Raw genomic sequence first — 110,942 nt, 5'->3', positions numbered from 1 at the left:
CGTGGCGGCCGTAACGCGAGGCCGAGCGCATGTCGACCAGCGTCGAATCGCCGTCCGTGACAACGCGGACGGCGACGTCGGCGGGAAGATCGAGAATGAAGGAGCGGGCAAGGGCGGCGATGGTGACCTCGTCCCGCACGTCGTCGGTCGGCGGCAACGGGGCGTTCGCCTGCCAGCGCTGCTCCTTCACCACGGTCTCGACGGCATCCAGCGCCTCGTCGAAGGGCAGGTCGTAGCGGTGGCCGATCACCAGCGGATAGGCCTGGCCCTGCAGGCGTTTTTCGCCCGGCGTCGGCGGAACGAGCGCGTTCATGCCGTCCGTGCGCGTATCCAGGTCCAGCACGGGCGGATCGTCCTGATCGGTGGAGATGTCGCTGAGCGCCGGCAGGGTCGCCACGCGCCAGCCGATGAAGCCATAGGGAACCAGTACCAGCGCCGCCAGCAAGACGCCCACGGTCAGGTCGCGCCCGCCCTCGTCGCCGAATTTCCACAAGCGGGAAAAGGCGAGGCCGGCGAGCAGAAGCGCCAGCGCCGCCAGCAGCGCCACCAGCGCCAGCACCCACAGAAAGGCCGGCGTCTCCGTGAGACCGAAATGATGCCCCGTCCAGACGGTCAGCAGCAGCACCAGGGAAAAGGCGCCGACGCGCCGCGACCAGCGGCCCGACCTCGACACTCGCCGCTCGGGATATTCAGTCATGTCGCGCCGCACCAGCCCCGGGTTCCGGTTGAGCTTTAAAGCGGTTCCGGGCCGGTTGGAAGCCGAAAGTCCCCGTCATCCGGCGGCCGGGTTGTCCGTGGGCAGGCGATGGTCTTTGAACTGGGCCCGCAGCGCCGTCTTGAGGATCTTGCCCGCGGCGGTGTGCGGAATCTCGGCGACGAAGGCGACGTCGTCCGGCATCCACCACTTCGCCACCTTGCCTTCCAAGAAGGCCAGTATGTCGGCCGCCGCCGGCTCGCGCCCCGGCTTGCGCACGACCACCAGCAGCGGCCGCTCGTGCCACTTCGAATGCGGCACGCCGATCACCGCCGCCTCGGCGACGTCCGGGTGGCCGACGGCAAGGTTCTCCAGCGCGATGGTGGAGATCCACTCGCCGCCGGACTTGATGACGTCCTTGGCGCGGTCGGTGATCTGCATGTAGCCATGCGGGTCGATATGGGCCACGTCGCCCGTATCGAACCAGCCCTCCGCGTCGAATTGCTCGGCGCCCGCGCCGCCATAATAGGCGCGCGCCACGGCCGGCCCGCGCACCTTCAGCCGGCCGAAGGTACTGCCGTCCCACGGATGCGCGTTGCCGGCATCATCCGTCACCTTCATCTCCACGCCGAACGGCGCGAAGCCTTGCGTCTGCTGCACGTCCAGCCGGGCCTCGCCCTCGAGGCCGGCATATTCCGGCTTCAGGGTGCAGAGCGTGCCGAGCGGCGACATCTCGGTCATGCCCCAGGCATGGACGACCTCGACGCCATAGTCGTCCTGGAATTTCTGCGTCATCATGCGCGGGCAGGCCGAGCCGCCGATCACCACCTTCTTCAGATGCGGCAGCTTGTTGCCGGTTTCCTGCAGATATTGCAGCAGCATCAGCCACACGGTGGGCACGGCGGCGGTGAAACTCACCTTCTCGGTGTCGAGAAGTTCATAGATCGAGGCGCCGTCCATCCGCCCGCCCGGCATGACCAGCTTGGCGCCGGTCATCGGCACGCTCTGGCCCAGGCCCCAGGCATTGGCGTGGAACATCGGCACCACCGGCATCACCACGTCGCGCGAGGAGATGCCCATGGCGTCGGGCATGGCCGCCATCATGGCATGGAGCACGTTGGAGCGGTGGCTGTAGAGCACGCCCTTGGGGTCGCCCGTTGTGCCGGAGGTGTAGCACATGCCGGCGGCCGTCTCCTCCTCGAAGCTCTTCCAGCGGAAGTCGCCATCGGCCTCGGCCAGCCATTCCTCATAGGCCACGGTGCCGGAAAGCGAGGTGGCCGGCATGTTGGCGGCGTCGGTCAGCACGATCACCTTTTCCACCGAAGGCACCTGCGGCACGATCTTTTCGGCCAGCGGCAGGAAGGTCAGGTCGACGAACAGTGCCCGGTCCTGCGCATGGTTCATGATCCAGGCGATCTGTTCGGGAAACAAGCGCGGGTTCAGCGTATGGTAGATGGCGCCGATGCCCATTATGCCGTACCAGGCCTCGAGGTGGCGGGCGGTGTTCCAGGCCAGCGTGGCGACGCGGTCGCCCAGGGCGAAGCCGTCGCGCTCCAGCCTCTGGGCCGCCTTCAGCGCGCGCAGCCGCAGTTCGGCATAGGTGGTGCGCACGATCGGCCCCTCCACCGAGCGCGACACGATCTCGCGCCCGCCATGCTGCGTTGCCGCGTTGTCGATCAACTTGTGGCACAGAAGCGGCCATTCCTGCATCAGTCCAAGCACTGTCGGTTCCTCCCTTTCGGCGGCATTGTGGATCGAAGCGCGCCAATGTCCAGACGTCACGTTACGGCAGCCCGGCGCCACAATGCAGCCATCGTGGCGAGGAATCTATGCTTGAGCGGGGGCGCTGTTGATAGATGCAAAGAGGCCCGCATGGTGGACCCTCAAACGGAAGAAACCCGCCAGGACGATTCCCGGATCGACGACGAGGCGCTCGAGACGGCGCTGGTCGAAAGCCTCACCGAGCTTGAGCCGGAAAGGCCGGAGACCGTGTCGGAGGATGATTTCGTCCAGGCCGTCGGCGGCGCGCTGGAAGCCGTGGGCGGCCAGTTGCTGTTCAAGATGTGCGTCCAGAGGGACGGCCAGGGCGAGCATGTGGCCGCCGCCTCGATCGGCGTGGGCGGCGACCGGCAGTTCCTGCTGCTCACCCTGCCCACGAGGGGCGGCGCGCTGAAGGTGGAAACGGCGGCCCGCAGCGCGAACCCGGTGGCCGGCATCGCCGCCGCCTATGCCGGGCTGATGGACGTGTTCCAGACGGCGGCCTGACCGGCGCGCCTCAGAAACCGACGTTTGCCGCGGCGGTCGTCCCGTCCGAGCCGTCCGCCTGAACGTCGGACAGCTTCACGAAGGAATAGCCCTTTGCCTTGAGCGCAAGCAGGCCCTTCACCACGCCCTCGCCCGCGGCGTGGGTAGGCTGGTTGATGTGGGCGATCACCACGTCGCCGTCGCGGGCGGCGGCAATGCGTTTCTCCGCCGCGCGGGCGCCGAGCAGCGAGCCGCCGTCGCCGTTGACCGAATAGCCGGCGATGCGGAAGCCCCGCCTGCGGATCGCCGCGATCGCCGAAGGGATGTAGCGCGCCGTGGCGCCGCGGAACCAGCCGGGAGCCGCCGCACCGGCCGCACGGATCGCAGCCGCGCCGCCCTCCACCTCGGCCTCGACGGCGCCCGGGGAGCCGGCGGCGGCGATGCCGTAGATTTTCGCCGGCCGATCGACCGCCGGCACATGCATGGCTCCGTGGTTCTCGATCTCAAACAGGTCCGGATGCGCCCGCATCTGCGCGAAAACGTCCCGGTTGCGCTTCAGCCAGCGGGCGGTGACGAAGATGGTGGCCGGCATGCGGTTGTCGATCAGCGTCGACAGGATGCGCATGTCGGTGGCGCCCATGCAGGCGTCGAAAGTCAGCGCCACGCGCGGGGCGCCCGCCCCGCCCGGCGCGATATGGAGCGCCGGCTCGACGAGCCCCGCCTGCCCGGCGCCGGCAGCGCCGGCAGAAAGCAGAATGGCCACGGAAAGGCCGGCAAACAGGCGCATGGCAACCCCGATCGATGTCGGACGGCGCTGTGGGCGCCGAAAACGGCAAACTTGCGGCGGCACTTCAAGGCGCTCCGGAAACGATTCGCCTTTGCGCCGCAAGCCGCTGCTTCGGCTTGCCTTTCAGGCGCCCTTGCCCTTGCGCACGGCCGCCTGCGCCGCCGCCAGCCGAGCGATCGGCACGCGGAAGGGCGAGCAGGACACGTAGTCCAGCCCGACCTCCTCGCAGAAGCGGATGGAGGCCGGGTCGCCGCCATGCTCGCCGCAGATGCCGAGCTTGATGTCGGGCCGTGTGCCCCTGCCCTTCTCGGCCGCCATGCGCACCAGTTCGCCGACGCCATCGACATCGAGCGACACGAACGGGTCTTGTTCGATGATGCCCTTCTGCCGATAGGCTTCGAGGAAGGAAGCGGCGTCGTCGCGGCTGATGCCGAAAGTGGTCTGGGTCAGGTCGTTGGTGCCGAAGGAGAAGAATTCGGCGGTCTCGGCGATCAGATGGGCGCGGATGGCGGCGCGCGGCAGTTCGATCATGGTGCCGACGAGATAGTCGAAACGCACGCCCGTCTCCGCCATCACGGCCTCGGCCACCTGGTCGATGCGGGCCTTGACGTAGTCCAGTTCCTTCTTGAGGCCGACCAGCGGCACCATGACTTCCGGCACCACCAGTGCGCCCGCCTTCTTGCCCGCTTCCACCGCGGCCTCGAAAATGGCGCGCGCCTGCATCTCGGCGATCTCGGGATAGGTCACGGCCAGGCGGCAGCCGCGATGGCCGAGCATGGGATTGAACTCGTGCAGCAACTCGGTGCGGTGGCGCAGCCTGTCGGCCGGCACGTCCATGGCCTCGGCGACTTCGGCGATCTCCTCCTCGGTCTTGGGCAGGAACTCGTGCAGCGGCGGGTCGAGCAGGCGGATCGTCACCGGCAGGCCGGCCATGATCTCGAACAGCTCCAGGAAATCCGAGCGCTGCATGGGAAGCAGCTTGGCAAGGGCTGCGCGCCTTTCCTTTTCCGTGTCGGCCAGGATCATCTCGCGCATGGCCACGATGCGGTCGCCGTCGAAGAACATGTGCTCGGTGCGGCACAGGCCGATGCCCTCCGCGCCGAAGGAGCGCGCCATGCGCGCATCCGCCGGCGTCTCGGCATTGGTGCGCACCTTCATGCGCCGGGCGGCGTCGGCCCATTCCATGATGGCGGCGAAATCGCCCGACAGTTCCGGCTGCAGCATGGCGACCGCGCCCTTCAGCACCTGGCCGTTGCCGCCGTCGATGGTGATGACGTCGCCCTTCTTCAGCGTCACGCCCATGGCCATCAGCGTGCCGTTGCGCTGGTCGACGCGCAGCGAGCCGGCGCCCGAGACGCAGGGCTTGCCCATGCCGCGCGCCACCACCGCCGCATGGCTGGTCATGCCGCCGCGCGTGGTCAGAATGCCCTCGGCGGCATGCATGCCGTGGATGTCTTCCGGGCTGGTCTCCACCCGCACCAGGATGACCTTTCGTCCCTGCGCCCGCAGGTCCTCGGCCTCGTCGGAGGTGAAGACGATCTCGCCGGTGGCCGCACCGGGAGAAGCCGGCAGGCCGGCGCCGATGACATGGCGCTCGGCCTTCGGGTCGATGGTGGGATGCAGCAACTGGTCGAGCGAGGCCGGGTCAATGCGCGCGACCGCCTCTTCCTTCGAAATCAGGCCCTCATTGGCCATGTCCACGGCGATCTTGAGCGCGGCCTTGGCGGTGCGCTTGCCCGAGCGGGTCTGCAGCATCCACAATTTGCCGCGCTCTATGGTGAACTCCAGGTCCTGCATGTCGCGGTAGTGGTTTTCCAGCCGCTGGGAGATGTCCACGAAAGCGGCGAAGGCTTCCGGCATCAGCTTCTGCAGCGAAGGCTTGTCGGAGCCGGCGGCGATGCGCGCGGCCTCGGTGATGTTCTGCGGCGTGCGGATGCCGGCCACCACGTCCTCGCCCTGGGCGTTGACCAGGAATTCGCCGTAGAGCGCCTTCTCGCCGGTCGACGGATTGCGGGTAAAGGCGACGCCGGTGGCGGAGGTCTCTCCCATGTTGCCGAACACCATGGCCTGCACGTTGACCGCCGTGCCCCAGCTTTCGGGAATGTCGTGCAGGCGGCGATAGGTGATGGCGCGCTGGTTCATCCAGCTCGAGAACACCGCCCCGATCGCCCCCCAGAGCTGCTCGCGCGCATCCTGCGGGAAGGGCTTTCCAAGCTCCTCCTCGATGCGGGCCTTGTAGAGCGCGATGACGTCCTGCCATTCGGCCGCCGACAGCTCGGTGTCGAGGTCGTGGCCGAGGCTCGCCTTGCGGTCCTCCAGGATTTCCTCGAACACCTCATGGTCCAGCCCCATGACCACGTCGGAATACATCTGGATGAAGCGGCGGTAGCTGTCATAGGCAAAGCGCGCATCGCCGGAATCGGCGGCCAGCGCCTCGACCGTCTCGTCGTTGAGGCCGAGATTGAGCACGGTATCCATCATGCCCGGCATCGAGGCGCGGGCGCCGGAGCGCACGGAGACCAGCAGCAGCTTCTGCGGATCGCCGAAACTGCGGCCGGTGAGCCGGGCGACGTGGCCGAGGGCTGCGTCCACCTGCGCTTTCAGCGCATCCGGATAGGCGCGGCCGTTGGCATAGTACCAGTTGCAGGCTTCGGCGGTGATGGTGAAGCCGGGCGGCACCGGCAGGCCCAGGCTGCACATCTCGGCCAGGTTGGCGCCCTTGCCGCCGAGCAGGTTCTTGTCACTGGCACGCCCTTCAGCCGCGCCGTCGCCGAAGGTGAAGACCCATTTGGTCATGCTTGCTCCTCAGTCTGCGCCGGTTGGAAATCCGCCCCGATCCTGGCTTCCGGGCGAGCGATAGGGGGAGCGGCCGCGAAACGCAAGGCGCGAGAAGACGGTTCGACACCTACAATCGATTAGAGCCTTTCATGGCTACACGGAACCATTCTGCCGGAGCAGATTTGGGCCAAGGTCGAGGGGTTCGGCGAGGTCGATGTGGTGCATCGGCCGCTGCCGAAGCCCGACGGATTTGGCCCGAAGCGGCCCGGCAGAATGGTTCCGTGTAGCCATGAAAGGCTCAAGTCGTTCCGGTTCCACCGAAGCCGGCCGGCAGCAGCGCGGCGGCGAGCCGAAAATCCCTCTGCGAGCCGGGCCGTCCACCATGCCGCTTGCGCGCCAGCGCCTTTAGCGATAGAACATAAAGGGAACATTCAAGGATGAATCATGAAACGGACAGGCAAGCTCGACTATCTCGAACTGCCGGCCACCGGCGGCACACTGGACAGCGTCAAGGCGTTCTACAGCGAGGCGTTCTCATGGTCGTTCACCGACTACGGCCCCACCTATTCGGCCTTCGGCGAAGGGCTCGACGGCGGTTTCCAGGCCGACGCCTCGGAGGCGGCGGCCAGGCCGCTTCCGGTGCTCTATTCGCATGACCTGGAGGCAACGCTGGCCGCGGTGGAAAATGCCGGCGGCACCATCGCCAGGCCGATCTTCGCCTTTCCCGGCGGCCGCCGCTTCCATTTCCTCCACCCCGCCGGCAACGAACTGGCGGTGTGGAGCGAGTAGGCGCCGAGCGGGCAGCCCGCCTTCGACAGGCCGCCGCCAAGCCGGCCGCGCCAGAGAATTTTCGTGCGCCGGCGAGGCGGTTGGCGATTGTGCTTTTGCCCGGCCCTGCCTATAAGGCCGCTCACACCGAGTCATGGCCCGGCATCGGGTCCTGGCACTGGTGGGGCGTCGCCAAGCGGTAAGGCATCGGTTTTTGGTACCGACATTCCCAGGTTCGAATCCTGGCGCCCCAGCCAACCGTGCGACGGGCCGAAACGGCCGCCGCTACTTCTTCCACTCGAAGCGATACCAGTTGGCGAAGCGCCGCAAGCCTTCCTCGATCGAGGTTTTCGGCGTGAAGCCGAAATCGCGCCGGATCGCGGCAAGGTCGGCATAGGTGCGTTCCACATCGCCCGGCTGCATCGGCTCGTCGCGACGCACGGCCGTCACCCCCAGCACCTTCTCCAGCGTGTCGATGAAATCGCCCAGCCGCACCGGCCGGTTGTTGCCGACATTGTAGACGCCCGCCGGCGCGCCCTCGCCCGTCCCCGGCGGGCGGTCGAGCACGGCCACCACCGCGTCGACCACGTCGTCGACATAGGTGAAGTCGCGCCACATCTCGCCATTGTTGAAGACGCGGACCGGGCGGCCTTCCAGCATCGCCTCGGTGAACAGCCAGTAAGCCATGTCGGGCCGGCCCCAGGGGCCGTAGACGGTGAAGAAGCGCAGGCCCGTCTGCGCAATGCCGTAGAGATGCGCGTAGGCATGGCTCATCAGTTCGTCGGCCTTCTTGGTGGCCGCATAGAGCGACACCGGATGGTCGACCGGGTCGCCCTCGCTGAACGGCACCTTGGTGTTGCCGCCATAGACCGAGCTGGACGAGGCATAGACCAGGTGCCTGAAGGCGGGCAGGAAGCGGCAGAACTCCAGCACCTCGAGATGGCCGGCCAGGTTGGAGCGCAGATAGGCGCGGGGGTTTTCCAGTGAATGGCGCACGCCCGCCTGCGCCGCCAGATGCACCACCCTGTCGATGCCGGCGCCGGAAAAGGCTTCCAGCGCACCTTCCTGTGCAATGTCCATCTCGTGGAAGGAAAAGCCCGACCGGCCCAGCAGGCGGGCGAGCCGCGCCTTCTTCAGCGCCGGGTCGTAATAGGCGTTCATGTCGTCCACGCCGACCACCTCGTCGCCCCGTTCCAGCAGGCGGAGGCAGACATGGCTGCCGATGAAGCCGGCAGCGCCCGTGACGAGAATGGGCATGGTTCAGCTTGCCTCGCGCATGGCCTCGGCGGCCTGCAGGTCGACCGAGACGAGCTGGCTCACCCCCTGCTCCGCCATGGTGACGCCGAACAGGCGGTCCATGCGCGCCATGGTGATGGGGTTGTGGGTGATGACGACGAAGCGCGTCTCGGTCGAGGCGGACATCTCGTCCATCAGGTTGCAGAAGCGCTCGACATTGTGATCGTCCAGCGGCGCGTCCACCTCATCCAGCACGCAGATCGGCGCCGGATTGGTGAGGAAGACGGCGAAGATCAGCGACATGGCCGTCAGCGCCTGCTCGCCGCCGGACAGCAGCGTCATGGTCTGCGGCTTCTTGCCCGGCGGGCGGGCCAGGATTTCGAGTCCGGCCTCCAGCGGGTCTTCGGATTCGATGAGCTGCAGCTCGGCCGTGCCGCCGCCGAACAGATGCGCGAACAGGCGCTGGAAATGGCCGTTGACCACGTCGAAGGCCGCCAGCAGCCGCTCGCGCCCCTCGCGGTTGAGGCTCTGGATCGCCTGCCGCAGCTTGCGGATCGCCTCGATGATGTCCTCGCGCTCGGAAACGATGGCCTCCAGCCGGTCGGACAGCTCCTTCTGCTCCTCTTCGGCCCGCAGATTGACCGCGCCCAGCCGCTCGCGCTCGATCTTGAGCCGCTCCAGCTGGCGCTCCACCTCGCCGGCGTCGGGCATCGGCGCGTCGGCCTCCAGCCCGGTATGGCGGATGACGAGATGCGGGGGCGTGTTGAGCGTCTCGTGGATGCGCGCCTCGACCTCCTGCCGGCGTTCGTCGGCGGCGGTCAGGCGCTCCTCGGCCCGGGCGCGGGCCTCGCGCGCCTCGGCCAGGCCCTGGATGGCGGCGGTGGCGGCCTTGTCCAGCCCGCCCTGCAGGTTCTCGGCCTCCTGCAAGCGGTCGCCCGCGGCCTTGCGCAGGTCCTCGGCCTGCGCAAGCTGCGAAAGCAGGCCACGGCGGCGGGCGTCGATCTCGTCCGGTGCCTCGGCCAGCCGCTCCCGCTCCTCCTCGGCCTCTTCCTTGCGCTCTGCCAGCGAGGCGATCTGCTGGGAAGCGTTCTCGGCGCGCGACAGCCAGTTGCGGCGCTCGGTGGCGATCGCCTCCAGCCGGCGCGTGCGCGCCTGCGCCTCGCGGGTCAGCCCGTCATGCACGGCGCGGGCATCGGCAAGGGCGGCACGGTCGCGCGCGACATGGGCGGCGGCCTGCTCCAGCCTGAGCTGGAGGTCGCCGATGTCGGGCGCATCGGCAAGCTGCGCCTCGGCCTCCTCGACAGCGGCAGCCGCCTCCTCATGGCTTTCCACCACGCGGGCATGCGCCTCGGCCAGCGCCTCGCGCCGGCTCGAAAGCTCGCCGGCAGCCTTCTCGGCCTGCGACAGGGCGGTGCGGGCGGCATCCAGCGCGTGCTGGGCGTCGCGCACGGCCTGGCGGGTGGCGCGCTCGGCCTCCGTGCTGCGGGCAAGCACGCCTTGCGCCTCGGCCAGCGCGGTCTCCGCGGCGCGCAGCGCACGCGTGGCATCCACCGCCTCGGCATCCAGCTCGGCCAGCCGGTTCTTCTGCTCCAGCCGGAGCGCGGCGGGCGTCGGCGCGTCGGCGCTGGCGGTAAAGCCGTCCCAGCGCCACAGGGCCCCCTCGCGGCTGACCAGCCGCTGGCCGGGGACAAGCAGCTTCTGGAGCCGGGCTCCATCCACGGCATCGACGATGCCGATCTGCGCCAGCCGGCGGGCAAGCTGGGCGGGCGCGCGCACGACGCCGGCAAGGCTTTTCGTCCCTTCCGGCAAGGCGGGATCTGCGGGCTGCACCTCGCTGTCGCCCCAATGGACGGGCGCCGCGCGGTCCAGCGGCACGTCGAGATCCTCGCCGAGGGCCGCGCCCAGCGCGGTCTCGTAGCCGCGCTCCACGCCGATCTGCTCCAGCACCGCCGGGAACAGGTCGCCGCCGCCGGCGGCGTTCAGCATCCTGGCCAGCGTGCGGGCCTCGGTCTCGACGCGGGCAAGCTCGGCCTTCGCCTCCTGCAGCGGCGCGCGGGCGGCATCCTCCGCCTCGCGTGCCGCTTCCACCGCCTCCTCGGCGTGCCCGGCCGCAGCCTCGGCCTCCTCCTGCGCGGCCACGGCCTGCTCCGCCAGCAGCCGCTTCTCGGCCGGATCGGCCAGCGCGGCGATGCGGGCGCCGATCTCGGAGAGGTCGCGGTCGACCTCGGCAAGCTGGCGCGCGAAACGGTCTCGCCGCTCGGCGGCGTCGCGCAGGCTGCGCTCGACCTGGGTGCGCGAGGCGGCGGCTTCCGCCCGCCCGGCGGTGAACCTGGCCAGCGCCTCCTCGCTCGCCGAAAGCGTCGCGGCGGCGGCCTCGAAGGCGGCGCGGGTGGTGGCCTCGCGCTCCGCGGCGCCGGCATTCTCCTCGTTCAGGACGGCTTCTTCCTCGGCCAGGCGCTCCAGCACGTCCGCGTTCTCGCGCACCATGCGCTCCTCGCGGGCGATGTCGGCGTCGAGCTGCTGCAGGCGGCGGTCGAGTTCGCCCTGGCGCGAGCGGATGCGGGTGGCCTCCTCCTCGATCTGTGTGCGTGCGATGGTCAGGCGCTGCAGGGCGGCGGCGGCGGCGGCCTCGGCCTCGCGCAGTTCGGGCAGCTTGTGCGCGCCGATGGCCTGCGCCTTGGCGGCCTCCATCTGGAAAGCCGCGCGCTCGCCCACCAGCGAGGTGGCGGAAGCCAGCGCCGAGCGCGCCTCGCCCTCCTGCTCCTTGGCCTGCACCCAGCGCAGGTGCAGAAGCGTGGCCTCGGCCTTGCGGATGTCGGCCGACAGGTTCTTGAAGCGCGAGGCCTGCCGGGCCTGCCGCTTCAGGCTCTCGATCTGGCCGCCCAGTTCGCCGACCACGTCGTCCAGCCGTTCCAGATTCTGCTCGGCGCCCTTCAGCCGCAGCTCGGCCTCGTGGCGGCGGGTGTGCAGGCCCGAAATGCCGGCCGCCTCCTCCAGCAGCGCGCGGCGTGCCTGGGGCTTGGCCTGGATCAGCTCGCCGATGCGCCCCTGCCCCACCATGGAGGGCGAGCGGGCGCCGGTGGACTGGTCGGCGAACAGAAGCTGCACGTCCTTGGCGCGCGCCTCCTTGCCGTTGATGCGGTAGACCGAGCCGGCCTCGCGCTCGATGCGGCGCGAGACCTGCAATTCATCCGCGTCGTTGAAGGCGGGCGGCGCGGTGCGGTCTGAATTGTCGAGGAAAAGCGTGACTTCGGCGGTGTTGCGCGCGGGCCGCGTGTTGGAGCCGGAGAAGATGACGTCGTCCATGCCGGACGCGCGCATGTTCTTGTACGAGCTTTCGCCCATCACCCAGCGCAGCGCCTCGACGAGGTTCGACTTGCCGCATCCGTTCGGCCCCACGATGCCGGTGAGGCCGCGTTCGATGACGAACTCGCCGGGCTCCACGAAGGATTTGAAGCCGAGCAGGCGCAGGCGCGAGAATTTCATGCGCGCCGCCCCATGCGGCCGCGCGCGCCGAAGCGCGGCCGCTCCGGCACCGTCAGGACGTCAGAGCAGAGGGTCGATGATGGCCGACATTTCCTCAATCGACATCGCCCCTTTGTAGGTCTTGCCGTTGATGAAGAAGGTGGGCGTGGAGTCGATCTTGAACTCCTCCGCGCCGCGCTTCTGCACCGCCCTGACTTGGTCCAGAAGTTTCTGGTCCGTCAAGCAGGCGTTGAAGCTCTCCTGTGTAAAACCGGCAAGCTTGGAAATCTGGAACAGTGCATCCTTGGCGTTCTGGGCCGTCGCCCAGTTGTCCTGCTGCTTGAACAGCACGTCCACCATGGGGAAATAGTTGTCGCCGGCGCAGCGCGCCAGCATGAAGCCGGCCTCTGCGCGCGGATCGAACGGGAATTCGCGCAGGATGTAGCGCACCTTGCCGGTGTCGATATATTTCGCCTTCAGCTCGGGGAAGGTCGTGTCGTTGAAATGCGCGCAATGCGGGCAGGTCATCGAGGCATATTCGACGATGGTGACCGGCGCATCCTCCTTGCCCATCGCCTCGTCGGGCAGCGCGCCCGGCTTGAGCAGTTCCTTCATGTCGACCGTGCCCGAGGGCGTCGGCGCCTCGACCGCCGGCTTCATGGCATCCTGCGCCCTGGCTTGGCCTCCAAGCTCGCGGCTGCTTGCCAGCACGAGCGCCGCCGGGGCGGTAGCCAGCGTGGACAGAACGGTTCTGCGGGACAGGAAGCGGTTCATGCGAATCACCTGAGCTATGGTTGAAGTTTGCAATGCAAAGACACGAAAAGGCGAGCGTTTGCGCGAATTAAGCCATGGTTGCCCCCAAGCCAATGTACAAATGCCCGGCCGCGATCACTAAAGCGCGAGATTTGCGTCACAATCTTGGCGTGCGGCAAACCGCTACTTCCGCTCGCCGAGGATGGATGCGCCCAGCCGCTCCAGCGAAGCGCGCAGGCTCTCGTCTTCTATCCCCGCCACGGACCCCGCCAGCCGGGCCTTTTCGGTTGGCGAAAGCGGCCGCAGCGCCGGCCTTTCCCGCACCTTGCCCGCCGCCATCGGCTTCTGCACGATGCGGATGCGGCCGACAGCGGTGAAGCCGAGAAAGGCGTTGACGCGGCCGATGATCTCGCCTGTCTCGTGCTGCAGGTGCAGAGCCGCCACGCCCTCGCAGGCGACGACCAGCGTGGCGGGCTCGAACGGGTCGTCCTCGTGGAGCCGGCGCGGCCACTGGATCTTTTCCGGCCGCGAGCGGGCGGCAAGGCGCGGGCCGGCGATCTCCTCCCACGACTGCACCAACGCCAGCGACATCCCGGTGCGCCGCCGCAGCATCGGATCGAGGATGCCGCCCGCCAGATCGCTGACCGGAACGGGGTTGCGGAAAGATGGTTTGCCTGCCATGCCTCTATCCAGGTGCCGCATACGACCGGGCGGCCGACATGAAATCTTCGATCTTCATCTTGTTTGATCCATGACATTCCCGACCTCCGGCTGCAAGCAGCAGACGCAACACGGCATCGCCGCCCTGCTGCTGGCCTGGTACGACGCGCATCACCGCGACCTGCCCTGGCGAGTGCCGCCGCGCGCACTGGCGCGCGGGGTCCGGCCCGATCCCTACCGCGTGTGGCTGTCGGAAGTGATGCTGCAGCAGACCACCGTGGAGGCCGTAAAAGCCTATTTCCGCGCCTTCCTGGACAAATGGCCGACGGTGGAGGCGCTGGCGGCGGCGCCGAACGACGACGTGATGAAGGCATGGGCCGGGCTGGGCTACTATTCGCGCGCCCGCAACCTCAAGGCCTGCGCCGATCTTGTCGCCGCGCGGGGCGGCCTGTTCCCCGACACGGAGGATGGCCTGCGCGCCCTGCCCGGCATCGGCCCCTACACGGCCGCGGCAATCGCGGCAATCGCCTTCGACCGGCCGGCGGCGGTGGTGGACGGTAATGTCGAGCGGGTGGTCTCGCGGCTGTTCTCGATCGAAACGCCGCTGCCCGAGGCAAAGGCCGAAATCCGTGCGCAGGTCGAGCGGCTGGTGCCGGGCGAACGCCCGGGCGATTTCGCCCAGGCGACGATGGATCTCGGCGCCACGATCTGCTCCCCCCGACGGCCGCGCTGCATGCTGTGCCCGCTGCGTCAGGATTGCAGCGCCCTGGCCAATGGCGACCCGGAGCGCCTGCCCGTGCGCGGCGCAAAGCCGGAAAAGCCCTTGCGCCGGGGCGCCGCCTTCGTGGCGGTGCGGGGCGACGGCGCGGTGCTTTTGCGCAAGCGCCCCGAAAAAGGCCTGCTCGGCGGCATGAGCGAGGTGCCCACCACCGGCTGGACCGCGCGCGTCGACGGCGAAACCGGAGCGGACGCGGCCCCCTTCCCGGCGGGCTGGCGCCATGCCGGACGCATCGGCCACGTGTTCACGCATTTTTCGCTGGAGCTCGAAGTCTACCATGCCGCTGCCGTCGGCGCGGCGCCGGAGGATCATTTCTGGTCGGGTCCCGAAGGGGTGCTGGGCGAGGCCCTGCCCACCGTCATGAAAAAGGCGATAGAGCTTGCTATTCCGGGCGCCACGAAAAAGCGTGCGCAGGCAAAAGGCAAAGCATGACCGAAATCCGTCACATCGTGTTCGACATCGGCAGGGTGCTGATCCACTACGATCCGGACATTCCCTTCAGCCGGCTCATTCCCGACGCGGCCGAGCGGCAATGGTTCTTCGACCATGTCTGCACCAGCGCCTGGAACATCGAGCAGGATCGCGGCCGGTCGTGGCAGGAAGCGGAGGCGCTGCTGATCGCCGAGCATCCCGGCCATGCCGACAACATCCGCAATTTCCGCCGGCACTGGCATGAAATGGTGCCGCACGCCTATGACGACAGCGTGGCGCTGATGGAGCGGCTGGTCGAAACCGGCCGCGACGTGACGATGCTGACCAATTTCGCCGCCGACACCTTTGCGGAAGCGCGAAGCCGCTTCGTCTTCCTCGACCTGCCGCGCGGCGTCACCGTCTCGGGCGAGGTCGGGCTCATCAAGCCGGATACGGCCATCTACGAGCACCACGCCAGGTCCTTCGATCTCGATCCGGCGGCGTCGCTGTTCATCGACGACAGCCGGAAGAATGTCGAGGGCGCACGGGCGGCGGGCTGGCAGGCCGTGCTCTTTACCGGCGCGGACAAGCTCAGGTCGGACCTGAACTCGTTCGGGATCGCCGTTTGATTTGAATCGCTTTGCGGCGACTTTTCAGGATTCGATTCAATCTCGCGATCGCCGCTGCGGCGCCTCCTCCCGACATGGTCAGGCGCCTGCCCGTTCCATGCCGAGCCGGGCGATGCGGCGCAACTCGTCGATGGGAGTGAGCCCGCCGGCGCGCTCGTAGTGCCAGAAGGTCCAGCCGTTGCAGGCGTCCAGCCCCTGCACCTGCGCGCCCAGCCGGTGGATGGAGCCGGCCTGGTCGCCGATGGCCAGCGTGCCGTCGGCGCGCACCCGCGCGGCCCAGCGTTTCCTGGCGTCGTAGAGCGTGGTGCCGGCCTTCAGCAGGCCGCTGTCGATGAGGCTGACGAAGGCGACGCGCGGCTCGGCCCGCTTGCCGGACAGAACGGTGAGGTCCGCATCGGCCAGCGGCTTCACCGCCGCAATGCGCGCCGTAGCGGCGTCGATATAGTCCTGCTCGCGCTCGATGCCGACGAAATGGCGGCCGAGACGCTTGGCCACCGCGCCGGTGGTGCCGGAGCCGAAGAAGGGATCGAGGACGATGTCGCCGGGCCGGGTGGAGGCCATCAGGACGCGGGCAAGCAGCGCTTCCGGCTTCTGCGTGGGGTGGACCTTGTCGCCCTTTTCGTCCTTCAGCCGCTCGGCGCCGGTGCAGATGGGGAACAGCCAGTCGGAGCGCATCTGCACGTCGTCATTGGCCGCCTTCAGCGCTTCGTAGTTGAAGGTGTAGCCCTTGGCTTTCGGGTCGCGCGAGGCCCAGATCATCGTCTCGTGCGCGTTCTGGAAACGGCGGCCGCGAAAATTCGGCATCGGGTTGGTCTTGCGCCAGACCACGTCGTTGAGGATCCAGAAGCCGAGGTCCTGCATCCTGGCGCCGACGCGGAAGATGTTGTGATAGGAGCCGATGACCCAGATGGTGCCGTTGGGCTTCAAAACGCGGCGTGCCGCCAGCAGCCAGGCGCGGGTGAAGGCGTCATAGGCCTCGAAGCTCTCGAACTGGTCCCAATGATCGTCCACCGCGTCCACCTTGGACTGGTCGGGCCGGTGCAGGTCGCCGTCGAGCTGGAGATTGTAGGGAGGGTCGGCGAAGATCACGTCCACCGACTTTTCCGGCAGCCGATCGAGGGCGGCCACGCAGTCGCCTTTCAGGATCGTGTCCAGCCATTCGAATTGGAGGGCGGAGGAAGAAAGCTCGTCGAGGACACGCACGGCAGACATCGGAAACACCCGGACACGTTACTGTTTACTCGCCGTTATGGTTACCGTTCTCGGTAAAGAATTGATGAAGCCGCATCACCCTGAATTTGCCGCCGGGCCCCCGTTGGTGTATGTCCGCCCCCGACATCCGCCCACGCGCGGCCCCCTTCCCCCCATTGTCCCGGATGAACATGGCAAAACCAGATCTCGTCATCTTCGACTGCGACGGCGTGCTCGTCGATTCGGAAATCATCGCCGCCCGCGTCGAGGCCGACCTCCTCACCGAAGCGGGCTATGAAATCTCGGCCGAGGAATTGGCCGAGACCTATGCGGGCCTGACCTTCAAGGACATTTTGATGGCCGTCGAGGAGAAGTCCAGCATCCCCTTCCAGATCTCGATGATCGACCGCGCCGAGGAACTGGTCGACCGCCGGCTGCGCCGTGAGGTGCGCGCCATCGACGGCGTGCGCGATGCGGTGGCTGCCGTGACCGTGCCGCGCTGCATCTGCTCCAACTCGCGCAGCGAGCGCATCGCCTTCATGCTGGAGAAGACCGGGCTGTCGCCGCTGTTTGCCGGGCGCATCTTCTCCGCGCTCGAAACGCCTACGGCCAGGACCAAGCCGGCGCCGGACGTATTCCTGTTTGCGGCCGAAACGCTGGGCGCGAAGCCGGCCGACACTTTCGTGATCGAGGATTCCGTCCACGGCGTGGCCGGCGCGCGGGCGGCCGGCATGCGCGTGGTCGGGTTCACCGGCGCCTCGCACAGCTATCCCGGCCATGCGGATGCGCTGACCGAGGCCGGCGCGGAGACGGTCATTCGGCGCTGGGCGGAGCTGAACGGGGTGCTCGCCGCCCTTTCGGAATGGTCGGAGCACGCCTGAGGGCCGCTCAGACCGCGCCGGCGATCAGCGCGGAATGTCCGAAATGCTCGTCTGCGACGGAGGCTGTGCGGGCGCTGCGGCCGGCGCCACCGGCTTCTTCTTGCGCGCCACCTTGGGGGCCGGCCTGGCCTCGGCGGGCTTGGCGGCCTTCGGCGGGCCTTCATCGAAGCCGACGAAGACCTGATAGGTGTTGGCGGCGGGCACCGGCACGGAGACATTGGGATCGCTGAAGGCGAACTGCGTGGCGGCCGAGGTGTCGCTGATCGGGAGCTTGTACTGGTGAAGCTGGGAGTAGAGCACCTGGCTGCCCTGCGCCACCACGACCCGGATCGGCATGGTGACGGTGCCAGCGCTGCCCATCGGACCCGGAACCACCTTTCCGGCCGCCGCCACGTTCATCGTCAGGGTGCCGTCGCCGCGGCTGCAGTCGCGCGTCACATCGGAGATCGCCGCCTGGTAGGCCAGCTTGGACGGATCGTCCTGGCCGCCCTTGGCATAGCTGTTGAAATAGGCCGTGCCCTCGCGCAGCGTTACCTTGGGGCAGTAGGCGCGAAGGTCGCTTGCCTTGACCTTCGGCGGGTCCGGCTGCAGCGCGCCATTGTCCATAGCCTTGCCGGCCGATTGACATCCGGCAAGGCTGAGCACAAAGCCGGTCACCATCAGGCTCGCAGCAACGCGGCCATCGAACGAACGAAACACCATCAAACTGGACTTCCCTCTGGCAAAGCTCGTGTCCTATAGCAACCCAACGGCAAAAATGCGACTGACGAAGCATAGAAATCCACTTGCCCGTCGCTGCGGGACGGGCCTGCCAGAAACGGACGGCGACAGATGCGCTATGTGAGCACACGCGGGGAAGCGCCCGCGCTTGGATTTTCCGACGCGGTCCTGGCAGGGCTGGCGCGCGACGGTGGGCTCTACGTGCCCCGGGAATGGCCGCAGTTCTCGGCCGCCGAAATCCGCGCCATGCGCGGGCTTTCCTATCCCGACCTCGCCATCCGCGTGCTGACGCCCTTCCTGGGCGGCGAGATCGCGGCCGACACGTTCGAGAAGCTGGTGCGCGAGGCCTACGCCACCTTCCGCCACGAGGCCACCTGCCCGCTGGTGCAGATCGGCCCGAACGGTTTTGTCCTGGAACTCTTCCACGGGCCGACGCTGGCCTTCAAGGACGTGGCCATGCAACTGCTGGCCCGGCTGATGGACCATGTGCTGGCCGAACGCGGCCAGCGCGCAACGATCGTGGGCGCCACCTCCGGCGATACGGGCGGGGCGGCGATCGAGGCCTTCGGCGGGCGCGAGCGCACGGACGTCTTCATCCTCTTCCCGCATGGCCGCGTTTCGCCGGTGCAGCAGCGGCAGATGACCACGTCGGCCGCCGAAAACGTGCATGCGCTGGCCATCGAGGGCAATTTCGACGATTGCCAGGGCCTGCTCAAGGACATGTTCAACGACCACGCCTTCCGCGACCGCATCGCGCTGTCGGGCGTCAACTCCATCAACTGGGCGCGCATCATGGCCCAGATCGTCTACTATTTCTCGTCGGCCCTGTCGCTGGGGGCGCCCGACCGTCCGGTTTCCTTCACCGTGCCGACCGGCAATTTCGGCGACATCTTCGCCGGCTACGCCGCCAAGAGGATGGGCCTGCCGGTGGAGCGGCTGGTGATCGCCACCAATGACAACGACATATTGGCGCGCACCCTGGCGAGCGGCGAATACAGCATGAAGGAAGTGGTCGCCACCACCTCGCCGTCGATGGACATCCAGATCTCGTCCAACTTCGAGCGGCTCCTGTTCGAGGCGGCGGGGCGCGATGCGGCGGCGGTGCGCCGCTATATGGGCGCGCTGAAGCAGTCGGGCGCGTTCACCATCGCCGACGCCGACCTCGCCCGCATCCGGGCCGAATTCGACGCCGGCCGCGCCGGCTCGGACGAAGCCGCCGCCACGATCCGCCAAACCTGGTCGAAGTCGGGCTACCTGCTCGACCCGCATACGGCCACCGGCGTGCATGTGGCGCGCCAGCAGCCCGCCGGCGCCGCGCCGATGGTGGTGCTGGGCACCGCTCATCCGGCAAAATTCCCGGCGGCGGTGGAAGCGGCCAGCGGGGTGCATCCCGCCCTGCCCGAATGGCTGGCCCCGATGATGAACGCCCAAGAAAAATTCACGGTACTTCCATCGGACCTGAAAATGGTGGAAGATCATGTCGGCCGCCGCTCCCGGGCGGCGCGGTAAGGAGTTCTGACCATATGAGTGTTGAGGTAAGCCGTCTGTCGAACGGCCTGACAGTCGCCACCGAAACGCTTCCAAGCATAGAATCCGTTGCCCTCGGGGCCTGGGTGAAGTCCGGCGCCCGCAACGAGCGCGACGACGAGCACGGCATTGCCCATCTGCTGGAGCACATGGCGTTCAAGGGCACGAAGCGCCGCAGCGCCTTTCAGATCGCCGAGGAGATCGAGAATGTGGGCGGCGAGATCAACGCCGCCACCAGCGTGGAAACCACCTCCTTCTACGCGCGGGTGCTGAGCGGCGACGTGCCGCTCGCGGTCGACATCCTCGCGGACATCCTGCAGGAATCCGAGTTCGATCCCGAGGAACTGGAGCGCGAGCAGAACGTCATCCTCCAGGAGATCGGTGCCGCGCACGACACGCCCGACGACATCGTGTTCGACCGTTTCACCGAGACCGCCTTCCGCCACCAGACCATCGGCCGCTCGATCCTGGGCACGCCGGAGACGGTGAAGTCCTTCACCTCCAGGCAACTCCACGATTTCATGGAGCGCCAGTACGGCGCCGAGCGCATGGTCGTGGTGGCCGCCGGCGACGTCAGGCACGACGACTTCGTCAAGGAAGTCGAGGCCAAGCTTGGCGGCTTCCGCACCAAGGCCGACAGCGTCGCCCCGAGCTACGCCCAATATGTCGGCGGGGATTTCCGCGAGGATCGCGACCTGATGGACGCGCAGGTGGTGCTGGGCTTCGAGGGCCGCGCCTACCATGTGCGCGACTTCTACGCCAGCCAGGTGCTGTCGATGATCCTGGGCGGGGGCATGTCGTCGCGCCTGTTCCAGGAGGTGCGGGAGCGTCGCGGCCTGTGCTATTCCGTCTATGCCTTCCACTGGGGCTTTTCCGACACCGGCATCTTCGGCGTGCATGCCGCCACCGGCCAGGCCGACATCGCCGAGCTGGTCCCCGTGATCGTGCGCGAATTGCAGAAGGCGGGCCAAGGCATCCGGCAGGACGAACTGGACCGGGCCCGCGCCCAATACCGCGCCGGCCTCATCATGTCGGGCGAAAGCCCGGCCAGCCGCGCTTCGCAGATCGCGCGGCAGTTGCTGCTTTTCGGCCGCCCCATTCCCAAGGAAGAGCTGATGGAGCGGCTTTCGGCCCTGACCGTCGACAGGCTGACGGACCTGTCGGCGCGGCTGTTCTCCACCAAGCCGACGCTCGCTGCGGTCGGCCCTGTGGGCACGCTGGCGCCATACGAGAGCATCCTCGAGGCACCTTCGGGCGGCGAGGCCGCGGCGCGAAGGCTCGCCGTCTGATCGTCCGGGCCGGGCGTCGTGTTCGCGCTGCCTTTTTTCCGCCGCGACCTGCCGGCACTGGAGGGCGAGAAGATCAGGCTGCGCGTGCCGCTGGCCGGCGACTACCGCGAATGGGCGCAACTGCGCGGCGAAAGCCGCGCCTTCCTGGAGCGCTGGGAGCCGCGCTGGATGCCCGACGAGCTGGAGCGCAGCGCCTGGCGCCATCGCATCAGCCACTACCGCGAGGACTATGCCCGGGGCACCGCGCTCGCCTTCTTCATCTTCGAGCGCGAAAGCGGCCGGCTGGCGGGCGGCATCACGCTCGGCAACATCCGCCACGGCGTCTCCCAGAGCGGCCATATCGGCTACTGGATCGGCGAGCGCTATGCCGGGCGCGGGCTGATGACCGACGCCGTCAAGGTCCTGGCACGCTTTTCCTTCGAGACGCTGAGGTTGCACCGGATCGAGGCTGCCTGTATTCCCGACAACGCTCGCTCCATCCGCGTGCTTGAAAAAGCCGGATTCCAGCGCGAAGGGCTCTTGCGGTCCTATCTGAGGATCAACGGCCTTTGGCAGGACCACTATCTATATGCGCGCATTGCAGACGATGATCCGGGCGCAGGAACGAAGGACTGATCCTTGACGAAACCGCTGCGCAACGGGCCGCTGCCGGAGCAGATCAAACAGATTCTCGCCTTCCTCCTGGCGGCGATGCTGACGGTGTGCGCGGCGGCCCCGGCCTTCGCCGTGGAGCCGATCAAGATCGCGCGCGACGACGTGGCGCTCGACCTTTCCGGCGCCGTCGAGATCTACAGGAACCAGGGCGAGAACTTCCAGGTCTCCACGGCGCCGGGACCGGACGGCATCGTGCGCCGGATCGAGGTGGAGGCCAAGGACGCCCGCTCGACCGGCGACTGGGCCGTGTTCGCGCTCGCCAACACCACCGACCAGCAGCTCGACCGGCTGATCGTGGCGCCGCATTTCCGGCTGGTGAATTCCGGCATCTTCTGGCCCGACCTCGGCGCCACCCGCATCGCCGCCATCACGCCCAGCGAAGGCTTCGCGCTCGACCGCCAGGCCAGCCCCGACGCCGACGTCTTCCGCGTGACGCTCAACCCCGGCACGGTCGTCACCTTCATCGCCGAGCTTGCCTCGCCCAAGCTGCCGCAGGTCTATCTGTGGGAGCCGGAAGCCTACAAGGACACGGTCAACTCCTACACGCTCTATCGCGGCATCGTCATCGGCATCGCCGGCCTGCTGGCGCTGTTTTTGACCATCCTGTTCGTGGTCAAGGGCACCTCCATGTTCCCGGCCACGGCGGCGCTGGCCTGGGCGGTCCTGGCCTATATCTGCGTCGACTTCGGCTTCCTGGCCAAGATCATCGAGGTATCGCCCGGCAACGAGCAGATGTGGCGGGCGGGCACGGAGGTGGCGCTGGCCACCACCTTCGTGGTCTTCCTGTTCGCCTATCTCAACCTCAACCGCTGGCACGGGCATTTCAGCTATGGCGTGCTGGTGTGGATACTGGGCCTGCTGCTGATCGCCGGCGTGGCCATCGTCGATCCGGCGGTGGCCGCCGGCATCGCGCGCATCTCGTTTGCCGCCACCGCCGTCATCGGCCTCGGCCTGATCGTCTTCCTGGGCATACGCGGCTACGACCGCGCCATCATGCTGGTGCCGAGCTGGGTCATGGTGCTGATCTGGCTCACCGGTGCCTGGATGGCGATCACCGGCCTGCTCGACAACGACATCGTGCAGCCGGCGCTCGGCGGCGGCCTCATCCTCATCATCCTTTTGATCGGCTTCACCGTCATGCAGCACGCCTTCGCGGGCGGCGCGCTGAACCAGGGCCTGTTCTCGGACCTGGAGCGGCAGGCGCTGGCCGTGGCCGGCTCCGGCGACACGGTGTGGGACTGGGACGTGCTGCGCGACCGCGTGGTGACCAAGCCCGACGTCTCGCTGCAACTGGGGCTGGCGCCCAACAGCCTGGGCGGGGCCGCGCGCAACTGGCTGCCGGTGCTGCATGCCGACGACCGCGACACCTTCCGCACCACGCTGGACGTGGTGCTGGAGCACCGGCGCGGGCGCGTGGCGCAGAATTTCCGCCTGCGCGGCGCCGACGGCCACTATCACTGGTTCGCGTTGCGGGCGCGGCCGGTGATCGGCTCCGACGGGGAGGTCATCCGCTGCGTCGGCACCATGGTGGACGTGACCGAGCAGAAGAAGTCGGAAGAGCGGCTGCTGCACGATGCCGTGCACGACAACCTGACCGGCCTGCCGAACCGCGAACTGTTCATGAACCGGCTGGAGGCGATCATCTCCATCGCCCGCACCGAGGACAAGGTGCGGCCCACCGTCTTCATCGTCGACATCGACCGCTTCAAGCAGGTCAATGACGGATTGGGCATCTCGGCTGGCGACACCATCCTGCTCACCGTGGCCCGCCGGCTGCACCGGCTGCTCAAGCCCAAGGATTCGCTGTCGCGCTTCACCGGCGACCAGTTCGCGCTGATGCTGCTTTCCGAGCAGGACCCGGCCCGCATCGCCGCCATCGCAGACGCCGTCAAGCAGGCCATCAGCGCCCCGATCAACTTCGCCCGGCGCGAAATCGTGCTGACGGCCTCCATCGGCCTCATCACCTGGACCTCCGAGCAGTCCTCGGCCGAAGACCTGGTCAAGGACGCCGAGCTCGCCATGCACCAGGCCAAGCGCTTCGGCGGCGACCGCATCGAGCCTTTCCGGCCCGCCTTCCGCTCCGTCGGCACCGACCGGCTGCAATTCGAATCGGACCTGCGCCGCGCCATCGAGCGGCGCGAGTTCACGTTGGCCTACCAGCCGATCGTGCGGCTGGAGGACGAGAGCATCGCCGGCTTCGAGGCACTGCTGCGCTGGGAGCACCCGCGCCGCGGCATGATCCCCCCGGCCGATTTCATTCCCGTGGCCGAGAATTGCGGCCTCATCGTCCAGTTGGGCCTGTTCGCCATGCAGAAGGCCGCCGACGACCTGTCCGGCTGGCTGCGGCAGCTCGGCGACGTGCCGCTTTCGGTCTCGGTCAACCTGTCCAGCCGCCAGCTCATCCGCCGCGACCTGGTCAGCGACGTGCGCTCGGTGCTGGCGCGTTCCGGCCTGAAGCCGCCGGCGCTGAGGCTGGAGCTGACCGAATCGCTGGTGATGGACAATCCCGAGCAGGCCGCGCATGTGCTGGCCAAGCTCAAGGGTCTGGGCATCGGGCTGTCGCTGGACGATTTCGGCACCGGCTATTCCTCGCTCTCCTACCTGACGCGCTTCCCCTTCGACACGATCAAGATCGACAAGAGCTTCGTCGACGACACCACGCCCAAGCGGGCGGTGCTGCTGCGCTCCATGGTGCATATGGCGCACGAACTCGGCCTGTCGGTGGTGGCCGAGGGCATTTCCGACCAGAGCGACGCGCTGGAGCTGCGCCAGATGGGCTGCGAATATGTGCAGAGCTTCATGTTCGGCCCGCCCGTGGCCGGCGACGCGGTGCCGAAGCTGCTGAAGGAGCAGTTCGCCGCAACGACGGCGTGAGGGGCCTCCGGGGGGTCATCGCTGGATCCCGGACAGTCGCCTTCCGCTCTGCGTCAGCCGGCTTGCGGGATGATGGTTCGCCCGGGTCAGGCGTGGCCGGCCGCCATGCTGAGATGCGCCAGGTCGATGCCGATCGAGGCGAGGATGCGGTCGTATTTGTGCTCGATGTCGGCGTCGAACAGAAGCTCCGCGCTTGCCGGACAGGTGAGCCAGCCGTTCTGCGCGATCTCGCTTTCCAGTTGGCCCGCATCCCAGCCCGAATAGCCGAGCGCCATCAGCGCGTGGCGCGGGCCGCGGCCGGAGGAGATGGCGCGCAATATGTCCACCGTGGCGGTCAGGCAGACGTCGCGCGAGACGGTGAGCGAGGATTCCACCCGATAGTCGCCCGAATGCAGCACGAAGCCGCGGCTGCGGTCCACCGGCCCGCCATTGCGCACCACGAAATCGCGCGCGTGCCGGGGCAGGCGGATCACCTCCTGCTCGTTCATGATGCCGAGTTGCACCAGAAGGTCGGGGAACAGCATCTGCTGGGTCTGGTTGATGATGAGCCCCATCGCGCCCTCCTGGGAGTGGGCGCAGACGTAGATCACCGAGCGTGCGAACCTGTCGTCCTTCATGCCCGGCATGGCGATGAGGAACTGATCGTCGAGGAAGCCGTTGCTGCCGGCTTCCTTCTTGTTGCGCAGCAAATCCATTGCCCGAACCTATCGCTTTTGGTGGTGCCTTGAAAGATGCCAGCTCGTCAAATTCGATGTGCATGCCCCGGCGGGGTCACGCAAAAATGATGGGGCGCAAGGCGGCCGGGCAGTTGCGCCGCCGGCCCATGCCGGTCAAATCAGGCTCATGCGACATTCCTGTCTTTTGCCCGGCATCGCCGCAGTTTTGCTGAGCGCCCTTCCCGCCGCCGCCTCTTCTTCGGCGTGGCACGACGGCGAAGGAGGCCGCGTGCGGCTGGTGACCACGGGGCGGCCCGATGCGCAGGGACGCCTGCAGGGCGCGCTCGACATCGAGCTGAAGCCGGGATGGAAAACCTATTGGCGCGACCCCGGCGACAACGGCGTGCCGCCACAGCTCGGCATCGACGGCAGCACGAACGTGACCGGAGCGGAGATGTCGTTTCCGGCGCCGCGGCGCCATGACGACGGCTACGGCCAGTGGGCCGGCTACGACCATTCGGTCTCGCTGCCGATTCTCTTCACGCTTGCCGCGCCGCAGGGCCAAACGAAGATCGACGCCCGCATCTTCATCGGCATCTGCGAGACGATCTGCATTCCCGTGCAGGCCAAGCTCGAGGTCGATCCCGGCACGGATCCCGACAACGGCGCCGACGCCCAGGCGGTGGAGGCCGCGCTGGCGGCCCTGCCGCGCGAAGCGCATCCCGGGTTCCGGGCGGTGCCCGGCGGCGGCAACCACGAGACGCTGGTGGTGCAGGCGGACGTGCCGGGCGACCCCGGCGCGGCCGACTTCTTCATCGCCGGGGCCGACGACTACATGTTCGGCGCGCCGGTGCGCAGCGAAAGGGCCGGCAAGCTGGTCTTTTCCGTGCCCATCCTCGATCGGCCGAGCACGCCCCCCGCGAATGGCGGCCTGCACTACACGCTCACCAGTTCGGGCGGTGCGGTGCGCGGCGTGCTGCCCTATCCGTGACCGGGCCTGTCCGGGGCCGGTGACGATTGCGTACGGCCGCGCCGTCCGCTATCCCTGCCCCGGCTTCTTTCCCTTCCCCCTATCTGAACGAGGACCGCGATGACGATTTCCGTTGGCGACAAGCTGCCCGAGGCGAACTTCAAGACCATGGGCGCGGACGGCGCCAAAGCGGTGACCACAGCCGAAATCTTCGGCGGCAAGAAGGTGGTGCTGTTTGCCGTTCCCGGCGCCTTCACGCCCACCTGCTCCAACAACCACCTGCCCGGCTATCTGGAAAACCACGACGCCATCCTTGGCCGCGGCGTCGACACCATCGCCGTGGTCGCGGTCAACGACGTGCATGTGATGAACGCCTGGGCCCGCTTCACCGGCGCAGAGGGCAAGATCCTGTTCCTGGCCGACGGCAACGGCGACTTCGTCAAGTCGATCGGGCTCGACCACGACATGTCCGGCAGCGGCATGGGGCTGCGGTCCAAGCGGTTTTCCATGATCGTGGACCACGGCAAGGTCACCGCGCTCAATGTCGAGGGCGCGCCCGGCCAAACGGTGGAATCCAGCGCAGCGAAGGTGCTCGAGCAACTTTGATCGCTCAGCCCGCCTCGCGGCGGGCAATCGAACCTGCCGCAGCTTCTAGGCCCGCCGCTATCCGGCGTCAGTAGCTCTGCGACGAGCGGCGGGGCGGCCGCGATGCCGGACGGACCGGCTTCGGCTCGCCTTCGGCCACTGCGGCTTGCGGCCGCGCCGGCCTGCCCTTGAACGGCGCCATGCCGGCGCGGGCCAGTTCGTCGGCGCGCTCGTTCTCCGGGTGGCCGGCATGGCCCTTCACCCAGTGCCAGGTCACCGCGTGGCGTCGGTTTGCGGCGTCCAGCGCCTGCCACAGCTCGCCGTTCTTCACCGGCTTGCGCTCGGCCGTCTTCCAGCCATTCTTCTTCCAGCCATGGATCCACTTCGAAATGCCGTCCATGACATATTTGCTGTCGGTGTGAAGCTCGACCTTGCACGGCTCCTTCAGCGCATCGAGGGCGGAGATCGCCGCCAGCAATTCCATTCGGTTGTTGGTGGTCTCGGCCTCGCCGCCGGACAGTTCCCTGGTCTGGCCGTTGAAGCGCAGTATCGCGCCCCAGCCGCCGGGACCTGGATTGCCCGAGCAGGCGCCGTCGGTGAAAATCTCAACTTGCTTCATTGCAGTCCGTATTCCGAGGGCGAGCGTATGGCGCGATGGAAGCGCATGCGGCGGATATATTCGGTCGGATCGCGCTTCATGACGAGGTCGCCGCCGGGGCCGTTCAGCCAGTCGTAAAGGCGGGTGAGCATGAAGCGCAGCGCCGAGCCGCGCGCCAGCATGGGCAGCGCCGCCTTCTCGGCCTGGCTCAGTTGCCGCACGCTCTGGTAGCCTTCCAGCAGCGCGGCGCCCTTGGTCAGGTTGAAGGAAAAATCCTTCTCGAAGCACCAGGCGTTGAGGCAGGTGGCCAGATCGTAGGCGTAGAAATCGTTGCAGGCGAAGTAGAAGTCGATCAGGCCCGACAGCTTCTCGCCCAGGAAGAAGACGTTGTCGGGAAACAGGTCGGCATGGATGATGCCGCAGGGCAGGTCCTTGGGCCAGTCGCGCGCGAACAGGGCGAAATCGGCATCGACCTCGGCGGCGAGGCCCGGCTCGACCTCGTCGGCGCGCTCGCGGCAGCCGTCCCACAGCTTGCGCCAGCCGTCGATGGCCAGCGCATTGGGGCGCGTCATGGTGAAATCCGCACCGGCCAGATGAAGCGCCGCCAGCGCCCTGCCCACCTCGCGGCAATGCGCGGCCCTGGGCCGGCGCAGCCACATGCCTTCCAGGAAGGTGATGATGACGGCGGGCCGGCCTGCCAGTTCGCCGATCATCTCACCGCCTTGCCGGTGAACCGGCAGCGGACAAGAGATGCCCTTCTTCGCCAGATGGTCCATCAGCCCGAGGAAGAAGGGCAGGTCCGCGCGCTCCACCCGCTTTTCATAGAGGGTCAGGATATAGGTGCCGCCGGTGGTGTGCAGCAGGAAGTTGGAATTTTCCGTGCCCTCGGCGATGCCCTTGTAGGAGAGCAGCGAGCCCACCGGATAATGCCGGAGGAAGGCTTCCAGCTCTCCCTCGGAAACGTCGGTATAGACAGCCATGACGCCTCACCGCGTCCCGTTGACGAAGGCCATGTCGGCCGCGGTAAGCTCGACGTCGCGCAATGCGCGCATGACCGGAAACTCCTCCGTTTCCGTGGCCGTCACGGCAAGGTCTACCGATACGTCGAAGCGTTCCCGGAAAGCGTCGATGATCTCGTCCACGATGATCTCCGGCGCCGAGGCCCCGGCCGAAAGGCCGAGCACGGAAATGCCGCCGATCTCGTCCCACGGAATCTCGGCGGCGCGCTGGACGAGCAGCGAGCGCGCAGCCCCCGCGCGCTCCGCCACCTCGACCAGCCGGCGGGAATTGGACGAGTTGGGCGCGCCCACCACCAAAAAGAGATCCGCGCCGACGGCCGTTTCCTTCACCGCCTCCTGGCGGTTGGTGGTGGCGTAGCAGATCGATTCGGCGGCCGCCGCCTGCATCTCCGGGAACCGCTCCTGCAGCACACGGATGATGCCGGCGGTGTCCTCCACCGACAGCGTGGTCTGGGTGACGAAGCCGAGCGTGGCCGGGTCGTCCGGCACGAAGGTTTTGGCGTCGGCCTCGGTCTCGATCAGCGTCACCGCGCCTTCCGGCAGTTGCCCCATCGTGCCGATCACCTCCGGGTGGCCGGCATGGCCGATCAGCAGCACGTGGCGGCCGAGGCGCTGGTGGCGCATGGCCTGCTTGTGAACCTTGGACACCAGCGGGCAGGTCGCGTCGAGATAGAACAGATTGCGCGCGACGGCGTCGGCGGGCACGGACTTCGGCACGCCGTGAGCGGAAAAGACCACCGGGCAGTGGTGATGGTCGTCCGGTATCTCGTGCAATTCCTCGATGAACACGGCGCCGAGCTTCTGCAGCCCCTCCACGACATAGCGGTTGTGCACGATCTCGTGGCGGACATAGACCGGCGCGCCATATTTCTTCAGCGCCAGCACCACGATCTGGATGGCGCGGTTGACGCCGGCGCAGAAGCCGCGCGGCTGGCAGAGCCTGATCGTCAGCGGTGGTTTGGGGCTGGGCTGCGGCATGGCGTTCTCGGGTTTCCGGCGTGCCCGGACATGGGCCGCCGATGCCGTTCCTGTCAAGAGGAGGGAGGCGCGGCCCTGCCCGAGCGCAGAAGCCAGGCGATCAGGACGCCGGCCAGCGCGGCGGCCAAGCCGTACCATGTGACGGCATATTGCAGGTGGTTGTTGGGCAGGTCCACGATGGTGACGCCGCCGAGCGGCAGCCCGCCGGGGTTGGGCGAGGCATCGGCGTCGATGAGGATCGGCGCCAGTTTCGCACCCGCGGGCAGGCCGGCGGTGGCCGCCATGAGGTCGCGGTCCTTCCAGTAGAAGATGTTCTTGGCCGGGTCGTTGTCGGGCACGATCATGGACGGCTTTTGCGTCACCGGATTGCGGGCGAGCCCGGTGACGGTCACCGTGCCTTCGACCTGGCCCTGCGGACGGGTAGCAGCCTCTTTCCGGTCGTAGGGCACGAAGCCGCGGTTGACCAGCACGAAGCTGCCGTCCGCCAGCCTGAGCGGCGTGAGCACATCGAAGCCGGAAGCGCCCTGCCAGGTGGAAAAGAAATGCCGCTCGCCGGAATGCAGGAAGGTTCCGGTTACCGTTACGGGCGTGTAGTCGACGTCTCCGGTCTCGGCAAACTGCTTCTCGACCTCGGTCAGGGGCAAGGGCGGCGCATGCGTGCGCGCCTCGATCGTGTGCAGCAGCCCTTCCTTCCAGTGCAGGCGCTGCACCTGCCATGTGCCGAGCGCAATGAGGATGAGGAAGACCAGGGCGCCGCAAGCCAGCGCCAGCCCCTTGCGGGGGCGACGGGCGGCAGAGGGCTGCGGGACGCTGCTCATGCGCCGCGGTCCAGCCGGCCCTCGGCCGCCTTGTTGCGGTATTGCAGGGCGATCAGAACGCCCTTGATGAGCCGCAGCGCGGTGAGGCCGAGCACCAGGGTGAGCGGAATCCACAGAATGAAGTGCAGCCACAGGGGCGGCGCGAACGTCACCTCCATCCACAATGCCAGTCCGACGACGACGAAACCGATGAAGAGGATGACGAACACGGCCGGCCCGTCGCCGGCATCGGCGAAGGAATAGTCGAGCCCGCACGTGCCGCAGCGCGGCGCCAGCGACAGGAAGCCCTTGAATAGGCGCCCCTCGCCGCAGCGCGGGCAGCAGCCCTTCAGGCCGGCGGAAACGGGCTCGACCGGCGCCCAGATCGCCTTGTCGTCGTTCATGGGATCAATCCTATCATCCATTCCAAAAAAATCAGGGCGGCCACGTTGCCGCAGCCGCCCCGACAGATCAGCCGGCCCGTGCCGTCAGTGCGCGATCACGCCGCCGACGGAGCCCCAGACATAGATCGACGCGAACAGGAACAGCCACACCACGTCGACGAAGTGCCAGTACCAGGCAGCCGCCTCGAAGCCGAAATGCTGCTTGGGCGTGAAGTCGCCCTTGATCGCGCGGATCAGGCACACCAGCAGGAAGATGGTGCCGATGATGACGTGGAAGCCGTGGAAGCCGGTGGCCATGAAGAAGGTGGCGCCGTAGATGGAATCCTTGAAGTCGAACGGCGCGTGCATGTACTCGTAGGCCTGCACGAAGGTGAAGAGGACGCCCAGCGCCACCGTCAGCGTCAGTCCGTTGACGAGCCCCTTACGGTCGCCGTTGAGGAGCGCGTGGTGCGCCCAGGTCACCGTCGTGCCCGAAAGCAGCAGGATGATGGTGTTGTAGAGCGGCAGGTGGAAGGGATCGAGCACCTCGATGCCCTTGGGCGGCCACACGCCGCCCGTATATGTGGCGCGCGCCACCTGGTGGACCTCGTTGGGGAACAGGCTGGCGTCGAAGAAGGCCCAGAACCAGGCCACGAAGAACATCACCTCGGAGGCGATGAACATCATCATGCCGTAGCGCAGGTGCAGCGACACCACGCGGGTGTGGTGGCCCTCATGCGCTTCCTTGATGGTGTCCGACCACCAGGAGAACATGGTGTAGAGCACGATCAGCACGCCGATGAAGAAGATCCAGGGCGTGGCGATATTCACGCCGAACAGGTGGAACTCGTTGCCCTTCATGTGCTGCATCCAGCCCACGCCGCCGACAGCCATGACGAAGGCGCCGATCGACCCGATCAACGGCCAGGGGCTCGGATCGATGATGTGGTAGTCGTGTTGCGGTTTTGCGTGCGCGTCTGCCATGTCAGCCCCCGAGGTTCTCTCCGGTCGTTATTGCCTTGCTGTCCGCCGCCGGCGCCGTGGCGACCGGCTTGTTCCCGGCAGTCGGGAACATGGTGTAGGACAGGGTGATCGTCTTGATGTCCTTCAGCTCCGGCGTGTTGACGATGTCGGGATCGACATAGAAGACGACAGGCATGTCTGCCGTCTCGCCAGGCTGCAGGGTCTGGTCGGTGAAGCAGAAGCACTCCACCTTGTTGAAATAGGCTCCGGCCAGTTCCGGCACCACGTTGAAGCTGGCATGGCCGGTGGTGGGCGTCGTCAGCATGTTGGTGGCGGTATAGTGCGCCTGTCCGGTCTCGCCGATCTTGATGGTGACGGAGCGCTGCACCGGCTTGAACTCCCACGGAACGCCCGCGGTGTTGGCGTCGAAGCGGATGGTGATCTCGCGGTCGAGCACCTTGTCGGCATATTGCTCGGTAGCGCGGCGCGTGGTGCCGCCATAGCCGGTGACCTGGCAGAAGATGCTGTAGAGCGGCACCGCCGCATAGGCCATCCCAACCATGCCGACGAAGAAGGCAACGCAGGCGCCGGCGACGACGCGGTTGGACTTCTGCCGGTTCGGGGCGGGGGAATTTCCGTTCTCGCTCATCGCAGCCTCACATCGCCCTGTCGAGGATCGAGGGACCGAACTTGATGATGGTTGCCACGTAGAAGATGACGACCAGCGCCGCCAGCGCGATGCCGATTGCTATGGAGCGGCTGCGCCGCGCCTTCTGCTGTCGCTCCGTCAGGATGACGGTCTCGTGCTTGTCTTCCGCCATCGTCATGCTCCGACGAGCCCGAGGGCGCGCTCCGCGACGCTGTCGGCCAGATACACCGCGAAGATGGCGAACAGGTAGAGCAGCGAATAGCCGAACAGCGCCTTGGCCGGCTTCATGGCGCGGTCGCCGTCGCGCATCCTGAGCACCTTCCAGGAGTACCAGACGAAGCCCGCGCCCAGCAGGGCCGCGGCCACGCCGTAGACGGCGCCGACATAGCCGAGATACCACGGCAGCACGCCCACCGGCGCCAGCACCAGCGCATAGGCGAAGATCTGGCGGCGGGTGGAGGCCTCCCCGGCGACGTTCGGCATCATCGGGATGCCGGCGCGCTCGTAGTCGCCCGACTTGAACAGCGCCAGCGCCCAGAAGTGCGGCGGCGTCCACAGGAAGATGATGAGGAACAGGATGACGCTTTCCAGGCTGACGCTGCCGGTGACGGCGGCCCAGCCGATCACCGGCGGGAAGGCGCCGGCCGCGCCGCCGATGACGATGTTCTGCGGCGTCGAGCGCTTCAGCCAGATCGTGTAGACCACGGCGTAGAAGAAGATGGTGAAGGCCAGCAGGGCCGCCGACAGCCAGTTGACGAGGACGCCGAGCGTCATCACCGACAGGGCCGACAGCACCAGCCCGAAGACCAGCGCCTCGCCGGGCGCCACGCGGCCCGAAGGCACCGGGCGCGTGGCGGTGCGCGACATGACGGCGTCGATGTCGGCGTCGTACCACATGTTGAGCGCGCCGGAGGCCCCGGCGCCCACGGCGATGGCCAGGATGGCCACCACCGCCAGGAACGGATTGATGGCGACGGGCGCAGCCGCAAGGCCGACGAAGGCGGTGAACACCACCAGCGACATCACGCGCGGCTTGAGCAGCGAGAAGAAGTCGCCGGCCGTGGCTTCCGAAACTCGGAAGGCCGGCTCGTCAATTCGTGTGTCGTCTACCAGGGCCATCGGTTCTTGTTCGTTCCGTTCCAGCATTGGCCGGAGCCGCCTTGGCGGCGGCTCCGCATCAAAGCCCGCTTACTTGATGCGGGGAAGCTGCTCCCACTGGTGGAAGGGCGGCGGCGAGGAAAGCTGCCACTCCAGCGTGGTCGCGCCTTCGCCCCACGGATTGGCGCCCGCCACCCGCTTCTTCTGGAAGGCGTCGAAGACGCCGTACAGGAAGATCAGGACGGAGACCGCCGAGATGTAGGAGCCGATCGACGACACGTGGTTCCAGCCCGCGAAGCCATCGGGATAGTCGATGTAGCGGCGCGGCATGCCGGCAAGCCCGAGGAAGTGCTGCGGGAAGAACACCAGGTTCACGCCGATGAACATCACCCAGAAATGCGTGTTGGCGATGAAGGGCGAGTACATGTAGCCGGTCATCTTCGGGAACCAGTAGTACCAGGCCGCGAAGATGGCGAACACGGCGCCCAGCGACAGCACGTAGTGGAAGTGGGCAACCACGTAGTAGGTGTCGTGATACAGGCGGTCGAGGCCGGCATTGGCGAGTTGCACGCCGGTGACGCCGCCCACGGTGAACAGGAAGATGAAGCCGATGGCCCACAGGATCGGCGGGCGGAAGCTGATCGACCCGCCCCACATGGTGGCGATCCAAGAGAAGATCTTCACGCCCGTCGGCACCGCGATGACCATGGTGGCGAACACGAAGTAGCGCTGCGTGTCGAGCGACAGGCCGGTCGTGTACATGTGGTGGGCCCACACGATGAAGCCTACCGCGCCGATCGCCACCATCGCGTAGGCCATGCCCAGATAGCCGAAGATCGGCTTGCGCGAGAAGGTGGAGATGATGTGGCTGACGATGCCGAAGCCCGGCAGGATCAGGATGTACACTTCCGGATGCCCGAAGAACCAGAACAGGTGCTGGTACAGGATCGGGTCGCCGCCGCCGTCCGGCGAGAAGAACGCCGTGCCGAAATTGCGGTCGGTGAGCAGCATGGTGATGCCGCCGGCCAAAACCGGCAGGGAGATCAGCAGCAGGAAGGCCGTGATCAGCACCGACCAGGCAAACAGCGGCATCTTGTGCAGCGTCATGCCCGGGGCGCGCATGTTGAAGATGGTGGTGATGAAGTTGATGGCGCCCAGGATCGACGACGCGCCGGCGACGTGCACCGACAGGATCGCCAGGTCCATGGCGGGACCGGGCTGGCCGCTCGTGGCAAAGGGCGGATACATCGTCCAGCCGCCGCCCACGCCCCACGCGCCGGCGGGGCCGGGCACGAAGAACGAGATCAGCAGCAGCAGGAACGCCGGAACCAGCAGCCAGAACGAGATGTTGTTCATGCGCGGGAAGGCCATGTCCGGCGCGCCGATCATGATCGGCACCATCCAGTTGGCGAAGCCGCCGATGAGGGCCGGCATGACCATGAAGAAGATCATGATCAGCCCGTGCATGGTGGTGAACACATTATACATGTGCTTGCCGGCATCGACGGACTCGTCCGCGCCGACGCCATAGACCATCTGGGCAAGTCCGCTGAAGATCTGGATGCCGGGCTCGGCAAGCTCCCAGCGCATCATGATCGAGAGGAACCCGCCGATCAGACCCGCGATGATGGCGAAGATGAGATAGAGGGTGCCGATGTCCTTGTGGTTGGTCGAATAGACCCACCGGGTCCAGCCTCGCGGCTTGTGACTGTGATCGTCATGAGCTGCAGCGTGAGCCATTATTCCCGCTCCGTTCCCTATTCTTGCTGGCTGCGGCTTCAGTTGCCGGCAGCGGCTACCTTGTTGGTACCGTCGACCTCCGCCATCAGCGCCTTGTTGGCGCCGCCGAGGTCGGTCCTGGCCGCGGCCAGCCAGGTCTCGTACTGCTTATCGGAGACGACCCGGATCGCGATCGGCATGAAGGCGTGGTCCTTGCCGCACAGCTCCGAGCACTGCCCGTAATAGAGACCTTCCTTCTCCGCCTTGAACCAGACCTCGTTGATGCGGCCGGGAACGGCGTCGGTCTTGATGCCGAAGGACGGCATGGCGAAGGCATGGATGACGTCGGACGCCGTCACAAGCACGCGGGTCATGGTGTTGACCGGCACGACCAGCTCGTGGTCGACCGCCAGCAGGCGCGGATAGACCGCCCTGTCTTCCTTGCCGGCATCGGCCCGGTCGGCATCCTCGAGGATGGCGGAGTTGAAGGAGAGCGGCTGCTCGACCTGATATTCGTAGTCCCAGTTCCACTGGTTGCCCGTGGCCTTGACCGTGAGCTTGGCCTCCTCGGTGGGCGTGTACTGCGCCGTCAGAAGCTGGAAGGAGGGAACCGCCAGGAACAGCAGCACGATGACCGGACCGACGGTCCAGATCACTTCGATCAGCGTGTTGTGGCTGGTGCGCGAGGGAACCGGATTGGCGCTCGCGCGGAACTTCACGATGCAATAGCCGAGCAGAATCAGCACCAGAAGGGTGACCGGCCCGATGAACCAGAGCGTGTAGTGCTCGAACCAGGTGACCTGGCGCATGATGTCCGTGGCGGCCGGCTGGAAGCTGGTTTGCCAATCCACGGGCTGCGCCGCGCGGGCGGCGGACCCCGCAAACAATGCCGCTGCGGCGCTGGCGCCTGCAAATAATTTTCTCATCGACCTCTTCATCTCCCAGTCCCCGCGATCTGGCCGCAAGAATACGGAACGGCGCCGGAATGGGAATCCCGGGCGGTCCAGCGTGGTTCAAACCATACTCTCTTTCCCACCGCAAGGAAGGAGCGGCGGAAATCATGCGGCATTTTTGCGCGCGCTCAAAGTGGAGAGGCCGCAAAGCTGCTAGCAGGCGCGATTCGGCAGGTGCAGCCCGGGCGAAAACCGCTTCATATCGCACGAAAAGCCGCATTCCGGCCGCAGTCGGGTGCAATTGCGCCGCGGGCGCGCTTTTCCTTGGCATTTGCCCAGCTTAAAGTGTCATGATTCGGGAATGGAGCCGACATGAACTTTCGTGTTTCGGGAACCTTGGCGAAGGTCGTCTTTCTCGCCGGCATGATCGGGGCAGGCCAGGCGCTTGCCGCGCAGCCGAGCGGCAACGTGAAATCCACCCACGGGGCCTGGTCCATCATCTGCGACACGCCGCCCGGAGCCACCTCCGAGCAATGCGTGATGATGCAGAACGTCGTGGCCGAGGACCGGCCGGAAATGGGCCTTTCCGTCGTGGTGCTGCGCACCGCCGACGACAAGGCCGAGATCCTGCGCGTGCTGGCCCCGCTCGGCGTGCTGCTTCCCAACGGGCTCGGCCTCAACGTGGACGGCAAGGATATCGGCCGCGCCTATTTCGTGCGCTGCTTCCAGGACGGCTGCTATGCCGAAGTGATCCTGGAAAAGCCGCTGCTCGACACGCTCAAGAACGGCAAGGCGGCAACCTTCATCGTCTTCCAGACGCCGGAGGAAGGCATCGGCATTCCCGTCGACCTCAAGGGCTTCGCGGAAGGCTTCGCCGCCCTGCCCTGAGCCGCCCTGGTCCGAGCCTGCATCGTGCGTGCATTGCCGAAGCGCGTAGTGGCGCCTACATCGGGGTGAAACCGTTTCTCTCAAGGACCCGTGCGCCATGACCAGTCTCATCGGCCGATTCGACATTTCCGACGAACGCATCAGGCGCATCGTCGCCGACACGCTGAACGGCGCCGACGACGGCGAACTCTATCTCGAGCACCGCGAGAGCGAGGCGCTGATGTTCGACAACGGCCGGCTCAAGACGGCCAACTTCAACACCGACCAGGGATTCGGCCTGCGCGCGGTGGCCGGCGAGGCCAGCGGCTATGCCCACTCCAGCGAATTATCGGAAGCCGCCCTTTTGCGCGCCGCCGACGCGGTCTCGGCGGTCAAGGGCGGCCATTCCGGCCGGCTTGCGGCCGCCCCTCAGCGCACCAACCGCCACCTCTACAGCGACGACAACCCCATCCCCTCGCCTTCCTTCGAGGCCAAGGCGAAGCTCCTGCAGGAGATCGACGCCTTCCTGCGCGCAGAGGACCCGCGCGTGCGCCAGGTCACGGCCTCGCTCGCCTCGTCCTGGCAGCAGGTCGAGATCCTGCGGGGCGACGGCGAGATCGTGCGCGACATCCGCCCGCTGGTGCGCATCAACGTGGCCGTTGTCGTAGGCGACGGCGACCGCCAGGAAAGCGGCTCCTACGGCACTGGCGGCCGCGCCGGCTTCGGCCAGTTCCTGATCGAGGACAGTTGGAAGGGCACGGCTCGCGAGGCGCTCCGGCAGGCGCTGGTCAATCTCGAGGCCAAGCCGGCTCCGGCCGGCACCTTCGACATCGTGCTTTCCAGCGGCTGGCCGGGGGTCATGCTGCACGAGGCGGTCGGCCACGGGCTGGAGGGCGACTTCAACCGCAAGAAGACCTCGGCCTTCGCCGGGCTGCTGGGCCAGCAGGTCGCGGCAAAGGGCGTCACCGTGGTGGACGACGGCACCATCGCCGAGCGGCGCGGCTCGCTGACGATCGACGACGAGGGCACGCCCTCGGCCCGCAATGTGCTGATCGAGGACGGCAAACTGGTCGGCTACATGCAGGACCGGCTGAACGCCCGGCTGATGGGCATGAAGGCAACCGGCAACGGGCGGCGCGAATCCTACGCCCACCAGCCCATGCCGCGCATGACCAACACCTACATGACCGCCGGCCAGCATACGCCGGAAGAAATCATCGCCTCGGTCAAGAAGGGCATCTACGCCGTTTCCTTCGGCGGCGGACAGGTGGACATCACGTCCGGAAAATTCGTGTTCGGCTGCACGGAAGCCTACATGATCGAGGACGGCAAGGTGACCCAGCCGATCAAGGGCGCCATGCTGATCGGCAACGGGCCCGACGCCATGCACCGCGTGGCCATGGTGGGCAACGACATGAAGCTCGACCCCGGCATCGGCATGTGCGGCAAGGCCGGGCAAAGCGTGCGGGTAGGCGTCGGCCAGCCGCATCTGCGCATGAACCAGATGACGGTGGGCGGCACGCAGGTCTGAGCCATCTGGGCGTTATCCCCACCCTCTCGGCGTTAACTCCCCACAAGGGCGAGGGGAATTTTGCCGCGCCGCGAAGCGCGACGGAGAGAGGGGGACGGCGCATAAACCCGAGCGCAGCCTTCACCGCCGTTTCTTCGGCTTCTCCAGCAGCGCCACCGCCTCGACATGCGCAGACCACAGGAACTGGTCGATGGGCGTCACGCCCTTCAAGCTGTAGCCGCCCTCGATGAGGATCGCCAGATCGCGCGCCAGCGTGACGGGGTTGCACGAGACGGCCGCGACGAACGGAACGTCGGAGCGCGCGATCTGCCTGGCCTGGTCCTCGGCGCCGGCACGCGGCGGGTCGAACACCACGCCGTCGAAGGCGGCGAGTTCCTTGAACGTCAGCGGCCTGCGGAACAGGTCGCGCTTTTCCGCCGTCACCCGTTTCAGGCCGGCAGCATGGCGAAAACCCCGGTCCAGCGCGGCAAGGGCGGGCGCGTCGCCTTCCACCGCGTGTACCTCTGCCCTGGAGGCCAGCCGCAGCGCGAAGCTGCCGCAGCCGGAAAACAGATCGGCGACGCGCTTAGCACGGGCAAGATGGCTGCCAACCAGATCGGCCATGGCCTGCTCCGCCTCGGCCGTGGCCTGCAGGAAGACGCCGGGCGGCACCGCTACGGCGACATTGCCGAACATCACCACCGGCTTCTTCGGCTCGATGACGATCTCCCCGTCCACGGAAAGCCGGCAAAAGCCTTCCCGGATCACGAAGTCGGCGGCGATGCGGCGCTGCTTGTCTCCCATGCGGCCTGAACCCTGCGCGGCGATGTCCAGCCCCGAATCCGTGGCCGTCACGGTCAGGTGGAACGGATCGCGGGTGGAGCAGACGAGACCGGCCAGTTCCCGCAGCCTGCCGAGCGATTCGACGATCGCCGGCAAGGTCACCGGGCATTCCTCCAGCGCAATGATCTCGGCCGACAGGTGACGGTTGAAGCCCAGCAGCATGCCGCCTTCCGTGCGGCGCGCCGTGAAAGCGGCACGGCGGCGCGTCTGCGGCCGGCAGGGCACGAGATCGCCGACCTCGCAGGCGATTCCCTTCGCCTTCAGCGCCTGGACGACCCGTTCGCGCTTCCACGCCCGATACGCGCCCTCTTCCACGTGCTGGAGCGCGCAACCGCCGCATTCGGTGAAGTGACGGCAGGCAGGCTCCACGCGCAGCGGCGAAGCCTCCAGCACCGCCAGCAGCATGGCGCGGTCCTTTTCCCGGGCAGCGGTGACGGTCTCGCCCGGCAGCGTGAAGGGAATGAATACGTCCCTGCCCTCGCCGGAAGCGATGCCGTCGCCCTGCGCGCCCAGCCTTTGTATCGTGAAGCGCGTGCTCATACGTCCTTGACCCCAGCCAGCAGGAATTCGCGGTTGCCGTCGCCGCCCTCGATGGGAGATGGGCAAATTCCCAGCGCGCGCCAGCCCGGCATACCGTCCAGCCAGAGGCGCAGGTCCCCGGCCACTTTTTCCGCATCGGCCGGGTCGCGCAGCAGGCCGCCCTTGCCGATCGCCTCGCGCCCGGCCTCGAACTGCGGCTTGACCAGCAGCACCGCCCTTGCCCCGGGGGCCGCCAGCGCCAATGCCGGCGGCAGCGCCAGCTTAAGCGAGATGAAGGACACGTCGCAGACGATGAGATCGGGAACACGGCCGCCGAGTTCGGCCTCGGTGAGGTCGCGCGCGTTCCGCCCTTCGATGCAGGTGACGCGCGGATCGGCGGCGAGGCCGGCGTGCAACTGCCCGTGGCCGACATCCAGCGCGGTGACATGGGCGGCACCCCGCTCCAGCAGCACCTGCGTGAAGCCGCCGGTGGAGGCGCCGACGTCCAGCGCCTCGGCTCCGCGCACGTCGAAGCCGAAACGGTCGAGACCGGCGATCAGCTTCAGCGCCGCGCGCGAGACATAGCCGCGCGCCGGATCGTCCACGGCAATGGCGGCATCCGCCGGCACCGATTGCCCGGGCTTGGAGATAACCACGCCGTCCACGCCGACCGTGCCGCGCCGGACCGCGTCGGCGGCGCGCGACCGGCTGGCAAACAGGCCGCGCGCGACGAGCAGGTCGTCGAGCCGCTGGCGGGCAGAGGTGGCTGGCTGGTCGGACTTCATCCGCCTTCATTGGCGAAAGCCGGCCCGCAACGCAACAGTCCGGATAACGGCGTCAGTAGATGCCGTGCGACCGCGGCCGCTCCACCGCCGGCACCAGGCCGTCGGCCACGGCTTCCTCGGCCGGGCGGCGGGGTGCCTGCGTCGTCCTCGGCGCAGGCGGGGCCGGACGGACGAAGGACGGCTGCTCGGCGAAGGCAAGGCCGCCGCGCAGATCGCCAATCCTGGCCGCGACGATTCCCGCCGCCGCCTTTTCCAGCGCGCGGTCGTAGCCGGTCTCGGTCGCGCCGGCCGGCAGCGCGCCGGCAAAGGCGCACGCGCCAAGAAGCGCCACACCGACAGAAATTCTGATTGCCCGTCCCGTCATGGGATTGCGTTAGCAGGCGGGCGATTGAGAAACGGCCAAGAAAGACGGTAAGCGAAACGCCAAATACCAGCGTAAACAGCAGGTTATCGACGGCGGCCGAGAAAGCGATTCCGACAGTTCACATGACGAATCAGGCCGTTGAAGCTGTGATTCAGGCGCGCTGCGCCTGCACGGAACGCCCCAGGGCCGCAAAGACGGTGCGCACGATGCCGGCCGAATCGAGCCCGGCGTCGACATACATCTTCTCGGGCTTGGCATGATCGCTGAATTCGTCGGGCAGCACCAGCGGTCGCACCTTCAGCCCGTTCTCCAGCAGTCCCTCGTGGGCGAGGAAATGCAGCACCTGCGACGCGAAGCCGCCGACTGCGCCCTCCTCCACCGTCACCAGCACCTCGTGCTCGCGCGCCAGCCGGCGCACCAGATCGTGATCCAGCGGCTTGGCAAAGCGCGCGTCGGCCACCGTGGCGGACAGGCCCGCCGCGCCCAGTTCCTCGGCGGCCAGCAGGCAGTCGTGAAGCCTTGTGCCGAAAGAAAGCAGCGCGACGCGCGTGCCTTGCCTGACGACGCGGCCCTTGCCGATCTCCAGCACCGAGCCGCGCTCGGGCAGGTTGACGCCCACCCCGTTGCCGCGCGGATAGCGGAAGGAGATCGGGCCTTCGTCATACTCGGCCGCCGTGCGCACCATGTGGCGCAGTTCCGCCTCGTCGCCGGCGGCCATCACCACGAAGCCCGGCAGGGAGGCGAGATAGCCGATGTCGAAGGCGCCGCAATGGGTCGCTCCGTCGGCGCCGACGAAGCCGGCCCGGTCGATGGGAAAGCGCACCGGCAGCTTCTGGATCGCCACGTCGTGCACCACCTGGTCGTAGGCGCGCTGCAGGAAGGTGGAATAGATGGTGGCGAAGGGCTTGTAGCCTTCGGTGGCCAACCCAGCCGCGAAGGTGACGGCATGCTGCTCGGCGATGCCGACATCGAAGGTGCGCGTGGGAAAGGCCTTGCCGAACAGGTCGAGCCCGGTGCCCGACGGCATGGCGGCGGTGACGGCGACGATGCGCTCGTCCTCCTGCGCCTCGCGGATCAGGCTTTCGGCGAAGACGGTGGTGTAGCTCGGCGCATTGGCGGGCGCCTTGGCCTGCGCGCCGGTGATGACGTCGAACTTGTTGACGCCGTGATACTTGTCGGCGGCGGCCTCGGCCGGGGCGTAGCCCTTGCCCTTCTGCGTCACCACATGGATCAGCACCGGGCCGCGGCCGTTGTCGCGCACGTTCTTCAGCACCGGCACGAGGTGCTCCAGATTGTGCCCGTCGATCGGGCCGATATGGAAGAAGCCCATCTCCTCGAACAGCGTGCCGCCGGTGACGTAGCCGCGCGCGTGCTCCACCGCGCGGGTGATGGCGCGGTCGGCGCGGCGGCCGAGCGTGGAGGTCAGCTTCTTACCGATGTCGCGCAGGCCGAGATAGGTGCGACCGGAAGCCAGCCGCGCCAGATAGGCGCTCATGGCCCCGGTCGGCGGCGCGATCGACATGTCGTTGTCGTTGAGGATGACGATGAGGCGCGCGCCGAGCGAGCCCGCATTGTTCAGCGCCTCATAGGCCATGCCAGCCGAAAGGGCGCCGTCGCCGATCACGGCGATCACGTTGTTGCGGCCCCCGGCAAGGTCGCGCGCCACCGCCATGCCGAGCCCGGCCGAGATGGAAGTGGAGGAGTGCGCGGCGCCGAAGGGATCGTATTCGCTCTCGGCCCGCCTGGTGAAGCCGGAAAGCCCGCCCTCCTGCCTGAGCGTGCGGATGCGGTCGCGGCGGCCGGTGAGGATCTTGTGCGGATAGGCCTGGTGGCCGACGTCCCAGATGATGCGGTCGTCGGGGGTATCGAACACATAGTGCAGAGCCAGCGTCAACTCCACCACGCCCAGCCCTGCGCCAAGATGCCCGCCGGTCTGCGAGACGGCGTCGATCAGCTCGGCGCGCAACTCGCATGCAAGCTGCGGCAGGTCGCGCTCGGCGAGCTTGCGCAGGTCGGAGGGGACGCGAACCTTGTCGAGGAGCGGCGTCTGAAGCTTCGCATTCATGTCGGTGATCTGCTTAATGCCAATGTCCGGCCGCCGCAATAGGACGGCGCCCGCAGAAAGTAAACGCGCCCAGCGGTCGCGCTTCGACCTCGGGCGGTGGCGGCCCTTTCACGCTCAGCCTTCCGGCAGCGGCACGAACTCCTCTTCGTCGCCCGGCACGATGTCGAAGCGGCCGGTCTTCCATTCGTTCTTGGCCTGCTCGATCCGTTCCTTCGAGGAGGAGACGAAGTTCCACCAGATGTAGCGCCGCGACCCCAGCGAAGCCCCGCCGAACAGCATGAAATGCGCGCCGGCCTCCGAGGACACGACGATCTCGTCGCCCGGCTTGAACACCAGGAGCCGCGCCGGCGGGAATCTGTCGCCCGATATGGCGACCTCGCCGTCCAGCGTGTAGATGGCGCGCTCCTCGGCATCTGCCGGTATCTTGACCCGCGCGCCGGGCGCCAGGCGGATGTCTGCGTAGAGCGTGTCGGACGCGACGCGCACCGGCGAATGCAGGCCGGAAAAGGAGCCGATGATGATGCGGCCCTTCACCCCTTCGGCGTCGATCGTCGGCAGGTCGGCGCGCGCCGTGTTCTCGAAGACGGGCGCGACCTCCTCCTTGCCGTCGGGCAGGGCCAGCCATGTCTGCAGGCCGGAAATGGACATGGGCGCGCCGCGCAGTTCCTCCGGCGTGCGCTCGGAATGAACGATGCCGCGCCCGGCCGTCATCAGGTTCACATCGCCGGGCTCGATCACCATCTCGGTGCCGAGCGAATCGCGGTGCCTGATCTTGCCGTCGAACAGGTAGGTGACGGTGGCAAGGCCGATATGCGGGTGCGGACGGACGTCCAGCCCCTGTCCCGCGCGCAGGATGGCCGGCCCCATCTGGTCGAAGAAGATGAAGGGGCCGACGAGGCGCCGGCGCGCCGTGGGCAGCGCGCGACGGACCTGGAAGCCGTCGATGTCGCGCGCATTGGGCACCACCATCAGCTCGATCTGGTCGCAGGCCGCGGCATTGCCGAGGACGGGATCGTTTCCGGGGAAGAAGGACATGGCACTGCTCCGTTCAGGACGAGTTGGCGAAACCTACGCCTCAAACCAGCCAGAACAAAGCGATGGCGCCATGACGGACCGTTCACCGCGGCGGACCGACGAAACCGGGTCACTCCCCGTCGAGCGGTTCGGTGCCGACAGGTTTGCCGTCGCGCGCCAGGCGGATCTTCTCCACCTTGTCCTCGGCCGCCTTGAGCAGGCGGTCGCAATGGACCTTCAGCGCCTCGCCGCGCTCATAGATGCGGATCGACTGGTCGAGCGGCACGTCGCCACGCTCCAGGTCGTCGACGATCTTCTCCAGCGCCTCCAGCGCCTGCTCGAAGCTCATCGCCTTGACGTCTTCGTTGGTCTGGCCTTCCATTCGCTATCCTTTCATCAGCCGGCCGACATGGGCGGCGACCGAAAATGCCAATCCGTGCAGGTCGTAGCCGCCTTCCAGCAGGCTGACGAGCCGGCCGTTCGCGTGACGGGCGGCACGCTCCATCAGCTTGCCGGTCGCCCAGTCGAAATCGTCCTCTTCGAGGTTGATCTCGGCCAACGGGTCGCGATGATGCGCATCGAAGCCGGCCGAGACGATGACCAGATCCGGCGCGAAGGCATCGAGCGCCGGCAGCACGCGGGAGGAAAAGGCCTCGCGGAACAGGTCGCTGCCGGTGTTGGGCGAAAGCGGCGCGTTGACGATGTTGCCCGCGCCGGTCTCGTCCTTGGCGCCGGTGCCGGGATAGAGCGGCATCTGATGCGTGGAGCAATAGAGCACGGATGCGTCGTCCCAGAAGATGTCCTGCGTGCCGTTGCCGTGGTGCACGTCCCAATCGACGATGGCGACGCGTTCGGCACCGTGTTTCTTCTGGGCGTGGCGGGCGGCGATCGCGGCGTTGTTGAACAGGCAGAAGCCCATTGCCCTGGTCTTTTCCGCGTGGTGGCCGGGCGGCCGCGAAGCCACGAAGACATTGTCGGCGCGACCCTCGAAAACGTCATCGACCGCCGCATTGGCCGCGCCTATGGCGGTCAACGCCGCCTGCCAGCTTTTCGGGCTGGCGACGGTGTCGGCGTCGATCCTCGTCATCCCGCTTTCGGGAATGGCGGCGCGCACATGCGCCAGATGGCTTTGCGGATGCGCATAGAGGATCGTGGCCTCGTCGCCCAGCGGCGCCTCGACGCGGTCGAGCGCCGAAAACGCCTCGTCGTCCAGCACGCGCTCTATGGCGCGCAGCCGGTCCGGCCGCTCGGGATGGCCGGTCGGCGTGATGTGCTCCAGATAGACCGGATGGGTGTAGAGGCGGGTGACCATGCCCCGATATAGGCGCATGCGGCCGGTTTGGCCATGTTTCGTGCCGATGGCCGGCCGCTGTTCAACAGGAGATCGGCGCGCCGCCTACAATATCTCGGTGCTGGCGATGTGGATGCCAAAACCCTCGAGGCCGACATAGTGGCGCTCGCGCGAGGCGATGAGGCTGATGGAGGAAATGCCGAGGTCGCGCAATATCTGCGCGCCGAGCCCGATCTCGCGCCACTCGTTCTCGCGGCGCCGCGCCTCCTCGTGGTCCTCGCCGGCAACGGGCCGGTGGCGCTCCTGATGGGCGACGCCGACCGAGCCCTCGCGCAGATAGACGATGACGCCGCGCCGGCGCTCGCCCATCTCCTTCATGATGTCGTCCAGCCGGTGGCGGGTGCCGAACACGTCGGACACGACATCCTCCGAATGCAGGCGCACGGGCACGTCGACCCCATCGCGGATGTCGCCGAAGACGACGGCCAGATGGTGCATCACATCCCACGGCAGCGTGTAGGTGAAGGCCTTGGCCTTGCCGCCGGGCGTTTCGATGTCGGTGCAGGCGACGCGCTCGATCAGCTTTTCCTGGCGCTGGCGGTAGGCGATGAGATCGGCGACGGAAACCTGCTTCAGCCCGTGTTCGGCAGCGAAGGCGGCGACCTGCGGCCCGCGCATGACCGTGCCGTCGTCGTTGACCAGTTCGGAGATCACGCCGACCGGCGGCAGGCCGGCCAGCTTGCACAGGTCCACGGCCGCCTCGGTGTGGCCGGAGCGCATCAGCACCCCGCCCTCGCGCGCCACCAGCGGGAAGATGTGGCCCGGACGCACGAAATCGAACGGCCCGACATTGCCGTTGGCAAGGTTGCGCACGGTAAGCGTGCGGTCGTCGGCAGAGATGCCGGTGGTGGTGCCGTGCTTGAAATCGACGCTGACGGTGAAAGCCGTGGTGTGGGCCGAATCGTTCTCGGCCACCATGGGCGCCAGGTTCAGCCGGTGCGTGTCCTCGCGCGTCATCGGGGCGCAGACGATGCCCGAGGTATGGCGCACGATGAAGGCCATCTTCTCCGGCGTGCAGTGAACGGCGGCGACGATCAGGTCGCCCTCGTTCTCGCGCCCGTCGTCGTCCATGACGACGACGATCTCGCCGCGCTCGAAGGCGCGGATGGCTTCGACGATCTTCTTCTGGTCGTAGGACATGGATCAGCCGTGAATTGTGAAATGGGGAACGGGGAACAGTGAACGGGGAATGGCGGCCATCGGCCGGCCGGCTTGGACTGCATCGATCATAAGACTGTCATCCTTCCATTCACCGCCCCGTCTGACCCCGATGGCGCAGATAGTGGTCGGCGATGGCGCAGGCCACCATGGCCTCGCCGATCGGCACGGCGCGGATGCCGACGCAGGGGTCGTGCCGGCCCTTGGTCACCACGTCCACGTCCTTGCCGTCCTTGTCGACGGAGCGCCGCGGCGTCAGGATCGACGAGGTCGGCTTCACCGCGAAGCGCGCGACGACGGGCTGCCCGGTCGAAATACCGCCCAGTATGCCGCCGGCATTGTTGGACAGGAACACCGGCTTGCCGTCATTGCCCATGCGCATCTCGTCGGCGTTCCTGTCGCCGGTTATGCGGGCGGCCTCGAAGCCGTTGCCGATCTCCACGCCCTTCACCGCATTGATCGACATCAGGTTCGAGGCGATGTCCTGGTCGAGCTTGGCATAGATCGGCGCGCCCAGACCCGCCGGCACGCCCTCGGCCATGATCTCGATCACCGCGCCGACGGAGTTGCCGGCCTTGCGGATGCCGTCGAGATAGTCGGCGAACATTGCCACGGAGGCGGGATCGGGCGTGAAAAAGGGATTTTCGGCGTCGTCGACGAAATTCCAGTTCCAGTTGGCGCGGTCGATGGCCTTCTCGCCCATCGAAACCAGCGCGCCGCGCACCACCAGCCCCGGCACCACCTTGCGGGCAAGCGCGCCGGCGGCCACGCGCGCAGCCGTCTCGCGGGCGGAGGAACGGCCGCCGCCGCGATGGTCGCGCAGGCCGTATTTCATCTCGTAGGCATAGTCGGCGTGGCCCGGCCGGTACTGGCGGGCGATCTCGCCATAGTCCTTGGAGCGCTGGTCGACATTCTCGATCATCATCGACACCGGCGTGCCGGTGGTGACCATGGTCTCGCCATCCTCGTCCAGGATGAAACCGGACAGCACCTTCACCTCGTCCGGCTCGCGGCGCTGGGTGACGAAGCGCGACTGGCCCGGACGACGGCGGTCCAGCTCGTGCTGGATCTCGGCGCGGGTGAAGCGGATGCCCGGCGGGCAGCCGTCCACCACGCAGCCCAGCGCCGCGCCATGGCTCTCGCCCCAGGTGGTGACACGGAAGAGATGGCCGAAAGTGTTGTGCGACATAGAAAAACGGTCCCTGCCGGCACGGGCCGGACGAAGCGGGGTTCTATTGGCCTTCGCGGCCATGGTCAAATGCCATTCGCCGGCCGCCCGTGTCCAGCCGTCATGCAATGTGTGCGCAAGAGTGCGCAAGACGGGCCCCGGCGGAATAGTTTTGACACATTCGGCTGGTTTCTGCTCTCTTGCCACGCCATCGAGCGCGGCCGCCAGCGCGTGCCGCGTGCATACCGAACCCGAGAGGACGACCATGCGTATCCTGACCGGCGCCGTTTTCGCCACATTGCTGAGCGCGACCGCCGCCCTGGCCGGCCAAACGGAAGGCCACATCAAGAAGATCGACAAAGATACGATGACGATGACGCTGGACGACGGCAAGTCCTACAAGCTCAACGCCGAGATGGATGTCGACGCGCTGAAGCCGGGCATGGACGTGGTCATCGCCTATGACGTGACCGACGGCCAGAACATCGTCACCGACATGGAACTGCCGGACTGAGCGGCGGGCCCTACTATAGCCACTCCAGGCGACCCTGCCGCAGCCGCAGCACCTTGTCCTGCGGCACGTCGAGCATGGCTGCCATGCCCTTGGGCATTTCTTCCACCAGCCGGAACAGGGCGCGGATGACGCCGCCATGCGTCACGCACACGGTGGGCACGCTCAACTCCTCGAAGAAGGGGCGAACCCTTTCCAGCAGCATCTGGTAGCTTTCGGCCCCGACGCCCGGCGGACGGAAATCCCATTTGTCGAACTCGCGCGCACGCTCGGCGCCGGGAACGCGGCTTTCCAGTTCGGCGAAGGTGAAACCCTGCCAGTCGCCGAAATTCAGCTCCACCAGGCGGTCGTCCGTGCGGTAGTCGGCGGGGTCCAGGCCCATTGCGGCGCGCGCCAGTTCCATCGTCCGGCGTGTGCGCAGCATGGGGCTGGCGACGAAATCGAAATCCGCCGGCGCGGCGATCAGTCCGGCCAGACGGCGCCCGTTCTGCTCGGCCTGCCGGCGGCCCAGCGCGTTTAGCGGGGTGTCGGCCTGGCCCTGAAGCCGCTCCTCGGCGTTCCAGTCGGTCTGGCCGTGGCGCACGAAATAGACAAGCGGGGGCATGGCGATGCAGCGGCTTCCGGAAGATGCACGGCCGAGGCCGGCCTTGCGCCTCAATCCTTGACGACGGAGATGTCCGGTGCGTCCACCGCCTTCATGCCGACCACATGGTATCCCGAATCGACATGATGCACCTCGCCGGTGACGCCGCGCGACAGGTCGGACAGGAAGTAGAGACCCGAATCGCCCACTTCCTCGGGCGTGACAGTGCGCTTGAGCGGCGCGTTGTATTCGTTCCACTTCAGGATGTAGCGGAAATCGCCGATGCCGGAGGCGGCCAGCGTCTTGATCGGGCCGGCGGAGATGGCATTGACGCGGATGCCCTTGCCGCCGAGGTCGACGGCCAGGTAGCGCACGCTGGCCTCCAGCGCAGCCTTGGCCACGCCCATGACATTGTAGTGCGGCATCACCTTCTCGGCGCCGTAGTAGGTCAGCGTCAGCAGCGAGCCGCCGTCGGGCATCAGCGCTTCGGCGCGCTTGGCGATGGTGGTGAAGGAATAGACGGAAATGTCCATCGTGCGCAGGAAATTGTCGCGCGTGGTCTCGACATAGCGGCCGTCGAGTTCCTCCTTGTCTGAGAAGGCGATGGCGTGGACCAGGAAGTCGATCTTGCCCCATCTGCCGGCTACGTCGGCGAAGACCGCGTCGAGGCTTTCCGGGTCGGTCACGTCGCAATGGCCCGCGACATGGGCGCCCAGTTCCGCCGCCAGCGGCTCCACGCGCTTCCTGAACGCCTCGCCCTGATAGGTCAGCGCGATCTCCGCGCCATGGTCCACGCACGCCTTGGCGATGCCATAGGCGATCGAGCGATTGTTCGCCACGCCCAGGATAAGGCCGCGCTTGCCGGCCATCAGGCCCTGTCCACCCGCCATGTGAACGCTCTCCGCTTGATTGTCCGCTTCGTCGTGCCTATCGCACAGGCACACAAAGCCTTCAAGCTTCAAACGGTTGAATGCGCTTCCGGGAGCCAGCGGCAGGGCATGTCCGGGCCCTCGCGTCAGCCTTTCTTTCGCATCAGCGCTTCAAGATCGGCGTCGCCGCCCTGCGGCAGCATGATGCGCACATGGACGTAGAGATCGCCGTGGCCGCCGGCCTTCAGCGGCAGGCCGCGGCCCTTGATGCGCAGCACCTTGTCGGACGACGACCATGCCGGCACGTTGACCGCCAGCCGGCCGGTCGGCGTTTCCACCGGCATCTTGGCGCCCAGCACGGCGTCGTGCAGCGGCACGTCGAGGTCCACATGCAGGTCGCGGCCCTCCAGCCGGTAGCGCGGATGCGCGCGCAACCTTATCTTGACCAGCGCATCGCCCGGCTCGCCGCCGAGGGGCGACGGCCCGCCCTGCCCTCGCAGGCGGATGGTCTGGCCGTCCTCGACATAGGCCGGCAGCTTGACGGCGATCCTGCGCCCGTCCGGGAACATGGCCGTCACCTTCGGCGCGGTGGCCGCCTCCTCGACGCTGACGTCCAGCGTGACGTTGAGGTCGGTGCCGGCGGGCGCGGAGCGGCCACGGCCCCCCATGCCGCCGCCCCCCGCGCCCTGCTGCTGGGCGAAAGCGTCGCCGAAGATTTGGCTGAAGATGTCGCTGGCGCCGTCGAACGGATCGCCGCCGGGCCGGCCGCCGCCGCTGGTGCGGAACTCGAAATGCGTGGCGCCGGGGCCACCCCGCTGCTGGCGGAAGCCGGCGAAGGGGTCGCCCCCCTGCGCGCCCTGGAAGCCTTCGAAGCCCTGGAAGCGCGGCTTGCCCTCGGCGTCGATCTCGCCGCGGTCGAAGGCCGCGCGGCTCTTCTCGTCGCCAAGTATCTCGTAAGCCTGGTTGGCGGCGGCGAAGCGGTCCTTGGCCTTGGGATCGTTCGGGTTCTGGTCCGGATGGTGCTTCTTGGCGAGCTTCCGGAAGGCCGACTTGATCTCCTTGGCCGAGGCGGTCTTCGACACGCCCAGCACTTCATAGGGGTCGCGCATATATCCTGCCTGCTAGAAGATGAATTTCACAATCGCCTTCTATATGAGACGGCATAGGAAGAAATTCCAGTGCCCCCGGATGCGGCAAGGCGGGTTCCCGCAAGGACGGCAGAAGGGAAATCAGAGCGCGCCGAAATTGTCCAGCCGCCAGTCGCCGGCCTCGGTCATGCAGGCCTGCCCGCGAAACATGGCCACGCCGTCGAAGCGCTCGCGCGAGACCTCGAAGGCGCGGCAGAAACGGCCCTTGCCGCCCGACTGGACGAGACCGGTCACGGAGCCGCGCGAGCCGGTCTCCGGATTGGCCCAAGGCAGCGGCTTTCCGGCAAGCTCCTCCAGGTCGGCAGAGGAGACGGCGTTGCGAATCGTGGCCTGATCGGACGCCATCTCGGTGTCGGCCGGCCCGGCCGCCGCAGTGCCCGGGGCCGCCGGGATCGAGCCCGTCAGGATCGAGCGGTCGACCTCCGCCTTTTCCAGCGAAAAGCCGCCCATGCCGCAGGCGCCGAGGAGGATGGCGGGCGCGCAGACGGCCGCCAGCCGCAGGCAGGACGAACCGAAAAGTCGCCCTGGCCGGCTGTACACGGCGCCGTCCAACCGCTTCAATGCGGCAGGGTCGCCTCGATCGAACATTTGCGCGGCGCGTGACAACCGGCAAATCTCCCAGGCCAGTGACGGAATTGATAAATTATGAGCGAAACCGGGTTAACAACAAATGACTTTACCGAGGCGGCCGAGCCTTTTGTGCTTTTTAAGCAATGGCTTGAGGACGCTTCCAAAAGCGAGCCGAACGACCCGAACGCAGTCGCCCTGGCAAGCGTGGACGCCGACGGGCTGCCGGACGTGCGCATGGTGCTCCTGAAAGGCTTCGACGAGCACGGCTTCGTCTTCTACACCAATTTCGAGAGCGCCAAGGGCCGCGAGATCCTGGGCAGCATGAAGGCGGCCATGTGTTTCCACTGGAAGTCGCTGCGCCGGCAGGTGCGCGTGCGCGGGCCGGTCGAGGTGGTCAGCGACGCCGAGGCCGACGCCTACTACGCTTCGCGCCCGCGCGGCAGCCGGATCGGCGCCTGGGCCTCGAAGCAGTCGCGGCCGCTGGAAAGCCGGTTCGCGCTGGAAAAGGCGGTGGCCGAATACACGGCCCGCTACGCGATCGGCGACATACCGCGCCCGAAGCACTGGTCGGGCTTCCGCATCATGCCTTCGTCGATCGAGTTCTGGCACGACCGGCCGTTCCGCCTGCACGACCGCGTCGTCTTCTCCCGCAGGGACGACAGCGGATGGGACAAGACGCGGCTTTATCCCTGAATCCCTGCTTCTGCGCCTCATCGGCCTATTTCTTCCGCTCCATGAAGGCCATGAGCGCCGCCCTCGCCTCGTCGGATTTGAGCCGCTCCCGAAACAGCGCCGTCTCCTCCTCGATGCGCGCTAGCAGCGGCTCGCGCGGGCCGCGCATCAGGTCGCGCGCGATGCGCAGCGCCTGGGGCGGCTTGGCCGCGATCTGCGCGGCGGCGGCCAGCACCGCCGCCTCCAGCCCGCCTTCCTCCACCACCTGATGGATCAGGCCGGCGGCCTGGGCCTGCTCGGCCGAAAGCCCCTCGCCCAGCGCCAGCAGCGCGAAGGCGCCCTGGCGGCCGAGCACCTGCGGCACCAGCAGGCTGGAGCCGGCCTCCGGCACCAGGCCGAGATCGACGAAAGGCGTGCGGAACACGGTGCGCGGGGTGGCGAAGGTGAGGTCGCAATGCAGGTTGAGCGTGGTGCCGATGCCCACCGCGATGCCGTCGACGCCCGAGACCATGGGCTTTTGCGACCTGGCCAGCGCGAGCAGGAACTCCCACACCTCCGAGCCGCCCTCGCCGCCCGTCGCCACGGCAAGGAAATCGGTGAGGTCGTTGCCGGCCGAGAAGGCGCCCGGCACGCCGAGGAAGACATGCACCCGCACGGCGGGGTCGGCGTCGCCCGCAGCGAGCGCTTCCGACATCTTGCCGTACATGGCGCGCGTCAGCGCGTTCTTCTTGTCCGGCCGGTTCATGCGGATGACCTGCACCGCGTCCCGGCGCTCGATGAGGATGTGGTCGGTCACTGCGGCTCCTTTTCGGGACGATCAGGGAGAGACGAGCGCCTTGCCCGCCGCCAGCAGGCTTGCCGCGCCGCCGATGACGCGCGCCTTCAGGGCCAGCGCCTCGACAAGGATGTTTTCCGCATAGAAGCGGCAAAGCCCCGCCCGGCCTCCCGACGCGTCGGCCAGTGCGCCGCGCACCAGATAGGCGCCGCCGGCACAGAGCGAGATCAGCCGCAGATACGGCGTGGCGCCGGCCAGCGCCTGTTCGGTCTCGCCCTTGGCCGCCAGGTCCTGCAGGAAGCGCGTCGCCTCCGAAAGCTCGTCCAGCGCCTGGTCGAGCAGGTCGGCGCTGTTGCCCAGGCCGGCCGTGTTTGAGCTGCGCGCCGCCCCCGCCATCGCGACCAGTTCGTCGATATAGGCGTGCACATGCTCGCCCTCGCCCAGCGGCAGTTTGCGGGTGACGAGGTCGATGGCCTGGATGCCGTTGGTGCCCTCGTAGATCGGGGCGATGCGGGCGTCGCGATAGAAGGCGGCCGCGCCCGTCTCCTCGATGAAGCCCATGCCGCCATGCACCTGAACGCCCAGCGAAGCCACTTCTACGCCGACATCGGTGGAAAAGGCCTTGGCAAGCGGGGTGAGCAGGTTTGCGCGCTCCTGCCAGTGGCGGGCCTCGTCGCTTTCGGAGACGCGGGCCATGTCGATGGCATGGGCGCAGGAATAGGCAATCGACCGCGCCGCCTCGGTCAGCGCCTGCATGGTCAGAAGGTTGCGCTGCACGTCCGGGTGGTGGACGATCGGCGCCATGCCCTGGCCGGTATAGGAGGCAGCCTTGCCCTGCCGACGCTCGTTGGCATAGGCCAGCGCCTTCTGGAAGGCGGCCTCGGCGATCGCCACGCCCTGCATGCCCACGGCGAGGCGGGCATTGTTCATCATGGTGAACATGCAGGCGAGCCCGCGGTTTTCCTCGCCGATCAGCCAGCCGACCGCGCCGGGCTCGGCCCCGCCGAAACCGTCGCCGTAGATCATGGTGCAGGTGGGCGAACCGTGGATGCCGAGCTTCTCCTCGAGGCCGGAGCAGAACACGTCGTTGCGGGCGCCGAGCGAACCGTCCGCGTTGACGAGGAATTTCGGCACCAGAAACAGCGAGATGCCGCGCGTGCCGGCCGGCGCGTCGGGCAGGCGCGCCAGCACCAGATGCACGATGTTGTCGGTGAAGTCGTGCTCGCCATAGGTGATGAAAATCTTCTGGCCGAAGATGCGATAGGTGCCGTCGCCGGCCGGTTGGGCACGGGCGCGCAACGCGGCGAGGTCCGAGCCCGCCTGCGGCTCGGTCAGGTTCATGGTGCCCATCCATTCGCCGGACACCAGCTTTTCCAGATAGGTGCGCTTCAATTCCCCCGAGGCGTGCTTTTCCAGCGCCTCGACCGCACCCATGGTCAAGGTCGGGCCGATGCCGAAGGCCATGGAGGCCGAATTCCACATCTCCAGCACGCCGACCGAAAGCATCATGGGCAGCGCCTGCCCGCCAAATTCCTCCGGTCCGGTCAGCGCGTTCCAGCCGCCCTCGATCCAGCGGCGATAGAGGTCCTTCCAGCCGGGAGGGGTGGTGACGGCGGCGTCCTTCAGCACGGCGCCCGCCTGGTCGCCCGCCTTGTAGAGGGGTGCCACCTCCTCGGCGGCGAAGCGGCCGGCCTCCTGCAGGATGGCGTCGACAAGGTCCTCGCCGAGATCGCCGAAGCGTCCCGAGCGTAGCGCCTCGCGCAGCCCCGCGACATGCTTCAGCGTGAAAGCGATCCGATCGACGGGTGCCTTGTACATGCCGCATCTCCCTGACCTGTCCGACGACTGTCGATACGTCGGCTGGCACGCCGCGTAAAGCGCGCGAGCTTCGCAATTCGGCGCTTCACCTTTTACGTAAGGGTCAAATTTTGTCACGCGGATTTTGCGTCGCGGCCAAGCTGCGCTAAAGGAAAAGAAGGAGACAGGAGATCGCGATGCTGGCCCGCCCCGACATATATCGCTGCGTCGAATGCGGCCTGCCCTACCGGGCCGAAGGCTTTTGCTATTATGAGGGCCTGCTCGAGAACGGCCCCGCCTATTGGTCGGACAGGGGCATATTGTGCTCGCCGCAATGCTCGCTCGCCCACCACCGCAGACGCGTGGCCGAAGGCACGCTGGGGGACCATCCGGCGCCCGACCCGTTCGAGATCGTCATGCAGAAGGGTCGACAGGACTAAGAGGGCTGGAGCCTCCCGAAAGGCGACAATTCATTAACCATGTCGGTCCAGGATCGGTTCCGGTCGGGAAGATCGAGACCAGAAGGAACCGGACTTGAACCCCAAGGCGCGCCATAGACGGCGGGCGGCGCTGGCTGCCCTGGCAATGGCGGCAGCGGCCCCGGCCGGCGCGAGCGCCTCCGACTTCGTCGAGCCGTGGAAGAACCCGGAACGGGCGCTGGTCATAGACGCCTACGAATACAATCCGATCGACTGGCCGGCCCTGGTCTCGGACAAGCGCATCGTCGGCTTCATCAACAAGGCCTCGGACGGGCTCCCGCCGGCCTATGCCTGCTCGGGCGGGGAAACTGAATTCAGGCTTTGCAAGGCGCTGTGGAAGCGGCATGCGGTGGCGCGCGAATTGTTCCTGACCCGCCGCACGCTGGCCAAGGCGCTCGGCCTCAAATGGGGCGCCTATCATCTGGCCCGGCCCGGCAACCCGGTGGAGCAGGCCGACAATTTCATAGACTTCGCCCAGCCGGCGCCCGACGACCTGCTGGCGCTGGACATCGAGGACAACGATCCCGAAAAATGGATGTCGCTGGAGGATGCCGAGGAATTCGTGCGGCAGGTTCACCGCCGCGCCGGCCGCTTCCCGATCCTCTACACCAACGGCACGACCGCCCGTCATATCGCCGAGCACCGCGACCGCTACCGGCTCCTGTCGCGGCTGCCGTTGTGGTATGCCCGCTACAAGCCGGAGATCGACACGCATTTTCCCAAGGGCAACTGGCACGGCTACGCGCTCTGGCAATTCTCCGCGCAAGCCAATTGCGGCAAGCGGCAGTGCCCGTACCGCGTGCCCGGCACGCCCGACGACATAGATGTCAATGTGGCGCCGATGACGGCGGCGGAACTGCGCGGCCGGTGGCCGTTCGGCGCCCTGATCGACGTGCCGGCCGACTATCTGGCCAGCGTCCCGCTGCCGATCCCGCGCGAGGCCGCGCTCAAGGGCGACTTCGCCGTGACCTATGCGGCCGTGGCCGCGCCGCCGACTGCGGATGAACTGACCGCCGCGGTCGGCGCCTGGTGGCGGCGGTTCGCGGACGGGTTCCGCCTGCCGCCGGTGCTCGGCACGAACCCGTACCGCTATGGCATGGCCGAATATGTCGCCTCGCTGCGGGACGGGCAAAGCACCGTGCCGGCCTCGCAGGGCGCCGAAATCGACGCCGTCGTCACCGGCTCCATCGCTGCCGGCGACCGGCCGCGTTAGCCCGGCTGCTCCGTTTTCTCCCGCTCCACCGCCCGCCAGCCGATGTCGCGCCGGCAAAAACCCTGCGGCCAGTCGATCATGTCGACGGCCTCATAGGCCTTCCTCTGCGCCTCGGCCACCGTACGTCCGGCGGCGGTGACGTTGAGCACCCGGCCGCCATTTGCCACCAGCGCGCCGGCATTGACGGCGGTGCCGGCATGGAAGATCTCGACGTCCTCCAGCGCGGCCGCCTCGTCCACGCCCTGGATGACCGAGCCCTTCTCCGGCGCCGCAGGATAGCCGCGGGCGGCCATCACCACCGTCAGCGCCGCCTCGTCCTTCCAGCGCGCCGATATGTGCGCAAGCTGGCCGTCGGCGGCTGCGTTCATCAGCACCAGAAGGTCATCCTTCAGGCGCATCATCAGCACCTGGCATTCCGGGTCGCCGAAGCGGGTATTGTATTCGATCAGCTTGGGCCCCGTATCCGTGATCATCAGGCCGGCGAACAGCACGCCGGAAAAGGGCGCGCCCATCTCGGCCATGCCGCGCATGGTCGGCTCCACGATCTCGCGCATGGTGCGCTCGACCATTTCCGGCGTCATCACCGGCGCCGGCGAATAGGCGCCCATGCCGCCCGTATTGGGGCCGGTGTCGCCGTCGCCCACGCGCTTGTGGTCCTGCGCGGTGCCGAAGGGCAGCGCCGTGGCGCCGTCGCACAGGCAGAAGAAGCTCGCCTCCTCGCCGGTCAGGAACTCTTCCACCACCACCTCGGCCCCGGCCGCGCCGAAGGAGCCGTCGAAGCAGGCATCGAGCGCGGCCAGCGCCTCCTGCTCGGTCATGGCGACGGTGACGCCCTTGCCGGCGGCCAGCCCGTCGGCCTTGACGACGATCGGCGCGCCCTTTTCCTTCACGTAGGCGCGCGCCGCCTGAAGATTGTCGAAGCGGCCATAGGCGGCGGTGGGGATGCCGTATTTCGCGCAAAGCTCCTTGGTGAAGCTTTTGGAGCCTTCCAGGCGTGCCGCCGCTTTCGACGGCCCGAAGACGCGGATGCCGGCGGCACGCAGATCGTCGGCGATGCCGGCGACCAGCGGCGCCTCCGGCCCGACCACGACGAGGTCGATCCTGTGCTCGCGGCAGAAGCCGGCGACCACCGCATGATTGGCCAGATCCAGCTTCACGCAGTCGGCGTGGCGGGCGATGCCGGGATTGCCCGGCGCGGCATAGAGCCGGGTGAGCATGGGCGATGCCGCGATCTTCCAGGCCAATGCATGCTCACGGCCGCCGGAGCCGAGGAGAAGAACGTTCACGGGATCACCCCTGTGCTAGGTCGTCGTGAAGGGTCGAATGCCGAACCCGCTATTGGTCGAGAGGCCCAAGGTCAAGCTATTAGGTAGGCATGGCGGCGCGGCCGCCGAGAGGCGGGTGCGAGAATCACCGGCCATGGGCGTCGCCCTTGTCGGTGACGCGACGCGAGATGAACGGCAAGAACGCTTGACGCCGGGCTCCGGCACTGGCACCCAACCGCCATGGAACCCATTCAATCCAAAGCGGCCCAGGGCCGGGTCGCCGACGCGCCCAGCGGCCATTGGGTCTACCGCATATTGCCGCGCCGGCTGTGGCCCTATGCGCAGCTTGCGCGCTGGGACCGGCCGATCGGCTGGCAGTTGCTTTTATGGCCTTGCTGGTGGTCGGCGGCACTCGCGGCAAGCGCCTATGCCCGGCCGGAAGATTCGCTGGCCTCGCTGCTGCCCGAGCCGTGGACGCTGCTGCTGTTCCTGGTCGGGGCCATAGCCATGCGCGGCGCCGGCTGCACCTACAACGACATCGTGGACGAAAACATCGACAACCAGGTCGAGCGTACGCGCTCGCGGCCGCTGCCGTCCGGGCAGGTGACGCGCCGTCAGGCCTGGATCTTCCTTGTCCTGCAGGCGCTCGTCGGGCTTGCCGTGCTGCTGCAGTTCAACGACTTCGCCATCCTGCTCGGCCTGTGCTCGCTGGTGATTGTGGCGGCCTACCCCTTCATGAAGCGAATCACCAACTGGCCGCAACTGGTTCTCGGCCTTGCCTTTTCCTGGGGCGCACTGATGGGCTGGGCGGCCGAGTTCGGCGACGTGGACGCCCCCGCCGTCCTGCTCTATGCCGGCGCGATCCTGTGGACGATCGGCTACGACACCATCTACGCGCACCAGGACAAGGAGGACGACGCCATCGTCGGCGTGCGCTCCACTGCCCGGCTGTTCGGCGACGCGACGCAGACCTGGCTGGTGGTGCTCTACGGCGGCGCGTTGATGTGCTTTGCCGTCGCCATCGCCACGGCCCAGGCGCCGGTGGTGGCGCTGGCCGGGGTGATCGCCGCGGCCGCCCATATGGCCCGGCAGATCCTAACACTCGACATCGACGATCCCGACCAGTGCCTGAAACTGTTCAAGTCGAACAATCAGGTCGGCTGGCTGATCTTCATCGGCCTGATCGGCGGTGCGCTGTGGGTGGCGCTGAAGCCGATGGTCTGAGGCGTCTGCTTCCCTATTCCCGCGCGATGATCTCCTCGCCGCCGATCACCAGCCTCAGGCCCAGGTCGCCGGTGCGGCGCCGCGCCAGGAAACGCGGGCGGCGGGTGGTCGAGATGCGGCCCTTGCGGCGCTCGAGCGGCGGCGCCGTCTTGATGGCCACGCCGAGCGATTCCTCCAGCGTGCGGGCCACGCCGTCGGCCTCGATAAGCAGCATGGGCAGCCGATAGGCATCCGCCCAGGCGCGCCAGTCGGCGGCAACGTCGTCCAGATCGTCGGCCACCAGCAGCGGCACCGACAGCATGGGATCGGCGTGCAGCAGTTCCAGCGTGACGGTGACGTTGCCGTCGCCGTCTTCCATGGCCCGCGCGGCCACGCCGCGGAAAACGCGGGCCGGAAGCGCGATGATGGCGGGAATGCCGCTCATCGCCAGTTGGCGGCGGATGACGGCGCCGCGCTGGTCGATGGTGAAGGTGACGTCGCCATGGTCGTCGCGCGTGGCGTAGCTCACCACCTGCGGCAGGCGAAACGGGTCGAGCCGCATGGCGCGGCCGGCCCAGACTGGCATCAGTCCGGTGTTCATGTAGAGCCTTCCTGTCTCTCCTGAGAGCCGGTCTTCCGGTTCTCTCCGGGCCGGTTTTCCCAGCCTCGTATGAGATGGACAGTAGTGCCGGCTCCTTACCGCCGGGCTTAAGGAATTCGGTTAAATTTTGCTGATCTGCCAGATGGTTATCGGATTCCGACCACGCGACGGGCCAGGCAAGGATCAGATAACCCTTCCCGGGTTCATGATGCCGGCGGGGTCGAAGGCGGCCTTCACGCGGCGCATGAGGTCGATCGCCACGGGCGGCGCGGTGGCGATCAGTTCGTCGCGTTTCAGGCGGCCGATGCCGTGCTCGGCCGAGATGGAGCCGTCGAGCGAGCGCACCACCTCGTGCACGGCCTGGTTCATCGGACGATAGAGCGCCAGGAACGCCGCGTCGTCGCCACCCGCCGGGCGCGAGACGTTGTAGTGGAGGTTGCCGTCGCCCATATGGCCGAAGCAGACCGGCCGCGCGCCCGGACAAACCCTTTCAACCGTCGCGGCCGCCTGCGCGATAAAAGCCGGCATGGCGGCGACGGGAACGGAGATGTCGTGCTTGATGGAGGCGCCTTCCGGCTTCTGGCTCTCCGGCAGCATCTCGCGGAAATTCCAGAAGGCATGCGCCTGCGAAAGGCTCGCCGCGATCACCGCATCGCCCACCGTGCCCGCCTCCAGACCTTGGCCCAGGATCTCCTCGACCAGGCCGCGGGCATCTTCCGCCGAGCGGCCGGACGAAATCTCGATCAGCGCGTACCAAGGCCAGTCCCCGGCCAGCGGCCGGGTCACCCCGGCGGCATGGGCGAGCGTGAAGTCGTAGGGCCGCTGCCCGATCAGTTCGAAGGCGGTGAGCGCCGGGCCCGCCCGCTCCGTCGCCAGCAGGAACAGCGCAAGCGCCTGCTCCGGCGACTGGAGCCCGGCAAAGGCCACCTCGCGGCCCTTCGGCTTTGGAAACAGCTTCAGCACCGCCGCCGTGATGACGCCCAGCGTGCCCTCGGCGCCGATGAACAGGTTCTTCAGGTCGTAGCCGGTGTTGTCCTTCTTCAGCTTGCGCAGGTCGTCGAACACCTCGCCGGTGGGCAGCACCACCTCCACGCCCAGGCACAGTTCGCGCGCATTGCCGTAGGCAAGCACCCCGGTGCCGCCGGCGTTGGAGGAAAGATTGCCGCCGATGCGGCACGAGCCTTGCGCGGCGAGCGACAGCGGAAACAGCCGCCCTGCGGCGTCGGCCGCTTCCTGCAGGGTCTGCAATATCACGCCGGCTTCCGCCGTCACGGTGTTCGAGGCCACGTCGATCTCGCGGATGCGGTCCAGCCGGGCCAGCGACAGCACCACCTCGCGCCCCGAGGCATCGGGAACCTGCCCGCCCACCAGCCCGGTATTGCCGCTCTGCGGCACGATGGGCGTCCCGGTCTCGGTGGCCAGCCGCAAGATGCGGCTCACCTCGTCCACGCTGCCCGGCCGCAGCACGAGCCCTGTGCGGCCGTGCCACAGTCCGCGCGGCTCGGAGAGATAGGGCGCGATGTCGCGCGCATCGCGCAGGGCGTATTTGTCGCCGACGATGGCGGCGAAGCGCTGGACGAGGCCGGGATCGAGCAGGGAGGCGGTGTCGTTCATCCGCGCAAACTATGCGTCGCCGCCGCCATTGTCACGCGGGGCGGCGGCGCGCGAAAGCCGGTCGTTGATCGCCTCGCCCAGCCCTTCCATCGGCACGGGCTCGGCGGCAATGGTGGCGGCGCCGCTGCTGTCCAGTTCATGGAGAAAGGCGAACAGGTTTGCCGCCGCCTCGCGCAGGTCCCCGCTTTGCGACAGGTTGCGCATCATCACGGCTTGCTGCCAGCCCGGCACCCTGTTCGGCCCGAAAGCCAGCAGGGCCTCGCCGGGCCGGACCTCGCCGACATGAAGCCGCATGGCGGCCTGCGGCGCATAGTGCGAAGCCAGCATTCCGGGCGCCTGCACAGCCGCCTGAACGCCGGCCGCGCCGCGCAGCAGCTTCACGCCGGCAGCCGCTTCGATCTCCTCGGCGGCGATGCCGCCGGGCCTCAGCAGGCGCAAGCCGCCCTCCTCCGCCTTCACGATCGTGGATTCCACCCCCACCGGCGCCGCGCCGCCATCGACCACCAGCTTTATCCTGCCGCCCAGCGAGGCGGCGACGGCGGCCGCGCTGGTCGGGCTTATCCTGCCCGAGGCGTTGGCGCTGGGGGCCGCGAGCGGGCGGCCGAGCCGGGCGATCAGTTCGCCGCCGAAGCCGCGCGGCATGCGCAGCGCGATGGTGGCAAGGCCCGCAGTGGTCAGCGGGTGGATGCCCGCGCCCTCGCGCAGCGGCAGCACCAGCGTCAGCGGCCCGGGCCAGAATTTCTCCGCCAGCCGGCGCGACAACGGGTCGAACACGCCGATGCGCTCGGCCATGGCCATGTCGCAGACATGGGCGATCAGCGGGTTGAAGCGCGGCCGGCCCTTGGCCTCGAAGATGCGGGCCACCGCCTCGCCGTTCATCGCGTCGCCGGCCAGCCCATAGACCGTCTCGGTGGGAATGGCCACGACCTCGCCGGCGCCGAGCAGCGCCAGCGCCCGGTCCATCGCCTTATCGGCAGGCAGTATCTCGGCCACGGTCTTTCGTCCCTTCGGCCATCGCCGGCGCTCTAGCCGGCGATGCGTGAGAAGTCGGCCACCTCGCCGGTCGCCGCGCGGATGCGCGACAGGAGCGCCAGGCGGTTGGCGCGCACGGCCTGATCCTCATCGTTGACGAGAACCTTCTCGAAGAACGAATCGACGGGCTCGCGCAGGCTGCTCAGCGCCCGCATGGCGCCGGAAAAGTCTTCGTTCCGAATCGCTTGGCCGGCATTCTTCTCGGCCTGATTCACCGCGGCGAACAGGTTCTTCTCGGCCTCTTCCCGGAAAAGCGCCGGATCGACGGCGTCCGCGACGGCGGTGCCCTTCTTCTCCTCGGCGGCGAGGATGTTGGCGGCGCGTTTTGTCCCGGCCAGCAGGTTCCTGCCGTCCTCGGTGTCGAGGAAGCTGCCGAGCGCCTCCACCCGGCGCACGATGGTGAGCAGGTCGTCGTTGGCCGCTCCACCCTCCCCCTTGTGGAGAGGGTCGCCCGCGCCAGCGGGCGGGGTGGGGGTCGGGGCGTCGGCGTGGTTACCCCCACCCGGACCTTCGGTCCGACCTCCCCACAAGGGGGAGGTGGAGGCAGCGCCGCTCGCCAGCACCGCGTCGATGAGGTCGTGCCGCGCGCCCTTGTCGCGCAGATAGACCTTCAGCCGGTCGTGGAAGAAGGAGAGGAGATCGCCGAAACTATCATTTGGCGCCGAAGCCGAGGAGAACCCCTTCGTGGCGCTCCGCCAGGTATCGGCAAGCCCCATCCGCACCCCGTTCTCGACCAATATCCGGATTACGCCCAGCGCCGCCCTGCGCAGTGCGAACGGGTCCTTGGAGCCGGTGGGCTTCTCGTCGATGGCCCAGAAGCCGACCAGCGTGTCGAGCTTGTCGGCCAGCGCCACGGCGACCGAGACCGGATCGGTCGGCACGCGGTCGGACGGGCCTTGCGGCTTATAATGCTCTTCCAGGGCCGCGGCCACCGACGCGTTCTCGCCCTGCAGCAGTGCATATTTGCGACCCATGGCGCCCTGAAGCTCGGGGAACTCGCCCACCACTTCCGTCTGCAGGTCGGCCTTGGCCAGCACCGCGGCGCGGGCCGCGAGATCGGCATCGGCGCCCACCAGCGGCGCGATCTCGCGCGCCAGTTGGGTGATGCGCTGCACGCGCTCGCCTTGCGTGCCGAGCTTGGCATGGAAGGTGACGTCCAGATGATCGAGCCGCGCCATGCGCTGGTCGAGCGGCCTTGCCAGATCCAGTCCGAATTTTTCGGCCGACGCCTGCAACTGCGCCAGGTCGGGCAGGTCCGCCTGATCGGTCTTCCAGAAATGCACCGCATCCGACAGGCGCGCGCGCACCACCTTGCCGTTGCCGCGCGCGATCTCGGCGCCGCCGTCCCTGGCCTCGATGTTGGAAACGAGGATGAAGCGGTTGGAGAGGCTTTCGGCCTCGCCATGCAGGCGCGTCACGAAACACTTCTGGTTGGCGCGGATGGTCAGGCGAATGACCTCGGCCGGAATGGCGAGAAAATCCTGATCGAACTCGCCCATCAGCACCACCGGCCATTCGACCAGTCCGGCCACCTCCTCCAGCAGGCCCTCGTCCTCGACAAGGTCCAGCCCGTTGGCGAAGGCGAGGTTCTTGGCGTCCGCCAGGATGCTCTGCTTGCGGCGGTCCGCGTCGAGCACCACCTTGGCCGCCTCCAGGCTGGCGGCGTAGTCCTCGAAGCGCCGGACGGCGATCGGACCCGGCGCGTGGAAACGGTGCCCGTAGGTGACGTTGCCGGAGCGGATGCCGTCGACCTCGAAATCGACCACCACCGGCTCCTCGGTCTCCGGCCCGAAGGTGCACAGGATGGATTGCAGCGGCCGCACCCAGCGCAGCGCCTCGCCGCCCTGCCCGGCGATACCGCCATAGCTCAGGCCCTTCGGCCCGGACGCGGCCCCCCAGCGCATGGATTTCGGCCAGGGAAAGGCGCGCACGATGCCCGGCACCAGTTCGGCGATGATCTCCTCGGCCGCCCTGCCCTGCTTGACGATGTGGGCGACGTAGAAGTCACCCTTCTTCGGATCGGAATGGACATGCGCCTCCGCCACCGAAGCCAGCCCCGCCTTGCGCAGAAAACCCTGGATCGCCTGTTCGGGCGCCTTGGTGGACGGGCCCTTGATCTCCTCGCGCACGTCCTTGGAGCGCGGCGGCAGGCCGCGGATGTCGAGCGTCAGCCGGCGCGGGGTCCAGTATTCGCGGGCCGCCTCATAGGTCAGGCCGGCCTCGACCAGCGCATCGGTCAGCAGCTTCTTCAGGTCGCCGGCCGCCTTGCGCTGCATGCGCGCGGGGATTTCCTCGGAGCGAAGTTCAAGCAGAAGATCGGGCATCTATGCAGCCTCCGCCCGCATGTCTTGCAGTTTGCGCGTCCTCACGCCTGCGGCGTTGCGGGCGCGCGGCGGGGCGGGAATCTCCTCGGAGCGAAGTTCAAGCAGAAGATCGGGCATCTATGCAGCCTCCCGCGCCATCTGGAACCCGCCTGCATCCGTCAGCAGGAACGCTTCGCCGCAGGCCTTCGCCAGGTTGCGCACGCGCAGGATGTAGCTCTGCCGCTCTGTGACGGAGATGACGCCGCGCGCGTCGAGAAGGTTGAAGACATGGCTGGCCTTGATGCACTGGTCGTAGGCCGGCAGCACCAGCCGGTGCGGCTCGCCGTCCGACAAGGGTGCGCCGGAGGCCAGCAGCGCCTGGCATTCGCGTTCGGCGTCCTCGAAATGCTTCAGCAGCATCGCGGTGTCGGCGAACTCGAAATTGAAGCGCGAATATTCCTGCTCGGCCTGCAGGAAGACGTCGCCATAGGTGACCTTCTCCGCCCCCTCGCGGCCGTTGAAATTGAGGTCGTAGACATTGTCCACGCCCTGCACATACATGGCCAGCCGCTCCAGCCCATAGGTCAGTTCGCCGGCAACGGGCGCGCATTCGATGCCGCACACCTGCTGGAAATAGGTGAACTGCGACACCTCCATGCCGTCGCACCAGCATTCCCAGCCCAGCCCCCAGGCGCCCAGCGTCGGGCTTTCCCAGTCGTCCTCGACGAAGCGGATGTCGTGCAGCAGCGGGTCGATGCCGATCGCCGCCAGCGAGCCGAGATACAATTCCTGCAGGTTGGGCGGGTTGGGCTTCAGGATCACCTGATACTGGTAATAGTGCTGGAGCCGGTTGGGGTTCTCGCCGTAGCGGCCGTCCTTCGGCCGGCGCGAGGGCTGCACATAGGCGGCGTTCCACGCCTTCGGCCCCAGCGCGCGCAGCGTGGTGGCGGGGTGGAATGTGCCGGCGCCCACCTCCATGTCGTAGGGCTGCAGCACCACGCAACCGTATTTTGCCCAGTAGTCGTGCAGGGTCAGGATCAGCCCCTGGAACGAGCGGCTGGGGTCGAGATGGGCAGGCAGGTTGGCGGTCACGGGAACGGCCTCGACGGGAAGCGGAGGGAATGGGCCACTCCCTAGAGGTGCCGTCCGCCAGCGTCAAGGCAAAGGCGGACGAGGGGCGAAGACAGCGGTGCTGCTCTTGCGCGCCCCTCACCCGGCCTTCGATCTGCGAAAGACGCTGCGCGAACCGGCACCCCGGCCCCTCGCAGGCTCGGGGCGTTCGAAACTCGAAAAGCCAAGCAATTGGCTTTTCGTCCACTTCGTGGACCGTTTCTCACCCCTTCGGCGCGGCGGGCTTCGGCTTCTGCAGTTCCTGCGCGGTGGCGGGCTCCAGCGGCGGCAGGCCGCTCAGGAGCTTCTGCTGCACCTGCTGCAGAAGCTCAGGATCGGGCTTCATGTCGCGCGCGTGGCTCCACTGGAAGGTGGCTTCCAGCTTGCGGCCGACGCGCCAGTAGACGTCGCCGAGATGGTCGTTGAGCACCGGGTCCTCGGGCTTGAGCGACACGGCGCGCTCCATCTCGCGCACGGCGTCGTCGTAGCGGCCGAGCTTGTAATAGGCCCAGCCGAGCGAATCGATGATGTAGCCGTCGCTGGGGCGCAGGTCGGCGGCGCGCTGGATCATCTCCAGCGCCTCCTTCAAATTACTGTCGCGATCGACCAGCGAATAGCCCAGATAGTTCAGAACCTGCGGCTGGTCGGGGAAAAGTTCCAGCGCCTTGCGGAAATTCGGCTCGGCCTTCGGCCATTCCTTTAGCCGCTCATAGGCAATGCCGCGCTGGTAGAAGATGTTCCAGTTGGCCTTGGCGGGGTCCTTCAGCCGTTCCACCGCCTTGTCGTAGAGATCGGCGGCCGCGCGGAAATCCTCCTTGGAGGAATAGACCCCGCCCAGCGCCAGATAGGCGCGCATGTCGTCCGGGTGCGCCTCGACCAGCGCCTTCAGATGGGTGATCGCCTCGTCATTGTGGCCAAGATCGGCCAGGTTGAGGCCGAGCTGAAGCTCGGAAATCTCCTTCAGCGGCGAAGCGGCCGGGATCCGGCGGTAGAGATCGATGGCCTTTTCGCTGTCCTTCATCTGCTCGGCCACGCCGGCGAGCTGCACAAGGGCGGCGTCGCTGTCGGGCTTCAAAGCCAGCGCATATTCCAGATAGAGCCGAACGAAGGGCTCGCCGCCGCCGCGGCTCAGCGCGGTGGCCAGGTCCAGCAATATCTCGGAAGCCCCGCCGGCCGGGTCGGAGACGAGAGGGGACGGCTTCTCGCCCTTGGCGATCTGCTCGCGCAGCGCGACCGTCTCGGGCTTTCCGGGGGCGAAGGCGTCGGCCTGGTCCAGGATCGACAGCGCCTTGTCCTTGTCGCCGTTGCGGGCAAGGAAGGAGGCATAGGCCTGGGCGCAGCGCAGCCAGGTCTCGGGCGCGGCGCCGCCGGCCGCCGTGTTGGCCACCGTCGCGGCATAGGCTTCGTCGGCCTTGTCCTTGAGGCCGGCGACATCGGCGATCAGCCCGCGGTGATAGGACTTGAACAGGTCGAACCATTCCGGCCCGTCGAGCTTGTCCACATAGGCGAGCGCCTCGGCGCTGTGGCCTGCGCCCTGCTTGGCCCAGCCGGTCATGACGCCGGAGATCAGCTTGTCGAGATCGGCCTCCAGCGACAGCTTCAGCCAGTATTCGGCCTTGGAGTAATCCTTCTTGCGGAAGGTTTCGACCGCGAGCGCCAGGCGGGAGAACCGCTCCACGTCGGGCACTTCCTTCAGCTTGTCGGCATAGGGCAGCGATTCCTGGAAGCGGCCCTGCGCGATCAGCGACAGCATCAGGCTCTGCTGGAGGGCCGCATCGCCGGGATCGAAGGCGAGCGCCTGCTTGTAGTAAGTGATGGCGTTGTCGAGGTCGTTGTCGGCCTCTGCCACGCGAGCCGCAAGGAAGGCGCCCGACAGCGAGGTGATCTCCACGGGGCCCTCGGCCTGCTTGGCAAGCGCCGGCTGGCCGAATGCCGCCACGCCCGCAAGAACAGCCAGGCTCGAAACCCAGCGAGCACGTCTTTGCCGCATTTTCTTCCTTTCTGACGGCGCATGCCCCTGCCGCACAGGAGTCGCCATGATATCTATCATCCTTCGGCGCAAAGCATGGCCTTTTTGCGTTCGCACCGCAATCGGCGCCGACCTCACAATTGCGAGGACGGCTCGGCACCGTGGCCGGGCCTGATGTGCCGTCCCGGTTAACAGAAACGTAACGAAAAGGCCGGCAGATGGCAGCCTTGCTCCCCCGGCGGCACCAGCGCGCAACTGGACACGCGGCGCAGTTGCCCGTCATGCCGAAAGGTGCAGATACCATGCGGCGCAGCCTTGTTCTTGCAGCGACGGGGCTTGCCCTGTCGGTTCCGGCCGCCCATGCGGGCATATTGTGCACGGCGATCGCCGATGCAGCGACCGGCAAGGTGCTGAAGCAGGACGGCGACGGCTGCGACCGGCAGGTCACGCCCGCCTCCACCTTCAAGATCGCCATCGCCCTGATGGGCTATGATTCCGGCTTCCTCGCCGACGAGCATGCGCCGAAGCTGCCCTTCAAGCAAGGCTATGCCGACTGGATAAAGGCCTGGCGGGCGGACACCGACCCGGCGGGCTGGATGAGGAATTCGGTGGTCTGGTATTCGCAGCAGATCACCCGGTCGCTCGGCGACCAGCGCTTCGGCCACTATGTCGCCGCCTTCGCCTACGGCAACCGCGATGTCTCCGGCGACCCCGGCAGGAACAACGGCCTGACCAATGCCTGGCTCAGCTCGTCGCTGAAGATCTCGCCGCTGGAACAGCTCGGCTTCCTTGGCAGGCTGGCGAACCGCCGCCTGCCGGTCAATGCGCATGCCTACGACATGACGGATGCCATCACCGCGCTTGGAACCCTGCCGAACGGATGGGAAATCCACGGCAAGACCGGCACCGGCGGCCCCCGCAAGGCCGATGGCAACATGGACGGCAGCCGCGCCTATGGCTGGTTCGTCGGCTGGGCGACGAAGGGCGGGCGCACGCTGGTGTTCGCCCGCCTGACCCAGAACGACAAGAAGGAGCCCATCAGCGCGGGCCTGCGCACACGCGAGGCCATGATGCGCGAGTTGCCGTCGCTGCTCGATTCATTGTGACGCGATCGCGTCTCAGTTCACACGGCTGATGCAGAAGTCGATGACGTCGATGAGCGCCGCCTTCTGCGGCGTGCCTTCCAGCGGGGCCAGCGCGTCGCGCGCGATCTCGCCGAAATGGCGGGCGCGGCCGATCGTGTCGGCGATGGCGCCGTGGCGGGCCAGCAGGCCGATGGCCTTCTCCAGCCCGGCGTCGTCGGCCGCGTTCTCCTCGATGGCCTGCTTCCAAAAGGCGCGCTCGGCCGCCGTGCCGCGCCGGTATGCGAGGATGACGGGCAGCGTCACCTTGCCCTCGCGGAAATCGTCGCCGACATTCTTGCCGAGATCGCTGCTGGAGCCGCCATAATCCAGCGCGTCGTCGATGAGCTGGAAGGCCAGGCCCAGATTCATGCCGTAGGAGCGAAGGGCCGCGCGGTCCGAGCGCGAGGCGCCGGCGATCACCGGCCCGACCTCTGCCGCCGCCGAAAACAGCGCCGCCGTCTTTGCCTTGATCACGGCGAAATGCTCGTCCTCGGTGGTGTCGAGGTTCTTGGCGGCCGCAAGCTGCATGACCTCGCCCTCGGCGATGATGGAGGCGGCGGTGGACAGGATGTCGAGCGCGTCGAGCGAGCCGACCTCGACCATCATGCGGAAGGCCTGGCCGAGCAGGAAGTCGCCCACCAGAACGGAAGCCTGGTTGCCCCAGATCATGCGCGCCGTCTTCTTGCCGCGCCGCATGCCGCTTTCGTCCACCACGTCGTCATGCAGCAGGGTGGCGGTATGCATGAACTCGACCGCCGTCGCCAGCTTGACGTGGCCCTCGCCGGAATAGCCGAACATCTGGGCGGCGGCCAGCGTCACCATCGGCCGGAGCCGCTTGCCGCCCGACGAGATCAGGTGGTTGGCGATCTGCGGGATCATCTCGACGTCGGAGCCGGCCTTGGACAGGATCAGCTCGTTGACGCGGCCCATATCGGATGTGGTCAGGTCGATCAGCGCGCCGATCGTCGCGGCTTCACGCTTCCCGCCTTCGAGATTCAGAACGACACCCACCAACGATACTCCCGGCCACTACGCGAGTTTCTTCACCCTTTTCGATTCTAGGCGGCGCTCCGGCGCGCGGCAAGAGGCGAATTGGCGCGGGGGACGGCCGGGGCAGGCCCGGCATGCGTTTACATCGGCCCGTGAAGCTGCGATTTTCGCCGCATGATCGAACTCGTGCGCACCAACGACCCCGTCATCATCTCCTTCGTCGAATCGCTGATGCGCGACGCCGGCATCGGCATCCTCGTCGCCGACCAGAACATGAGCGTGCTGGACGGTTCGCTCGGCATCCTGCCCCGCCGCATCCTGGTCGAGACCGGCCGCGCCGACGAGGCCCGCCGCATCCTCACCGACGCCGGCATCGCCCACGAACTGCGCCCCAGATGAATGCCGCCGCCGAGGCGCCCGCGCGCACGCTTGACGCGCACACCGTGGATGCCTTCCATCGCGGCCGGTTCTGGCTGGTGCAGCCGCAGCGCGCCGGCCACCGCGCCGGCATGGACGCCATGATGCTGGCGGCCGCCGTGCCAGGCTCGTTCCGGGGGCGGCTGGCCGATTTCGGCGCCGGCGCCGGCGCGGCCGGCCTTGCCGTCATATCCCGTTGCGAAGGCGCCACCGCGCTTCTGGTGGAGCGGGCGCCGGAAATGGCTGCCTTCGCCGAGGCGACGCTGGCGCACCCCGCCAACCGGCATCTTGCCGGGCGCGCCGCGGTGCTGCGGGCCGACGTGACGCTGGCCGGAAAGGCGCGCGTGGCGGCCGGGCTTGCCGACAATTCCTTCGACTTCGCCATCATGAACCCGCCCTTCAACGAAGCGCGCGACCGCGCCACCCCCGACGCGCTCAGGCGCGAGGCGCATGTGATGGAAGACGGCCTGTTCGAAAGCTGGGTGCGCACTGCCGCCGCCACGGTGAGGCCGCGCGGCGGGCTTGCCGTCATCGCCCGCCCCGCCTCGCTGCCCGCCCTGCTCGCCGCGCTGTCCGGACGCTTCGGCAGCGCCGAGATCGTGCCCGTGCATCCGCGCCCCGACAGGCCGGCCATCCGCATCGTGGTGCGGGCCGTGCGCGGCGCGCGCGGGGGGCTTGCGCTTCACCCACCGCTGATGCTGCATGAGGGCCCGGCCCACCGCTTCAGCGCGCGCGCCGACACGATCAACAACGGGCTGGCTTCGCTGTTTGCGGATTGACTTTGCCGGCCCGGCATTGCCCTTGCGCGGCGAATGCCTACATGGTGCTCGCCCTCAATCTGGAGAAAACAGCTCCGTGCGCCGACTGCTTGCCCGCCTGCTGCCGAAATCCTGGCGCCCGAACATCGTCACCATTCCCGTCGTCCGGCTGCATGGCGCCATCATGGCCGGCGGCGACCAGTTCCGGCCGAGCCTGTCACTCGCCACAACGGCCGGGCTGATCGAGAAGGCCTTCGCCTTCGACGCGCCGGCGGTCGCCATCTCCGTCAATTCGCCGGGCGGCTCGCCGGTGCAGTCGCGGCTGATCTTCAAGCGCATCCGCGACCTGGCCAAGGAGAAGAAGAAGACGGTCCTGGTCTTCGTCGAGGACGTCGCTGCTTCCGGCGGCTACATGATCGCGCTGGCCGGCGACGAGATCATCGCCGACCCCTCCTCCATCGTCGGCTCGATCGGGGTGGTCTCGGCCTCCTTCGGCTTTCCGGAACTGCTGAAGAAGATCGGCGTGGAGCGCCGCGTCCACACGGCCGGCCAGAACAAGTCGGTGCTCGACCCGTTCAAGCCCGAGAAGCAGGAGGACGTGGAGCGGCTGAAGGCGCTGCAGCTCGAAGTGCACGAAACCTTCATCGACCTGGTCAAGGAACGGCGCGGGACCAAGCTGAAGGACGACCCCGACCTGTTCACCGGCCTGTTCTGGACCGGCGGCAGGGGGCTCGAGCTGGGCCTGGTGGACGGGCTCGGCGACATGCGCGCCACGCTGAAGCAGCGTTTCGGCGAAAAGACGCAGTTGAAGCTGATTTCCCAGCAGCGCGGCCTGCTTTCCCGCTTCGGCCTGTTCGGCTCGGCGCTCGGCGGCGGCACGGCACCCGCCGACATCGCCGCGGCCGCAGCGCACGGCCTTGCCGATGCGGCAGAGGAACGCGCCCTGTGGAGCCGGTTCGGCCTTTGAAAAGCCGCGGGTTGCGGGTAGGATGACGTTGCCTCCGGCCCTGCCGTCCGCTTCCGCCGTCGGTTTGCGCCCGCGAGGAAGGAGTTCGACATGCCGCAGATCCTTTTCTTCATCATGGTGGGCGTGGTCGCCTATGTCGGCTACAAGTCCTTCGTCCGCGAAGCCGAACGGGTGACGGCGAAGGTGCGGCGCGCCGAGCGGCAGCAGGCCAACGGCACCCACGGCACGCTGGTCAAGGACCCCAAGACCGGCGAATACCGGCTGGCCAAGGACTGATCTTCATTTTTCACGCGGAGGGCTTTCGGTGAACCTCGCTGCCTCTCCGCTCGCCGAGGCTGCCCCGGCCAAGGTCAACCTCGCGCTGCATGTCACCGGCCGGCGCGACGACGGCTATCACATCATCGAAAGCCTGGCGGTCTTCACCCGGTTCGGCGACCGGCTCCAGGCGTTCGCGGCCGAGGAAGACGGCCTTGCTGTGTCGGGGCGCTACGCCGCCGGGGCGCCGGCCGACGCGCGCAACCTGATCGTCATGGCGCGCGACGCCCTTCGCAAGGCGGCCGGGAGCCGGAATGCCTTTCCCGTCGCCATCGCGCTGGAGAAGAACCTGCCGGTCGCTTCCGGCATCGGCGGCGGATCGAGCGATGCGGCGGCGGCCCTGCGCCTCCTGAGCAGGATCTGGGATCTGGACATCGACGCGGCGGAACTGGCCAGGATCGCCCTTTCGCTTGGCGCCGACGTGCCGATGTGCCTTGCGGCGCAGCCCCTGGTGGCGCGCGGCATCGGCGAAAATGTCGAGCTCCTGCCGGCCATTCCCTCGCTGGGGCTGGTGCTGGTCAATCCGGGCGTGCCGGTCTCGACCCCGCAGGTGTTTTCCGCCCTGCGCAAGCGCGACAACGAGCCCCTCCCCCCGCTGCCGGCGCGGATCGATTTCCACAGCCTGCGCAACTGGCTGGAAGCCACCCGCAACGACCTGGAGGCGCCGGCGCGGGAAATCCAGCCGGCGGTCGCGGACGCGCTGCGGGCGCTGAAGCGCGCGGATGCCGGCTTTGCCCGCATGTCGGGCTCCGGGGCAACCTGCTTCGGCCTTTACGAAACCGGCAATGTCGCCAAGCGCGCCGCGGCAGCCATTCGCGCCCGCCATCCGGACTGGTTCGTCGCGGCGACCCGCACCACCACGGCGGAGGCCGCGCCATGATCGGCACGCAGGCGCAGCGCCTTTTCATCCCCGTGCGCATCGCTGTGCTGACCGTTTCCGACACCCGCAGCCTGGCCGAGGACAGGTCCGGCCGGACGCTGGCCGACCGCATCGTGGAAGCCGGGCACGAACTCGCCGCCCGCGACATCGTCACCGACGACAGGGACAGGATCCGCGAGCGCGTGCTTTCCTGGTCGCGGGACGAAAACATCGACGTGGTCATCACCACCGGCGGCACCGGCTTCACCGGCCGCGACGTGACGCCGGAGGCGCTGGAGCCGATCTTCGAAAAGCGCATGGACGGCTTCTCGGAGGTGTTCCACCGCATCTCCTACGACAAGATCGGCACCTCCACGATCCAGTCGCGGGCCACCGGCGGCGTCGTCAACGCCACTTTCGTGTTCGTGCTGCCGGGCTCGCCCGGCGCCTGCAAGGACGCCTGGGACGGCATCCTCAAGCCGCAGCTCGACTACCGCCACATGCCGTGCAACTTCGTGGAGATCATGCCGCGGCTGGACGAGCACCTGAAGCGCGGCGGCGGCAAGACGGCCTGACCGGCGTCAGGGCCTTCTGAATCCGGTCGGGCCGCCATACAGGTAGCCGATGCGGCCGATGGCCTGCTTCAGCCCCTCCCGACAGACCTGCATGGTGTGGCCGCTGGCGTGGATCATCTCCGTGTCGCTGGTCATGATGGCGACGTGGCCCTTCCAGAACACGAGATCGCCCCGCTTCACGCCGGAAAAACCCGCCCCGGGCTCGAACGCCTCGCCGAGGCCGGCGGCCTGCATGTCGGAATCGCGCGGCACGTCGCGGCCGGCCACGCGCAGCGCAAGCTGCACCAGGCCCGAGCAGTCGATGCCGAAGCCGGAAGCGCCACCCCACAGATAGGGCGTGCCGAGCAGCGTCTCGGCGACGGCGACATAGTCGTCGGCAGGCTCGGCCAGCGGCCGCAGGTGGCCTGCGATCACCGCCTCGCCCGACGGCAGCAGCGCATAGTGCGTGCCTCGCGTCTCGGCGCTGCCGGCGACGGTCACGGTCGAACCCAGGGAGAGCGCGCCGGCGCGGGGAAAGCGCAGGTCCGCCCCCGGATAGACGAAGGTGCGCGGCACCGACACCATGTGCGTCGGCTCGCCCTCGCGGCCGGCGATCTCGCTTGCCTCGACATAGCCGACATAGGAATCGCGCACCGCCTGCACCCAGGCCCAGCCGTCCGCTTCCTCGAACACCAGCACGTCGTCGCCGCAGAGAAACTGCGTGTTGACGCCGGCGTCCGGCTTCGGCGCCTTGCGCACGTCCGCCACGGACACGCAGATGCGCGCCGGCCTGCCGGCGACGAAGCGCCCGGCCTTTGCCCGCCCCTCAAGTCGGGCATCGGCGAGATCGGCGCGGAAGGCGTTGAGGCGGGCGTCAAGCGCGGAAAAATGAGCGGTCAATTCGGCACTCTTTCAGATGGGAAGTTCGGCAGCCCTGGCGATGATAACATCGCCGAAGCGCTCGACATAGAGCGCGCCCTCGACAGTGCGCCTGATCAGCACGTTGCGCCTGTCCGCCGGGTCGCGATGGCGCGATACCAATTTCATCGCCCCCATCGTGTCCAGCGCGCGGGTGATCACCGGCTTGGTCACGCCGAGCCTGGCGGCCAGGCCACGCACCGTATGCGGCGGGTGGTCGAGATAGACGGTGAGCAGGATCGTCATCTGGCGCGTGGTCAGGTCGGGGGCGTTGCCCTGAACCTCGGCCAGCACCACCTGCTGCCAAAGCCGCAACGCCTGGCTGGGACGCAACGTGATCGACATGGCGCCAGCCTGGCGCAAAATCGTTTCGGTTCCGTTTCATTGACGCCGCGGCCGGCCGGATCTTAGCCGAAGCGTGCGGAAATCACCTTCTCCAGCGCCCGGATCGCCTGCGCCTCGCCACCGGCCAGGCCGTGCGGCCGGTCGGCCGGGTTCCAGGCGAAAATGTCGAAATGCACCCAGCTCGCCGTCTTTTCCACGAAGCGCTGGAGGAAAAGCGCGGCCGTGACCGAGCCGGCGAAGCCGTCGGGGGTGACGTTGTTGACGTCGGCGATCTTGGAGGCCAGCTTCTTGTCATAGGGCTTCCACAGCGGCATGCGCCACAGCGGGTCCTCGACCGCGCTTGCGGCCGCGGCAAGCTCGCCCGCAAGCGCCTCGTCACCGGTGTAGAAGGGAGGCAGATCGGGGCCGAGCGCGACGCGGGCGGCCCCGGTCAGCGTCGCCATGTCGATGAGCATCCGCGGCGCCTCCTCGTCGGCCAGCGCCAGCGCATCCGCCAGCACGAGGCGGCCTTCGGCGTCGGTGTTGCCGATCTCGACGGTGAGGCCCTTGCGGCTCGCCAGCACGTCGCCCGGGCGGAAGGCATTGGCCGAGATCGAGTTCTCCACCGCCGGGATCAGCACGCGCAGCCGGACCTTCAGGTGCGCGGCCATGATCATGGAGGCGAGCCCCAGCACATTGGCCGCGCCGCCCATGTCCTTCTTCATCAAGAGCATGCCGGCCGAAGGCTTGATGTCCAGACCGCCGGTGTCGAAGCACACGCCCTTGCCCACCAGCGTCACCTTCGGCGCATCCTGCGGGCCCCATGCCAGGTCGATGAGGCGCGGCGCCTGCGCCGAGGCGCGGCCCACGGCGTGGATCATCGGAAAATTCCCGGCCAGCAGGTCGTCGCCCTTCACCACGGAGACGGCCGCGCCGTGCCGGGCCGCCAGCGCTCGCACCGCCTCTTCCAGCGCCTGCGGACCAAGATCGTTGGCGGGCGTGTTGACGAGGTCGCGCGCCAGCACGACGCCTTCCGCGATGCGGCGCACGCGGGCGGCGTCCGCGCCCTGCGGCAGCGCCAGGCGCAGCGCCCTGCCCGGCTTCCTGCCGTAGCGGGTGAAGACGTAGCCGCCCAGCACCAGCGCCAGGGCGGCAAGCTCCGGGTCGACCGGCGGCGCGGCGAAATGCCAGTCGCCCTGCGGCAGGGCGCGGGCGAGCGCGCCGAGCGCGAGCGTGCCGTCACCCTTGCCGGTGCCGAACAGCGCGCCGGCAAGGGCGCCGTCCGCGCCGGGCACCACCAGCGTGCGGCCGGCCTCGCCGGAAAAACCGTTGGCGCGTGCCCAGGCGGTTTCCTGCGGCGAAAGCCCGGCCGCCTCCAGCCCGTCGCCAGCAACCAGCCGTATCGGCAGGCTCTCTTCGGAAACCTTCTCGATCAGTTCGACGGGCATGCGATCTCCTTGGCTGCCGCTGGAGCAACCTGCGTGGGCGTTCCGTCCTGCTTAGGGCATGTTGCAGCCGAGTGGAATCACTTGGCGTCGCATGCATATGGTAAAATCAATTGGATAGACCATGATGTCGTCCGAAAACCGCTTCACACTTTTCGGCATCATGGTCTAGCCGATTTTTTGGCCGGCGGCATCATTGCGGAACAGCGATGCGACTTGCGCCGGACCCATATTTTTCCGGTTCTCCAGCCCGGCGATCGCATAGCCGTCTCGCCCGTTGGCCTTTGCCCGGTAGAGCGCCTCGTCGGCTTCGATCGTCAGGTCGCCGCCGATCAGGGCCATGTCGGCGGACCATTCGGCTATGCCGACGCTGATGGTGAAGCGGTCGAGGCCGTCTTCCCAGCCTCTTGCGCCGCGCAGGGCGGCGATGAGCTGCACGGCGACAAGCTCGGCCTCCCTCGCCGTGGTCTTCGGCATGAGGATGGCGAATTCGTCGCCGCCCAGGCGAAACACCATGTCGCCCTCGCGGACGCTACCGCCGGCGGTCGTGGCGAACCTGCGCAGGATGCGGTCGCCGAAAGCGTGCCCCTTCGTGTCGTTCAGGCGCTTGAAATGATCGATGTCGATCAGCATCAGCGAAAACGGCTGGAGATTGCGGCGGGCGTGCAGATCCTGCTTCTCCAGCATGGCGAGGAAATGCCGCCGGTTGGAAATCCCGGTCAGGTCGTCCTTGATGGCGAGCTCGGCCAGTTCCTCCCGCAGGCGGTCGATGGACATCACCGCGAAGCCGAAGTTCCACACCACCCCGCTGAAGATGACGCACAGAAGCGCGTAGGACTCCACCGTCGAATAGAAGTCCTGGTCGACCCTGCCCAGCATCAGACCGATGTTGAGGAAGCTTTCCACCGCGTGGCCGGCCATGCCGACCACCATCGCAAACGCGGCGATCACCGCACCGAGATCGCCGCGGTGGAAGCGCAGCAAATAGACGGCGGCCAGAGCCAGCGGGACCGACTGGCCGCCGGCATAGACGAGGTTCCTGCCCTGCAGGCTGTCGAAGAGCGCCACGAGCAACAGCAGGCTGCCCATGGTGACGGCCACGCTTGCCTTCCATCCGCCGCGCAAGCCGTAGAAGTCGCGGACGCCGATCCAGAACAGGCAGAAGCCGAAGATGACGAAGCCGTTGCCGAGCACGGCGGGCACATAGCTTCCCTCGTTGCCCTGGAGCGCGAGCACGCAGCCGCCAACGGTCGTCAGCAGGCAGCCGGCCAGCCAGATGCGCGCGGCGCTGAAATTGCGATAGCGATAGGAGATGGCGCCCCAGATGATCGCCACCGTGACGGAATTGAGCAGGATGACGATGTAGAGCGTCAGAAAGTCGAGTTTCATTGCCGATACCTACGGGAAGCCCGCCTCGTAGGACATCGCGCCTTGCCCGATCGTTAAGACGCAGGCCCAGCCGGTCGCTCCAGGGACGTGGAATGCGCGCCGGTCGGGGTTTGCGAAACCGTCAATCCCTGCCGCGTTCGCGCCAAATTAACCGGCTGTTAGGGTTAACGGAATATTGCTCGGCCAACGGAACGGCCGCCCGACGGCCGGACACAGGAGGGAGACGGGGGCCGATGCCGACACTTCGCACGAGAAAGGCTTCCGCAGCTCGGCTCGCCGCGACGGCATTGGCGCTGGCGCTGGCGGCGGGGCTCGCAGGCTGCGGCTCGGCCGGCAAGTTCGGCAGCAAGCTCACCACGGGCTCGATCGCGCGCACCGGCAGCAGGCCGGTCGAGACGATGTCATCGGCCGAGCTGCGCAACGAATCGATGGCGCTGGGCCGCGCCTATGCCCGCAACCCGACCGACAAGGACCTCGCCATCCGTTTCGCCACCGTGCTGCAGATGGACGGCGATGCCGACCAGTCGCTGGCGGTGATGCGCAAGCTGGCCATCGCCTATCCCAAGGACCGCGCCGTGCTGGCCGCCTACGGCAAGGCGCTGGCCGCCAACGGCCAGCTCGAACCGGCGCTGGACGCGGTGCGCCGCGCGCAGACGCCCGAATATCCCGACTGGCGGCTGGCCTCGGCGGAAGGCGCCATCCTCGACCAGCTCGGCCAGAAGGACGAGGCGCGGCAGCTCTACCGCAAGGCGCTGGACCTGAAGCCGAACGAGCCTTCGGTGCTGTCGAACCTGGGCATGTCCTACGTGCTCGACGGCGACCTGCGCACCGCCGAGACCTATCTGCGCTCGGCCGCCGAGCAGCCCGGGGGCGATAGCCGGGTGCGGCAGAACCTGGCGCTGGTGGTGGGCCTGCAGGGCCGTTTCGACGAGGCCGAGCGGATCGCCTCGCAGGAGCTTTCGCCCGACCAGGCCCAGGCCAACGTCGCCTATCTGCGTCGCATGCTTTCCCAGCAGAACGCCTGGAGCCAGCTCAAGGCGCAGGGCGGCAACAAGCCCTCCGCCACCAACTGATCCCCGTGCGCGGCAGGACCACGCCCTGACTGGGCTGGCTCCGGTTGCAATCGGTGCCGTGGCCAATCGATCCGGATGGCGCGGCCTGCCTCGGTGAAAAGATCTACGGCAGGTCGGAAAAGACGCAGGCCCTTTCCGTTACGGACCCGCGACTGTAATGCTGCTGGCGAAAACGGCCGGCAACCGGCGGACAGCTAGCGGGATCGCATGGAAATGCCAGGATCAGCCTTCGGGGACCGGGCCGGAGCGCCGGACAGGCCGGCGCACGCACTATGCCCGGCGCCGATCCCGATCCTGACCTATCACCAGATCGACGTTCCGCCGGCGCGCGGCACGCCGTTCCGCAGCCTGACGGTGCATCCGAAGGTCTTCGGCCGGCATATGCGCTGGCTTGCCCGGCTCGGCTATCGCGGCCTGTCGATGCGCGAGCTGATGCCGTATCTCGCCGGCGCGCGCAGCGGCAAGGTGTTCGGGCTGACCTTCGACGACGGTTTTGCCAACGTCCATCGCCACGCCCTGCCCGTGCTGCAGGAGCTTGGCTTCACCGCCACCAACTATGTCGTGGCCGGCCAGATCGGCGGCTGGAATGCCTGGGACGTCGAAAAGGGCGTTCCCAGATCGCCGCTGATGGCAAAGCGCGAGATCGCCGAATGGGCCGCGGCTGGAAACGAGGTCGGCGCGCACACGGTCGACCACGCCGATCTTGCCGGGCTGGACGAAGAGGCGGCTCAGGCGCAGATCGCCGGTTCGCGAAAGATGCTGGAAGACCTGCTCGGCGCGCCGGTGGACGCCTTCTGCTATCCTTACGGCAGCTATCGGCAACAGCACGCGGCAATCGCCCGCGCCGCCGGCTTCGCCAGCGCCACCACCACGGTGCGCGGTCGCGTGCGATATGGCGCCGACATGTGGCAATTGCCGCGTGTGCCGGTGGTTCGCGCCACCGGCTTCCTGCAACTCGCGCAGAAAATGTTCACCGCCTATGAGGAGCGGAGAGCGCAGCGTGGCTGAGCAGGGGAAGGCCGAGCCGGGCCGGCGCCCGCGCATCGCCATCGTCGTGCGGCGCTTCGGCGCGCAGTTCGGCGGGCTGGAAGCCTATGCCGAGCACCTCGCCGGCGCGCTTCGGAAGGCCTGCGACTTCCATGTCTTCTGCCAGGAATGGGGCAGCGACCTGCCGATCGCGCACACGCTGGTGCCGCGCATCCGGCATTTGCCGTCCTGGCTGAACCTCCTGCAGTTCACCCTGGCCTGCCGCAAACGGATGCGCGGCTTCGACCTCGTCCATTCGCACGAGAATAGCTGGCTCGGCGACGTGCAGACCGTGCACCTCATGCCGGCGCGCTACTCCTTGTTCCACCAGCGGCGGCGCAGCCGGCTCGCCATATGGACCAGCCCGCGGCTCGCGGCCTATCTGGCCATGGAGGCGATGCGCTATCGCCCCCTGCCCCGGCGCGCGGTCGTGCCGGTGTCGCCGCTGACGCTGGCGCAGGTCGAGGCCGCCTATCCGCGCCATCCGCCCATGACGGTGATCCCGCCCGGCGTGCGCATGCCGGAACGGCGGACGGGCCGCGCCGAGGCGCGCGCCGCGCTTGGCCTGCCGCAGGACCGGCGCTACGCGCTGCTTGTCGCGCACGACCCCGCGCGCAAGGGGCTGGATGCCGTGCTGGACGCCATGGCGCGTCTCGACGGCGCGGTCGACCTCATCGTGGTCGGCGGCGATGCCGGCACGCAACGCGACGTCAGCAGGGCGGCGGTCCGGGCCGCGCAGTCGGACCGCGTGCATGTCTGGCCGCGCCAGCGGGACCTGGCGCCGTTTTATGCCGCCGCCGACTTCTGCGTCTTCGCCACCTCGGGCGACACGTTCGGCATGGTGCCGCTGGAGGCCATGGCCCATGGCCTGCCGGTGGTGATGAGTTCCGGGCGCTATTGCGGCTTCGCCCACTATGTCACGCCCGGCGTGGACGCGCTGGTGCTCGACGACCCCGCCGACGCGGGCGCGCTGGCCGGGGCCATGGGCGGGCTTCTCGCCGAGCCGGAGCTGCGGGAAAGACTGGCCGGCAACGGCCGCAAACTCGCCATGGCGATGGGCTGGGACAGCGTGGCCGCGCGCTATCTCGAACTCTACCGGCGGCTGCTCGCCGGCTGACCCGTCTTCGGGATCATTCTTCGCTGCTGGAGGAGTGGTGCTGGTCGCCGAAGATGCCGCGCTGGCTGACCTGGATGCCGGCCGGCCCCAGGATGATGGCGAACAGCACCGGCAGGAAGAACAGGATCATCGGCACGGTGAGCTTGGGCGGCAGGGCGGCCGCCTTCTTTTCCGCCTCGTTCATGCGCATGTCGCGGCTTTCGCTGGCCAGCACGCGCAGCGCATGCGCCACCGGCGTGCCGTAGCGTTCGGCCTGGATCAGCGCCTGGGTCACCGACTTGACGGTATCCAGGCCGGTGCGGCCTGCCAGGTTCTCATAGGCCTGCCGGCGCTCCTGCAGGTAGGAAAGCTCGGCATTGGTCAGCACGAACTCCTCCGCCAGTTCGACCGACTGCGGACCCATCTCGTCGGCCACGCGGCGCAGCGCCGCTTCCACCGACATGCCCGATTCCACGCAGATCAGCATCAGGTCGAGCGCGTCGGGCCAGGCGCGCTGGATGGACTGCTTGCGCTTGGTGGCGCGGTTGGAGACGTAGAGCACCGGCGCGTAGAAGCCGGCATAGGCCATGACGATGCACACGAACAGCTTCACGAACAGGGGCTGGTCGGGCAGCGCACCCATGACGAAGATATAGGCGGCCGCCAGCGCGAAGCCGACAAAGGGCAGTACGAGGCGGAAGAACAGGAACTTGGTGAGCGGATTCTGGCCACGGAAGCCGGCCACGCGCAGCTTCTGCATGGTGCCTTCGTCGGCGAGCGCGCGTTTCAGGTCCAGCCGCTCGACGATGTTGCGCATGCCGGCGGACTGCTCCTCGCGCAGCCCCTTGCGCCGGTTGGCTTCCGCCGCGAGGCGCGCGCGCTGGCGGGCGCGCAGTTCGTCGCGCTCCAGCGCCACCGATTTCATGCGCGCCTTGAGCGGATTGCCGCCGAAGGCCGGCAGCAGCGTGAACGCCGTGGCGAAGACGGCGATGCCGACGAGCAGCGCGATCAGGAAGCTGGGATCGGTGAGTGTCTTGACGACTTGCCCGCTCATGCGCCTACACCTCGAAATTCATCATCTTGCGCATCACGAAGATGCCGATCGACATCCACACGCCCGATATGCCGAGGATGAGGTTGCCGACATTGGTGGTGAACAGCGGCATGATGTAGTTGGGGCTGCTGATATAGACGAGGAAGGCGACGATGAAGGGCAGCGCGCCGATGATGGCCGCCGAGGCCTTGGCTTCCATCGAAAGCGCCTGCACCTTGGCCTTCATCTTCTTGCGGTCGCGCAGCACGCGCGAAAGATTGCCCAGCGCTTCCGACAGGTTGCCGCCGGCCTGGCTCTGGATCTGGATGACGATGCCGAAGAAGCCGGCCTCGGGGCAAGGCATGGTCTCGGGCATGCGCAGCACCGCGTCCGGGATCGACATGCCGATCTGCTGCGAATCCACCACGCGGCGGAACTCGGTCCGCACCGGCTCCGGCGATTCGCTGGCGATGAGGCGGATGCCGTCGTTGAGCGGCAGGCCGGACTTCACCGCGCGCACGATGATGTCGAGCGAATTGGGGAACTCTTCCAGGAACGCCTTGACCCGGCGGGCCCGCCGGAACGAGACGAGCCAGCGCGGCAGGCCGAGCCCGCCGACAAGCAGCGCGCCGGGCACCGCGAAAAGCGGCGCGCCGGCCATATAGGCCAGCATGGCCAGGACGAGGCCGCAGACGGCTGAATAGAGATAGAAGCGCTCGATCGGAACGCTCATGCCCGCCTGGCGGATCTGCACCTTCAGCGGCGGCTTCTTGACGGTGCGGTCGTTGTTCTTCTGCTTCTCGTCCAGTTCCTTCAGCGAATCCTGCAACGACTTGCGCCGCCGGGCGACATCGGCCGTCTTGTCGCGGATGGCCTTGGCGACGGCGCGGTCGGTTTCGGCGGCCTTGATCGTCTCCAGCCGCTTGCCGACCTGCTTTTCGCTGCTGATGCGGTTGAACAGGAAGGCATAGGCCACCGCGCCGGCGCTGAGACCTGCCAGCAGGATGAAGACCAGTACGGTCGAATCCAATCCGAACATGGCTGCCGTTCCCTATTCCTGGCACATCATTCGGCGCGCTTCTCCATGGCTTCCAGCGCGTTGGCCAGCCGCTGCTCCTCGCCGAAATAGCGGGCGCGGTCCCAGAAATGCGGGCGGCCGATGCCGGTGGAGACGTGCTGGCCGAGTATCCTGCCGTTCGTGTCCTCGCCCTTCATGTGGTAGAGGACGAGGTCCTGCGTGATGATGACGTCGCCCTCCATGCCGATGACCTCGGTGATGTGGGTGATGCGGCGCGAGCCGTCGCGCAGGCGCGAGGCCTGGACGATGACGTCCACCGAGCCGACGATGATCTCGCGCACCGTCTTCTGAGGCAGCGAAAAGCCGCCCATGGCGATCATCGATTCCATGCGGTTGAGGCATTCGCGCGGGCTGTTGGAGTGGATGGTGCCCATGGAACCGTCGTGGCCGGTGTTCATGGCCTGCAACAGGTCGAACACCTCGGGGCCGCGCACCTCGCCGACGATGATGCGCTCGGGGCGCATGCGCAGGCAGTTCTTGACGAGGTCGCGCATGGTGACCTCGCCCTCGCCTTCCAGGTTCGGCGGCCGCGTCTCCAGCCGCACCACATGCGGCTGCTGGAGCTGGAGTTCGGCCGAGTCCTCGCAGGTGATGACGCGCTCGTCGCGGTCGACATAGTTGGTCAGGCAGTTGAGCAGCGTCGTCTTGCCGGAACCCGTGCCGCCGGAGATGATGACGTTGCAGCGCACGCGACCGATGATCTTCAGCACCTCCGCCGCTTCCGGCGAGATGGAGCCGAACCTGACGAGCTGGTCGAGGGTGAGCTTGTCCTTCTTGAACTTGCGGATGGTGAGCGCGGTGCCGTCGATGGCCAGCGGCGGGGCGATGACGTTGACGCGGGAGCCGTCGGGCAGGCGCGCGTCGCAGATGGGCGAGGATTCGTCGACGCGGCGGCCGACCTGGCTGACGATGCGCTGGCAGATGTTGAGGAGCTGCTGGTTGTCGCGGAAGCGGATGCCGGTCTGCTCGACCTTGCCGTTCACCTCGATATAGACGTTGCGCGAGCCGTTGACCATGATGTCGGCGATGTCGTCGCGGGCCAGCAGCGGCTCCAGCGGCCCGTAGCCGAGCACGTCGTTGCAGATGTCTTCGAGCAGGTCCTCCTGCTCGGCGATCGACATCGCGAAATTCTTGATCGCGATGATGTCGTTGACGATGTCGCGGATTTCCTCGCGCGCGCTGTCGGGGTCCAGCTTGGCGAGCTGCGACAGGTCGATCGTGTCGATCAGCGCCGAAAAGACCTGGCTCTTGGTATCGTAGTAGCTTTCGCTGCGCTCGCGCTGCGTGCGCCGCGGCTCCGGCGCCGCGGGTGCGATCGGCGGCGGCTCCACGGCGCGCCTTGCGGGCGCCGCCGCAGCAGCGGACGGCGCTGCGGGCGCGGCCGGGCGCGGGGGCGGCACCGTCTCGACCTGAGCCGGGGCCGGCGCGGCCGGGCGGAACTCCGGCGGGGGCCGGCTGCCGTTGTCGTTGCCTCTTTTGCCAAACATGGTCTGCTCTACCGATCCTGCCGCGGCCTCACTTCTTCCCGCGCCGCAACGCTTCGAGAATATTGCCGAGCCCCGCCTTCTTCTTCGTCTTCAGTTCGGCCCTGCCGGTTAGCACATGCGCGATCTCGTTCAAGGTGGCCACGATCGGGCTCTTGGCGTCCATCTCGCCCAGCATGCGCCCGTTGTTGGCCGCGTTGCCGAACAGTTGCGGGTCGAACGGGACGACCGCCATCGGCGTAATGCCGAGGGGATCGGCGAAATCCTGGACCGAGATTTCCGGCCGCTTCGGGATGCCGGTCTGGTTGAGGATCAGCTTCGGCGGCGCATCGTTGGGCCGCAGCTTCTTGAGCATGTCCACCAGGTTCTTGGTGTTGCGCAGGTTGGCCAGCTCCGGCGTGGCCGTGATGACGATCTCGTCGGCCTTGCTCAGCGTGTTCTTCGACCAGCCGCTCCAGACATGGGGCACGTCCAGCACCAGGGTGGGCGCGCTGCGCTGGGCCGTGTCGATGATGTGCGAGAAGGCCTCGGCGTCGAAGTCGTAGACCCGGTCCAGCGTCGAAGGGGCGGCCAGCAGCGACAGGTGCTCCGCGCACTGGGCAAGCAGCCGGTCGAGATAGACCTCGTCGATGCGCTCGGGCGAAAAGACGGCCTCGGCGATGCCCTGCGCGGGGTCCTGGTCGAAATTGATGTTGGCGGTGCCGAAGGCAAGGTCGAGGTCTGCCACCATCACCTCGGACTTGAACAGCGACGACATCGCCCAGGCGAGGTTGTGGGCCATGGTCGAGGAGCCGACGCCGCCCTTGGCGCCGATGAAGGCGATCGAGCGGCCGATGGGCTCGGCCTCTGGGTCGACGAAGATGGAGGAGACGACGCTGACCACGTCGATGATGGAGATCGGCGCGATGACATATTCGGAGATGCCGGAGCGGATGAGTTCCCGGTAAAGGCCGATGTCGTTGTAGTGGCCGACCACCACGACCTTGGAGGACGGGTCGCAATGCTCGGAAAGCCGGCCGAGCTGCTCGAGAAGATCCTGCGGCTCGGCGCGCGACTCCAGGATGATGAGGTTCGGCGTCGGCGCCGACTGGTAGAACTCGATCGCCGTGGCGATGCCGCCCATGTGCACCTTCAGATGCGCCTTGGCCATCCTGCGGTCCTCGCCGGCGCGCTCGATCGGATGGGCGACGCCCTCCGTCTCGCAAAACGCCTGGATGGAGATGCGCGGGATCGGCCGCAGGGCCTGCATCGCGGCGACGTCCTGCTGCAGGGCGTCGGCGATGTCGACGGAAGGTTCGTAGGCCAGGTTGCTCATCGTCATGCTCTCTGCGTGTCGGGTGCCCGCGCCGGCCGCGGCATCAGTAGTTCACTTCCGAATTGCCGAGGAACTCGTCCGAGATGCCACGGTTGCGATAGACGTCAATGACCCTGCTGCGGTTTTCCGCATCGATCTCGGACGGCTTGCGCGGGCCGACGAGGTCGGCGGGATTGGCGATCTGGGCGGCGAGGTTGTTCTGGTAGGAGCAGCCGAAATTGGCGTAGTGCTTGTTGTCGGCCGTGTTCAGGAGGTCGTCCGGCCAGCGCCCGCATTTGTCGGTATGGGCACGCATGGACGAGAACGACACGCGCACGGGCGCGGCCGTCTCCGTCGGCATGGCCTGGTAGGCGACGGTGACGATGCGCTTGGAACTGACGCCGCTGGCGGCGGCGAGCCTGGCGAAATCGCGCGCGGCCGTCTGGGCCGCGACTTCATTGACCGAGCCGGAGGGCACCGCAATCGTCAGCAACGGGGCCGCGCTCCTGTCGTAGCGGTCGAGGAAGCCCGCCAGCGTGGCGCGCTGGTCGCGGGTCATGCCGCGGTCGCCGGCGCCGACCGGCAGGTCGATCTTCTCCTCCTTCTGGGAGATGACGATCGGATGATTGGTGCGGTAGTCGTCGGGTATGGAGCCGACAGTGACGCTGTCGCGGTTGGCGCAGCCGGCCAGCAGCGCGGTCGCGGCGGCGGCAAGCAGCGTGAGAGCCGTCTTCGCCTGGAATGCTGTGTCGCACATGTCCGGTTCCCCGCTTACTTGTAGATGAAGCCGACAACGCCGTGGTAGCGGCCGTCGGGCCTGTCGGTGCGCATGGTGCCGTAGACCCGGTTGACGCGGCCAAGGAACATGCCGGCGCCGTCGCTGGCGGCGTTGAAATTGTCGTCCGGCTTGGCCAGTTCGTTGCGGGCCACCGGCCGCGCCAGATAGGGTGTGATGATGACGACCAGCTCGGTCTCGTTGCGCACGAAGTCGCGGCTGCGGAACAGCGTGCCCAGCACCGGGATCTTGGTGAGGCCGGGAAGGCCGCTGACCGCCTGGCGGATGTCGTCGCGGACAAGGCCCGCGATCATCATGGACCCGCCGGAGGGCAGCTCGACCGTGGTGTCGGCCAGGCGCTTGCGGATCGACAGCAAAGTGGTGCCGGGCAGCGCGCCGCCGGCCTCCAGCGTCGTGGCGCCTTCCGTCGTCGGCTCGGAGACCGAGGTCCTGACCTTGAGGCTGATGCGGCCGGCCGATAGCACCACCGGCTGGAACTCCAGCCCGATGCCGTATTCGATCTTCTGGTTGGAATAGGTGGTCTCGCCATCGCGGTTGTCGTCCGACTTGGCGCTGGAGCGGCCGGTGATGAGATTGAACTCGCCGCCGACCCTGAAAGTCGCCTTCTCGCCGGAGATGGCGGTGAGCGTCGGCTCGGCCAGCGTCTTCATCACGCCGGACTGCTCCATGGCGTTGAGATAGGCACTGAGGCCGGAGGTGGCGATGTTGAGGCTGGAATTCTGCGACAACGGCTTGCCGAGGCCATAGTTCGGGCTGCTCAGCGCGCTCCAGGTGATGCCGTCGGCGCCGCCATTGCCGAGCATGTTGACGCCGAGCTGCTTCATCACCGAGCGGCTGACCTCGGCGACGGTGACCTTCAGCGTCACCTGGTCCTCGCCGATGATCTGCAGCAGGTTGACGATGCGGCTCTTCTGGCGGCTCTGGTCGGGGTTGTTGATGTTGACGCCGCCGAGGGCCGATCCGCCCGCCGCCGTCTGCGAATACTGGCCGGTCGTCGCCTCGCCGCCGGTCACGAAGATGTCGGCGAGATCGGCGGCGCGCTTGGCGTCCAGAGGCGTGTCCACCGTGCCGGTGAGCACGACGTTGTCGTTCAGCAGCTCCACCTTGATGTCGGAGGACGGGATGAAGCGCTTGATGTAGGCTTCCAGACCGGCGACGTCGCGCTCGATCTGCAGGTCGAGGCTGACGATCTGCTCGCCATTGGCACCGAAGACGAAGATGTTGGTCTCGCCGACCGACTTGCCGAACAGATAAATGCGCCGCGAGGTGCGCGTCACCGCGTCGGCGACCGCCGGGTTGGCCACCAGGATGTCGTAGGCGTCGGCCGGAAGGTCGATGACCACCGACTTGTTGAGCCCGAGCTTGACGCGCTGGGATGCGGTCGAGGTTCCGACCCGCGCCTGCGCGGCATGGACCTGGCCGATCGCGCCCATGTCGGCGCCGATGCCGGTGCCGGCGACCAGCAGGCCCGTGGTGGCGGCCAGGACGAGACGAAATTTGCCGTGCAATCTCATTTCCTTGCCCCCACTTCGGAGATTTCGCCGGATTTGATCAGGCGCACGGTGCCGCGCCGCCCGTTGCCGGAAACCAGATAGTCGGCCTCGTCGTCCACCTTTTCCTGGGCATCGACGATCGGGCGCAGCGCCAGCGTCAGGCGGTCGGCCATCTGCTGGGCCACGGTGATGATCTCGGCCTGCTGGGGCGTCAGTTCCAGCGTCGCCGTCTGGCCGACCCGGGTCTTCTTGCCCTCCTCGTCCTCCTGGATGGTCTGGTCGATGGCGAGCACGCGGATGTTCTTCAGGATCGTCTCGGTGGTGAAGCCGGTGCCGGCGCCACCGGTGTCGGCGCGGCGCGTCATGATGACGTCGACGAAGTCGTTGGGCAGGATGAAGCCGCCGGCCGACGTGTCGGCGGCGATGGACGTGGCCACCGCGCGCATCCCCGTGGGCAGGATGGAGGACATGAAGCTCTGCCCTTCGCCGATCAGCTTGGTGCGCCGCAGCGGCTCGCCCGAAAACATCGCCACGCGGGCGACCGAATCCTTGAGCTTTTCAACGGCCTCGGGTTCGTCGGCGCGCGTGATGAAATTGGCGTTGATGCCGTTGGCGGGCCAGGATTCCCATTTGATGTTGCTGCCCAGCGTGCTGCCCATGGGCACGTCGCCCGACAGGACCAGCACGTCCTGCAGTTCGATCTGCGGCGTCTTCGGCCCCGGATCCACGACAACCGGCGGCGGAGCCACGACCATGTTCTTGGCGACATAGCCCGCGCCGCCGGCAGCCGCGAAAGCCACGCCCAGAATGATCAATCGAGATGCCGGCATAGCCAAACCCCGCCCTGGTAAACCACCTAGCCGAGGCTGACTTTGCAGGCGCAATCGTCAAATTAGGGTTAATGCAATGCTTACGATCGTGATTAATTCAAAGTTTATGAAAATGCCGGTGCCGGTTCCGGGCCGCCGGCCGCCCAAACAAAAAGGGCGGCTCGACGCCGCCCCGTTCCTTTTTTCCCGAGCCGCAGTTCAGGAAGAGAGCCGCGCCAGCGCCCATTGCATGAGCGGCGAATCCGGATAGGTCAGCAGCCCGCCGATGCCGAGCGCGATGCCGTAGGGAATGCCGCCCGTGGTATTGGCGAAATGGCGCAGGAACATGTTGCGGCTCGTATAGACGGAGAGCGCCGAGCCGCGGAAGGCCAGGATGGCCAGCGTCAGCATGCCGCCGAAGAAGGCCGAAGCCACGAGATATTGCGCGAGGCTGATGGTCATGCCCATCCAGACGGCGGTGGCGGCCATGAGCTTGGCGTCGCCCCCGCCCATGCCGCCGATGGCGAACAGCCCGAAGGTGACCACGAGCACCGCCGCGCCGGCTGCAAGGTGCAGGCCGAACGTCGCCCAGTCCATACCCGTCAGCGGCGCCACCACGAAGAAGGCGCCCAGCAGCAGCAGCGGCACGCGATTGGCGATCTTCATCGACACCATGTCGGAGATCGCGGCGAAAAGCATGCAGAAAGGAAAGACGACGAAGATCAAAGCTTCAAGCATGATGTCCACGCAAATGCCGGCCCATGGCCAAACAAGCTAGCCGAAACCGGTTAAGGAACGATGAGGCGGCGGCCGATGGCGCCTGCTCCGGCCTGTCGGGATATGGCGGTGCCCGCTTAACCCTTGGTTCACCATTCCCGTTCATATTCGGCCGGACGCTCCCGCTTTCCCGGAGAAGCAAATGGCCGTGCCGAAACCGCTCCTGATCGCCGCCGCCCTGTGCGGTATCGCGGCCTTCGCCCCGCCCGCCGAGGCCGGCGCCGGCATCGAAGTGACCATGAACCAGGCCAGGATCCTGAAACTGGCCCGCGACGCCGACACCATCGTCGTCGGCAACCCGCTGATCGCCGACGCCTCCGTGCAGGACGCCTCCACGCTAGTGCTGACCGGCAAGGGTTTCGGCGTGACCAATCTGGTGGTGCTCGACCGCGACGGCAGCCCCATCCTCGACGAGCAGGTCACTGTGGTCAGGCAGGCCACGTTGACCGTGCGCATCTATCGCCGCTCGCAGGTGCAGACCATGTCGTGCACGCCCTACTGCGAAAGCTCGTTCAAGAGCGAGGCGGAAAGAACCTCGGAAGCGGAGATGAATGCGGGCCAATAAGCCCGCCGCGCCGCGGTCAATGAACGGTTAAGACCGCTTCCGCGATTCTAGCGACCATCCAAACGGGACCTCAACGGCTTTGGATTAATGTCCGGCGTGATACCGTAGGGATCGGTGACGCATATGGAAGACCCATCCATTTCCCCGGACAGGGGCGGCAAGCGGACGCGCAAGCGCTTTTTCAAACTGTTCCTGCGCGACCGCAGCGGCGCCGCCGCGATCGAGTTCGCGGCGCTCGCCATACCGTTCCTGCTGCTGGCCTTCGCCATCCTGGAAAGTTGCATCTCCTTCGCGGGCCAGGAAGTCATGGCCAACGCCACCGACGACGTGGCCCGGCTGATGCGCACCGGCCAGATCAAGAAGTCCGACAATATCGACGAGACCAAGCTTAAGGGGCTGATCTGCGAGCGCATGTCGGTCATCGTCGCCAAGGGCTGTCCGGGCCTGATGGTGGACCTTCGCCATTTCGACACGTTCGACCAGGCTGCGAAGGCGAGATTTTCCATCGTCGGGGGCAATGTGGTGCTGACCAATGACGGGGCGCCCGACCAGTTCAGGGTCGATCCCGGCCTCTCGACCACCAAGAACATGCTGCGGGTCTTCTACAAATGGCCGGTGATGATCGACTTCATGGCGAGGTCGATGGCCAACCTGAACGACGGAAACACGCTGCACTTCGCCTCCATCACCTGGCAGAACGAGCCATTCGACGACTGAACTGCCGGCGGGGAGGACGCGGCGGAGGCAACGGGGAACGGAAAGGCTGGACATGTTTCGTGCGGGGGCACTTCTCAAACGGGCATTCAAAGGGCCCAGGAACATCCTGCCGGCGCTGGCGGGGTTCCGGGCGGACCGCAGGGGCGTGGCGGCCATAGAGTTCGCCTTCATCGCGCCCGTGCTGCTGATCATGTATTTCATGACCATGGAAATCTCGCAGGGAATCGAGACCAGCAAGAAGATCAGCCGTGTCGGCTCCATGGTGGCCGATCTCGTCGCCCAGCAGGGAAAAACCGTGACCAAGGGCGACGTCGACAACATCATGAAGATCGCCCAGAGCACGCTGATGCCCTACAACCGCTCTTCGCCGACCATCATCGTCACCGGCATCCAGATGTCGGGCGACACGCCGCCCAAGCCGGTGATCACATGGTCCCGCAAGGTGGTGGGCGACGTCTATAGCGGCGACGCCAAGCCGAACACGGTCACCACCGTGCCGGCGGGGCTGGTGACGCCCAACACCTTCCTGGTCCGCGTGGAAAGCAAGCTCGACTACAAGCCGGTCGTCACCTGGGCGGCGGGCGACAAGAAGCTGCTCGGCCTGACGTCGGCCTTCGACAACCTGCCGATGAGCGAAGCCTATTATCTGCGCCCGCGCATCACCCAGGCCATGGAGTGCCCGGACTGCAACTGACGGCGTCGGCAAGGCTCAGGGCTCGGCTGCGGCATCACCTGCAGCCGTAACAGCGACGATTGACCGGGCGGCCTCGTAATCCTGCGCAGCGACTCCGATCAGGCCGCCGCCGTGCCGCGGCTCCAGAAGCTCGTAGACCTCGGGCGACTGCGCCTTCAGGTGGGTGAGGAAGACGCCCAGCCGGCGCTTGGTCTCGGCATCGAGGCTGGCCAGCACCGCATGCGGGCCGAAGCGCAGCACGGGCGACCGCCATACGACGCGCAAGCCCGAGGGCGCGATGCCGGCCGCTTCCAGCCGGGCGAGTGTGCCGCCGGCAGGGTTCGCCTCGCCCGCAGGCGCCGCCGGCTCCCAGCCGAACAGTGCATCGGCACGCCCGTCCGCGAACATCGCTTCGGCGACCGCGGCGCTTTCGGCGTGCAGCAGATACGGCGCGTCTGCCCGCAGCCGCGCCGGCTCGGCGGCCAGCCCGGCCAGCGGCAGGAGCAAGCCGGTCACGCTGTCCGCCGGCCCGGCGGCGATGCGATGAGAGGCGATTTCCGACAGATCCGCCATGCCATTCTCCCGGGCGATCAGCACCGAACGGATGCCGATCGCGCCGTCTGCGCCGACCGGGGCCGCGACCGGTTCCACGCAGCCGCAACGCTCGGAGGCGGCCGCATAGGTCAGCGCGGAATAGACGGCATAGTGCAGGCGGCCGGCAGCCTGCGCCTCGACCAGCGCGCCGTAGTCGCGCGCCACCAGGAACTCCACCGGCATGCCGAGCGCCTTGGCGTAGGCATCCTTGAGCAGGCCGAGGCCGGCCACCGTGTTGCCGGCGCCCGGCTCGGCGACGATGCCGATGCGGAACGGCACCTCCGCTCCGCGCCCATCTTCGGCGCGGGCCGGCGGCGCAGCCACGGCAAGCAGGGCCGCTGCCGCGCATGCGCCCAGAAGCGGTGCGATTCGACGCCGATCATTCATGACAACCCCCATACCCCTGTCCGCCCACGGCCATTCTTGCCCCAAGCCCTTGCCGTTTGGTTTCCGAATTGCCAAGGGGCGTGCGCACCCCTATGTCTGGGCCTCCAACCAAGCAGGGCGGCCCTGATGGCGCGCGCATTTATTTTCGTTCTGGATTCCTTCGGCATCGGCGGAGCGGCCGACGCCGAGCGCTACGGCGACGCCTGCGCCGACACGTTCGGCCACATCGCGCTCGCCTGCGCGGCCGGTCGCGGCGACCGCGAGGGCCTGCGCTCCGGGCCGCTCTCGCTGCCCAACATGGTCTCGCTCGGCCTTGCCGAAGCCGCGCGCACCGCCACCGGATTTACCTTCGACGGCGCCGGACCCTTGCGGGCTTCCTCCTTCCACGGCGCCGCGCAGGAAGTTTCCAACGGCAAGGACACGCCCTCGGGCCATTGGGAGATCGCCGGCCTGCCGGTGCGCTTCGGCTGGGGCTATTTTCCCGACACTGTGCCGGCCTTTCCTGCCGAACTGACCGAAGCCATGATCCGCGAGGGCCATGTGCCGGGCATATTGGCCAATTGCCACGCCCCCGGCACGCAGGTGATCGAGGACTATGGCGAGGAGCACATCCGCACCGGCATGCCGATCTGCTACACTTCCGTGGATTCCGTGATCCAGATCGCGGCGCATGAGAGCCATTTCGGGCTCGAACGGCTTTATGAGTTCTGCAAGGTCGTGCGCCGGCTGGCCGACCCCTTGAGAATCGGCCGTGTCATCGCTCGCCCCTTCCAGGGCGAGACGGCGGGCAGCTTCCAGCGCACGCCCAACCGCAAGGACTTTTCGGTGCCGCCGCCGGAGCCGACCCTGCTCGACCGTCTGGTGGAGCACGGCCGGCGCGTCATCGCCGTCGGCAAGATCGGCGACATCTTCGCCCATCGCGGCATTTCGGAAGTGCGCAAGGGGCCGGGCAACATGGCCATGTTCGACGCCGCGCTCGGCGCCATGGACGACGCCGGCGACGGCGATTTCGTCTTCGCCAACTTCGTCGACTTCGACTCCGAATACGGCCACCGCCGCGACGTGGCCGGCTATGCGGCGGCGCTGGAAGAATTCGACCGGCGCATCCCGGAGGCGCTGGCGCGGCTGAAGGCGGGGGACCTGTTCATCCTGACCGCCGACCACGGCAACGACCCCACCTGGCGCGGCACCGACCACACGCGCGAGCGCATCCCCGTGTTCGGCCTCGCGCCCGGCCTGAAGGGCGGCGCGTTGGGCCTGCGGCCGACCTTCGGCGACATCGGCGAGACGGTGGCCGAGCATCTGGGCATCGCGCCCGGCCGCCACGGCACCTCCTTTCTTGCGGCGCTGAATGGCGGCCATGCCTGAACTGCCCGAGGTGGAAACCGTCCGGCGCGGGTTGCAGCCGGTTCTGGAAGGGGCGCTGATCGTGCGGGCGGAAGCGCGCCGGCCCGACCTGCGCTTTCCCCTGCCCGAGCGCTTCGCCGAGCGCCTGGCAGGCCGTACGATCACCGCGCTCGGCCGCCGCGCCAAGTATCTCACCATGCATGTCGACGGCGGGCCGGTGCTGATCTGCCATCTCGGCATGTCGGGCTCGTTCCGCATCGAATCAGGGGAATTGGACAAAACGCCGGGCAAATTCCACCATGAGCGGTCGAAGAACCCGGCGCACGACCATGTCGTGTTCCACGTGCTGGACCCGCAAGGCGAGCCCGCCCGCGTCATCTTCAACGATCCGCGCCGCTTCGGCTTCATGCTGTTTGCCGAGGGCGCGCCGGACGACCATCCCATGCTTGCCGGGCTGGGCGTGGAGCCCACCGGCAACGCGCTGGACGGGCCGCTGCTGGCCTCTCTGCTGAAGGACAGGAAGGCGCCGCTCAAGGCCGCGCTTCTGGACCAGCGGCTGATCGCCGGGCTCGGCAACATCTACGTGTCGGAGGCGCTGTGGCGCGCGCACCTGTCGCCGCTGCGCGCGGCAGGCACGATCGCAGGCCCCGGCCGCAAGGCGCGCGAGCGCAGCGAGGCACTGGCGTCGGCGATCCGCTCCGTCATCGCCGATGCGATCGCGGCCGGCGGCTCCTCGCTGCGCGACTACCACCGGGCCGACGGCTCGCTCGGCTATTTCCAGCATTCCTTCGCCGTCTACGACCGCGAAGGCGTGCCCTGCCCCACGCCCGGCTGCGGCGGCCATGTCGAGCGCATCGTGCAGAGCGGCCGCTCGACCTTCTATTGCCGCGCCTGTCAGGAGTAGGATAGAGCGGCCCCGGAGCCGGATGGCCCGACCGGACAAGCGAGGAGACGAAGCCATGGCCTATGAGACGATCATCGCCGAGACACGCGGCAAGGTGGGGCTGATCACACTGAACCGCCCCAAGGCGCTGAACGCGCTCAATTCCCAGGTCCTGGCGGAACTGCTGTCGGCAGCCAAAGACTTCGAGGCCGATGCCGGCATCGGCGCCATGGTGCTGACCGGTTCGGAAAAGGCGTTCGCGGCCGGCGCCGACATCAAGGAAATGCAGTCCAAGACCTATGTGGAGGCCTATCTCGGCGACTTCTTCACCGGATGGGAAGACTTCACCCGCCTGCGCAAGCCGATCGTGGCGGCGGTCGCCGGCTATGCGCTCGGCGGCGGCTGCGAGCTTGCCATGATGTGCGACTTCATCATCGCCGCCGACAGCGCCAGGTTCGGCCAGCCGGAGATCACGCTGGGCGTCATGCCCGGCATGGGCGGCTCGCAACGCCTGACCCGCTTCGTCGGCAAGTCCAAGGCCATGGACATGGTGCTGACCGGCCGCATGATGGACGCGGCCGAGGCCGAGCGCGCCGGGCTGGTCTCGCGCGTGGTGCCCGCGGCCGACCTGCTGGGCGAGGCGCTGAAGGCAGCCGAAAAGATCGCCTCCTTCTCGCTGCCGGCGGTGATGATGGCCAAGGAGGCGGTCGACCGCGCCTACGAGACCACGCTGGCCGAAGGCCTGCGATTCGAGCGGCGGCTGTTCCACTCCATGTTCGCGCTGGACGACCAGAAGGAAGGCATGGCCGCCTTCGTGGAGAAGCGGAAGCCGGATTTCCGCAACCGGTGAGGCTTTTTGGACGGCGGCGGCACCCAAAAACCCCGCCCGCGACATTGACGCGCCGCAAAAGCTGAACTATAAGCCGCACCAATCGAGGCGGCCCCTGGCGGCCTCGTATGTTTTTTGCGCCTTGCGGCATGCCGCGTGCGCCCACCATTGAGATCGGAAGAGAGGCACCATGGCCAATACACCGTCGGCCAAGAAGGCAGCGCGTAAGATCGCCCGCCGCGCGGCAATCAACAAGAACCGCCGTTCGCGCGTGCGCACCTATGTGCGCCAGGTCGAGGAAGCGCTGGCAGCCGGCGACAAGGCCGCGGCCGAAGCCGCCCTCAAGGCGGCCCAGCCCGAACTGATGCGCGCCGCCACCAAGGGCGTCCTGCACCGCAACACGGCGTCCCGCAAGGTGTCGCGCCTGACCCAGCGCCTGAAGACGCTTTCCGCCTGAACCCAGGCTCATTCGTTAACGTTTCAAGGAACCCGGCGCTGCGCGCCGGGTTTTTTCTTTGTCCGACAAAGACTTGCCTGCCCCTCCCAGAACCGGCGTCGGGGAGTTTTTTCGGGACTCGAAATGCTTTGCCGACATATTCGCTTCTGCTTAAGTAATCGGCACGCGCCGGCGATTCCATCCCGGCGGCCGGTGTCACGAAATGTCTTTTGGATTCATGCGTTTACAAAACGTCATCCACAGCTTGTTCACATCCCTTCACGGGGACGGGGGACAAGTTGGTGTCAAGCGAAATATTAAAAAAAAAATCGCGCCAGCTACCCATTTTCACATTCCGTGGGAAAGGGTTTGAATCACAAGCGCTTTATCGTTCGCACGCCTCGCCGGCGCGCCGAAATGCCCCAATTCGGTAACCAGATTCGTTAAAAATCGGTTAGATGCGGCCTTGCTCTTTCCACAGCGATTTCGCTAGTGTCGGTCCATCGAAAGGGACGGGTCCCAGGGACCCTCGACCCAGCCTAAAGTGTAGAGTTCGCGCGCGTGGGGCAATCCGCGAACGGCTAGGTTTGACCTTTCGAGGAAGCAGGGGATTGGGGCAATAGTGCATGGCAATCTTCTCGAACCGGCATCCAGCCGGGTGGACGTGCTTTGCCTTGGCGCCAGCCACTGCATCATGAGCCGGCAACGGCTCGAAAAGGAAGAGGCCACGGTCTTTCGCCAGCGGCGGCGAGAGGCGTGGCCAGGGTAATGTCGCCGGGCTGTGTGTGCGTTAGCCGGCGGAGAAAGGACGAGGACCAACAATGCAAAGCGGCATGGACAGGCGGGCCAGCGACGAATTGCCCTTTTCAGGGAACCCGGTGGGAGGGAACACCGTGACGGCCCCCGCAGACGTCGACCAGAGGTTCGAACGGGTCAGGGCGCAGTTGAAGGCACGGCTCGGCAGCGAGGTCTATTCGAGCTGGTTCGGCCGCATGCAACTGGCCGAGGCCTCGAAGGGCATCGTGCGCATGTCGGTGCCCACGGCCTTCCTGCGCTCCTGGATCAACGGCCACTATCTCGATCTGGTCGCCGAACTGTGGAAGCAGGAGGACCCCGAAATCCTCAAGGTCGAGGTCATCGTGCGCACAGCCACGCGCCACCAGGCCGTCAACAGCGACGCCAGGATCGCGCGCAAGGCCACGCGGCAGGCGCAGACGGCGCTCTCCTCCGGCATGATCGGCACCGGCAAGCCGGAGCGCATGCCCCCCGCGGCCACCCGCAGCGCCGCGGAAGGCGAGTTCCGCCAGAACGTGCTGGGCTCCCCGCTCGACGCGCGCTACACCTTCGGCTCCTTCATCGAGGGGCCGTCCAACCGCGTCGCCTTCGCCGCCGCGCGCGCGGTGGCCGAGCAGGGCTCCAGCGCGGTGCGCTTCAACCCGCTGTTCCTGCATGCCACCGTAGGGCTCGGCAAGACGCATCTGCTGCAGGCGATCGCCGCCGAATCGCTTCGGCAGAACCCCAAGGCGCGTGTCGTCTACCTGACTGCGGAATATTTCATGTGGCGCTTCGCCACCGCCATCCGCGACAACAATGCGCTGACGCTGAAGGAGCAGCTTCGCGACATCGACCTGCTCATCATCGACGACATGCAGTTCCTGCAGGGCAAGTCGATCCAGCATGAATTCTGCCATCTCATCAACATGCTGCTCGACAGCGCCAAGCAGGTGGTGGTGGCGGCCGACCGGCCGCCGTCGGAGCTGGAATCGCTGGAGCCGCGCGTGCGCTCGCGCCTCAACGGCGGCGTGGCGCTGGAAATGTCGGCGCCCGACTTCTCCATGCGGCTCGGCATGCTGAAGCTGCGCCTCGCCACCGCCAGGGCCGACGACACGGCCGTCGACATCGCCGACGACATACTGGAACATGTCGCGCGCACCATCACCGGCAGCGGGCGCGAGCTGGAGGGCGCCTTTAACCAGCTTCTGTTCCGCCAGTCCTTCGAGCCGCAGATCAGCATCGACCGCATCGACGAGATCCTCGGCCACATCTACCGCTCGGGCGAGCCCAAGCGCGTGCGCATCGAGGACATCCAGCGCATCGTGGCCCGGCACTACAACGTGTCGAAGACGGAGCTTCTGTCCAACCGGCGCACCCGCACCATCGTCAAGCCGCGCCAGGTGGCCATGTATCTGTCCAAGGTCATGACGCCGCGCTCGCTGCCGGAGATCGGCCGGCGCTTCGGCGGCCGCGACCACACCACGGTGCTGCATGCGGTGCGCAAGATCGAGGATCTTTCGGGCTCCGACAACACGCTGGCGCAGGAACTGGAGCTGCTGAGAAGGCTCATCACCGACCAGGCCTGACCGCCCGCCGAAGGCTGCGGCCGCAACGGTGGCCGCCTTATCCCCAAAAAGCCCGCGCCGTATTGACCAAACGCCTGCGCGGGCTTGCCTTCAAAGGGTTTTTCCTGTCAGTTTGGCCGGATTCTATGTCACTTCGGATTGTTGGCGGGGTCGTCGGCCCGGCAGACCCCGCCCCTTCCCTTCAAACGAGCCCGATTGGTCATGCGTGTCATCCTGGAACGGTCCAACCTGCTGAAGTCCCTCAACCACGTCCACCGCGTGGTCGAGCGGCGCAACACCATCCCGATCCTGTCCAACGTGCTGCTCGCGGCCGACGGCGCCAGCCTGGAGATGAAGGCGACCGACCTCGACCTGGAAGTGACCGAGGCCACGCCCGCGCGCGTCGAGCAGGGCGGCGCCACCACCGTGCCGGCGCACCTGCTCTACGACATCGTGCGCAAGCTGCCGGACGGCGCCGAGGTGATGCTGAAGACCGACGAGGACGGCACGGCCATGACGGTCATCTCCGGCCGTTCCTCCTTCCGCCTGCAATGCCTGCCGCAGTCGGATTTCCCCGAGCTTTCGGCCGGGTCCTTCTCCCATATCTTCCGGCTGGATTCGACGGCGCTGAAGGGCCTGATCGAGAAGACCCAGTTCGCCATCTCCACCGAGGAGACGCGCTACTATCTCAACGGCATCTTCCTCCACACGCTGGAGACGGGCGGCAAGCTGAAGCTGCGCTCGGTCGCCACCGACGGCCACCGGCTGGCCCGCGCCGAGGTCGACGCGCCCGCCGGCTCGGAAGGCATGCCGGGCATCATCATCCCGCGCAAGACCGTGTCGGAGCTGCAGAAGCTGGTGGACGACCCGGACGTGGCGGTGACCACCGAGCTTTCCGACACCAAGATCCGCTTCACCATCGGCTCCGTGGTGCTGACGTCCAAGCTGATCGACGGCACCTTCCCCGACTATCAGCGCGTCATCCCCACCGGCAACGACAAGCGCCTCGTCATCGACCGCCAGAGCTTCGCGGCGGCGGTGGACCGGGTTTCCACCATCTCGTCCGAGCGCGGGCGCGCGGTGAAGCTCTCGATCGCCGACGGACAGTTGACGCTCGTCGTCAACAATCCCGATTCCGGCAGCGCCACCGAGGAGCTGGCCGCCGATTATTCGGCCGAGCCGATCGAGATCGGCTTCAACGCACGCTACCTGCTGGACGTGGCCGCGCAGCTTTCCGGCGGCAATGCCGAGTTCATGCTGGCCGATGCGGGCTCGCCCACGCTCATCCACGACACCGGCGACGAGAACACGCTCTACGTGCTGATGCCGATGCGGGTGTAAGTCCGCGCGCCCCGATGCCAACCGATGACGGGCGTGCCGGACAGGTCCATATAAGCCGGCTCACGCTCACCAATTTCCGCAACTATGCCGCGCTCTCGGTCGATCTCGCGCCGGGAGGGGTCGTGCTGACCGGCGACAACGGCGCGGGCAAGACCAACCTGCTGGAAGCGGTTTCGCTGCTCACACCGGGGCGCGGCCTGCGCCGCGCGCCCTATGCCGAGGTGGCGCGCGAAGGCGGCGACGGCGGCTTTGCGCTGCATGCGAGGTTGGACGGGCCCGCCGGGCCGGCCGACATCGGCACCGGGGTCGCGGGCGCAGAGACCGGCGAAACCGGCCGGCGCGTGCGCATCAACGGCGCCCCGGCACGTTCGGCCGAAGACATGCTGGAATGGCTGCGCGTGGTGTGGCTGACGCCGGCCATGGATGCGCTGTTCACCGGCCCGGCCGGCGACCGCCGCCGCTTCCTGGACCGGATGGTGCTGGCCATCGACGCCGGCCACGGCCAGCGGGCGCTGGACTACGAGAAGGCGATGCGCGGCCGCAACCGGCTGCTGGCCGAAAGCTCGCGCGACGGCGCTTGGTTCGACGCGATCGAGACGCAGATGGCCGAGACCGGCACGGCGATCGCCGCCGCCCGCGCCGAACTGGTGCGGCTGCTGGCCGCCATGATCGAGCGGCTGCCGGGCGACGGCCCCTTCCCGCAGGCCGATATCGGGCTTGCTGGCGAACTGGAGGCCGCGGTCGGGGCGATGCCGGCCGTCGATGCCGAGGAAAGGTTCCGCCGGGCGCTGGCTGCGGGCCGGGAGCGCGACCGCGCCGCCGGCCGCACGCTGGAAGGCCCGCACCGCTCCGACCTCGTCGTGCGGCACCGGCCGAAGGGCATGCCGGCCGAACTGTGCTCCACCGGCGAGCAGAAGGCGCTGCTGGTCGGGCTCGTGCTTTCCCACGCCCGCCTGACCGGCGAGATGTCGGGCCTTGCCCCTATCCTGCTCCTGGACGAGATCGCCGCCCATCTCGACGCCGGCCGGCGCGCGGCGCTGTTTTCCATCCTGGAGGAGCTGAACTGCCAGGCCTTCATGACCGGCACCGATGCAGCCCTCTTCTCCAGCCTCGCCGGCCGCGCGCAATTCCTCACCGTGGACCACGGCACGGTGCGGCAGGCCGACTGACAAGCCCTGCCGGCCGCGATATGGTCGGCCCATGACGATGCCAGCCGCCCTCACCGACGAAGAGCTCGAGCGCTATGCCCGCCATATCGTGCTGCCGGAGATCGGCGGCGCCGGGCAGCAGAGGCTCAAGCGCGCGCGCGTGCTGGTGATCGGGGCCGGCGGCCTGGGCGCGCCGGTGCTGGCCTATCTGGCGGCGGCGGGCGTGGGCACGCTCGGCATCGTCGACGACGACGCCGTCTCGCTCTCCAACCTGCAACGGCAGGTCATCCACGGCACCGCCGACATCGGCGCGCCGAAAGGCGAAAGTGCGGCGGCCGCGATCGCCCGCCTCAATCCGCATGTGAAGGTGGAACTGCACGCGCTCCGGCTGACGGCCGAAAACGCCCCTGCCCTCGTCTGCGGCTACGACCTCGTCGTGGACGGCTCGGACAATTTCGCCACCCGCTATGCGGTGGCCGATGCCTGCGCACAGGAAAAAAGGCCGCTGGTGCACGCCGCCGTCGGCCGCTTCGACGGCTCGGTGACCGTGCTGAAGCCCTGGGAGAGCGATTCGCAAGGACGGCGGAACCCGTCCTATCGCGACCTCTTTCCGAAGGAACCGCCGGCAGGGCTGGTGCCCTCCTGCGCGGCGGCCGGCATTGTCGGCGCGCTGGTGGGGGTGATCGGCACGCTGCAGGCGATGGAGGCGATCAAGCTGATCGCCGGCATCGGCGAGCCGCTGGTCGGGCGCCTGCTGCTCTACGACGCGCTCGCCGCCAGCTTCGAGACGATCCGCTACAAGCGGCGGAGCTGAATTCCGCGAGTCAGGTCCTGAGCGGCAGCACGCGATCCGGCGGGCGGTGGCCGTCGATGAAGGTGCGGATGTTGATGATGACCTTCTCGCCCATGTCGATACGCCCTTCCAGCGTGGCCGAGCCCATATGCGGCAACAGCACCACCTTGCCCCTGGCGGCGAGCTTGAGCAGGCGCGTGTTGAGCGCCGGCTCGTTCTCGTAGACGTCAAGGCCGGCACCGGCGATCTTGTCGTCCTGCAACAGCTTGACGAGGGAATCCTCGTCGATGATGTCGCCGCGCGCGGTGTTGACGATGTAGGCGGTGGGCTGCATCAGCGCCAGCCGGCGCCCCGACAACAGGTGGAAGGTGGCGGGCGTCGACGGGCAGTTGACCGAGATGATGTCCATGCGCGCCAGCATCTGGTCGAGGCTTTCCCAATAGGTCGCCTCCAGCTCGTCCTCCAGCGTCGGCATCACACGGTGGCGGTTGTGGTAGTGGATCGACAGGCCGAAGGCCTTGGCCCGGCGGGCAACCGCCGTGCCGATGCGGCCCATGCCGACAATGCCCAGACGCTTGCCCCAGATGCGGCGGCCGAGCATCCAGGTGGGCGACCAGCCCGACCATTTCTTCTCGCCGGTGAGCACGTTGGCGCCGTCCACCAGCCGACGCGGCACGGCCAGAATCAGCGCCATGGTCATGTCGGCGGTGTCTTCGGTCAGCACGTTCGGGGTGTTGGTCACGGTGATGCCCTTCCTGCCCGCCGCGGCCACGTCGATCTTGTCGACGCCGTTGCCGAAATTGGCGATCAGCTTCAGGTTCTCGCCCGCCTGGGCGATCAGGGCGGCGTCGATCGTGTCGGTGATGGTCGGCACCAGCACGTCGGCCTCCTTCACCGCCGCCACCAGCTCCGGCTGCGACATGGGCCGGTCCTCGACATTCAGCCTTGCATCGAACAGCTCGCGCATGCGCGTCTCGACCGGATCGGGCAGCTTGCGCGTGATGACTACGAGAGGCTTCTTCCTGCCGGCCATGGCTTCCTCATCCCGGGGTCGTTGAGACCTCTTTAACCAAGACCGGCGAAACTGAAACCGGTCGGCCCCGAGGAATCATGTATCAAGCGGGACCGCCGAAGACAAAGAAAAAGGGGCGCCGCGGCCGAAGGGCGACGGCGCCGGAACAAGGAACGAAAGTGTCTGGTTTCGCGTCGCTTCGATCGGCATTCTGCGCTGCGCTGTTAGGCGGCGCCCTGCTCTGCCCGCAAGGGGCCATGGCGCAGGGCGCGGCGGCGGTGACGCTGGGCCCGAGCGGGCTGCCGCTGCCGCGCTTCGTCAGCCTGAAGTCGGCCCGCGTGAATTCGCGGGTGGGTCCCGGCGTCAACTATTCGGTCGACTGGATGTACAACAAGGCCGGTCTGCCGATGGAGATCATCCAGGAATACGACACCTGGAGGCGCGTGCGCGATGCCGATGGCGCGGAAGGCTGGATCAACCAGTCGCTGCTTTCGGGCAAGCGCACGGCCATCGTGGCGCCGTGGCAACGCGGCAAGGGAACCACCGTCAACCTGCTCGGCGACCCGGCCGACGACGCCGGCGTGGTGGCCATCGTGGAGCCCGGCGTGATCGGCACCATCAAGGCCTGCAACGGGCAATGGTGCCAGATGACGCTCGGGGGGCGCACCGGCTGGATGCCGCAGTCGCAGCTCTGGGGCGCCTATCCGGGCGAAAAGATCAAGGATTGACGTCGCGGCCGATGCGGCCGAGATGGGTGTCGCGGAAGCCGCTCGCGCGCTTCAGCCCGTAGCCGAGCGCCCGGTCGACGGCGATGTGGGCCACCCAGACCATCGCAACAGCCGTCGCCAGCGCGTGGCCGGTCCAGATGCCGGCAAGCGCCAGCAGAACCGGCAGGACCAGGATGTGGAACGCGTTGTAGGCCACCGCCCCGGCGCGCGGCCCGGCCAGATAGAAGAGCATCGACAGGTCGGGCGCAAGGATGAGCAGCGCGAAAAGCCACCAGGAAATGCCGGTTAGCGCATAAAGGACGACCGCTGCGACGGCCACCGCCACCCATTCGAGGCGAATTGCGGCGTCCACCGGCTGCATCGGCTGCATCGGCTTTAAGGCCGCGCCTGCGGTCAGAGGCGGCGCTTCGGGCGCAGCCTCACCACCACGTCGACATTGGCGATCTCCATGCCCTCCGGAGGCTCCGGCAGGTTGTTGACCATCACCGGGCCGCCTTCGATGTCGAAGATCCGGTTCTCGCCCTCGATGTAGAAATGGTGGTGATCGGACGTGTTGGTGTCGAAATAGGTGCGCGCGCCTTCCACGGCCAGAATGCGCAAAAGGCCGGCCTCGGTGAACTGGTGCAGCGCGTTGTAGACGGTGGCGAGCGAAATCGGCACGCCGGCGGCCAGCGCCTCCTCATGCAGTTCCTCGGCCGAGAGATGTCGATCGCCCTTCGCAAACAGCAGCTCGGCCAATGCGATGCGCTGGCGCGTCGGCCGCAAACCGGCGTCCCGAACCCGCTTGTCCAATGCAATACTGTCCTTCCGGCAGTTCGAATCCATGTCTTCCCGACGCCACGTTGGCCCGCACGCAAGTCTCCGGCAAGGCCGAAACAGCGCGCGAACCGGAGCCAAACGTTCAAAGAGATATATTCTGTCGCGCAAATACGATCAATAGCGCGCATTGACCCAGGCAAAAGGGCAGGTTACAGCCTCCGCTTATCTTGGAAGCCGGTTCATGGAGACGAGCCGGCCGTGCTATTGGACCAGTGACAAGGGCGCCCTGCCGCCCGGCCACAGACGGGGTATGTTGATGGCGGGTTCGAAATCCAGCTACGGCTACGAGGAACTTCTCGCCTGCGCTCGCGGCGAGCTGTTCGGTCCGGGCAATGCCCAGTTGCCGGCGCCGCCGATGCTGATGTTCGACCGCATCACCGAAATCAGCGAAACGGGCGGCGCGTTCGACAAGGGCTATGTGCGTGCCGAGTTCGACATCAAGCCGGACCTGTGGTTCTTCCCCTGCCATTTCATCGGCAACCCGATCATGCCCGGCTGCCTGGGCCTCGACGCGCTCTGGCAGCTCACGGGCTTCTTCCTGGGCTGGTTGGGCGAGGAGGGCAAGGGCATGGCCCTGTCGACCGGCGAGGTGAAGTTCAAGGGCATGGTCACGCCTTCGGTCAAGAAGGTGGAATACGGCGTCGACTTCAAGCGCGTCATGCGCGGCCGCCTTGTGCTCGGCATCGCCGACGGCTGGCTCAAGGCCGACGGCGAGCCCATATATGCCGCGACCGACCTGAAGGTCGGCCTGTCGAAGCAGCCTGCGGCCTAGGCCGCGGCGACGAACCAACGAGGAGCGCAGCATGAGACGAGTCGTCGTGACCGGCCTCGGCATCGTGTCGTCCATCGGCAACAATGCGGACGAGGTGCGTGCCTCGCTTTACGATGCGAAATCGGGCATCAGCTTCTCCGAATCCTTTGCCGGGCACGGGTTCCGCTGCCATGTCTGGGGCGCGCCGACGCTCGACCCGACGGAACTGGTCGATCGCCGCGCCATGCGCTTCCTGTCCAAGGGCGGCGCCTGGAACCATGTCGCCATGGAGCAGGCCATCGCCGATTCCGGCCTTGCCGAGACAGACATCACCAACGAGCGCACCGGCATCATCATGGGCTCGGGCGGCCCCTCCACCCGCACCATCGTTGAGGCGGCCGAAATCACGCTGAAGAACGGCTCGCCCAAGCGCATCGGCCCGTTTGCCGTGCCGAAGGCGATGTCGTCCACCGCGTCGGCCACGCTGGCGACCTGGTTCAAGATCCACGGCGTCAACTATTCGATCTCCTCGGCCTGCTCCACCTCCGCGCACTGCATCGGCAACGCGGCCGAGATGATCCAGTGGGGCAAGCAGGACGTGATGTTCGCCGGCGGCCACGAAGACCTGGACTGGACCATGTCGGACCTGTTCGACGCCATGGGCGCCATGACCTCCAAGCACAACGACACGCCTGCCACCGCCTCGCGCGCCTATGACGTGACCCGCGACGGCTTCGTCATCGCCGGCGGCGCCGGTGTTCTGGTGCTGGAGGAACTGGAGCGCGCCAAGGCGCGCGGCGCGAAGATCTACGCCGAAATCGTGGGCTACGGCGCCACGTCCGACGGCTACGACATGGTCGCCCCTTCGGGCGAAGGCGCGGTGCGCTGCATGAAGCAGGCGCTGGCGACCATTTCCGGGCCGGTGGACTACATCAACACCCACGGCACCTCGACGCCCATCGGCGACATCAAGGAGATGCAGGCCATCCGCGAGGTGTTCGGCGACAAAATGCCCCATGTCACCTCCACCAAGTCGCTGACCGGCCATTCGCTGGGCGCGGCAGGCGTGCAGGAATCGATCTACTCGATCCTGATGATGCAGGGCCGCTTCATCGGCGAGAGCGCGCATATCACCGAACTCGACCCGGAATTCGAAGGCATGCCGATCGTGCGCAAGCGCATCGACGACGCCAGGATCGACACGGTCCTGTCGAACTCCTTCGGCTTCGGCGGCACCAATGCCACGCTGGTGTTCCAGCGCTACAACGGCTGAGGATAGTCTTCCCATGGAAGGTTTGATGAAAGGCAAGCGCGGCCTCGTCATGGGGGTCGCCAACGATCATTCCATCGCCTGGGGCATCGCCAGGCGGCTGGCCGAGCAAGGCGCCGAAATGGCCTTCACCTACCAGGGCGAGGCGTTCGGCCGCCGGGTCAAGCCGCTGGCCGAACAGGTCGACGCCACGCTGGTGCTGCCTTGCGACGTGGAGGACAGCGCCTCCGTGGCCGCCACGTTCGACGCGCTCAAGGAAGCCTGGGGCGGGCTGGACTTCGTCGTCCACGCCATCGGCTTTTCCGACCGCAACGAACTGAAGGGCCTCTACGCCGACACCAGCCGCGAGAACTTCATCCGCACCATGGTCATCTCCTGCTATTCCTTCACCGAGGTGGCGCGCCATGCGGCCGCGCTGATGAAGGACGGCGGCTCCATGCTGACGCTGACCTATGCCGGCTCCGTCAGGGTGATGCCCAACTACAACGTCATGGGCGTGGCCAAGGCCGGGCTGGAAGCCAGCGTGCGCTATCTGGCCAACGACTACGGCCCGCGCGGCATCCGGGTGAACGGCATCTCGGCCGGCCCGGTGCGCACGCTGGCCGGCGCCGGCATCTCGGACGCGCGGCACATGTTCTCCTACCAGCAGCGCAATTCGCCGCTGCGCCGCAATGTCGGCATAGACGAGATCGGCGGGTCGGCGCTCTATCTGCTGTCGGACCTGTCGTCGGGGGTCACCGGCGAGATCCACTACGTCGATTCCGGCTACCACATCGTCTCCATGCCCACGCTGGACGAACTCAAGCAGATGGACGGAGGCAGGGAGTAGGCTCTTTTTCGGGCTTTCGCCCCTTATGTGCGTCCGCTAAAATTTAAAATGATCACGGAACCCATTTTAAGAGGATTCCGTGTAGGATCGGGACGAGCAGTTTGGGGACACCTGCGAATGCCTGCCGCGAAGAATCCTAGTCGCACGCCATTATTCCGCCTGCTGACCATCGCCGCCTCCGGCATGGGCAGCTTTCTGCTCGGCATTTGGGGCCTCAAATTCGGTTTCGGCGACGGGCTCGCCGGCCTGCAGGCCGAAATGGTGGGCGGCATCATGGCCGCGCTGTGCGCGCTGGCGGCTGCGGGCGCGGCGATGTCCTTCTTCGCCGGCGTCGACGAATCCGCCGAATATGTGTTCCAGGAAACGAATTTCGACAAGCTGACCGGGGCGCTGACCCGGGCGGCGATGACGGGGCGCATCGCCGACGCCGCGGCGGCCACCCTCAAGACGGGCAAGCCGGTCTACCTCATCGACATCGGCATCGACCGCTTCAAGCAGGTCAACGACGCCATCGGCTACAGCCACGGCGACGAATTGGTCCGCGCCTTCGCCGCCCGGCTCAAGGCGGCCCTGCCGAAGGATGCCGTGATCGGGCGCCTCGGCGCCGGCGAGTTCGGCGTGCTCTACCCCGACCACCGGCTCGACGGCCCCGTGGACGAACTGGCCGAGCGGCTGATCGAGCAGATGTCGGCGCCCTATGTGCTCTCCACCCATCAGCAGTCCGTCAGCCTTTCGGTGGGCATCGTGGCCATGCCGAAGGACGGGATCGATCCGGTGCAGATCATGCGCCGCTCCAATCTCGCGCTCCAGCATGCGCGCGCCGCCGGCCTCGGCAACTGGGCCACCTTCCAGCCGGAGATGGGAAAGGTGGCCGACTACCGCCAATGGATCGAATCCGAGCTTCATTCGGCTTTCGAGCGCGGCGATTTCGACCTCCACTACCAGCCGCAGCTCGACCTGCCCTCCGGCAGGGTCGTGGGCTACGAGGCGCTGATCCGCTGGAAGCATCCCGAGCGCGGCATGATCGCGCCGATGGAGTTCATCCCGATCGCCGAGGAGACCGGCATGATCTGCCCCATCGGCGAGTGGGTGCTGCGCAGGGCCTGCGAGGATGCCCGCCACCTGCCGCAGGATTGCTTCGTCGCCGTCAACATCTCGCCCGTGCAGTTCATGACCCGGGATTTCGTGGCCATGGTCAAGTCCGTGCTGGAAAGCACCGGCATGCGGCCCGAGCGGCTGGAGCTGGAGGTGACCGAGACGGCCATGACGCAGGACCGCGAGCGCGCGGCCGCAATCCTGCAGGAGCTTTCGCAGATGGGCATACTGGTGGCCATCGACGATTTCGGCACCGGCTATTCCAACCTCAGCTACCTGATCGACTTCCCGTTCCACAAGCTGAAGATCGACCGTTCCTTCGTCAGCCGCATCGACACCGATTCGAACACGGGCGCGGTGGTGTCGACCATCGTCGGCCTGTCGCGCGCGCTCGGCGTCAGCACCATCGCCGAGGGCGTGGAGACCGAAAACCAGGCCACGCTGCTGAAGGCGGCCGGCTGCGAGGTGGTGCAAGGCTACCTGTTCGGCAAACCGGCGCCGATCCGCATCCGGGACGGCGAAGCGCTCCATCAGCCCGAAATCCACGAGAAGCGCGTCGCCAACCTGCACTGACCGGCAACAAGGCGCCGGCAGGCTCAGCGGCGCGCGACAAGCACCTTGAAGCCCTTGTCGCGCACGATCTCGCTGTGCTGCGCGAAGGCGGCCGCCAGCACCGGCTCGTAGGGCAACTGCCGATTGGCCACCATGAACAGCCTGCCGCCCGGCTTCAGCGCCTTTGCCGCTGCCCTGATCATCGCTGCGCCAAGCTCCGGTTCGGCCGCACGGCCCTGATGAAAGGGCGGGTTCATCAGCACGGCGTCGTAGCGGCGCGCCACCTCCTCGCGGGCGAGGTCGAGCCAGAAGAAGCCCGCCGCAACACCGGGCGGGCCGACATTCAGCCTTGCCGCCTGCACCGCCTCGAAATCGGCCTCGTAGAGGTCGAGCCGCGAGATGCCGGGGCAGCGCCCGGCGGCTTCCGCCGCGACGAAACCCCAGCCGGCACAGAAATCCGCAATCTCGCCGCGCAGATCCGAAGGCAGGTTTTCCACCAGCAGCCTTGAGCCGGCATCGACCCGGTCGAAGGAGAACATGCCCGCCGCCGTGTGAAAGCGGCCCTCGACCAGCAGCGGCGGATTCGCCGCCTCCAGCGTCTCAGCGGCGGCGGCATCGTCCGGATTGGCGAACCACAAGGCGATGCCGTGATATTTGGGGCTGCTGCCGTCCAGCTTCACCAGCGCGTCGAGCCGCTTGCGCAGGGAGGCGATGCCGTCGTCCTTGCCGCCGCCCACCACCACCAGACCGCCGGCGCGGGTGCGGCGCATGGCCTCGGCGATGCGTAGCTCGTTCTGGCCGCGATGGCGGCCGGCAAGCACCAGCGCGGCGTCATAGCCCTCCCCTTCCGGACGCGGGGCGACGGTGAAGCCGGCGGCCTCGAGCGCGCGGCAGTGCGGGCGAACCCCCTGGACGAGGCTCAGTTCGGCCTCGAATCCCTCCGGCGGCCGGAAGCCGGGCTCGGCGCCGAGGAACAGCGCGCGCGCCCCCCGCGGCGGCCCCGACAGAATGCCGGCGTCGAAGGGATGAAACAGGGTTTTGAGGGAGTCGATCGTCATGAAAGCCTGATAGCAGGTCGATTGTCGTTCTGCGCCAGCTTTGTCGCATCGGCAGAAGAACGGCCCGCAAACAAAACGGGCGCGCCTCGCAGCGCGCCCGTTCCACTTTACTTCCGGCGAAGCCGAAGAGAAATCAGGCGACGGTTTCCTCGCCTTCCGGCTTCTTCTCCCGGACGATTTCCTTGCCGGTGGCCTGGTCGACGACCTTCATCGACAGGCGCACCTTGCCGCGCTCGTCGAAGCCCATCAGCTTGACCCAGACCTTGTCGCCTTCCTTGACCACGTCGGTGGTCTTCTGGACGCGATCGCTGGCGAGCTGCGAGATGTGGACGAGGCCGTCGCGCGGGCCGAAGAAGTTGACGAAGGCGCCGAAGTCGGCGGTCTTGACTACCGTGCCCTCGTAGATCTCGCCCACTTCAGGCTCGGCCACGATGGTGTGGATCCACTTCTTGGCCGCCTCGATCTCCTTGGCGTTGGAGGAAGCGATCTTGACCGTGCCGTCGTCCTCGATGTTGATCTTGGCGCCGGTCTTTTCCACGATCTCGCGGATGACCTTGCCGCCCGAGCCGATGACGTCGCGAATCTTGTCGGTGGGGATGTGCATGACTTCGATGCGCGGGGCGAACTCGCCGAGCTGGCCGCGGCTCTCGGAAATGGCCTTGGCCATCTCGCCGAGGATGTGCAGCCGGCCGTCCTTGGCCTGGCCCAGCGCCACCTTCATGATCTCCTCGGTGATGCCGTCGATCTTGATGTCCATCTGCAGCGAGGTGATGCCGCCCGCGGTGCCGGCCACCTTGAAGTCCATGTCGCCGAGGTGGTCCTCGTCACCGAGGATGTCGGAGAGCACCGCGAAGCGCTCGTCTTCCTTGATGAGGCCCATGGCGATGCCCGCCACCGGCTTGGCCAGCGGCACGCCGGCATCCATCAGCGCCAGCGAGGTGCCGCAGACGGTGGCCATGGAGGACGAACCGTTGGACTCGGTGATCTCCGAGACAACGCGCAGCGTGTAGGGGAACTGCTCGGCGGAAGGCAGCATCGGGTGCAGAGCGCGCCAGGCGAGCTTGCCGTGGCCGATCTCGCGGCGGCCGGGCGAACCCATACGGCCGGTCTCGCCCACCGAATAGGGCGGGAAGTTGTAGTGGAGCAGGAAGGTCTCCTTGCGGGTGCCGGTCAGCTCGTCCACGAACTGCTCGTCCTCGCCGGTGCCGAGCGTGGCCACGACGATCGCCTGGGTCTCGCCGCGGGTGAACAGCGCCGAGCCGTGGGTGCGCGGCAGCAGGCCGACTTCCGCCACGATCGGGCGCACGGTCTTCAGATCGCGGCCGTCGATGCGGGATCCGGTGTCGAGGATGTTCCAGCGCACGATCTTGGCCTGGAGTTCCTTGAACACGGTGGCCACCTGCTCGGCCGACCACTTCGGCGCTTCCTCGCCCTCGGGCGTGAACGCTGCCTTGACCTTGGCCTTGGCCGCGTTGACGGCGGCATAGCGGGCCTGCTTGTCGGTGATCTTGTAGGCGGCGCGCAGGTCGTCTTCCGCCAGCTTCAGCATCTCGCCTTCAAGTTCGCCGAAGCTCGGCGGGGTGAAGTCGCGCGGCTCCTTGGCGGCGGCCTCGGCCAGCTTGATGATGGCTTCGATCACCGGCTGGAAGTGCTTGTGGCCGAACATGACGGCGCCGAGCATCAGTTCCTCGTCGAGTTCCTTGGCCTCCGATTCCACCATCAGCACGGCCTCGGCGGTGCCGGCCACGACCA

107 protein-coding genes and 1 tRNA gene (2 of these 108 cut by a window edge) are annotated in these 110,942 nt (G+C 67.4%); 45 read left to right on the top strand and 63 right to left on the bottom strand.

Features of this window, described 5'->3' with window-relative positions; all coding sequences use genetic code 11:
* Positions 1-697, bottom strand: partial view of a DUF1499 domain-containing protein gene (locus ACTDI4_RS08555; protein ID WP_442840748.1) — the 5' portion only. Its footprint begins 92 nt before the window's first position; 697 of the gene's 789 nt are visible here — the first part of the coding sequence; its start codon is at positions 695-697; its stop codon lies off the left edge, out of view.
* Between the two features lie 75 nt (positions 698-772).
* A complete protein-coding gene (locus tag ACTDI4_RS08550) occupies positions 773-2,416 on the bottom strand; it encodes a long-chain-fatty-acid--CoA ligase (RefSeq protein WP_442840747.1) in 1,644 nt (547 codons plus the stop codon).
* 150 nt (positions 2,417-2,566) lie between these two features.
* Between ACTDI4_RS08550 and ACTDI4_RS08545 the strand changes: the two genes are divergently transcribed.
* On the top strand, positions 2,567-2,959 hold the full coding sequence (locus ACTDI4_RS08545) for a hypothetical protein (protein ID WP_442840746.1): 393 nt from the start codon (positions 2,567-2,569) through the stop codon (positions 2,957-2,959).
* A gap of 10 nt (positions 2,960-2,969) precedes the next feature.
* Here the strand turns inward: ACTDI4_RS08545 and ACTDI4_RS08540 are convergent, their stop codons facing one another.
* Complete coding sequence (locus ACTDI4_RS08540; RefSeq protein ID WP_442840745.1) at positions 2,970-3,725, bottom strand: polysaccharide deacetylase family protein; 756 nt, start codon at positions 3,723-3,725, stop codon at positions 2,970-2,972.
* A 123-nt stretch (positions 3,726-3,848) separates the two neighbouring features.
* Entirely contained in the window at positions 3,849-6,521 is a 2,673-nt protein-coding gene (gene ppdK / locus ACTDI4_RS08535) for a pyruvate, phosphate dikinase (protein WP_442840744.1), read from the bottom strand.
* A 426-nt stretch (positions 6,522-6,947) separates the two neighbouring features.
* On the opposite strand from ppdK, the gene ACTDI4_RS08530 reads away from it, so the two are divergent.
* Entirely contained in the window at positions 6,948-7,292 is a 345-nt protein-coding gene (locus ACTDI4_RS08530; protein ID WP_442840743.1) for a VOC family protein, read from the top strand.
* 161 nt (positions 7,293-7,453) lie between these two features.
* A tRNA-Gln gene (locus ACTDI4_RS08525) sits at positions 7,454-7,528 on the top strand.
* Between the two features lie 28 nt (positions 7,529-7,556).
* Here the strand turns inward: ACTDI4_RS08525 and ACTDI4_RS08520 are convergent.
* From ACTDI4_RS08520 to ACTDI4_RS08505, 4 genes are all read right to left on the bottom strand, one after another.
* Positions 7,557-8,528 (bottom strand): NAD-dependent epimerase/dehydratase family protein, encoded by a 972-nt coding sequence (locus ACTDI4_RS08520; protein ID WP_442840742.1) that lies wholly within the window; start codon positions 8,526-8,528, stop codon positions 7,557-7,559.
* Positions 8,529-8,531: 3 nt separating this feature from the next.
* Positions 8,532-11,993, bottom strand: coding sequence for a chromosome segregation protein SMC (gene smc / locus ACTDI4_RS08515; RefSeq protein ID WP_442840741.1), 3,462 nt, complete (start codon positions 11,991-11,993; stop codon positions 8,532-8,534).
* 60 nt (positions 11,994-12,053) lie between these two features.
* Positions 12,054-12,746 (bottom strand): DsbA family protein, encoded by a 693-nt coding sequence (locus tag ACTDI4_RS08510; protein ID WP_442840740.1) that lies wholly within the window; start codon positions 12,744-12,746, stop codon positions 12,054-12,056.
* Positions 12,747-12,908: 162 nt separating this feature from the next.
* Complete coding sequence (locus ACTDI4_RS08505) at positions 12,909-13,406, bottom strand: DUF721 domain-containing protein (protein ID WP_442840739.1); 498 nt, start codon at positions 13,404-13,406, stop codon at positions 12,909-12,911.
* Between the two features lie 70 nt (positions 13,407-13,476).
* Here ACTDI4_RS08505 and mutY point away from each other — a divergent pair, with 70 nt between their 5' ends.
* Both mutY and ACTDI4_RS08495 read left to right on the top strand, forming a co-directional pair.
* Complete coding sequence (gene mutY / locus ACTDI4_RS08500; RefSeq protein WP_442840738.1) at positions 13,477-14,595, top strand: A/G-specific adenine glycosylase; 1,119 nt, start codon at positions 13,477-13,479, stop codon at positions 14,593-14,595.
* On the top strand, positions 14,592-15,203 hold the full coding sequence (locus ACTDI4_RS08495) for an HAD family hydrolase (RefSeq protein WP_442840737.1): 612 nt from the start codon (positions 14,592-14,594) through the stop codon (positions 15,201-15,203). The genes mutY and ACTDI4_RS08495 overlap by 4 nt, the downstream gene beginning before the upstream one ends.
* Positions 15,204-15,281: 78 nt before the next feature.
* Here the strand turns inward: ACTDI4_RS08495 and ACTDI4_RS08490 are convergent, their stop codons facing one another.
* Complete coding sequence (locus ACTDI4_RS08490; protein WP_442840736.1) at positions 15,282-16,415, bottom strand: site-specific DNA-methyltransferase; 1,134 nt, start codon at positions 16,413-16,415, stop codon at positions 15,282-15,284.
* 170 nt (positions 16,416-16,585) lie between these two features.
* Here ACTDI4_RS08490 and ACTDI4_RS08485 point away from each other — a divergent pair, with 170 nt between their 5' ends.
* Positions 16,586-17,275, top strand: coding sequence for an HAD family hydrolase (locus ACTDI4_RS08485; RefSeq protein WP_442840735.1), 690 nt, complete (start codon positions 16,586-16,588; stop codon positions 17,273-17,275).
* Between the two features lie 24 nt (positions 17,276-17,299).
* Here the strand turns inward: ACTDI4_RS08485 and ACTDI4_RS08480 are convergent, their stop codons facing one another.
* A complete protein-coding gene (locus ACTDI4_RS08480) occupies positions 17,300-17,977 on the bottom strand; it encodes a hypothetical protein (RefSeq protein ID WP_442840734.1) in 678 nt (225 codons plus the stop codon).
* 129 nt (positions 17,978-18,106) lie between these two features.
* On the opposite strand from ACTDI4_RS08480, the gene thrC reads away from it, so the two are divergent.
* From thrC to ACTDI4_RS08460, 4 genes are read left to right on the top strand one after another with little or no spacing between them, the layout of a single operon-like run.
* Positions 18,107-19,504 (top strand): threonine synthase, encoded by a 1,398-nt coding sequence (thrC, locus tag ACTDI4_RS08475; protein WP_442840733.1) that lies wholly within the window; start codon positions 18,107-18,109, stop codon positions 19,502-19,504.
* A 14-nt stretch (positions 19,505-19,518) separates the two neighbouring features.
* Positions 19,519-20,811, top strand: coding sequence for a M16 family metallopeptidase (locus tag ACTDI4_RS08470; protein ID WP_442840732.1), 1,293 nt, complete (start codon positions 19,519-19,521; stop codon positions 20,809-20,811).
* An 18-nt stretch (positions 20,812-20,829) separates the two neighbouring features.
* Entirely contained in the window at positions 20,830-21,426 is a 597-nt protein-coding gene (locus ACTDI4_RS08465; protein WP_442840731.1) for a GNAT family N-acetyltransferase, read from the top strand.
* Between the two features lie 3 nt (positions 21,427-21,429).
* Positions 21,430-24,339: an EAL domain-containing protein gene (locus tag ACTDI4_RS08460; protein ID WP_442840730.1), complete on the top strand. Its 2,910-nt coding sequence runs from the start codon at positions 21,430-21,432 to the stop codon at positions 24,337-24,339.
* Between the two features lie 86 nt (positions 24,340-24,425).
* On the opposite strand, the gene ACTDI4_RS08455 is transcribed toward ACTDI4_RS08460, so the two are convergent.
* Positions 24,426-25,034, bottom strand: a complete 609-nt coding sequence (locus ACTDI4_RS08455; RefSeq protein WP_442840729.1) for a YqgE/AlgH family protein — start codon at positions 25,032-25,034, stop codon at positions 24,426-24,428.
* A gap of 250 nt (positions 25,035-25,284) precedes the next feature.
* Between ACTDI4_RS08455 and ACTDI4_RS08450 the strand changes: the two genes are divergently transcribed.
* Together ACTDI4_RS08450 and ACTDI4_RS08445 are read left to right on the top strand one after the other, a co-directional pair.
* Positions 25,285-25,986: a protein-disulfide reductase DsbD domain-containing protein gene (locus tag ACTDI4_RS08450; RefSeq protein ID WP_442840728.1), complete on the top strand. Its 702-nt coding sequence runs from the start codon at positions 25,285-25,287 to the stop codon at positions 25,984-25,986.
* A 99-nt stretch (positions 25,987-26,085) separates the two neighbouring features.
* Positions 26,086-26,571 carry a peroxiredoxin gene (locus ACTDI4_RS08445; protein WP_442840727.1) on the top strand — a complete coding sequence of 162 codons (486 nt, stop codon included), beginning with the start codon at positions 26,086-26,088 and terminating at the stop codon, positions 26,569-26,571.
* Between the two features lie 67 nt (positions 26,572-26,638).
* Here the strand turns inward: ACTDI4_RS08445 and rnhA are convergent, their stop codons facing one another.
* The 11 genes from rnhA to coxB form a co-directional block, all read right to left on the bottom strand.
* A complete protein-coding gene (gene rnhA, locus ACTDI4_RS08440) occupies positions 26,639-27,169 on the bottom strand; it encodes a ribonuclease HI (RefSeq protein WP_442840726.1) in 531 nt (176 codons plus the stop codon).
* Positions 27,166-28,128, bottom strand: a complete 963-nt coding sequence (locus ACTDI4_RS08435; protein WP_442840725.1) for a homoserine kinase — start codon at positions 28,126-28,128, stop codon at positions 27,166-27,168. Before ACTDI4_RS08435 ends, rnhA begins: the two co-directional genes overlap by 4 nt.
* A 6-nt stretch (positions 28,129-28,134) precedes the next feature.
* Positions 28,135-29,145: a 4-hydroxy-3-methylbut-2-enyl diphosphate reductase gene (gene ispH, locus ACTDI4_RS08430; protein WP_442840724.1), complete on the bottom strand. Its 1,011-nt coding sequence runs from the start codon at positions 29,143-29,145 to the stop codon at positions 28,135-28,137.
* Positions 29,146-29,198: 53 nt separating this feature from the next.
* A complete protein-coding gene (locus ACTDI4_RS08425; RefSeq protein ID WP_442840723.1) occupies positions 29,199-29,963 on the bottom strand; it encodes an SURF1 family protein in 765 nt (254 codons plus the stop codon).
* Positions 29,960-30,346: a DUF983 domain-containing protein gene (locus ACTDI4_RS08420; RefSeq protein ID WP_442840722.1), complete on the bottom strand. Its 387-nt coding sequence runs from the start codon at positions 30,344-30,346 to the stop codon at positions 29,960-29,962. The genes ACTDI4_RS08425 and ACTDI4_RS08420 overlap by 4 nt, the downstream gene beginning before the upstream one ends.
* A gap of 84 nt (positions 30,347-30,430) precedes the next feature.
* Positions 30,431-31,309 (bottom strand): cytochrome c oxidase subunit 3, encoded by an 879-nt coding sequence (locus tag ACTDI4_RS08415; RefSeq protein ID WP_442840721.1) that lies wholly within the window; start codon positions 31,307-31,309, stop codon positions 30,431-30,433.
* Position 31,310: 1 nt separating this feature from the next.
* On the bottom strand, positions 31,311-31,937 hold the full coding sequence (locus ACTDI4_RS08410; protein ID WP_442840720.1) for a cytochrome c oxidase assembly protein: 627 nt from the start codon (positions 31,935-31,937) through the stop codon (positions 31,311-31,313).
* Between the two features lie 7 nt (positions 31,938-31,944).
* Positions 31,945-32,109 carry a hypothetical protein gene (locus ACTDI4_RS08405; protein ID WP_442843441.1) on the bottom strand — a complete coding sequence of 55 codons (165 nt, stop codon included), beginning with the start codon at positions 32,107-32,109 and terminating at the stop codon, positions 31,945-31,947.
* 2 nt (positions 32,110-32,111) lie between these two features.
* Positions 32,112-33,056: a heme o synthase gene (locus tag ACTDI4_RS08400; RefSeq protein WP_442840719.1), complete on the bottom strand. Its 945-nt coding sequence runs from the start codon at positions 33,054-33,056 to the stop codon at positions 32,112-32,114.
* A gap of 69 nt (positions 33,057-33,125) precedes the next feature.
* Positions 33,126-34,775, bottom strand: a complete 1,650-nt coding sequence (gene ctaD, locus ACTDI4_RS08395; protein ID WP_442840718.1) for a cytochrome c oxidase subunit I — start codon at positions 34,773-34,775, stop codon at positions 33,126-33,128.
* A 38-nt stretch (positions 34,776-34,813) separates the two neighbouring features.
* The gene (gene coxB, locus ACTDI4_RS08390) at positions 34,814-35,680 is read right to left on the bottom strand and encodes a cytochrome c oxidase subunit II (protein ID WP_442840717.1); all 867 of its coding nucleotides are present in this window, start codon (positions 35,678-35,680) and stop codon (positions 34,814-34,816) included.
* Positions 35,681-36,019: 339 nt separating this feature from the next.
* On the opposite strand from coxB, the gene ACTDI4_RS08385 reads away from it, so the two are divergent.
* Positions 36,020-36,535, top strand: a complete 516-nt coding sequence (locus ACTDI4_RS08385) for an invasion associated locus B family protein (RefSeq protein ID WP_442840716.1) — start codon at positions 36,020-36,022, stop codon at positions 36,533-36,535.
* A gap of 97 nt (positions 36,536-36,632) precedes the next feature.
* Entirely contained in the window at positions 36,633-38,045 is a 1,413-nt protein-coding gene (tldD, locus tag ACTDI4_RS08380) for a metalloprotease TldD (RefSeq protein ID WP_442840715.1), read from the top strand.
* 120 nt (positions 38,046-38,165) lie between these two features.
* On the opposite strand, the gene ACTDI4_RS08375 is transcribed toward tldD, so the two are convergent.
* The 9 genes from ACTDI4_RS08375 to aroC form a co-directional block, all read right to left on the bottom strand.
* Positions 38,166-39,407: a class I SAM-dependent RNA methyltransferase gene (locus tag ACTDI4_RS08375; RefSeq protein WP_442840714.1), complete on the bottom strand. Its 1,242-nt coding sequence runs from the start codon at positions 39,405-39,407 to the stop codon at positions 38,166-38,168.
* Positions 39,404-40,171 (bottom strand): TlyA family RNA methyltransferase, encoded by a 768-nt coding sequence (locus ACTDI4_RS08370; RefSeq protein WP_442840713.1) that lies wholly within the window; start codon positions 40,169-40,171, stop codon positions 39,404-39,406. The genes ACTDI4_RS08375 and ACTDI4_RS08370 overlap by 4 nt, the downstream gene beginning before the upstream one ends.
* Positions 40,172-40,223: 52 nt before the next feature.
* On the bottom strand, positions 40,224-40,502 hold the full coding sequence (locus ACTDI4_RS08365) for a hypothetical protein (RefSeq protein ID WP_442840712.1): 279 nt from the start codon (positions 40,500-40,502) through the stop codon (positions 40,224-40,226).
* 184 nt (positions 40,503-40,686) lie between these two features.
* Positions 40,687-42,600 (bottom strand): 1-deoxy-D-xylulose-5-phosphate synthase, encoded by a 1,914-nt coding sequence (dxs, locus tag ACTDI4_RS08360; RefSeq protein ID WP_442840711.1) that lies wholly within the window; start codon positions 42,598-42,600, stop codon positions 40,687-40,689.
* 114 nt (positions 42,601-42,714) lie between these two features.
* Positions 42,715-43,635: a pirin family protein gene (locus tag ACTDI4_RS08355; RefSeq protein WP_442840710.1), complete on the bottom strand. Its 921-nt coding sequence runs from the start codon at positions 43,633-43,635 to the stop codon at positions 42,715-42,717.
* A gap of 109 nt (positions 43,636-43,744) precedes the next feature.
* Positions 43,745-43,996, bottom strand: coding sequence for an exodeoxyribonuclease VII small subunit (locus tag ACTDI4_RS08350; RefSeq protein ID WP_442840709.1), 252 nt, complete (start codon positions 43,994-43,996; stop codon positions 43,745-43,747).
* A gap of 3 nt (positions 43,997-43,999) precedes the next feature.
* On the bottom strand, positions 44,000-44,926 hold the full coding sequence (locus ACTDI4_RS08345; RefSeq protein WP_442843301.1) for a histone deacetylase family protein: 927 nt from the start codon (positions 44,924-44,926) through the stop codon (positions 44,000-44,002).
* 84 nt (positions 44,927-45,010) lie between these two features.
* Entirely contained in the window at positions 45,011-46,105 is a 1,095-nt protein-coding gene (ribB, locus tag ACTDI4_RS08340) for a 3,4-dihydroxy-2-butanone-4-phosphate synthase (protein ID WP_442840708.1), read from the bottom strand.
* A 109-nt stretch (positions 46,106-46,214) separates the two neighbouring features.
* Positions 46,215-47,312, bottom strand: coding sequence for a chorismate synthase (gene aroC, locus ACTDI4_RS08335; RefSeq protein ID WP_442840707.1), 1,098 nt, complete (start codon positions 47,310-47,312; stop codon positions 46,215-46,217).
* A gap of 244 nt (positions 47,313-47,556) precedes the next feature.
* Here aroC and ACTDI4_RS08330 point away from each other — a divergent pair, with 244 nt between their 5' ends.
* Entirely contained in the window at positions 47,557-47,805 is a 249-nt protein-coding gene (locus tag ACTDI4_RS08330) for a DUF1344 domain-containing protein (protein ID WP_442840706.1), read from the top strand.
* Between the two features lie 13 nt (positions 47,806-47,818).
* Here the strand turns inward: ACTDI4_RS08330 and ACTDI4_RS08325 are convergent, their stop codons facing one another.
* The 4 genes from ACTDI4_RS08325 to ACTDI4_RS08310 all read right to left on the bottom strand — a co-directional run bounded on the left by ACTDI4_RS08325 (position 47,819) and on the right by ACTDI4_RS08310 (position 50,942).
* Positions 47,819-48,406 (bottom strand): histidine phosphatase family protein, encoded by a 588-nt coding sequence (locus ACTDI4_RS08325; RefSeq protein WP_442840705.1) that lies wholly within the window; start codon positions 48,404-48,406, stop codon positions 47,819-47,821.
* 50 nt (positions 48,407-48,456) lie between these two features.
* Positions 48,457-49,275: an enoyl-ACP reductase FabI gene (gene fabI / locus ACTDI4_RS08320; RefSeq protein WP_442840704.1), complete on the bottom strand. Its 819-nt coding sequence runs from the start codon at positions 49,273-49,275 to the stop codon at positions 48,457-48,459.
* Positions 49,276-49,400: 125 nt separating this feature from the next.
* Positions 49,401-50,363 (bottom strand): DnaJ C-terminal domain-containing protein, encoded by a 963-nt coding sequence (locus tag ACTDI4_RS08315; RefSeq protein ID WP_442840703.1) that lies wholly within the window; start codon positions 50,361-50,363, stop codon positions 49,401-49,403.
* A 120-nt stretch (positions 50,364-50,483) separates the two neighbouring features.
* Complete coding sequence (locus ACTDI4_RS08310; RefSeq protein WP_442840702.1) at positions 50,484-50,942, bottom strand: RT0821/Lpp0805 family surface protein; 459 nt, start codon at positions 50,940-50,942, stop codon at positions 50,484-50,486.
* 105 nt (positions 50,943-51,047) lie between these two features.
* Between ACTDI4_RS08310 and pdxH the strand changes: the two genes are divergently transcribed.
* Positions 51,048-51,665 carry a pyridoxamine 5'-phosphate oxidase gene (gene pdxH / locus ACTDI4_RS08305; RefSeq protein WP_442840701.1) on the top strand — a complete coding sequence of 206 codons (618 nt, stop codon included), beginning with the start codon at positions 51,048-51,050 and terminating at the stop codon, positions 51,663-51,665.
* 25 nt (positions 51,666-51,690) lie between these two features.
* Here the strand turns inward: pdxH and ACTDI4_RS08300 are convergent, their stop codons facing one another.
* Both ACTDI4_RS08300 and ACTDI4_RS08295 read right to left on the bottom strand, forming a co-directional pair.
* Positions 51,691-52,440 carry a crotonase/enoyl-CoA hydratase family protein gene (locus ACTDI4_RS08300; RefSeq protein WP_442840700.1) on the bottom strand — a complete coding sequence of 250 codons (750 nt, stop codon included), beginning with the start codon at positions 52,438-52,440 and terminating at the stop codon, positions 51,691-51,693.
* Between the two features lie 21 nt (positions 52,441-52,461).
* Positions 52,462-54,237, bottom strand: a complete 1,776-nt coding sequence (locus tag ACTDI4_RS08295; RefSeq protein ID WP_442840699.1) for an acyl-CoA dehydrogenase — start codon at positions 54,235-54,237, stop codon at positions 52,462-52,464.
* A gap of 176 nt (positions 54,238-54,413) precedes the next feature.
* Between ACTDI4_RS08295 and ACTDI4_RS08290 the strand changes: the two genes are divergently transcribed.
* Positions 54,414-54,656 carry a hypothetical protein gene (locus tag ACTDI4_RS08290; RefSeq protein ID WP_442840698.1) on the top strand — a complete coding sequence of 81 codons (243 nt, stop codon included), beginning with the start codon at positions 54,414-54,416 and terminating at the stop codon, positions 54,654-54,656.
* 145 nt (positions 54,657-54,801) lie between these two features.
* Positions 54,802-55,908: a glycoside hydrolase family 25 protein gene (locus ACTDI4_RS08285; RefSeq protein ID WP_442843300.1), complete on the top strand. Its 1,107-nt coding sequence runs from the start codon at positions 54,802-54,804 to the stop codon at positions 55,906-55,908.
* On the opposite strand, the gene purD is transcribed toward ACTDI4_RS08285, so the two are convergent.
* Positions 55,905-57,194: a phosphoribosylamine--glycine ligase gene (purD, locus tag ACTDI4_RS08280; RefSeq protein WP_442840697.1), complete on the bottom strand. Its 1,290-nt coding sequence runs from the start codon at positions 57,192-57,194 to the stop codon at positions 55,905-55,907. The two genes, ACTDI4_RS08285 and purD, sit on opposite strands and share 4 nt — an antisense overlap.
* A gap of 219 nt (positions 57,195-57,413) precedes the next feature.
* On the opposite strand from purD, the gene ubiA reads away from it, so the two are divergent.
* Positions 57,414-58,397, top strand: a complete 984-nt coding sequence (ubiA, locus tag ACTDI4_RS08275; RefSeq protein WP_442840696.1) for a 4-hydroxybenzoate octaprenyltransferase — start codon at positions 57,414-57,416, stop codon at positions 58,395-58,397.
* Positions 58,398-58,410: 13 nt separating this feature from the next.
* Here the strand turns inward: ubiA and ACTDI4_RS08270 are convergent, their stop codons facing one another.
* The 6 genes from ACTDI4_RS08270 to ACTDI4_RS08245 form a co-directional block, all read right to left on the bottom strand.
* Positions 58,411-58,977 carry a DUF6101 family protein gene (locus ACTDI4_RS08270; RefSeq protein WP_442840695.1) on the bottom strand — a complete coding sequence of 189 codons (567 nt, stop codon included), beginning with the start codon at positions 58,975-58,977 and terminating at the stop codon, positions 58,411-58,413.
* Between the two features lie 183 nt (positions 58,978-59,160).
* The gene (locus tag ACTDI4_RS08265; protein WP_442840694.1) at positions 59,161-60,591 is read right to left on the bottom strand and encodes an FAD-binding oxidoreductase; all 1,431 of its coding nucleotides are present in this window, start codon (positions 60,589-60,591) and stop codon (positions 59,161-59,163) included.
* Between the two features lie 9 nt (positions 60,592-60,600).
* Positions 60,601-61,584 carry an L-threonylcarbamoyladenylate synthase gene (locus tag ACTDI4_RS08260; protein ID WP_442840693.1) on the bottom strand — a complete coding sequence of 328 codons (984 nt, stop codon included), beginning with the start codon at positions 61,582-61,584 and terminating at the stop codon, positions 60,601-60,603.
* Positions 61,585-61,616: 32 nt separating this feature from the next.
* Positions 61,617-63,947, bottom strand: coding sequence for a glycine--tRNA ligase subunit beta (gene glyS, locus ACTDI4_RS08255; protein ID WP_442840692.1), 2,331 nt, complete (start codon positions 63,945-63,947; stop codon positions 61,617-61,619).
* A gap of 117 nt (positions 63,948-64,064) precedes the next feature.
* Complete coding sequence (locus ACTDI4_RS08250; protein ID WP_442840691.1) at positions 64,065-65,018, bottom strand: glycine--tRNA ligase subunit alpha; 954 nt, start codon at positions 65,016-65,018, stop codon at positions 64,065-64,067.
* Positions 65,019-65,259: 241 nt separating this feature from the next.
* Positions 65,260-67,026, bottom strand: coding sequence for a tetratricopeptide repeat protein (locus ACTDI4_RS08245; RefSeq protein WP_442840690.1), 1,767 nt, complete (start codon positions 67,024-67,026; stop codon positions 65,260-65,262).
* Between the two features lie 281 nt (positions 67,027-67,307).
* Between ACTDI4_RS08245 and blaOXA the strand changes: the two genes are divergently transcribed.
* Positions 67,308-68,111, top strand: coding sequence for a class D beta-lactamase (gene blaOXA / locus ACTDI4_RS08240; protein WP_442840689.1), 804 nt, complete (start codon positions 67,308-67,310; stop codon positions 68,109-68,111).
* Between the two features lie 12 nt (positions 68,112-68,123).
* On the opposite strand, the gene ACTDI4_RS08235 is transcribed toward blaOXA, so the two are convergent.
* Entirely contained in the window at positions 68,124-69,140 is a 1,017-nt protein-coding gene (locus tag ACTDI4_RS08235) for a polyprenyl synthetase family protein (protein WP_442840688.1), read from the bottom strand.
* 153 nt (positions 69,141-69,293) lie between these two features.
* Here ACTDI4_RS08235 and ACTDI4_RS08230 point away from each other — a divergent pair, with 153 nt between their 5' ends.
* The 6 genes from ACTDI4_RS08230 to moaB all read left to right on the top strand — a co-directional run bounded on the left by ACTDI4_RS08230 (position 69,294) and on the right by moaB (position 73,010).
* The gene (locus tag ACTDI4_RS08230) at positions 69,294-69,518 is read left to right on the top strand and encodes a putative signal transducing protein (RefSeq protein WP_442840687.1); all 225 of its coding nucleotides are present in this window, start codon (positions 69,294-69,296) and stop codon (positions 69,516-69,518) included.
* Positions 69,515-70,315, top strand: a complete 801-nt coding sequence (locus ACTDI4_RS08225; protein ID WP_442840686.1) for a tRNA1(Val) (adenine(37)-N6)-methyltransferase — start codon at positions 69,515-69,517, stop codon at positions 70,313-70,315. The genes ACTDI4_RS08230 and ACTDI4_RS08225 overlap by 4 nt, the downstream gene beginning before the upstream one ends.
* A 76-nt stretch (positions 70,316-70,391) precedes the next feature.
* A complete protein-coding gene (locus ACTDI4_RS08220; protein WP_442840685.1) occupies positions 70,392-71,261 on the top strand; it encodes a S49 family peptidase in 870 nt (289 codons plus the stop codon).
* A 90-nt stretch (positions 71,262-71,351) separates the two neighbouring features.
* Entirely contained in the window at positions 71,352-71,537 is a 186-nt protein-coding gene (locus ACTDI4_RS08215; protein ID WP_442840684.1) for a hypothetical protein, read from the top strand.
* A 28-nt stretch (positions 71,538-71,565) separates the two neighbouring features.
* On the top strand, positions 71,566-72,456 hold the full coding sequence (locus ACTDI4_RS08210) for a 4-(cytidine 5'-diphospho)-2-C-methyl-D-erythritol kinase (RefSeq protein WP_442840683.1): 891 nt from the start codon (positions 71,566-71,568) through the stop codon (positions 72,454-72,456).
* The gene (gene moaB / locus ACTDI4_RS08205; protein ID WP_442840682.1) at positions 72,453-73,010 is read left to right on the top strand and encodes a molybdenum cofactor biosynthesis protein B; all 558 of its coding nucleotides are present in this window, start codon (positions 72,453-72,455) and stop codon (positions 73,008-73,010) included. The genes ACTDI4_RS08210 and moaB overlap by 4 nt, the downstream gene beginning before the upstream one ends.
* 6 nt (positions 73,011-73,016) lie before the next feature.
* On the opposite strand, the gene ACTDI4_RS08200 is transcribed toward moaB, so the two are convergent.
* The 4 genes from ACTDI4_RS08200 to ACTDI4_RS08185 all read right to left on the bottom strand — a co-directional run bounded on the left by ACTDI4_RS08200 (position 73,017) and on the right by ACTDI4_RS08185 (position 77,065).
* Positions 73,017-73,889 (bottom strand): C40 family peptidase, encoded by an 873-nt coding sequence (locus tag ACTDI4_RS08200; protein WP_442840681.1) that lies wholly within the window; start codon positions 73,887-73,889, stop codon positions 73,017-73,019.
* 12 nt (positions 73,890-73,901) lie between these two features.
* Positions 73,902-74,252, bottom strand: a complete 351-nt coding sequence (locus ACTDI4_RS08195) for a MarR family winged helix-turn-helix transcriptional regulator (protein ID WP_442840680.1) — start codon at positions 74,250-74,252, stop codon at positions 73,902-73,904.
* 62 nt (positions 74,253-74,314) lie between these two features.
* Complete coding sequence (locus ACTDI4_RS08190; RefSeq protein ID WP_442840679.1) at positions 74,315-75,679, bottom strand: leucyl aminopeptidase family protein; 1,365 nt, start codon at positions 75,677-75,679, stop codon at positions 74,315-74,317.
* Between the two features lie 165 nt (positions 75,680-75,844).
* The gene (locus ACTDI4_RS08185) at positions 75,845-77,065 is read right to left on the bottom strand and encodes a GGDEF domain-containing protein (protein WP_442840678.1); all 1,221 of its coding nucleotides are present in this window, start codon (positions 77,063-77,065) and stop codon (positions 75,845-75,847) included.
* Positions 77,066-77,298: 233 nt separating this feature from the next.
* Here ACTDI4_RS08185 and ACTDI4_RS08180 point away from each other — a divergent pair, with 233 nt between their 5' ends.
* From ACTDI4_RS08180 to ACTDI4_RS08170, 3 genes are all read left to right on the top strand, one after another.
* Positions 77,299-78,138 carry a tetratricopeptide repeat protein gene (locus ACTDI4_RS08180; RefSeq protein ID WP_442840677.1) on the top strand — a complete coding sequence of 280 codons (840 nt, stop codon included), beginning with the start codon at positions 77,299-77,301 and terminating at the stop codon, positions 78,136-78,138.
* 213 nt (positions 78,139-78,351) lie between these two features.
* Complete coding sequence (locus ACTDI4_RS08175) at positions 78,352-79,146, top strand: polysaccharide deacetylase family protein (protein WP_442840676.1); 795 nt, start codon at positions 78,352-78,354, stop codon at positions 79,144-79,146.
* Positions 79,139-80,281 carry a glycosyltransferase family 4 protein gene (locus tag ACTDI4_RS08170; RefSeq protein WP_442840675.1) on the top strand — a complete coding sequence of 381 codons (1,143 nt, stop codon included), beginning with the start codon at positions 79,139-79,141 and terminating at the stop codon, positions 80,279-80,281. Before ACTDI4_RS08175 ends, ACTDI4_RS08170 begins: the two co-directional genes overlap by 8 nt.
* A 13-nt stretch (positions 80,282-80,294) precedes the next feature.
* Here ACTDI4_RS08170 and ACTDI4_RS08165 read toward each other — a convergent pair whose 3' ends face one another.
* The 8 genes from ACTDI4_RS08165 to ACTDI4_RS08130 form a co-directional block, all read right to left on the bottom strand.
* Positions 80,295-81,314 carry a type II secretion system F family protein gene (locus ACTDI4_RS08165; protein WP_442840674.1) on the bottom strand — a complete coding sequence of 340 codons (1,020 nt, stop codon included), beginning with the start codon at positions 81,312-81,314 and terminating at the stop codon, positions 80,295-80,297.
* Positions 81,315-81,318: 4 nt separating this feature from the next.
* Positions 81,319-82,332 carry a type II secretion system F family protein gene (locus tag ACTDI4_RS08160; RefSeq protein ID WP_442840673.1) on the bottom strand — a complete coding sequence of 338 codons (1,014 nt, stop codon included), beginning with the start codon at positions 82,330-82,332 and terminating at the stop codon, positions 81,319-81,321.
* Between the two features lie 26 nt (positions 82,333-82,358).
* Positions 82,359-83,858, bottom strand: coding sequence for a CpaF family protein (locus ACTDI4_RS08155; protein ID WP_442840672.1), 1,500 nt, complete (start codon positions 83,856-83,858; stop codon positions 82,359-82,361).
* 28 nt (positions 83,859-83,886) lie between these two features.
* Complete coding sequence (locus tag ACTDI4_RS08150) at positions 83,887-85,170, bottom strand: AAA family ATPase (RefSeq protein ID WP_442843299.1); 1,284 nt, start codon at positions 85,168-85,170, stop codon at positions 83,887-83,889.
* A 43-nt stretch (positions 85,171-85,213) separates the two neighbouring features.
* On the bottom strand, positions 85,214-85,906 hold the full coding sequence (locus ACTDI4_RS08145; protein ID WP_442840671.1) for a CpaD family pilus assembly protein: 693 nt from the start codon (positions 85,904-85,906) through the stop codon (positions 85,214-85,216).
* Between the two features lie 14 nt (positions 85,907-85,920).
* Complete coding sequence (locus ACTDI4_RS08140) at positions 85,921-87,459, bottom strand: type II and III secretion system protein family protein (protein ID WP_442840670.1); 1,539 nt, start codon at positions 87,457-87,459, stop codon at positions 85,921-85,923.
* Positions 87,456-88,268 carry a Flp pilus assembly protein CpaB gene (gene cpaB, locus ACTDI4_RS08135; RefSeq protein WP_442840669.1) on the bottom strand — a complete coding sequence of 271 codons (813 nt, stop codon included), beginning with the start codon at positions 88,266-88,268 and terminating at the stop codon, positions 87,456-87,458. Before cpaB ends, ACTDI4_RS08140 begins: the two co-directional genes overlap by 4 nt.
* A gap of 198 nt (positions 88,269-88,466) precedes the next feature.
* Positions 88,467-88,985: an A24 family peptidase gene (locus tag ACTDI4_RS08130; protein ID WP_442840668.1), complete on the bottom strand. Its 519-nt coding sequence runs from the start codon at positions 88,983-88,985 to the stop codon at positions 88,467-88,469.
* A 181-nt stretch (positions 88,986-89,166) separates the two neighbouring features.
* Between ACTDI4_RS08130 and ACTDI4_RS08125 the strand changes: the two genes are divergently transcribed.
* The 3 genes from ACTDI4_RS08125 to ACTDI4_RS08115 all read left to right on the top strand — a co-directional run bounded on the left by ACTDI4_RS08125 (position 89,167) and on the right by ACTDI4_RS08115 (position 91,000).
* Positions 89,167-89,589 carry a pilus assembly protein N-terminal domain-containing protein gene (locus ACTDI4_RS08125; RefSeq protein WP_442840667.1) on the top strand — a complete coding sequence of 141 codons (423 nt, stop codon included), beginning with the start codon at positions 89,167-89,169 and terminating at the stop codon, positions 89,587-89,589.
* A 123-nt stretch (positions 89,590-89,712) separates the two neighbouring features.
* On the top strand, positions 89,713-90,306 hold the full coding sequence (locus ACTDI4_RS08120; protein WP_442840666.1) for a TadE/TadG family type IV pilus assembly protein: 594 nt from the start codon (positions 89,713-89,715) through the stop codon (positions 90,304-90,306).
* A gap of 52 nt (positions 90,307-90,358) precedes the next feature.
* Complete coding sequence (locus tag ACTDI4_RS08115; RefSeq protein WP_442840665.1) at positions 90,359-91,000, top strand: TadE/TadG family type IV pilus assembly protein; 642 nt, start codon at positions 90,359-90,361, stop codon at positions 90,998-91,000.
* A 15-nt stretch (positions 91,001-91,015) separates the two neighbouring features.
* On the opposite strand, the gene ACTDI4_RS08110 is transcribed toward ACTDI4_RS08115, so the two are convergent.
* Positions 91,016-91,960 carry a phosphate/phosphite/phosphonate ABC transporter substrate-binding protein gene (locus tag ACTDI4_RS08110; RefSeq protein WP_442840664.1) on the bottom strand — a complete coding sequence of 315 codons (945 nt, stop codon included), beginning with the start codon at positions 91,958-91,960 and terminating at the stop codon, positions 91,016-91,018.
* A 126-nt stretch (positions 91,961-92,086) separates the two neighbouring features.
* Between ACTDI4_RS08110 and ACTDI4_RS08105 the strand changes: the two genes are divergently transcribed.
* The 8 genes from ACTDI4_RS08105 to ACTDI4_RS08070 all read left to right on the top strand — a co-directional run bounded on the left by ACTDI4_RS08105 (position 92,087) and on the right by ACTDI4_RS08070 (position 101,097).
* The gene (locus tag ACTDI4_RS08105) at positions 92,087-93,328 is read left to right on the top strand and encodes a phosphopentomutase (RefSeq protein WP_442840663.1); all 1,242 of its coding nucleotides are present in this window, start codon (positions 92,087-92,089) and stop codon (positions 93,326-93,328) included.
* Positions 93,321-94,211: a bifunctional DNA-formamidopyrimidine glycosylase/DNA-(apurinic or apyrimidinic site) lyase gene (mutM, locus tag ACTDI4_RS08100; protein WP_442840662.1), complete on the top strand. Its 891-nt coding sequence runs from the start codon at positions 93,321-93,323 to the stop codon at positions 94,209-94,211. Before ACTDI4_RS08105 ends, mutM begins: the two co-directional genes overlap by 8 nt.
* Before the next feature lie 55 nt (positions 94,212-94,266).
* Entirely contained in the window at positions 94,267-95,040 is a 774-nt protein-coding gene (locus ACTDI4_RS08095) for an enoyl-CoA hydratase (protein ID WP_442840661.1), read from the top strand.
* 169 nt (positions 95,041-95,209) lie between these two features.
* The gene (rpsT, locus tag ACTDI4_RS08090; protein ID WP_442840660.1) at positions 95,210-95,476 is read left to right on the top strand and encodes a 30S ribosomal protein S20; all 267 of its coding nucleotides are present in this window, start codon (positions 95,210-95,212) and stop codon (positions 95,474-95,476) included.
* A gap of 800 nt (positions 95,477-96,276) precedes the next feature.
* Positions 96,277-97,815, top strand: coding sequence for a chromosomal replication initiator protein DnaA (gene dnaA / locus ACTDI4_RS08085; RefSeq protein WP_442840659.1), 1,539 nt, complete (start codon positions 96,277-96,279; stop codon positions 97,813-97,815).
* A gap of 201 nt (positions 97,816-98,016) precedes the next feature.
* A complete protein-coding gene (gene dnaN, locus ACTDI4_RS08080; RefSeq protein ID WP_442840658.1) occupies positions 98,017-99,135 on the top strand; it encodes a DNA polymerase III subunit beta in 1,119 nt (372 codons plus the stop codon).
* Between the two features lie 14 nt (positions 99,136-99,149).
* The gene (gene recF, locus ACTDI4_RS08075; RefSeq protein ID WP_442840657.1) at positions 99,150-100,304 is read left to right on the top strand and encodes a DNA replication/repair protein RecF; all 1,155 of its coding nucleotides are present in this window, start codon (positions 99,150-99,152) and stop codon (positions 100,302-100,304) included.
* A gap of 37 nt (positions 100,305-100,341) precedes the next feature.
* Entirely contained in the window at positions 100,342-101,097 is a 756-nt protein-coding gene (locus ACTDI4_RS08070; RefSeq protein ID WP_442843298.1) for a molybdopterin-synthase adenylyltransferase MoeB, read from the top strand.
* Positions 101,098-101,107: 10 nt separating this feature from the next.
* Here ACTDI4_RS08070 and ACTDI4_RS08065 read toward each other — a convergent pair whose 3' ends face one another.
* A complete protein-coding gene (locus ACTDI4_RS08065; protein ID WP_442840656.1) occupies positions 101,108-102,109 on the bottom strand; it encodes a 2-hydroxyacid dehydrogenase in 1,002 nt (333 codons plus the stop codon).
* A 158-nt stretch (positions 102,110-102,267) separates the two neighbouring features.
* Between ACTDI4_RS08065 and ACTDI4_RS08060 the strand changes: the two genes are divergently transcribed.
* Positions 102,268-102,816 carry an SH3 domain-containing protein gene (locus ACTDI4_RS08060; RefSeq protein ID WP_442840655.1) on the top strand — a complete coding sequence of 183 codons (549 nt, stop codon included), beginning with the start codon at positions 102,268-102,270 and terminating at the stop codon, positions 102,814-102,816.
* Here ACTDI4_RS08060 and ACTDI4_RS08055 read toward each other — a convergent pair.
* Positions 102,806-103,177, bottom strand: coding sequence for a DUF4260 domain-containing protein (locus tag ACTDI4_RS08055; protein WP_442843297.1), 372 nt, complete (start codon positions 103,175-103,177; stop codon positions 102,806-102,808). The two genes, ACTDI4_RS08060 and ACTDI4_RS08055, sit on opposite strands and share 11 nt — an antisense overlap.
* Positions 103,178-103,209: 32 nt before the next feature.
* Positions 103,210-103,641 (bottom strand): iron response transcriptional regulator IrrA, encoded by a 432-nt coding sequence (irrA, locus tag ACTDI4_RS08050; RefSeq protein WP_442840654.1) that lies wholly within the window; start codon positions 103,639-103,641, stop codon positions 103,210-103,212.
* A gap of 250 nt (positions 103,642-103,891) precedes the next feature.
* Between irrA and fabA the strand changes: the two genes are divergently transcribed.
* The 4 genes from fabA (at position 103,892) to ACTDI4_RS08030 (ending at position 108,153) form a co-directional block, all read left to right on the top strand.
* The gene (fabA, locus tag ACTDI4_RS08045) at positions 103,892-104,407 is read left to right on the top strand and encodes a 3-hydroxyacyl-[acyl-carrier-protein] dehydratase FabA (protein ID WP_442840653.1); all 516 of its coding nucleotides are present in this window, start codon (positions 103,892-103,894) and stop codon (positions 104,405-104,407) included.
* 31 nt (positions 104,408-104,438) lie between these two features.
* Positions 104,439-105,659, top strand: coding sequence for a beta-ketoacyl-ACP synthase I (gene fabB, locus ACTDI4_RS08040; protein WP_442840652.1), 1,221 nt, complete (start codon positions 104,439-104,441; stop codon positions 105,657-105,659).
* Positions 105,660-105,672: 13 nt separating this feature from the next.
* Positions 105,673-106,485 (top strand): enoyl-ACP reductase FabI, encoded by an 813-nt coding sequence (gene fabI, locus ACTDI4_RS08035; RefSeq protein ID WP_442840651.1) that lies wholly within the window; start codon positions 105,673-105,675, stop codon positions 106,483-106,485.
* 117 nt (positions 106,486-106,602) lie between these two features.
* Positions 106,603-108,153, top strand: coding sequence for a putative bifunctional diguanylate cyclase/phosphodiesterase (locus ACTDI4_RS08030; RefSeq protein ID WP_442840650.1), 1,551 nt, complete (start codon positions 106,603-106,605; stop codon positions 108,151-108,153).
* Between the two features lie 23 nt (positions 108,154-108,176).
* On the opposite strand, the gene ACTDI4_RS08025 is transcribed toward ACTDI4_RS08030, so the two are convergent.
* Both ACTDI4_RS08025 and pnp read right to left on the bottom strand, forming a co-directional pair.
* Positions 108,177-109,190 (bottom strand): class I SAM-dependent methyltransferase, encoded by a 1,014-nt coding sequence (locus ACTDI4_RS08025; protein ID WP_442840649.1) that lies wholly within the window; start codon positions 109,188-109,190, stop codon positions 108,177-108,179.
* Between the two features lie 133 nt (positions 109,191-109,323).
* Positions 109,324-110,942, bottom strand: partial view of a polyribonucleotide nucleotidyltransferase gene (gene pnp / locus ACTDI4_RS08020; RefSeq protein WP_442840648.1) — the 3' portion only. 529 nt of this gene lie beyond the right edge of the window; 1,619 of the gene's 2,148 nt are visible here — the last part of the coding sequence; its start codon lies off the right edge, out of view; its stop codon occupies positions 109,324-109,326.

Source organism: Mesorhizobium sp. PUT5 (assembly GCF_052216645.1).
Lineage (GTDB): Bacteria > Pseudomonadota > Alphaproteobacteria > Rhizobiales > Rhizobiaceae > Mesorhizobium.
The sequence above is the reverse complement of the archived record's forward strand: the minus strand, read 5'-3'. Positions and strand labels throughout refer to the sequence as shown.

What these genes read in the sequence shown, in the direction of transcription:
- smc (WP_442840741.1), bottom strand. Translation starts at nt 11,993, where the DNA reads ATGAAATTCTCGCGCCTGCGCCTGCTCGGCTTCAAATCCTTCGTGGAG.
- ACTDI4_RS08285 (WP_442843300.1), top strand. Translation starts at nt 54,802, where the DNA reads ATGGCGGCAGCGGCCCCGGCCGGCGCGAGCGCCTCCGACTTCGTCGAG.
- ACTDI4_RS08070 (WP_442843298.1), top strand. Translation starts at nt 100,342, where the DNA reads ATGCCAGCCGCCCTCACCGACGAAGAGCTCGAGCGCTATGCCCGCCAT.
- ribB (WP_442840708.1), bottom strand. Translation starts at nt 46,105, where the DNA reads ATGTCCTACGACCAGAAGAAGATCGTCGAAGCCATCCGCGCCTTCGAG.
- ACTDI4_RS08435 (WP_442840725.1), bottom strand. Translation starts at nt 28,128, where the DNA reads ATGGCTGTCTATACCGACGTTTCCGAGGGAGAGCTGGAAGCCTTCCTC.
- ACTDI4_RS08145 (WP_442840671.1), bottom strand. Translation starts at nt 85,906, where the DNA reads ATGTGCGACACAGCATTCCAGGCGAAGACGGCTCTCACGCTGCTTGCC.
- ACTDI4_RS08030 (WP_442840650.1), top strand. Translation starts at nt 106,603, where the DNA reads ATGCCTGCCGCGAAGAATCCTAGTCGCACGCCATTATTCCGCCTGCTG.
- ACTDI4_RS08130 (WP_442840668.1), bottom strand. Translation starts at nt 88,985, where the DNA reads ATGCTTGAAGCTTTGATCTTCGTCGTCTTTCCTTTCTGCATGCTTTTC.
- ACTDI4_RS08095 (WP_442840661.1), top strand. Translation starts at nt 94,267, where the DNA reads ATGGCCTATGAGACGATCATCGCCGAGACACGCGGCAAGGTGGGGCTG.
- ACTDI4_RS08245 (WP_442840690.1), bottom strand. Translation starts at nt 67,026, where the DNA reads ATGCGGCAAAGACGTGCTCGCTGGGTTTCGAGCCTGGCTGTTCTTGCG.
- ACTDI4_RS08490 (WP_442840736.1), bottom strand. Translation starts at nt 16,415, where the DNA reads ATGTCTGCCGTGCGTGTCCTCGACGAGCTTTCTTCCTCCGCCCTCCAA.
- ACTDI4_RS08400 (WP_442840719.1), bottom strand. Translation starts at nt 33,056, where the DNA reads ATGGCCCTGGTAGACGACACACGAATTGACGAGCCGGCCTTCCGAGTT.
- ACTDI4_RS08530 (WP_442840743.1), top strand. Translation starts at nt 6,948, where the DNA reads ATGAAACGGACAGGCAAGCTCGACTATCTCGAACTGCCGGCCACCGGC.
- ACTDI4_RS08355 (WP_442840710.1), bottom strand. Translation starts at nt 43,635, where the DNA reads ATGTCCTTCTTCCCCGGAAACGATCCCGTCCTCGGCAATGCCGCGGCC.
- ACTDI4_RS08375 (WP_442840714.1), bottom strand. Translation starts at nt 39,407, where the DNA reads ATGAGCACGCGCTTCACGATACAAAGGCTGGGCGCGCAGGGCGACGGC.
- ispH (WP_442840724.1), bottom strand. Translation starts at nt 29,145, where the DNA reads ATGCCGCAGCCCAGCCCCAAACCACCGCTGACGATCAGGCTCTGCCAG.
- ACTDI4_RS08480 (WP_442840734.1), bottom strand. Translation starts at nt 17,977, where the DNA reads ATGGTGTTTCGTTCGTTCGATGGCCGCGTTGCTGCGAGCCTGATGGTG.
- ACTDI4_RS08505 (WP_442840739.1), bottom strand. Translation starts at nt 13,406, where the DNA reads ATGGCAGGCAAACCATCTTTCCGCAACCCCGTTCCGGTCAGCGATCTG.
- ACTDI4_RS08185 (WP_442840678.1), bottom strand. Translation starts at nt 77,065, where the DNA reads ATGAAACTCGACTTTCTGACGCTCTACATCGTCATCCTGCTCAATTCC.
- glyS (WP_442840692.1), bottom strand. Translation starts at nt 63,947, where the DNA reads ATGCCCGATCTTCTGCTTGAACTTCGCTCCGAGGAAATCCCCGCGCGC.
- ACTDI4_RS08495 (WP_442840737.1), top strand. Translation starts at nt 14,592, where the DNA reads ATGACCGAAATCCGTCACATCGTGTTCGACATCGGCAGGGTGCTGATC.
- dnaA (WP_442840659.1), top strand. Translation starts at nt 96,277, where the DNA reads ATGCAAAGCGGCATGGACAGGCGGGCCAGCGACGAATTGCCCTTTTCA.
- pdxH (WP_442840701.1), top strand. Translation starts at nt 51,048, where the DNA reads ATGAGCGAAACCGGGTTAACAACAAATGACTTTACCGAGGCGGCCGAG.
- ACTDI4_RS08425 (WP_442840723.1), bottom strand. Translation starts at nt 29,963, where the DNA reads ATGAGCAGCGTCCCGCAGCCCTCTGCCGCCCGTCGCCCCCGCAAGGGG.
- tldD (WP_442840715.1), top strand. Translation starts at nt 36,633, where the DNA reads ATGACCAGTCTCATCGGCCGATTCGACATTTCCGACGAACGCATCAGG.
- ACTDI4_RS08065 (WP_442840656.1), bottom strand. Translation starts at nt 102,109, where the DNA reads ATGGCCGGCAGGAAGAAGCCTCTCGTAGTCATCACGCGCAAGCTGCCC.
- ACTDI4_RS08115 (WP_442840665.1), top strand. Translation starts at nt 90,359, where the DNA reads ATGTTTCGTGCGGGGGCACTTCTCAAACGGGCATTCAAAGGGCCCAGG.
- ppdK (WP_442840744.1), bottom strand. Translation starts at nt 6,521, where the DNA reads ATGACCAAATGGGTCTTCACCTTCGGCGACGGCGCGGCTGAAGGGCGT.
- ACTDI4_RS08225 (WP_442840686.1), top strand. Translation starts at nt 69,515, where the DNA reads ATGAATGCCGCCGCCGAGGCGCCCGCGCGCACGCTTGACGCGCACACC.
- recF (WP_442840657.1), top strand. Translation starts at nt 99,150, where the DNA reads ATGCCAACCGATGACGGGCGTGCCGGACAGGTCCATATAAGCCGGCTC.
- mutM (WP_442840662.1), top strand. Translation starts at nt 93,321, where the DNA reads ATGCCTGAACTGCCCGAGGTGGAAACCGTCCGGCGCGGGTTGCAGCCG.
- ACTDI4_RS08270 (WP_442840695.1), bottom strand. Translation starts at nt 58,977, where the DNA reads ATGAACACCGGACTGATGCCAGTCTGGGCCGGCCGCGCCATGCGGCTC.
- ACTDI4_RS08105 (WP_442840663.1), top strand. Translation starts at nt 92,087, where the DNA reads ATGGCGCGCGCATTTATTTTCGTTCTGGATTCCTTCGGCATCGGCGGA.
- dxs (WP_442840711.1), bottom strand. Translation starts at nt 42,600, where the DNA reads ATGAATGCGAAGCTTCAGACGCCGCTCCTCGACAAGGTTCGCGTCCCC.
- cpaB (WP_442840669.1), bottom strand. Translation starts at nt 88,268, where the DNA reads ATGCCGGCATCTCGATTGATCATTCTGGGCGTGGCTTTCGCGGCTGCC.
- ACTDI4_RS08510 (WP_442840740.1), bottom strand. Translation starts at nt 12,746, where the DNA reads ATGAACCGCTTCCTGTCCCGCAGAACCGTTCTGTCCACGCTGGCTACC.
- ACTDI4_RS08330 (WP_442840706.1), top strand. Translation starts at nt 47,557, where the DNA reads ATGCGTATCCTGACCGGCGCCGTTTTCGCCACATTGCTGAGCGCGACC.
- ACTDI4_RS08160 (WP_442840673.1), bottom strand. Translation starts at nt 82,332, where the DNA reads ATGTTCGGATTGGATTCGACCGTACTGGTCTTCATCCTGCTGGCAGGT.
- ACTDI4_RS08370 (WP_442840713.1), bottom strand. Translation starts at nt 40,171, where the DNA reads ATGAAGTCCGACCAGCCAGCCACCTCTGCCCGCCAGCGGCTCGACGAC.
- fabA (WP_442840653.1), top strand. Translation starts at nt 103,892, where the DNA reads ATGGCGGGTTCGAAATCCAGCTACGGCTACGAGGAACTTCTCGCCTGC.
- ACTDI4_RS08150 (WP_442843299.1), bottom strand. Translation starts at nt 85,170, where the DNA reads ATGAGCAACCTGGCCTACGAACCTTCCGTCGACATCGCCGACGCCCTG.
- ACTDI4_RS08350 (WP_442840709.1), bottom strand. Translation starts at nt 43,996, where the DNA reads ATGGAAGGCCAGACCAACGAAGACGTCAAGGCGATGAGCTTCGAGCAG.
- ACTDI4_RS08290 (WP_442840698.1), top strand. Translation starts at nt 54,414, where the DNA reads ATGCTGGCCCGCCCCGACATATATCGCTGCGTCGAATGCGGCCTGCCC.
- blaOXA (WP_442840689.1), top strand. Translation starts at nt 67,308, where the DNA reads ATGCGGCGCAGCCTTGTTCTTGCAGCGACGGGGCTTGCCCTGTCGGTT.
- ACTDI4_RS08455 (WP_442840729.1), bottom strand. Translation starts at nt 25,034, where the DNA reads ATGGATTTGCTGCGCAACAAGAAGGAAGCCGGCAGCAACGGCTTCCTC.
- fabB (WP_442840652.1), top strand. Translation starts at nt 104,439, where the DNA reads ATGAGACGAGTCGTCGTGACCGGCCTCGGCATCGTGTCGTCCATCGGC.
- ACTDI4_RS08315 (WP_442840703.1), bottom strand. Translation starts at nt 50,363, where the DNA reads ATGCGCGACCCCTATGAAGTGCTGGGCGTGTCGAAGACCGCCTCGGCC.
- ACTDI4_RS08415 (WP_442840721.1), bottom strand. Translation starts at nt 31,309, where the DNA reads ATGGCAGACGCGCACGCAAAACCGCAACACGACTACCACATCATCGAT.
- ACTDI4_RS08055 (WP_442843297.1), bottom strand. Translation starts at nt 103,177, where the DNA reads ATGCAGCCGGTGGACGCCGCAATTCGCCTCGAATGGGTGGCGGTGGCC.
- ACTDI4_RS08485 (WP_442840735.1), top strand. Translation starts at nt 16,586, where the DNA reads ATGGCAAAACCAGATCTCGTCATCTTCGACTGCGACGGCGTGCTCGTC.
- ACTDI4_RS08265 (WP_442840694.1), bottom strand. Translation starts at nt 60,591, where the DNA reads ATGAACGACACCGCCTCCCTGCTCGATCCCGGCCTCGTCCAGCGCTTC.
- ACTDI4_RS08125 (WP_442840667.1), top strand. Translation starts at nt 89,167, where the DNA reads ATGGCCGTGCCGAAACCGCTCCTGATCGCCGCCGCCCTGTGCGGTATC.
- ACTDI4_RS08345 (WP_442843301.1), bottom strand. Translation starts at nt 44,926, where the DNA reads ATGGTCACCCGCCTCTACACCCATCCGGTCTATCTGGAGCACATCACG.
- ACTDI4_RS08295 (WP_442840699.1), bottom strand. Translation starts at nt 54,237, where the DNA reads ATGTACAAGGCACCCGTCGATCGGATCGCTTTCACGCTGAAGCATGTC.
- ACTDI4_RS08405 (WP_442843441.1), bottom strand. Translation starts at nt 32,109, where the DNA reads ATGGCGGAAGACAAGCACGAGACCGTCATCCTGACGGAGCGACAGCAG.
- moaB (WP_442840682.1), top strand. Translation starts at nt 72,453, where the DNA reads ATGATCGGCACGCAGGCGCAGCGCCTTTTCATCCCCGTGCGCATCGCT.
- ACTDI4_RS08540 (WP_442840745.1), bottom strand. Translation starts at nt 3,725, where the DNA reads ATGCGCCTGTTTGCCGGCCTTTCCGTGGCCATTCTGCTTTCTGCCGGC.
- rpsT (WP_442840660.1), top strand. Translation starts at nt 95,210, where the DNA reads ATGGCCAATACACCGTCGGCCAAGAAGGCAGCGCGTAAGATCGCCCGC.
- ACTDI4_RS08470 (WP_442840732.1), top strand. Translation starts at nt 19,519, where the DNA reads ATGAGTGTTGAGGTAAGCCGTCTGTCGAACGGCCTGACAGTCGCCACC.
- ACTDI4_RS08325 (WP_442840705.1), bottom strand. Translation starts at nt 48,406, where the DNA reads ATGCCCCCGCTTGTCTATTTCGTGCGCCACGGCCAGACCGACTGGAAC.
- ACTDI4_RS08420 (WP_442840722.1), bottom strand. Translation starts at nt 30,346, where the DNA reads ATGAACGACGACAAGGCGATCTGGGCGCCGGTCGAGCCCGTTTCCGCC.
- ACTDI4_RS08025 (WP_442840649.1), bottom strand. Translation starts at nt 109,190, where the DNA reads ATGACGATCGACTCCCTCAAAACCCTGTTTCATCCCTTCGACGCCGGC.
- ACTDI4_RS08195 (WP_442840680.1), bottom strand. Translation starts at nt 74,252, where the DNA reads ATGTCGATCACGTTGCGTCCCAGCCAGGCGTTGCGGCTTTGGCAGCAG.
- rnhA (WP_442840726.1), bottom strand. Translation starts at nt 27,169, where the DNA reads ATGAAGCAAGTTGAGATTTTCACCGACGGCGCCTGCTCGGGCAATCCA.
- ACTDI4_RS08190 (WP_442840679.1), bottom strand. Translation starts at nt 75,679, where the DNA reads ATGCCCGTCGAACTGATCGAGAAGGTTTCCGAAGAGAGCCTGCCGATA.
- ACTDI4_RS08230 (WP_442840687.1), top strand. Translation starts at nt 69,294, where the DNA reads ATGATCGAACTCGTGCGCACCAACGACCCCGTCATCATCTCCTTCGTC.
- ACTDI4_RS08165 (WP_442840674.1), bottom strand. Translation starts at nt 81,314, where the DNA reads ATGAGCGGGCAAGTCGTCAAGACACTCACCGATCCCAGCTTCCTGATC.
- ubiA (WP_442840696.1), top strand. Translation starts at nt 57,414, where the DNA reads ATGGAACCCATTCAATCCAAAGCGGCCCAGGGCCGGGTCGCCGACGCG.
- ACTDI4_RS08520 (WP_442840742.1), bottom strand. Translation starts at nt 8,528, where the DNA reads ATGCCCATTCTCGTCACGGGCGCTGCCGGCTTCATCGGCAGCCATGTC.
- aroC (WP_442840707.1), bottom strand. Translation starts at nt 47,312, where the DNA reads ATGTCGCACAACACTTTCGGCCATCTCTTCCGTGTCACCACCTGGGGC.
- ACTDI4_RS08385 (WP_442840716.1), top strand. Translation starts at nt 36,020, where the DNA reads ATGAACTTTCGTGTTTCGGGAACCTTGGCGAAGGTCGTCTTTCTCGCC.
- ACTDI4_RS08120 (WP_442840666.1), top strand. Translation starts at nt 89,713, where the DNA reads ATGGAAGACCCATCCATTTCCCCGGACAGGGGCGGCAAGCGGACGCGC.
- fabI (WP_442840651.1), top strand. Translation starts at nt 105,673, where the DNA reads ATGGAAGGTTTGATGAAAGGCAAGCGCGGCCTCGTCATGGGGGTCGCC.
- ACTDI4_RS08175 (WP_442840676.1), top strand. Translation starts at nt 78,352, where the DNA reads ATGCCAGGATCAGCCTTCGGGGACCGGGCCGGAGCGCCGGACAGGCCG.
- ACTDI4_RS08140 (WP_442840670.1), bottom strand. Translation starts at nt 87,459, where the DNA reads ATGAGATTGCACGGCAAATTTCGTCTCGTCCTGGCCGCCACCACGGGC.
- dnaN (WP_442840658.1), top strand. Translation starts at nt 98,017, where the DNA reads ATGCGTGTCATCCTGGAACGGTCCAACCTGCTGAAGTCCCTCAACCAC.
- ACTDI4_RS08110 (WP_442840664.1), bottom strand. Translation starts at nt 91,960, where the DNA reads ATGAATGATCGGCGTCGAATCGCACCGCTTCTGGGCGCATGCGCGGCA.
- ctaD (WP_442840718.1), bottom strand. Translation starts at nt 34,775, where the DNA reads ATGGCTCACGCTGCAGCTCATGACGATCACAGTCACAAGCCGCGAGGC.
- ACTDI4_RS08215 (WP_442840684.1), top strand. Translation starts at nt 71,352, where the DNA reads ATGCCGCAGATCCTTTTCTTCATCATGGTGGGCGTGGTCGCCTATGTC.
- thrC (WP_442840733.1), top strand. Translation starts at nt 18,107, where the DNA reads ATGCGCTATGTGAGCACACGCGGGGAAGCGCCCGCGCTTGGATTTTCC.
- ACTDI4_RS08545 (WP_442840746.1), top strand. Translation starts at nt 2,567, where the DNA reads ATGGTGGACCCTCAAACGGAAGAAACCCGCCAGGACGATTCCCGGATC.
- mutY (WP_442840738.1), top strand. Translation starts at nt 13,477, where the DNA reads ATGACATTCCCGACCTCCGGCTGCAAGCAGCAGACGCAACACGGCATC.
- ACTDI4_RS08180 (WP_442840677.1), top strand. Translation starts at nt 77,299, where the DNA reads ATGCCGACACTTCGCACGAGAAAGGCTTCCGCAGCTCGGCTCGCCGCG.
- coxB (WP_442840717.1), bottom strand. Translation starts at nt 35,680, where the DNA reads ATGAGAAAATTATTTGCAGGCGCCAGCGCCGCAGCGGCATTGTTTGCG.
- ACTDI4_RS08410 (WP_442840720.1), bottom strand. Translation starts at nt 31,937, where the DNA reads ATGAGCGAGAACGGAAATTCCCCCGCCCCGAACCGGCAGAAGTCCAAC.
- fabI (WP_442840704.1), bottom strand. Translation starts at nt 49,275, where the DNA reads ATGGCGGGTGGACAGGGCCTGATGGCCGGCAAGCGCGGCCTTATCCTG.
- ACTDI4_RS08445 (WP_442840727.1), top strand. Translation starts at nt 26,086, where the DNA reads ATGACGATTTCCGTTGGCGACAAGCTGCCCGAGGCGAACTTCAAGACC.
- irrA (WP_442840654.1), bottom strand. Translation starts at nt 103,641, where the DNA reads ATGGATTCGAACTGCCGGAAGGACAGTATTGCATTGGACAAGCGGGTT.
- ACTDI4_RS08155 (WP_442840672.1), bottom strand. Translation starts at nt 83,858, where the DNA reads ATGTTTGGCAAAAGAGGCAACGACAACGGCAGCCGGCCCCCGCCGGAG.